Annotated in this window: 89 protein-coding genes, 2 tRNA genes and 1 pseudogene (1 of these 92 running past the window's edge); 57 read left to right on the forward strand and 35 right to left on the reverse strand. The window is 62.4% G+C overall.

Annotated features, from left to right (window positions below; genetic code table 11):
• Positions 1–169 precede the first annotated feature (169 nt).
• Together GNZ12_RS09555 and GNZ12_RS09560 are read right to left on the reverse strand one after the other, a co-directional pair.
• Positions 170–622 carry a MarR family winged helix-turn-helix transcriptional regulator gene (locus tag GNZ12_RS09555; RefSeq protein ID WP_172310116.1) on the reverse strand — a complete coding sequence of 151 codons (453 nt, stop codon included), beginning with the start codon at positions 620–622 and terminating at the stop codon, positions 170–172.
• Positions 623–685: 63 nt separating this feature from the next.
• On the reverse strand, positions 686–1,831 hold the full coding sequence (locus GNZ12_RS09560; RefSeq protein ID WP_172310117.1) for a glycerate kinase: 1,146 nt from the start codon (positions 1,829–1,831) through the stop codon (positions 686–688).
• A 567-nt stretch (positions 1,832–2,398) separates the two neighbouring features.
• On the opposite strand from GNZ12_RS09560, the gene tig reads away from it, so the two are divergent.
• From tig to GNZ12_RS09590, 6 genes are all read left to right on the forward strand, one after another.
• Complete coding sequence (gene tig, locus GNZ12_RS09565) at positions 2,399–3,745, forward strand: trigger factor (RefSeq protein WP_054039527.1); 1,347 nt, start codon at positions 2,399–2,401, stop codon at positions 3,743–3,745.
• Between the two features lie 193 nt (positions 3,746–3,938).
• Positions 3,939–4,592, forward strand: coding sequence for an ATP-dependent Clp endopeptidase proteolytic subunit ClpP (clpP, locus tag GNZ12_RS09570; protein WP_007182010.1), 654 nt, complete (start codon positions 3,939–3,941; stop codon positions 4,590–4,592).
• Positions 4,593–4,775: 183 nt separating this feature from the next.
• Positions 4,776–6,047 carry an ATP-dependent Clp protease ATP-binding subunit ClpX gene (gene clpX, locus GNZ12_RS09575; RefSeq protein ID WP_074284192.1) on the forward strand — a complete coding sequence of 424 codons (1,272 nt, stop codon included), beginning with the start codon at positions 4,776–4,778 and terminating at the stop codon, positions 6,045–6,047.
• Positions 6,048–6,249: 202 nt separating this feature from the next.
• A complete protein-coding gene (lon, locus tag GNZ12_RS09580; RefSeq protein WP_172310118.1) occupies positions 6,250–8,679 on the forward strand; it encodes an endopeptidase La in 2,430 nt (809 codons plus the stop codon).
• Positions 8,680–9,021: 342 nt separating this feature from the next.
• Entirely contained in the window at positions 9,022–9,294 is a 273-nt protein-coding gene (locus tag GNZ12_RS09585) for an HU family DNA-binding protein (protein ID WP_007182007.1), read from the forward strand.
• A gap of 128 nt (positions 9,295–9,422) precedes the next feature.
• Positions 9,423–9,498 (forward strand) — tRNA-Val (locus GNZ12_RS09590).
• Positions 9,499–9,978: 480 nt separating this feature from the next.
• On the opposite strand, the gene GNZ12_RS09595 is transcribed toward GNZ12_RS09590, so the two are convergent.
• The 3 genes from GNZ12_RS09595 to GNZ12_RS09605 all read right to left on the reverse strand — a co-directional run bounded on the left by GNZ12_RS09595 (position 9,979) and on the right by GNZ12_RS09605 (position 13,067).
• Complete coding sequence (locus GNZ12_RS09595) at positions 9,979–10,419, reverse strand: DUF3761 domain-containing protein (RefSeq protein WP_074287710.1); 441 nt, start codon at positions 10,417–10,419, stop codon at positions 9,979–9,981.
• A 156-nt stretch (positions 10,420–10,575) separates the two neighbouring features.
• Complete coding sequence (locus GNZ12_RS09600) at positions 10,576–11,973, reverse strand: MFS transporter (RefSeq protein WP_172310222.1); 1,398 nt, start codon at positions 11,971–11,973, stop codon at positions 10,576–10,578.
• Positions 11,974–12,215: 242 nt separating this feature from the next.
• Positions 12,216–13,067, reverse strand: coding sequence for a LysR substrate-binding domain-containing protein (locus GNZ12_RS09605; RefSeq protein ID WP_172310119.1), 852 nt, complete (start codon positions 13,065–13,067; stop codon positions 12,216–12,218).
• 89 nt (positions 13,068–13,156) lie between these two features.
• Here GNZ12_RS09605 and GNZ12_RS09610 point away from each other — a divergent pair, with 89 nt between their 5' ends.
• From GNZ12_RS09610 to GNZ12_RS09620, 3 genes are all read left to right on the forward strand, one after another.
• On the forward strand, positions 13,157–14,008 hold the full coding sequence (locus tag GNZ12_RS09610; RefSeq protein ID WP_172310120.1) for an alpha/beta fold hydrolase: 852 nt from the start codon (positions 13,157–13,159) through the stop codon (positions 14,006–14,008).
• Between the two features lie 240 nt (positions 14,009–14,248).
• Positions 14,249–14,325 (forward strand) — tRNA-Asp (locus tag GNZ12_RS09615).
• A gap of 87 nt (positions 14,326–14,412) precedes the next feature.
• Entirely contained in the window at positions 14,413–16,350 is a 1,938-nt protein-coding gene (locus GNZ12_RS09620; RefSeq protein ID WP_172310121.1) for a SurA N-terminal domain-containing protein, read from the forward strand.
• A 135-nt stretch (positions 16,351–16,485) separates the two neighbouring features.
• Here GNZ12_RS09620 and GNZ12_RS09625 read toward each other — a convergent pair whose 3' ends face one another.
• Positions 16,486–16,827: a hypothetical protein gene (locus tag GNZ12_RS09625; RefSeq protein ID WP_172310122.1), complete on the reverse strand. Its 342-nt coding sequence runs from the start codon at positions 16,825–16,827 to the stop codon at positions 16,486–16,488.
• A gap of 118 nt (positions 16,828–16,945) precedes the next feature.
• The gene (locus tag GNZ12_RS09630) at positions 16,946–17,650 is read right to left on the reverse strand and encodes an arylesterase (RefSeq protein ID WP_172310123.1); all 705 of its coding nucleotides are present in this window, start codon (positions 17,648–17,650) and stop codon (positions 16,946–16,948) included.
• Here GNZ12_RS09630 and GNZ12_RS09635 point away from each other — a divergent pair.
• Positions 17,649–18,335 (forward strand): ABC transporter ATP-binding protein, encoded by a 687-nt coding sequence (locus tag GNZ12_RS09635; protein ID WP_172310124.1) that lies wholly within the window; start codon positions 17,649–17,651, stop codon positions 18,333–18,335. The two genes, GNZ12_RS09630 and GNZ12_RS09635, sit on opposite strands and share 2 nt — an antisense overlap.
• Before the next feature lie 96 nt (positions 18,336–18,431).
• On the opposite strand, the gene pgi is transcribed toward GNZ12_RS09635, so the two are convergent.
• The 3 genes from pgi to GNZ12_RS09650 all read right to left on the reverse strand — a co-directional run bounded on the left by pgi (position 18,432) and on the right by GNZ12_RS09650 (position 23,338).
• Positions 18,432–20,054, reverse strand: a complete 1,623-nt coding sequence (gene pgi / locus GNZ12_RS09640) for a glucose-6-phosphate isomerase (protein WP_172310125.1) — start codon at positions 20,052–20,054, stop codon at positions 18,432–18,434.
• A 272-nt stretch (positions 20,055–20,326) separates the two neighbouring features.
• Positions 20,327–21,940 carry an NAD(P)H-hydrate dehydratase gene (locus tag GNZ12_RS09645; RefSeq protein WP_172310126.1) on the reverse strand — a complete coding sequence of 538 codons (1,614 nt, stop codon included), beginning with the start codon at positions 21,938–21,940 and terminating at the stop codon, positions 20,327–20,329.
• A gap of 90 nt (positions 21,941–22,030) precedes the next feature.
• A complete protein-coding gene (locus GNZ12_RS09650; protein ID WP_172310127.1) occupies positions 22,031–23,338 on the reverse strand; it encodes an FAD-dependent oxidoreductase in 1,308 nt (435 codons plus the stop codon).
• A gap of 280 nt (positions 23,339–23,618) precedes the next feature.
• Between GNZ12_RS09650 and purL the strand changes: the two genes are divergently transcribed.
• The gene (gene purL / locus GNZ12_RS09655) at positions 23,619–27,704 is read left to right on the forward strand and encodes a phosphoribosylformylglycinamidine synthase (protein ID WP_172310128.1); all 4,086 of its coding nucleotides are present in this window, start codon (positions 23,619–23,621) and stop codon (positions 27,702–27,704) included.
• Positions 27,705–27,767: 63 nt separating this feature from the next.
• Here purL and GNZ12_RS09660 read toward each other — a convergent pair whose 3' ends face one another.
• From GNZ12_RS09660 to GNZ12_RS09680, 5 genes are all read right to left on the reverse strand, one after another.
• Entirely contained in the window at positions 27,768–28,547 is a 780-nt protein-coding gene (locus tag GNZ12_RS09660; RefSeq protein WP_172310129.1) for a peptidylprolyl isomerase, read from the reverse strand.
• 11 nt (positions 28,548–28,558) lie between these two features.
• Positions 28,559–28,873, reverse strand: coding sequence for a BolA family protein (locus tag GNZ12_RS09665; RefSeq protein WP_064270191.1), 315 nt, complete (start codon positions 28,871–28,873; stop codon positions 28,559–28,561).
• Position 28,874: 1 nt separating this feature from the next.
• Entirely contained in the window at positions 28,875–29,405 is a 531-nt protein-coding gene (locus tag GNZ12_RS09670) for a septation protein A (RefSeq protein WP_172310130.1), read from the reverse strand.
• A gap of 267 nt (positions 29,406–29,672) precedes the next feature.
• Positions 29,673–30,095, reverse strand: coding sequence for a peptide-methionine (R)-S-oxide reductase MsrB (msrB, locus tag GNZ12_RS09675; RefSeq protein WP_172310131.1), 423 nt, complete (start codon positions 30,093–30,095; stop codon positions 29,673–29,675).
• Positions 30,096–30,133: 38 nt separating this feature from the next.
• Positions 30,134–31,705 carry a protein adenylyltransferase SelO gene (locus GNZ12_RS09680; protein ID WP_172310132.1) on the reverse strand — a complete coding sequence of 524 codons (1,572 nt, stop codon included), beginning with the start codon at positions 31,703–31,705 and terminating at the stop codon, positions 30,134–30,136.
• 245 nt (positions 31,706–31,950) lie between these two features.
• Between GNZ12_RS09680 and GNZ12_RS09685 the strand changes: the two genes are divergently transcribed.
• The 3 genes from GNZ12_RS09685 (at position 31,951) to GNZ12_RS09695 (ending at position 37,275) form a co-directional block, all read left to right on the forward strand.
• Positions 31,951–33,636 (forward strand): 3-(methylthio)propionyl-CoA ligase, encoded by a 1,686-nt coding sequence (locus GNZ12_RS09685; protein WP_172310133.1) that lies wholly within the window; start codon positions 31,951–31,953, stop codon positions 33,634–33,636.
• 142 nt (positions 33,637–33,778) lie between these two features.
• Entirely contained in the window at positions 33,779–35,863 is a 2,085-nt protein-coding gene (locus GNZ12_RS09690) for a 3-hydroxyacyl-CoA dehydrogenase NAD-binding domain-containing protein (protein ID WP_172310134.1), read from the forward strand.
• A 233-nt stretch (positions 35,864–36,096) separates the two neighbouring features.
• Positions 36,097–37,275, forward strand: a complete 1,179-nt coding sequence (locus tag GNZ12_RS09695) for an acetyl-CoA C-acyltransferase (RefSeq protein WP_172310135.1) — start codon at positions 36,097–36,099, stop codon at positions 37,273–37,275.
• A gap of 180 nt (positions 37,276–37,455) precedes the next feature.
• On the opposite strand, the gene GNZ12_RS09700 is transcribed toward GNZ12_RS09695, so the two are convergent.
• Complete coding sequence (locus tag GNZ12_RS09700) at positions 37,456–37,959, reverse strand: LEA type 2 family protein (RefSeq protein ID WP_172310136.1); 504 nt, start codon at positions 37,957–37,959, stop codon at positions 37,456–37,458.
• Between the two features lie 70 nt (positions 37,960–38,029).
• Positions 38,030–38,407 (reverse strand): hypothetical protein, encoded by a 378-nt coding sequence (locus tag GNZ12_RS09705; protein WP_172310137.1) that lies wholly within the window; start codon positions 38,405–38,407, stop codon positions 38,030–38,032.
• Between the two features lie 178 nt (positions 38,408–38,585).
• Here GNZ12_RS09705 and GNZ12_RS09710 point away from each other — a divergent pair, with 178 nt between their 5' ends.
• From GNZ12_RS09710 to GNZ12_RS09735, 6 genes are all read left to right on the forward strand, one after another.
• A complete protein-coding gene (locus GNZ12_RS09710; RefSeq protein WP_235993667.1) occupies positions 38,586–40,247 on the forward strand; it encodes an aminotransferase-like domain-containing protein in 1,662 nt (553 codons plus the stop codon).
• Between the two features lie 178 nt (positions 40,248–40,425).
• Positions 40,426–40,728, forward strand: a complete 303-nt coding sequence (locus GNZ12_RS09715) for a Dabb family protein (RefSeq protein ID WP_172310138.1) — start codon at positions 40,426–40,428, stop codon at positions 40,726–40,728.
• A gap of 8 nt (positions 40,729–40,736) precedes the next feature.
• Positions 40,737–41,222 carry a PaaI family thioesterase gene (locus GNZ12_RS09720; protein WP_172310139.1) on the forward strand — a complete coding sequence of 162 codons (486 nt, stop codon included), beginning with the start codon at positions 40,737–40,739 and terminating at the stop codon, positions 41,220–41,222.
• A 113-nt stretch (positions 41,223–41,335) separates the two neighbouring features.
• Positions 41,336–42,334: an NADP-dependent oxidoreductase gene (locus tag GNZ12_RS09725; protein ID WP_172310140.1), complete on the forward strand. Its 999-nt coding sequence runs from the start codon at positions 41,336–41,338 to the stop codon at positions 42,332–42,334.
• Positions 42,335–42,456: 122 nt separating this feature from the next.
• Positions 42,457–43,347 carry an SDR family oxidoreductase gene (locus GNZ12_RS09730; protein ID WP_172310141.1) on the forward strand — a complete coding sequence of 297 codons (891 nt, stop codon included), beginning with the start codon at positions 42,457–42,459 and terminating at the stop codon, positions 43,345–43,347.
• Positions 43,348–43,477: 130 nt separating this feature from the next.
• Positions 43,478–44,437, forward strand: coding sequence for an alpha/beta hydrolase (locus GNZ12_RS09735; RefSeq protein WP_172310142.1), 960 nt, complete (start codon positions 43,478–43,480; stop codon positions 44,435–44,437).
• Between the two features lie 145 nt (positions 44,438–44,582).
• On the opposite strand, the gene GNZ12_RS09740 is transcribed toward GNZ12_RS09735, so the two are convergent.
• Positions 44,583–45,416, reverse strand: coding sequence for an NRDE family protein (locus GNZ12_RS09740; protein ID WP_172310143.1), 834 nt, complete (start codon positions 45,414–45,416; stop codon positions 44,583–44,585).
• A gap of 89 nt (positions 45,417–45,505) precedes the next feature.
• Positions 45,506–46,603: a CAF17-like 4Fe-4S cluster assembly/insertion protein YgfZ gene (ygfZ, locus tag GNZ12_RS09745; protein ID WP_172310144.1), complete on the reverse strand. Its 1,098-nt coding sequence runs from the start codon at positions 46,601–46,603 to the stop codon at positions 45,506–45,508.
• Positions 46,604–46,681: 78 nt separating this feature from the next.
• Between ygfZ and mltG the strand changes: the two genes are divergently transcribed.
• From mltG to GNZ12_RS09795, 10 genes and pseudogenes are all read left to right on the forward strand, one after another.
• Positions 46,682–47,692, forward strand: coding sequence for an endolytic transglycosylase MltG (gene mltG / locus GNZ12_RS09750; RefSeq protein WP_172310145.1), 1,011 nt, complete (start codon positions 46,682–46,684; stop codon positions 47,690–47,692).
• Positions 47,692–48,312 (forward strand): dTMP kinase, encoded by a 621-nt coding sequence (tmk, locus tag GNZ12_RS09755; RefSeq protein ID WP_172310146.1) that lies wholly within the window; start codon positions 47,692–47,694, stop codon positions 48,310–48,312. The genes mltG and tmk overlap by 1 nt, the downstream gene beginning before the upstream one ends.
• Positions 48,313–48,406: 94 nt before the next feature.
• Positions 48,407–49,441 (forward strand): DNA polymerase III subunit delta', encoded by a 1,035-nt coding sequence (locus tag GNZ12_RS09760; RefSeq protein WP_172310147.1) that lies wholly within the window; start codon positions 48,407–48,409, stop codon positions 49,439–49,441.
• Positions 49,442–49,547: 106 nt separating this feature from the next.
• Positions 49,548–50,066: a GNAT family N-acetyltransferase gene (locus tag GNZ12_RS09765; RefSeq protein WP_172310148.1), complete on the forward strand. Its 519-nt coding sequence runs from the start codon at positions 49,548–49,550 to the stop codon at positions 50,064–50,066.
• A 46-nt stretch (positions 50,067–50,112) separates the two neighbouring features.
• On the forward strand, positions 50,113–50,904 hold the full coding sequence (locus GNZ12_RS09770; protein WP_172310149.1) for a TatD family hydrolase: 792 nt from the start codon (positions 50,113–50,115) through the stop codon (positions 50,902–50,904).
• Between the two features lie 52 nt (positions 50,905–50,956).
• Positions 50,957–51,697, forward strand: coding sequence for an ankyrin repeat domain-containing protein (locus tag GNZ12_RS09775; protein ID WP_172310150.1), 741 nt, complete (start codon positions 50,957–50,959; stop codon positions 51,695–51,697).
• Positions 51,698–51,913: 216 nt separating this feature from the next.
• Positions 51,914–52,270 carry a Rap1a/Tai family immunity protein gene (locus GNZ12_RS09780; protein ID WP_172310151.1) on the forward strand — a complete coding sequence of 119 codons (357 nt, stop codon included), beginning with the start codon at positions 51,914–51,916 and terminating at the stop codon, positions 52,268–52,270.
• A gap of 353 nt (positions 52,271–52,623) precedes the next feature.
• Positions 52,624–54,036, forward strand: coding sequence for an alpha,alpha-trehalose-phosphate synthase (UDP-forming) (otsA, locus tag GNZ12_RS09785; protein ID WP_172310152.1), 1,413 nt, complete (start codon positions 52,624–52,626; stop codon positions 54,034–54,036).
• Positions 54,037–54,109: 73 nt separating this feature from the next.
• Positions 54,110–55,282 (forward strand): annotated as a pseudogene (locus GNZ12_RS09790) (AAA family ATPase).
• 233 nt (positions 55,283–55,515) lie between these two features.
• Positions 55,516–56,583, forward strand: coding sequence for a glycosyltransferase family 4 protein (locus GNZ12_RS09795; RefSeq protein WP_172310153.1), 1,068 nt, complete (start codon positions 55,516–55,518; stop codon positions 56,581–56,583).
• A 109-nt stretch (positions 56,584–56,692) separates the two neighbouring features.
• Here the strand turns inward: GNZ12_RS09795 and GNZ12_RS09800 are convergent, their stop codons facing one another.
• The 3 genes from GNZ12_RS09800 to GNZ12_RS09810 form a co-directional block, all read right to left on the reverse strand.
• Complete coding sequence (locus GNZ12_RS09800) at positions 56,693–57,280, reverse strand: BPSL1445 family SYLF domain-containing lipoprotein (RefSeq protein WP_172310154.1); 588 nt, start codon at positions 57,278–57,280, stop codon at positions 56,693–56,695.
• 360 nt (positions 57,281–57,640) lie between these two features.
• Positions 57,641–58,087 carry a hypothetical protein gene (locus GNZ12_RS09805; RefSeq protein WP_172310155.1) on the reverse strand — a complete coding sequence of 149 codons (447 nt, stop codon included), beginning with the start codon at positions 58,085–58,087 and terminating at the stop codon, positions 57,641–57,643.
• A gap of 317 nt (positions 58,088–58,404) precedes the next feature.
• Complete coding sequence (locus GNZ12_RS09810) at positions 58,405–58,701, reverse strand: PsiF family protein (RefSeq protein WP_172310156.1); 297 nt, start codon at positions 58,699–58,701, stop codon at positions 58,405–58,407.
• Between the two features lie 448 nt (positions 58,702–59,149).
• On the opposite strand from GNZ12_RS09810, the gene GNZ12_RS09815 reads away from it, so the two are divergent.
• Together GNZ12_RS09815 and GNZ12_RS09820 are read left to right on the forward strand one after the other, a co-directional pair.
• Entirely contained in the window at positions 59,150–59,446 is a 297-nt protein-coding gene (locus GNZ12_RS09815; RefSeq protein ID WP_172310157.1) for a YciI-like protein, read from the forward strand.
• A 585-nt stretch (positions 59,447–60,031) separates the two neighbouring features.
• Positions 60,032–61,201, forward strand: coding sequence for a transposase (locus GNZ12_RS09820; protein ID WP_172310158.1), 1,170 nt, complete (start codon positions 60,032–60,034; stop codon positions 61,199–61,201).
• Between the two features lie 248 nt (positions 61,202–61,449).
• Here the strand turns inward: GNZ12_RS09820 and GNZ12_RS09825 are convergent, their stop codons facing one another.
• Entirely contained in the window at positions 61,450–63,003 is a 1,554-nt protein-coding gene (locus GNZ12_RS09825; RefSeq protein WP_328805976.1) for a mannose-1-phosphate guanylyltransferase/mannose-6-phosphate isomerase, read from the reverse strand.
• A gap of 648 nt (positions 63,004–63,651) precedes the next feature.
• Between GNZ12_RS09825 and GNZ12_RS09830 the strand changes: the two genes are divergently transcribed.
• The 10 genes from GNZ12_RS09830 (at position 63,652) to GNZ12_RS09875 (ending at position 77,038) form a co-directional block, all read left to right on the forward strand.
• Positions 63,652–65,049 carry an undecaprenyl-phosphate glucose phosphotransferase gene (locus GNZ12_RS09830; protein WP_172310159.1) on the forward strand — a complete coding sequence of 466 codons (1,398 nt, stop codon included), beginning with the start codon at positions 63,652–63,654 and terminating at the stop codon, positions 65,047–65,049.
• 199 nt (positions 65,050–65,248) lie between these two features.
• Positions 65,249–66,706 (forward strand): UDP-glucose dehydrogenase family protein, encoded by a 1,458-nt coding sequence (locus GNZ12_RS09835; protein WP_172310160.1) that lies wholly within the window; start codon positions 65,249–65,251, stop codon positions 66,704–66,706.
• Between the two features lie 48 nt (positions 66,707–66,754).
• Positions 66,755–67,210, forward strand: a complete 456-nt coding sequence (locus GNZ12_RS09840; RefSeq protein WP_172310161.1) for an arsenate reductase/protein-tyrosine-phosphatase family protein — start codon at positions 66,755–66,757, stop codon at positions 67,208–67,210.
• Positions 67,204–68,436, forward strand: coding sequence for a polysaccharide biosynthesis/export family protein (locus tag GNZ12_RS09845; RefSeq protein WP_172310162.1), 1,233 nt, complete (start codon positions 67,204–67,206; stop codon positions 68,434–68,436). The genes GNZ12_RS09840 and GNZ12_RS09845 overlap by 7 nt, the downstream gene beginning before the upstream one ends.
• 146 nt (positions 68,437–68,582) lie before the next feature.
• Positions 68,583–70,781 carry a polysaccharide biosynthesis tyrosine autokinase gene (locus GNZ12_RS09850; RefSeq protein WP_172310225.1) on the forward strand — a complete coding sequence of 733 codons (2,199 nt, stop codon included), beginning with the start codon at positions 68,583–68,585 and terminating at the stop codon, positions 70,779–70,781.
• 75 nt (positions 70,782–70,856) lie between these two features.
• Entirely contained in the window at positions 70,857–71,789 is a 933-nt protein-coding gene (locus tag GNZ12_RS09855) for a glycosyltransferase family 2 protein (protein ID WP_172310163.1), read from the forward strand.
• 88 nt (positions 71,790–71,877) lie between these two features.
• A complete protein-coding gene (locus tag GNZ12_RS09860; RefSeq protein ID WP_235993668.1) occupies positions 71,878–73,152 on the forward strand; it encodes a glycosyltransferase family 4 protein in 1,275 nt (424 codons plus the stop codon).
• Positions 73,153–73,155: 3 nt separating this feature from the next.
• Positions 73,156–74,619, forward strand: a complete 1,464-nt coding sequence (locus tag GNZ12_RS09865; protein WP_172310164.1) for a glucose-6-phosphate isomerase — start codon at positions 73,156–73,158, stop codon at positions 74,617–74,619.
• Positions 74,616–75,875 (forward strand): glycosyltransferase family 4 protein, encoded by a 1,260-nt coding sequence (locus tag GNZ12_RS09870; protein WP_172310165.1) that lies wholly within the window; start codon positions 74,616–74,618, stop codon positions 75,873–75,875. Before GNZ12_RS09865 ends, GNZ12_RS09870 begins: the two co-directional genes overlap by 4 nt.
• The gene (locus tag GNZ12_RS09875) at positions 75,872–77,038 is read left to right on the forward strand and encodes a glycosyltransferase family 4 protein (protein WP_172310166.1); all 1,167 of its coding nucleotides are present in this window, start codon (positions 75,872–75,874) and stop codon (positions 77,036–77,038) included. Before GNZ12_RS09870 ends, GNZ12_RS09875 begins: the two co-directional genes overlap by 4 nt.
• 98 nt (positions 77,039–77,136) lie before the next feature.
• Here the strand turns inward: GNZ12_RS09875 and gmd are convergent, their stop codons facing one another.
• The 3 genes from gmd to GNZ12_RS09890 are packed head-to-tail and all read right to left on the reverse strand — an operon-like array spanning position 77,137 to position 80,050.
• Positions 77,137–78,180, reverse strand: a complete 1,044-nt coding sequence (gmd, locus tag GNZ12_RS09880; RefSeq protein ID WP_172310167.1) for a GDP-mannose 4,6-dehydratase — start codon at positions 78,178–78,180, stop codon at positions 77,137–77,139.
• A gap of 53 nt (positions 78,181–78,233) precedes the next feature.
• Positions 78,234–78,965 (reverse strand): SGNH/GDSL hydrolase family protein, encoded by a 732-nt coding sequence (locus GNZ12_RS09885; RefSeq protein ID WP_172310168.1) that lies wholly within the window; start codon positions 78,963–78,965, stop codon positions 78,234–78,236.
• Positions 78,962–80,050, reverse strand: a complete 1,089-nt coding sequence (locus GNZ12_RS09890; protein ID WP_172310169.1) for an acyltransferase family protein — start codon at positions 80,048–80,050, stop codon at positions 78,962–78,964. The genes GNZ12_RS09885 and GNZ12_RS09890 overlap by 4 nt, the downstream gene beginning before the upstream one ends.
• A 676-nt stretch (positions 80,051–80,726) precedes the next feature.
• Here GNZ12_RS09890 and GNZ12_RS09895 point away from each other — a divergent pair.
• The 3 genes from GNZ12_RS09895 to GNZ12_RS09905 all read left to right on the forward strand — a co-directional run bounded on the left by GNZ12_RS09895 (position 80,727) and on the right by GNZ12_RS09905 (position 86,906).
• On the forward strand, positions 80,727–82,928 hold the full coding sequence (locus GNZ12_RS09895; RefSeq protein WP_172310170.1) for an NHL repeat-containing protein: 2,202 nt from the start codon (positions 80,727–80,729) through the stop codon (positions 82,926–82,928).
• Between the two features lie 67 nt (positions 82,929–82,995).
• Entirely contained in the window at positions 82,996–84,462 is a 1,467-nt protein-coding gene (locus GNZ12_RS09900; RefSeq protein WP_172310171.1) for a flippase, read from the forward strand.
• On the forward strand, positions 84,459–86,906 hold the full coding sequence (locus GNZ12_RS09905) for a glycosyltransferase family 4 protein (RefSeq protein WP_172310172.1): 2,448 nt from the start codon (positions 84,459–84,461) through the stop codon (positions 86,904–86,906). Before GNZ12_RS09900 ends, GNZ12_RS09905 begins: the two co-directional genes overlap by 4 nt.
• Before the next feature lie 265 nt (positions 86,907–87,171).
• Here the strand turns inward: GNZ12_RS09905 and GNZ12_RS09910 are convergent, their stop codons facing one another.
• On the reverse strand, positions 87,172–88,374 hold the full coding sequence (locus GNZ12_RS09910; protein WP_172310173.1) for an acyltransferase family protein: 1,203 nt from the start codon (positions 88,372–88,374) through the stop codon (positions 87,172–87,174).
• A 241-nt stretch (positions 88,375–88,615) separates the two neighbouring features.
• Here GNZ12_RS09910 and GNZ12_RS09915 point away from each other — a divergent pair, with 241 nt between their 5' ends.
• Both GNZ12_RS09915 and galU read left to right on the forward strand, forming a co-directional pair.
• Positions 88,616–88,759 carry a hypothetical protein gene (locus GNZ12_RS09915; RefSeq protein WP_171983718.1) on the forward strand — a complete coding sequence of 48 codons (144 nt, stop codon included), beginning with the start codon at positions 88,616–88,618 and terminating at the stop codon, positions 88,757–88,759.
• A gap of 305 nt (positions 88,760–89,064) precedes the next feature.
• Positions 89,065–89,982 (forward strand): UTP--glucose-1-phosphate uridylyltransferase GalU, encoded by a 918-nt coding sequence (gene galU, locus GNZ12_RS09920; protein ID WP_172310174.1) that lies wholly within the window; start codon positions 89,065–89,067, stop codon positions 89,980–89,982.
• Between the two features lie 210 nt (positions 89,983–90,192).
• Here galU and GNZ12_RS09925 read toward each other — a convergent pair whose 3' ends face one another.
• The 5 genes from GNZ12_RS09925 to glcD form a co-directional block, all read right to left on the reverse strand.
• Positions 90,193–92,367 carry a malate synthase G gene (locus GNZ12_RS09925; protein WP_172310175.1) on the reverse strand — a complete coding sequence of 725 codons (2,175 nt, stop codon included), beginning with the start codon at positions 92,365–92,367 and terminating at the stop codon, positions 90,193–90,195.
• 104 nt (positions 92,368–92,471) lie between these two features.
• Positions 92,472–92,876, reverse strand: coding sequence for a heme-binding protein (locus tag GNZ12_RS09930; protein WP_172310176.1), 405 nt, complete (start codon positions 92,874–92,876; stop codon positions 92,472–92,474).
• A gap of 19 nt (positions 92,877–92,895) precedes the next feature.
• Positions 92,896–94,152 carry a glycolate oxidase subunit GlcF gene (gene glcF / locus GNZ12_RS09935; RefSeq protein WP_172310177.1) on the reverse strand — a complete coding sequence of 419 codons (1,257 nt, stop codon included), beginning with the start codon at positions 94,150–94,152 and terminating at the stop codon, positions 92,896–92,898.
• A gap of 105 nt (positions 94,153–94,257) precedes the next feature.
• Positions 94,258–95,325, reverse strand: coding sequence for a glycolate oxidase subunit GlcE (glcE, locus tag GNZ12_RS09940; RefSeq protein WP_172310178.1), 1,068 nt, complete (start codon positions 95,323–95,325; stop codon positions 94,258–94,260).
• Entirely contained in the window at positions 95,325–96,824 is a 1,500-nt protein-coding gene (gene glcD / locus GNZ12_RS09945; protein ID WP_172310179.1) for a glycolate oxidase subunit GlcD, read from the reverse strand. The genes glcE and glcD overlap by 1 nt, the downstream gene beginning before the upstream one ends.
• 250 nt (positions 96,825–97,074) lie before the next feature.
• Between glcD and glcC the strand changes: the two genes are divergently transcribed.
• The 8 genes from glcC to GNZ12_RS09985 all read left to right on the forward strand — a co-directional run bounded on the left by glcC (position 97,075) and on the right by GNZ12_RS09985 (position 109,203).
• Positions 97,075–97,842, forward strand: a complete 768-nt coding sequence (glcC, locus tag GNZ12_RS09950) for a transcriptional regulator GlcC (RefSeq protein ID WP_172310180.1) — start codon at positions 97,075–97,077, stop codon at positions 97,840–97,842.
• A 167-nt stretch (positions 97,843–98,009) separates the two neighbouring features.
• The gene (locus GNZ12_RS09955) at positions 98,010–98,885 is read left to right on the forward strand and encodes an MOSC domain-containing protein (RefSeq protein WP_172310181.1); all 876 of its coding nucleotides are present in this window, start codon (positions 98,010–98,012) and stop codon (positions 98,883–98,885) included.
• 535 nt (positions 98,886–99,420) lie between these two features.
• A complete protein-coding gene (gene nirB / locus GNZ12_RS09960) occupies positions 99,421–101,961 on the forward strand; it encodes a nitrite reductase large subunit NirB (protein ID WP_172310182.1) in 2,541 nt (846 codons plus the stop codon).
• A gap of 33 nt (positions 101,962–101,994) precedes the next feature.
• The gene (gene nirD, locus GNZ12_RS09965) at positions 101,995–102,348 is read left to right on the forward strand and encodes a nitrite reductase small subunit NirD (protein WP_172310183.1); all 354 of its coding nucleotides are present in this window, start codon (positions 101,995–101,997) and stop codon (positions 102,346–102,348) included.
• 42 nt (positions 102,349–102,390) lie between these two features.
• Entirely contained in the window at positions 102,391–106,593 is a 4,203-nt protein-coding gene (locus GNZ12_RS09970) for a bifunctional nitrate reductase/sulfite reductase flavoprotein subunit alpha (protein ID WP_172310184.1), read from the forward strand.
• 204 nt (positions 106,594–106,797) lie between these two features.
• Positions 106,798–108,165, forward strand: a complete 1,368-nt coding sequence (locus GNZ12_RS09975) for an MFS transporter (RefSeq protein WP_172310185.1) — start codon at positions 106,798–106,800, stop codon at positions 108,163–108,165.
• Positions 108,166–108,368: 203 nt separating this feature from the next.
• The gene (locus GNZ12_RS09980) at positions 108,369–108,854 is read left to right on the forward strand and encodes an SRPBCC family protein (RefSeq protein ID WP_172310186.1); all 486 of its coding nucleotides are present in this window, start codon (positions 108,369–108,371) and stop codon (positions 108,852–108,854) included.
• A complete protein-coding gene (locus GNZ12_RS09985; protein ID WP_172310187.1) occupies positions 108,838–109,203 on the forward strand; it encodes an ArsR/SmtB family transcription factor in 366 nt (121 codons plus the stop codon). The genes GNZ12_RS09980 and GNZ12_RS09985 overlap by 17 nt, the downstream gene beginning before the upstream one ends.
• Positions 109,204–109,236: 33 nt before the next feature.
• Here GNZ12_RS09985 and GNZ12_RS09990 read toward each other — a convergent pair whose 3' ends face one another.
• From GNZ12_RS09990 to GNZ12_RS10000, 3 genes are all read right to left on the reverse strand, one after another.
• Positions 109,237–110,145, reverse strand: a complete 909-nt coding sequence (locus tag GNZ12_RS09990; RefSeq protein WP_172310188.1) for a nucleotidyl transferase AbiEii/AbiGii toxin family protein — start codon at positions 110,143–110,145, stop codon at positions 109,237–109,239.
• Positions 110,123–111,172 carry a type IV toxin-antitoxin system AbiEi family antitoxin gene (locus tag GNZ12_RS09995; RefSeq protein WP_172310189.1) on the reverse strand — a complete coding sequence of 350 codons (1,050 nt, stop codon included), beginning with the start codon at positions 111,170–111,172 and terminating at the stop codon, positions 110,123–110,125. The genes GNZ12_RS09990 and GNZ12_RS09995 overlap by 23 nt, the downstream gene beginning before the upstream one ends.
• 190 nt (positions 111,173–111,362) lie before the next feature.
• On the reverse strand, positions 111,363–112,520 hold the full coding sequence (locus tag GNZ12_RS10000; RefSeq protein ID WP_172310190.1) for a porin: 1,158 nt from the start codon (positions 112,518–112,520) through the stop codon (positions 111,363–111,365).
• Positions 112,521–112,804: 284 nt separating this feature from the next.
• Here GNZ12_RS10000 and aldA point away from each other — a divergent pair, with 284 nt between their 5' ends.
• Both aldA and GNZ12_RS10010 read left to right on the forward strand, forming a co-directional pair.
• A complete protein-coding gene (gene aldA / locus GNZ12_RS10005; protein ID WP_172310191.1) occupies positions 112,805–114,229 on the forward strand; it encodes an aldehyde dehydrogenase in 1,425 nt (474 codons plus the stop codon).
• Positions 114,230–114,379: 150 nt separating this feature from the next.
• On the forward strand, positions 114,380–115,343 hold the 5' portion of the coding sequence (locus tag GNZ12_RS10010) for an MFS transporter (RefSeq protein WP_172310192.1). Its footprint extends 359 nt past the window's final position; the window shows 964 of its 1,323 coding nt (coding positions 1–964); its start codon is at positions 114,380–114,382; the stop codon falls past the right edge of the window.

Genomic DNA, 115,343 nt, shown 5'->3' on the forward strand with positions numbered 1-115,343 from the left:
GAAAGATGCAGGTGCGCCGGACGCAGACGGTCAAAGCACCGGAAAGAGCTGACTTCGGCGCGGGCGTATTTCGGCGCGGGGGATTGCACAGAACCGGGCGTTTGGAACGCGCCAGGGGATTGCGCGGCACACGGGCACCCCGCGGCCGCACGCCGTTACTTACCCTTACTTACCCCTCACGCTCCGACATCGTGTTGATGATCTTGTCGAGCGCCTGGCCGAACGCGAGCTTTTCCTGCTCGTCGAGGCAGTCGAACAGATCCCCGTTCCACTTACGCGCGATCGGCATTACCTTGCGATAGAGCGCGCGGCCCTCCGGGGTCAGCGACACCAGCACGACGCGGCCGTCTTCGGCGCTCGGATCTCGCTTCACGAGTCCTTGCTTGATCAACGCCTCGGCCGCACGGCTCGCCTGACTCTTGTCGAGGTTGGCGTGCCGCGCCAGTTCCATGATCGAAAACGGTCCGAACGAGCCCACCGACGCAATCACCCGCGCTTCAGGTAATGTCACGCCCAGTTTGTCCTGATAGCGCTCGCTGATGCCACGCTCGGCGAGTTTGTTCAGCACATGCAGACGATACGTGAGGAACTGTTCGAGTCCGGCTTTGGCGGAGTCCTTCATGGTCTTCCCGTGATAAGTGGAGCGGTCGCGGCGCTGTGATTGTTGCCGCAACCGTCCTGCCGGTCAACGCGCGCCGTATTTCAGGCGCGTCAATTGCTCGGCCTCGTCGGCCAGCAAGCGCGCCGCGTCGCGAATCGCAACCTCGAGGGTGATCGGCCCGGGGGCCGGCGAGAAGCAGCCACTGAAATGTTCGGCGAGACGCGGTAGCGCCGCGGAGTCGACCGCGCCGGAGAGCAGCGTGGCCGGCACGCCCGCTGCCTGCGCATGACGGCAAGCGATGAACGGCGCCTTGCCGTGCAGTGTTTGCACGTCCGAGCGGCCTTCGCCGGTGATCAGCCAGTTCGCACCTTCAAGCGCCGCGTCCAGCCCGATCTGCCGCGCGACGGTTTCCGCGCCCGGCTCGAACTGCGCGCCCAGCATGTGCAGCGCAAAGCCGAGACCGCCGGCCGCACCCGCGCCGGGTTGGTCGCGTGCCGTGCGCCCAAGCGCCGCCTCGAGCAGATCGGCGAAGCGGGCGAGGGCGGCGTCGATCGGGGCAACCTGATCCGGCTTCACGCCCTTTTGCGGTCCGAACACCGCGGTCGCGCCGTGATCGCCGGTCAGTGGGTTGTCCACGTCCGACATGCCGACGAACTGCGTGTCTGCCAGACGGGCGTCCAGCTGCGACACGTCGACGCGCGCCACGCGAGCGAGTTGTTCGGGCGTGGCGTCGAGTTCTTTGTCTTCTCCGTCGAAAAGTTTCAGGCCGAGGCCGGCCAGCAGGCCGGCGCCGCCGTCGTTCGTGCTGCTGCCGCCGAGCGCGACGAAAAAGCGCCGCACGCCCGCGTCGAGCAGGGCGCGAATTGCTTCGCCCATGCCGCGTGTGCTGCGCGCTTCGACCGGCACGCCCATGCCGACCGGATCGGTAATGCCGACGATTTCCGCCGTTTCGATGATCGCGCTGCCATCCGCAAGCAGACCGGTGAGTGCCTCGCGTACCGGACCGGCCGCGCCGCGCACGCTCAGCGTGCGGCGTTCGCCGCCGCTCGTAAGCATGGCGTCGAGCGTGCCTTCGCCGCCGTCGGCCATCGGGCAGATGCGCACGCTGGCGTCAGGCCGGGCGCGCTGGATGCCGGATGCAATCGCCTGCGCGACCTGTTCCGCGCTGAGCGAACCTTTGAAGGAATCGGGAGCAATGACGACGACAGGCGAGGACGGCAAATTCGGCATGGTGTCTCTGAATGGTTAGGATCGTTGCGAGGGCGGACGATATGAAGAATGCAGGCGCAGCCCCGAGCGCGTCCGTTAGCTTATCAGCATGGGCGCGCCGACTGAATATGTCGAACGGCATAGCCGGGATTGTCCGCGGCAGCGCGTGCGGGAATCATGAGTGGGAAGGCGCGCGGCAAGCGCGGCGCCGTCGGCTATGCGGGCCCCTCCGGCGGAAGCGGCGTCGATGAAAGGAATCGTTAGGCTGCAGAAAGCAGTCTGGAAACTGGCTGGTGACTGGGCGCAAAGCCAGCGCTAAACAGCCACGAAGCAAGCCGCAAACAGGTGAAAAACAGCGCGGAAAGCGGTCCGAACACCGATAAAAACGCGCGCAATCATCGAATCCCGGCTAAGCGCGCAAATAGTTTGCTAAAATATTCGGCTCTTTGGACCCAACCGTGCTGCCGGCGGCCTGCAAGCCCGCGGCGCAGGCGCCGAATTGATGTGACGCGCGATGCGAAGCGACATCGAAAAGCGGCACGCAGAAGATAACTGATTCGCTCGAATAATTTTAGGACGATTGAAGCCATGGCTAACGTTGTTGAAAACCTCGGCAAGCTCGAACGCCGCGTCACGATTTCCCTGCCGAAGGATGCCGTGCAGAAGGAAGTGGACTCGCGTATCCGCCAACTCGCGAAGAATGTGCGCATGCCGGGTTTCCGCCCGGGCAAGGTGCCGCTCAAGATGGTCACCCAACAGTATTCGGGCCAGGTGGAAGCCGAAGTGCTGAGCGACAAGGTCGGCAAGGAATTCTTCGACATCAGCCGCGCCGAAAACCTGCGCGTTGCCGGTCAGCCGAGCTTCGCGCCGAAGGCCGACGCTGCTGAAGGCGACTACGCGTTCGACGCGACGTTCGAGGTGTATCCGGAAGTGAAGCTGGGCGACGTCGCCACGGCTGAAATCGAACGCACCACGACCACCATCAGCGAAGCGGAAATCGACCGCACGCTGGACATCCTGCGCAAGCAGCGCGTGCATTTCCACGCTCGCGGCGAAGCTGGCGAGCATGGCGACGGCGGCGCGGACACGGCGGCTAAAGACGGCGACCGCGTGACGGTCGACTTCGTCGGCAAGATCGACGGTGAAGTGTTCCAGGGCGGCAGCGCCGAAGACTTCGCATTTGTGCTGGGCGAAGGCCGCATGCTGCCGGAATTCGAAAAGGCAGCGCTGGGCCTCGCGGTCGGCGCATCGAAGGAATTCGATCTGGCTTTCCCGGCTGACTATCACGGCAAGGATGTCGCTGGTAAGACCGCGCAATTCACGATCACGATGAAGAAGATCGAATGGCCGCACCTGCCGGAAATCGACGCCGAATTCGCGAAGTCGCTCGGTATCGAAGACGGCGATCTGGTCAAGATGCGCGCTGAGATCAAAGACAATCTCGAACGCGAAGCGAAGCGTCGCACGCAAGCTATCGTCAAGAACCAGGTTATGGACGCGCTGCTGAAGATTTCTGAACTCGACGTGCCGAGCGCATTGATCGCACAAGATCAGGAGCGCCTGGTTGGCATGGCCCGTCAGGACCTCGAGCAACGTGGTGTGCCGAACGCCGCTGACGCACCGATCCCGGCTGAAATGTTCAAGGAACAGGCTGAGCGCCGCGTGAAGCTGGGCCTCGTGCTGGCCGAACTGGTCAAGGCTAATGAACTGCAAGCCAAGCCGGAGCAGATTCGTGCCGAAGTCGACGAATTCGCGAAAAGCTACGAAGACCCGAAGGAAGTCGTCCGCTGGTATTATTCCAATCAGCAGCGTCTTGCCGAAATGGAAGCGTACGTCGTTGAAGCCAACGTCGTGGATTTCGTCCTCAGCAAGGCCAAGGTGACGGACAAGGAAGTAAGCTTCGAAGAACTGGCAAGCGCAACGGCGCAAGCGTAAGCGTCGCTGCAACGGCGTGCCGGCTGTCGGAGCGACGGCCCGCACGCCGTTTTTTTTGTGCTGTGAAAGTGCGTTGCGTTTTGCACGGCGTTGCACACCGCGTCCGCACGGATCGCGCACTTGAATACGGGTTTGTCGGCCGCACCTGTCTAGCATCTAATATTTAGAATATTTCCAGACAAGGATCCATTGCATGACCTTTCGCGCCCAAATGCTGGACACGTTGACCTCCCAGTCGTCCCGGGATCTCGAAGCGCAGGCGCTCGGACTGGTGCCGATCGTCGTGGAAACGAGTGGCCGGGGTGAGCGCTCGTATGACATCTATTCACGTCTGCTGAAGGAACGCATCGTGTTCCTGGTTGGCGAAGTGAACGATCAGACGGCCAACCTCGTCGTCGCGCAGATGCTGTTCCTTGAAAGTGAAAACCCGGACAAGGACATCAGTTTCTACATCAACAGCCCGGGCGGTTCGGTTTCGGCCGGGATGGCGATCTACGATACGATGCAGTTCATCAAGCCGGACGTCTCGACGCTGTGCATGGGCCTCGCGGCCAGCATGGGCGCGTTCCTGCTGGCAGCCGGCGCAAAGGGTAAACGCTTTGCGCTGCCGAATTCACGTGTGATGATTCACCAGCCGCTGGGCGGCGCGCGTGGCCAGGCGTCGGACATCGAAATTCAGGCACGTGAAATTCTGTACCTGAAGGAACGGCTGAATCATCTGCTCGCGCACCACACCGGCCAGCCGGTCGAGCGTATCGCGCGCGACACCGACCGGGACAATTTCATGTCCGGCGATGACGCGCAAGCTTACGGTCTGGTCGACCAGGTGGCGCACAAGCGTCCTTGAATCGGTGCGGTCTCGTCACAAAACGGGGCGAGACCGTTAGCGGATCGGTTGTGAAATAATCAAGACTCGTCCGAGCGCCTGCGGCAAACGCCGTTATCCTGGCTCAAGCCCCGCCGCGCCCAAACCGCGAGGCAGGGGCAAACGGCGTATCATGTAATCGAGTGTCCGGAGGCTCACACATCTATGGCGGACAAGAAAGGTTCTAACAGCGAAAAGCTGTTGTATTGCTCGTTCTGCGGCAAGAGCCAGCATGAAGTCAAAAAACTGATTGCCGGCCCGTCGGTGTTCATCTGTGATGAATGTATCGACCTGTGCAACGAAATCATCCGCGATGAGGCTGCAGGGGCGGGCATCGAGGCGGGCTTGTCCAAGTCCGATTTGCCGAGTCCGCAGGAAATCCGTGAAATCCTCGACCAGTATGTGATCGGTCAGGAACGCGCGAAGAAGATTCTCGCGGTCGCGGTGTACAACCACTACAAGCGCCTGAAGCATCTCGACAAGAAGGATGAGATCGAGCTGTCCAAGAGCAACATCCTGCTGATCGGCCCGACCGGTTCCGGCAAGACCTTGCTTGCGCAGACGCTCGCACGCCTTCTGAACGTTCCGTTCGTCATTGCCGATGCAACGACGCTGACGGAAGCCGGCTACGTCGGCGAAGACGTCGAGAACATCATTCAGAAGCTGCTGCAGAACTGCAATTACGAAGTCGACAAGGCCCAGCGCGGCATTGTCTACATCGACGAAATCGACAAGATCAGCCGCAAGTCCGACAACCCGTCGATCACCCGCGATGTCTCGGGCGAAGGCGTGCAGCAGGCCTTGCTGAAGCTGGTTGAGGGCACGATGGCGTCGGTGCCGCCGCAGGGTGGCCGTAAGCATCCGAATCAGGACTTCATCCAGGTCGACACCACCAATATTCTGTTCATTTGCGGTGGAGCATTCGACGGCCTCGAGAAGGTCATCGTCGACCGTACGGAGAAGACCGGTATTGGCTTCGGTGCGAGTGTGAAGAGCAAGCAGGACCGCGACGCCGGCGAAGTGCTGCGCGAAGTGGAGCCGGAAGATCTGATCAAGTTCGGTCTGATTCCTGAGCTGATCGGCCGTCTGCCGGTGGTGGCTACGCTCGGCAAGCTCGACGAACCGGCGTTGATGAAGATCCTCGTCGAACCGAAGAATGCCTTGGTGAAGCAGTACCACAAGCTGTTCAATATGGAACGCGTCGAGCTCGAGATTCGCCCGGCCGCGTTGCAGGCTGTTGCACGTAAAGCGATCCGTCGCAAGACGGGCGCTCGCGGTCTGCGCTCCATCCTGGAACAGGCGTTGCTTGATGTCATGTACGATTTGCCGCAGATGAAAGGCGTTAGCAAGGTCATCATCGACGACAACGTGATTGACGGCGACGGCAAGCCGCTGCTGATCTACGAAGACGCGCCCAAAGTGGCGGGTTCGAACTGATCGGCTTTCGGGTTCTGCAAAAAAAGCCGTTCATGGCGACGTGAACGGCTTTTTTCGTTTATCGTGTGGTCAGGATGGTTGTTTTCACTATGGAGTCACTGAACCTTCGGAGTCACTGAACTTTTCCCACACGCGGAGGCTTGCAATCTTTTCTGCTGGCCTCACCTATCGAACGAACTGATTCCACTCATGGGGAAATGAAATGTCAGGAACCCAACTCCTCCCGCCGGAACGCATTACGCTCCCGCTGCTCCCGCTGCGTGACGTAGTCGTCTTCCCGCACATGGTGATTCCGCTCTTCGTAGGCCGCCCGAAGTCGATCAAGGCTCTCGAAGCAGCGATGGAAGGCGGCAAGCACATCATGCTCGTCGCCCAGAAAACGGCTGCGAAAGATGAGCCGACCGAAAAGGACATGTACGAAGTAGGGTGTGTTGCCAACATCCTGCAAATGCTGAAGCTGCCCGATGGCACCGTTAAGGTGCTCGTCGAAGGCTTGCAGCGCGCGAAAACGCTTTCCATCGAAGAACAGGAAACGCAGTTTTCGTGCGAAGTCATGCCGCTCGAACCCGACCACGCCGACAGCGCTGAAACTGAAGCGCTGCGCCGCGCGATCGTGTCGCAGTTCGACCAGTATGTGAAGCTGAACAAGAAGATCCCGCCGGAGATCCTGACGTCGCTGTCGGGCATCGACGAGGCTGGCCGTCTGGCCGATACGATCGCGGCGCATCTGCCGCTCAAGCTCGACCAGAAGCAGCACATCCTCGAAATGTTCCCGGTCATCGAGCGCCTCGAGCATCTGCTCGCGCAACTCGAAGCTGAGATCGACATCCTGCAGGTTGAAAAGCGCATCCGCGGGCGTGTGAAGCGCCAGATGGAGAAGAGTCAGCGCGAGTACTACCTGAACGAACAGGTCAAGGCGATCCAGAAGGAACTGGGCGAAGGCGAAGAAGGTGCGGATCTCGAGGAGCTCGAGAAGCGCATCACGGCTGCCCGCATGCCGAAGGAAGCCAAGAAGAAGGCCGACTCCGAGCTGAAGAAGCTCAAGCTGATGTCGCCGATGTCGGCTGAAGCGACGGTCGTGCGTAACTACATCGATACGCTGATCGGCTTGCCGTGGCGCAAGAAGAGCAAGGTCAACAACGACCTCTCGAATGCGGAACGCGTGCTCGACGAAGACCACTTCGGTCTCGAGAAAGTGAAGGAACGTATTCTCGAGTATCTCGCGGTCCAGCAACGTGTCGATAAGGTGAAAGCGCCGATTCTGTGCCTCGTTGGGCCTCCGGGTGTCGGTAAGACGTCGCTGGGTCAGTCGATCGCTCGCGCTACGAACCGCAAGTTCGTGCGTATGGCGCTCGGCGGCGTGCGCGACGAAGCCGAGATTCGCGGTCACCGTCGTACGTACATCGGTTCGATGCCCGGCAAGATCCTGCAAAGCCTGACCAAGGTCGGCGTGCGTAATCCGCTCTTCCTGCTCGACGAAGTCGACAAGATGGGCCAGGATTTCCGCGGCGATCCGTCGTCGGCTCTGCTGGAAGTGCTCGATCCGGAACAGAACCATACGTTCGCCGACCACTACGTCGAAGTCGACTTCGATCTGTCGGACGTGATGTTCGTGGCGACCTCGAACTCGCTGAACATCCCGCCGCCGTTGCTCGACCGGATGGAAGTGATCCGTCTGTCGGGTTACACGGAAGACGAGAAGGTCAGCATCGCGCAGCGTTATCTTTTGCCCAAGCAAAAGAAGAACAACGGCCTCAAGGAAGGCGAGGTCGATGTGACGGAATCCGCGATTCGCGACATCATTCGTTACTACTCGCGCGAATCGGGCGTGCGTTCGCTTGAGCGTGAGATTTCGAAGATCTGCCGTAAGGTCGTGAAGATGCTTCTGCTGAAGAAGGCGGAAGGTGCGGTGAAGGTCGACGCGAGCAATATCGACACGTTCCTCGGCGTGCGCAAGTACGACTTCGGTCTGGCTGCGAAGGAAAATCAGGTTGGCCAGGTCACGGGTCTCGCGTGGACGGAAGTGGGCGGCGATCTGCTGACCATCGAAGCCGCGGTGATGCCGGGTAAGGGCAATGTGATCCGCACGGGTTCGCTCGGCGACGTGATGAAGGAATCCGTCGAAGCTGCGCGCTCAGTGGTCCGCTCGCGTTCGCGCCGTCTGGGTATCAAGGACGAAGCGTTCGAGAAGCAGGACATTCACATCCACGTGCCGGAAGGCGCGACGCCGAAGGACGGTCCTTCGGCCGGTATCGCCATGACAACCGCGCTAGTGTCGGTGCTGACCGGCATTCCGGTCCGTGCCAATGTCGCGATGACGGGCGAAATCACTTTGCGTGGCGAAGTCCTGCCGATCGGTGGCCTGAAGGAAAAACTGCTGGCAGCGCATCGCGGCGGTATCAAGCTGGTGCTGATTCCGGAAGAAAACGTCAAGGACTTGACGGAAATTCCGGACAACGTGAAGAACGCGATCGAAATCGTGCCGGTCCGGTGGATCGACAAGGTGCTCGAGTTGGCGCTCGAACGTGTGCCTCAGGCATTGCCGGACGAGGAGCCGAAGCCGGCGGCTGCGCCTGTCGCAGCGGCTGAACCCGGCAAAGACGCCAGTGCGACGGAAGTTGTGAAGCACTAAGGCAGTCAGCGGCGAAAGCCGTTTGCTGTAAAAAAACCCGCGGCCCCGGTCGCGGGTTTTTTATTGGCGGCGAGATGCCGGCAGGCGCGTCTGGAATGCGCGAAATCCCACCTTTTGAGCAAAGGGCGTGCTCAGTCGCCGACTGGTTGTGCGCGCATCGATTTGCGGCAAGGTTTGATTATAGGAAGCACCCTCCAGAACCGCCGAAATCAGGCTCAACCCCGCTTGACACAAGGGTTTCGGCCAATTCTAATGAGTCGGCTCGGCGTTGGCCGCCAGCCGCGTGATGTCAGGTGCTACAGAGCGCCGTCACGAGTGCCATAAACATTCTCGGGGGTTGGAATGAATAAAACGGAATTGATCGATCACATTGCGCAGCAAGCCGATATTTCGAAGGCTGCGGCAGGCCGCGCACTCGATGCGGTGATCGGTGGGGTCAAAGGTACGTTGAAGCAAGGCGGGTCGGTGACGCTGGTGGGTTTCGGTACGTTTGCCGTGGGCAAGCGAACCGCGCGCACGGGCCGCAACCCGCGCACTGGCGCCGCTATCAAGATCAAGGCAGCGAAGGTCCCTAAATTTAGGCCTGGCAAAGCTCTGAAGGATGCGCTAAACTAATGGGCTTGAGGAATTGTGGATTCGTTAGAAAGAAGTGCGGCGAATCCTGCGTGACTTGGCGTCGCATCAATTGCGGTACAAGTTGATCGATCAGACAGTAAAAGCAGAAGCACGTTGAATCGCGAAACGGGTGCTTAGCTCAGTTGGTAGAGCGGCGCCCTTACAAGGCGTAGGTCGGGAGTTCGAGCCTCTCAGCACCCACCATTTCCGTTTCGTAATTAGCATCCGAGCAGGTCCGAAGAGATCTGCTGCAGTACGCTGAAACCCGCGTGGCTATTGGCTCCGCGGGTTTTTTATTGGCGCTGAATTGATCCAGAAAGTCCGTTGAATGCCGGCCGAATCCGGACTTTTATCGTTGTATCGTTCGTTTGACGAAACTAAAGACGTTGTCGGTAAAGTCAGAGACGGCCGGCGATCAACTACTCGCCACAGCCAGTGGGATGCAATGATGCTGTATTGCGACGACCTTCAAGGCGGGGGAACGCGTGACGTGCGCCCCGATTTTAGAAAGCCTTGTCTATTAAGTTAGCTATCCTCACGTATTGCGTGTTCGGCCTCACGTCGGCCAACAAGTTGACAGTACCGCGGTGAGAGGGACGGTCGTGGACGGCAGGAATGGGGGCGCTTGTATAAGTGCGCGCGTCCGGGTGTAAGACCCTGACGTGCGCCGTTGCCTTGCGATATTTACTGGCAGGCTTTCCCGTGATCGGCGTGGAAACCCTTTGCTTTTGCATCCGCCTCAGTCATGTATGCGCCATTCTTCGTCTTGCCGTAGTACTTGTCTGTCGGGCAATGGTAGACCTTGGTGCTCGTGTTGACCCAGACCTGGCCGGGGCCGCCACCGGCTGCCGCTGGTTTTGCACTGCTCGCAGCGGCCGGAGCGACAGCAGGGGCCGCACCTGCGGGAGCGCTAGCAGCGCCTGCTGCGGCACCCGATGCGCCGTACCAGGTCTTGATGCCCTTATGACCAGCGCAGGCGCCCTTTTTCGAGGCGCCCGAATAGGACGTGCCGTCCTTGCAGAGGGCTGTTGATCCGGCCGGCGCGCTGGCCGGGACCTGCGCATAGCCAGCAGTCGCAACGAGTAATCCGGTCGCCACTGCCATGGAAAGAAACGGTATTTTCATCGCTGATCCTGTAGGTGTGAGACGAGGTAGGTTCGATCAGTGTCGCGCGCCCGCACGACACTGATTGATATAACGCGACGTCGGCGGGTTCCGCTGACATGTTCAGGTGCGCGATATCGTCAAACTTTGCAAGATCAATGAACGAGGTACGCAAAATCAATGGTTGATCGTCTCGAGCGCCAGACCTTTCGTAGAAGGACCAAGCAGAATCATGCAGATCGCAACCAGCATCGACATGCCGATGAAGACCGCGACGCCCGGCACACCGTAGCCGTGCAGCAGGATGCCAATCGCAAGCCCAGCGAAGGCAGCCGAGATGCGGCTCCATGAATAGACGAAACCGATCGCGCGGGCACGTACGCGGGTCGGGTAAAGCTCCGCCTGGTAACCATGATATGCATAGGACATGATGTTTGCGGCGAGTGTGAACATCACGCCGAGCGCGATCAGCAACGACGGACTGGAGGCTTGTGAAAAGATCGCGATGACCACACCCATGGTGAAAAGACCGGCGCAAATCTGGGTCTTGCGTTCAATTCTGTCCGCGAATAAGGTGCCCAGCAAGGGACCGAAGGGATTGGCGATCGCGATGACAAAGGCGTAGCCGAGGCTCGCGGTGACGTGAATGCCCCGATGAATCAGCAGCGTGGGCACCCAGGCAGCGAAGCCATAGAAGCCGATGACCTGGGCCATATTGAAGATCGACAGGATGATCGTCCGCCGCCGATAATCCCGGGAAAAAATCTCCTTTAGCGTGCCACGCCCCTCCTTTTCCGGCGCACTCGGCGTTGGTGGCGCTAGCACGATACTTTTTTCAGCAGTCACGCGACGCTCGATGTCAGCAACGATCCGCTCGGCCTCGTCCACGCGGCCGTGGCGAGCCAGCCATCTCGGACTTTCCGGAATCTTTCGGCGCAGAAACCAGACGGCCACAGCGCCGACCGAACCGATCAGGATGACAACGCGCCAATAGTCAAGGCCAAGGGGCCGTGTTCCGTTCAGCGCATAGGCGAGAAACGCGACCAGCGGCACAACCGCGAAAGTGATGAACTGGTTCACGGCGTAAGCACGGCCGCGCTCCTGGCTTGGGATCAGCTCGGAGATGTAAGTGTCGATTGTCACCAGTTCGACACCGATACCGATGCCGGCGACGAATCGCCAGATATCAAGCGCGAATCCTGAAGTCTGGAAAGCCATGATGACGGTGCAGATCATGTACCAGATCAGCGACCACGTGAAAATGAAGCGTCGGCCAAACCGGTCGGCGACAAAGCCGAGCACCAGTGTGCCTACCCACAGTCCCGCGAACGTAGCGAACACGAACGTACCAAAACCGGCGACGGCGAGTGGCTGGAGGGCTGCGAAGAAGCCGAGGGACTCCGGTTTGAACAAGCCGGACTGAACCATGCCGGGAGCCACATAGCCGGTGAAAAAGAGATCGTAGAATTCGAATACGCCGCCAAGCGATATCAGGATCACCATAGACCAGATGGTGCGGGACGGCGGTAGCCTGTCGAGACGCGCCGCAATCTCTGCTGCCTTTTGGGTGGACATGTGCGCCTCTCGTTCCCGTCGAAAAACGTTGATGCTAAAGGCAGATTGCCGTCCGGCTAATTTTGATGAACAGCAGCTTGCGGCTTGGTCTTGATAATTCTGAGCTATCCGGGCGGGCCCAACGCGTCCGGAAGCGTCGGTGTCAAATACAACCCATCCGGGATCTTCCATCCCCACACGACGTTCAGCAATGCGGGCGAATACCGATGTATCGGCGGCAACCTAACGCCGCCAAGGTGTGATTAACGCCGCAGTTCCGACATGATTTTTTCGGCGAGAAAGTCACATGGCGGCCGCTTCGATTTAGCACTCCGAGCCAATATTAACTCCAGCGCGGCGATCTCGGGCAAGCCCTGTGCATGGCCGAGCAAGGTCAGATGAGCGGGAACCGCACAGCGCGCGAGCGGCGCCACCGCGAGTCCCGCTTCCACCATGCTGAGAAGGCCTAACAGGCTCGGGCTCTCGTAAGAGGTCCGATAGGTGATCTTCGCCTGTTCAAGACTGCGGATCGCGTTTTCCCGGGCGACGCTGCCCGGCATGAACACGGCAATGGGCAGCGGCCGCTCGCGCCAGATGTCATGCGCGCTGGGCGCTGCGGCCCAGATCATCGGTTCGAACCGGATGAACTCGCCCGAGAGGCCCTTGACGCGCGTCCCGCAGACCAGGTCGACTGATCCGTCCTTGACCATGGGCGCAAGCGCCACGCTTGGCAGTCCGACGACCTGAATCTCGACCTTCGGGTAGGTCGCGGAAAATTTCTTGAGGATCGACGGTAGCAGTGACGACGCGTAGTCATCAGGCACACCGATAACGACTCGACCGGTTACGTCGGGCCGGACCACTGCCGCCCACGCTTCATCGCGCAGAGCGAGCATGCGCCGCGCGAACGTCAGCAGGACCTCGCCGTCTTGTGTCGGGATCACGCTTCTGGGTTTGCGCACGAAAAGCGGCTTGCCGAGTGCAGTTTCGAGCGTCTTGATCTGCATGCTCACCGCCGATTGCGAGCGATGGACGATTTCCGCCGCGCGACTAATGTTCCCCGTGTCGGCCACGGCCACCATCATTGTCAGAACGTCCAGATCCAGTGCTTTCATTGGTATCAGAAAAGTTGATGGATACCATCAATATTACGCGATTTTCTTAGATTACTGCGTCGTGCATAGTACTGGAAAGGAACCCATCCATGAACGCGCGAACCGACCCTTCAATACTTGCCGTCCCGGAGTTGTACTTTGCCACCGTCCCCTCCGGCATCAGTGTGCCCTATGTGATCAGCGGTTCGGGAGAGCCGTTGGTTTTCGTGCACGGATCGCTTTGCGATTACCGCTATTGGGGCAGTCAAACCGGGTTTCTGTCGAAGCATTTCCTCTGCGTTTCGGTCAGCCTCAGCCACTACTGGCCGGCTGACGATGCCTGCATTCAAGGAGAATTTGGCTGGAAAACACATGTCGCGGAACTCGCCGAGTTCATCGCAGCAATGAACCTCGGGCCGGTTCATCTGGTGGGGCACTCGCGGGGAGGGTGCGTTGCATTCCACTTGGCGCGCGAGTATCCGCGCCTGGTGAAATCGCTGACGCTCGCTGATCCGGGCGGCCCGTTGCAGATCGATGGGATGCCCGAAGCCTCGTTGCCACCTGCGACCAATGTCCTTCGCGCGAAAGTCGCTGATCTAATAGAAAGCGGTGCGATTGACGCCGGACTGGAACTCTTCGTCGACTCGGTGAGCATGCCTGGCTTCTGGCGCAAGAGTCCCGCCAGTTTCCGCACCATGGCGTTCGACAACGCCGCCACGCTGCCGAAGCAGTTTCGCGATCCGTTGCCAGCGTACTCACGTGAAGCCGCGCGTGACGTACAGTGCAGGACCTTGCTGATCGAGGGCGAAAAGAGCCCTCGCATGTTTCGCAACAACGTTGACAAGCTGACGGATTGGATCGATTACGCGGACAAACAAACCATTGAAGGCGCATCGCATGGGATGAACGTCGCGAAGCCGGGGGTATTCAACCGGCTTGTCCACGCTTTCGTCAGTGCCTGATCGGAGGGGGCGCACAACGCGAGCGCCAAGTCGCACGTCGACGTTGCTTTTTGGTCATGGCTTCGGCTAGAATTGCGGATTGTTGGATTTTCCGCTGTATCTGCTTAACTGAATTGAGCGAATTGGATGGGAGCCTTGCCTCATAAGGCTTGACGGGCCGATTTCGAACCCCTCGGCACCCACCAGTTTCAGATTCGGCTTAGTGGTTCTGTTTAGCACCAGTAGTGAAGCGCAGTATAAGGAGTGGTAGTTCAGTCGGTTAGAATACCGGCCTGTCACGCCGGGGGTCGCGGGTTCGAGTCCCGTCCACTCCGCCAGTATCCTCGAAAGGCGAACTCCGGTTCGCCTTTTTTATTGCCCGCTGTTGTAAGATCGGGCGTTCTGTTTTTGGCACTCGTTCACGCATGCTCGATTTTTTCCGCAATCACAAACGCCTGATGATGTTCATGCTCATCCTCGTCATTGTGCCGGGGTTGGGTTTTGTGGGTATTCAAGGTTTCCGCGGCTTCTTTGACGAAAGTGCAAACGTCGCCAGCGTCAACGGCCACAAGATCACGCGCGCAGCGTACGACGACGCGATGCGTCAGCAGCTCGACCGCGCCCGTCAAATGCTCGGCGCGCAGTTCGACATGAAGTCGTTCGACACGCCGGCGCGCCGTCGCGAAATGCTCGACGGTTTGATCGAACAGCGTGTGCTGGCCGACGAAACACAGCGCCTGCATCTGACCGCATCTGACGACGCGGTACGCCGCGTACTCCTGAACGATCCGGTGATCTCATCGCTGAAGAATCCTGATGGTTCGATCGACGTCGACCGTTACAAGCAGTTGCTCGCGATGCAGGGCATGACGCCCGATCAATACGACGAACGTGTGCGTTACAGCCTCGCCACGCAGCAGTTGCCTGCCAGCATTCAAGGCAGTGCCTTCACGTCGAAGACCCTCGCACAGCATCTGACCGAGCTCGCCGAACAGCAGCGCGAAGTGCAGGGCATCGCATTCCATCCGCGTGACTACGCAGCGAAGGTGCAACCTACGGATGCGCAACTGCAAGCGTATTACGATGCGCATCGCAACGACTTTGCCACGCCGGCCACGGCAACGATCCAGTACCTTGTGCTGTCGCCGGCAACGTTGTCTGCTGCTGTTCAGCCGAGCGACGCCGACCTGAAAAAATACTACGACGACAACATCGCGCATTACCGCACGGACGGTCAGGTGCGGGCGAGCCACATTCTGATCTCCGCACCGAAAGATGCCAGCGCGCCAGACAAGGCCAAGGCGAAGCAGAAGGCCGAAGAGGTGCTCGCACAGGTCAAGGCGCATCCGGACCAGTTCGCGCAGATCGCGCAGCAGGATTCGCAGGATCCGGGTTCGGCGTCGAAGGGCGGCGACCTGGGTTACTTCGGGCGCGGCATGATCGCCGGCGGCCAGGCATTCGACGACGCCGTGTTCGGTCTCAAGAAAGACGAAATCAGCGGTATCGTGCAGACCGACTTCGGCTATCACATTGTCAAGGTGACGGACGTGAAGCCGGCAGTCACCAAGCCGTTCGACGAAGTGAAAGATCAGATCTCGAAAGACCTGAAGACGCAGCTGGCGAGCAAGGCATTCAGCGACGATTCGGAAGGCTTCACGTCGATCGTCTACGAGAAGGCGAAGAGCCTGCAACCTGCCGCCGACAAGTACAAGCTGCAACTGCAAACGGCCACGGTGACGCCGCAGCCGGATCCCAAGCTGCCGCCTGACAGCCCGCTGAGCAATGCGAAGTTCCTGGCTGCCGTGTTCGCAAACGATGCAGTCACCGCGCGCAACAACACGCAAGCGATCGACGTCGGCAGCAACACGCTGATCGCGGCGCGCGTGACCGATTACAAGGCTGCAGCCGTGCCGGCGCTCGACGCCATCAAGGACGCAGTGCGTCAGAAGGTGATCGCGGTTCAGTCGGACGAGGCCGCTCACAAGGACGGCATCGCGAAGCTGGCGGAGTTCGACAAGTCGAAGGCCACGACCGGCTTCTCGTCGCCGCTGAAGGTTTCGCGCAATGACGCGCAAGGCATTCCGCCGGCAGCATTGAGTGCAATCTACAAAGCGGACGCGCAAAAATTACCTGCCTACGTCGGTGTGGATCTCGGCGACGACGGCTATGCGATCTATCGCGTGAACGCGGTCGTTGCGGGTGCCCCGATCGATCCGCAGCGTTTGGCTGCTGCGCAGCAGCAGATTGCGCAAGTCGATGCGCAATCCGAGGCGGAGGCTTACGTCGAAGCACTGCGTGCCCGTTCGAAGGTGAAGTTCTACGGTTCGCTCGACAGCAGCAATGCGCAGGCGAACGGCGACTAAACGTCGGCGCGAGCGCGCAAGCAGGTAAAGCGCGCAGCACAAAAAAGCCCCGCAATTTTGCGGGGCTTTTTCATTTGACGAATGCAAGCACGTCAAACGGTTGGCTTAAGGGTGGCGTCTCATGCCGTCAGCCGCCTAGAGGCAAGCGCTGATCGAACTCGTGGCATCGCTGCCGGCAGCGCCCTTGGCGCGGAAGCCGACCCACGAGCCCGGGCCCGTGTAGGACGGCCTTATGACGGCGGCTGCGCCATCAGGCGGCTGCTGACCCGGCACATAGACATCCATTGCCTGATCGTTAGCCAGGATGTCTTGCGACACAACTTGCTGTTGCGAGCCATCGGCCCACTTTTGCGCGATGCACGTCGCGACAGCCTTCGGCGGTTGCTGGCTTTGACCCACGGATTGGACGCCAGCAGGCGGTTGAGCGGCGCTTGCAGAAATTGCCACGGTCAAAGCGATTAACGGTAAATATTTCACGTTATCTCCTCAAAAGTCGCTCAGAATCGAGCCGGGTGGCGCGGGATTACGAAAGTGTCAGAGCGACCTCATCGATCCGCGCTCCCCAATTACCGGACACAAGGTGTTCGCGAGTTTTTCAGTGCGGCGAACTTGTGCGAAGGAGTGGCTTGACAGCCGGCCACACGTTGTTGAGTAGCACTGGCTGTGCCTGCTGTGTGGGATGGATCTGGTCCGCCTGAAACATTTCCGGTTTGTCGGCAATGCCGGCCAGCAGGAAGGGCACCAACGGCACGCGCAATTGCTTCGAGAGTTCGCCGTACAGGCCGTGGAACTTTTGCGTGTACTCGGGGCCGTAATTGGGTGGCACATACATGCCAACCAGCACGACCTTCGCGTGGCCTTGTTGAGCCTGCTCGATGATCGTACGCAGATTGTCTTCGGTGGTGGAAAGCGGCACGCCGCGCAACGCATCGTTGGCGCCGAGTTCGACGATCACGATACTCGGCTTGAGGCGCTGCAGGAGCGCCGGCAAGCGGGCCCGGCCGCCGCTTGTGGTGTCGCCGCTGATGCTCGCGTTGGCGACGCTATAATCGATTTGCTCATCGGTCAGGCGCTGGCGCAGCAAGGCAACCCAGCCGGTGTCACGGGGCAAGCCGTACTCGGCCGAGATGCTGTCGCCGAGCACGACGATGACCGGCCTGGCCTGTTCGGGCGCGTTGGCCGCATGGGCTGGGAAGGGCAGCGAAAACAGGGTTGCGGCCAGCACGGCCGAGCCGAATGCAGTAGTCAGCGCCGCCGCGCGAGGCGCCACGGCGCGCACTTTCAACCTACGCTTCACCATGCTAAACAAAACTGATCCAGTCATTGAAGTGCGGGGTTTGTGCAAGAAGGTTAAGGATGCAACCGGTGAGCTGACGATTCTCGAGGACATCGATCTTGCTATCGATGCCGGCAGCAGTGTGGCGATCGTCGGCGCATCCGGGTCCGGCAAGTCTACGCTGCTCGGCTTGCTCGCAGGATTGGACAGCGCGAGCTCGGGCTCGGTTCGGCTGCTCGGCCGCGAACTCACCGAACTGAGCGAAGACGAACGCGCCGCGCTGCGCTGCGGCTCGGTCGGTTTCGTGTTCCAGTCGTTTCAACTGATGCCACATTTAACGGCGCTCGAAAACGTCACCTTGCCGCTCGAACTGCAAGGCGGCATCGGTACGCGCGAAGCTGCGGCGCGCGCGCGCGGATTGCTGGAGCAGGTGGGACTCGATAAGCGCACTGGGCACTATCCGAAGCTGCTGTCGGGCGGCGAGCAGCAGCGGGTTGCGCTTGCCCGCGCGTTTGTTACGCATCCGGCGATCCTGTTCGCCGACGAGCCGACTGGCAGCCTCGATGCAGCGACCGGTCACGCGGTGATCGATTTGATGTTCGAGATGAATCGCGCGAACGGCGCCACGTTGATCCTCGTCACGCACGACATCGAGCTGGCGCGCCGCTGTGATACGACGGTGACGATCGAAGCGGGGCGTCTGGCCTGAAAACGCGCTGCGCGCCGTTTAAACCGTCTACCGTCATCGAGCCAAAAAAAAGCGGACCGCAAAGGTCCGCTTTTTCATTTCAGCTTCTTTAACGCTTTACCGCTTCAAGGCAGCACGCGCCCGTGCGATCAACGCCGACGTCGACGAGTCATGCTTCTTCTCATCGACGCTTGCCGCCGTCAGATCCGCCTCGACGACCTTGCCGAGAATCTTGCCCAGTTCGACGCCCCACTGATCGAACGGATTGATGTCCCACACCGACGCCTGCACCAGCACCTTGTGCTCATACAACGCGATCAATGCGCCGAGCGAACGCGCGGTGAGTGCATCGACCAGCAGTGTGCTCGTCGGACGGTTGCCCGGAAACACCAGGTGCGGCGCCAGTTCCGGCTTGTCCGCACCGGCGACCTTCTTCGCTTCGTCCAGCGTGCGGCCCAGCATCAGCGCTTCGCTTTGCGCGAAGCAGTTCGCCAGCAGCTTCGGATGATGGCTGACAAGCGGATGCTCCGGCGTCAGCACGGCGATGAAGTCGATCGGCACGATGGTCGGACCCTGGTGCAGCATCTGGAAGAACGCATGCTGCCCGTTCGTGCCCGGTTCACCCCACGTCACGGCGGCGGTCGGATAGTCGACCATCACGCCATCCAGGCGCGCCGACTTGCCGTTGCTTTCCATTTCGAGCTGTTGCAGATACGACGGCAGGAAATGCAGCGCTTCCGAATACGGCGCGACCAGATAGCTTTGCGAGCCGAAAAAGTTGCGATACCAGATGCCGATCATGCCGAGCAGCACCGGCAGATTCTTCTCAAGCGGTGCGTCGCGGAAATGCTGGTCCATCTCGTTGGCGCCGGCCAGCAGTTCGCCGAACTGTTGCGGGCCGATCGCGATCATGATCGACAGACCCACTGCCGACCACAACGAGTAACGCCCGCCGACCCAGTCCCACATCTCGAACACGTTCTCTTTCGCGATGCCGAACTTGACCACCTCAGCCGGGTTCGCCGACACGCCGACGAAGTGCTTCGCCAGCGCGCTTTCCGGGCAACCTTTCGCGACGAACCAGTCGCGCAACGAGCGCGCATTGGTCATCGTTTCGAGCGTCGTGAAAGTCTTGGAGACGATGATCGCGAGCGTCTCTTCGGGATCGATCATTTGCATCACGTTATACAGATCCGCGCCGTCCACGTTCGACACGAAGTGCGTGGTGATCTCCGGCGTGGCCAGATGATGCAGTGCGTGCACGACCATCTTCGGCCCGAGGTCCGAGCCGCCGATGCCGATGTTCACGACGTAGCGAATCCGCTTGCCGGTGTAGCCGGTCCACTCGCCGCTGCGCACCTTGTCGGCGAACGCGGCCATCTTGGCGCGTTCGGCCAGGATCTGCGCATGGAACGGTGCTTTGGGATCGGTGGCGCGCAGCGCGGTGTGCAATGCGGCGCGGCCTTCGGTCGGGTTGACGACTTCGCCCGCGAACATCGCGTCGCGGCGTTTCTCGACGCCGGCTTCGTGCGCGAGTTGCACCAGCAGTTTCAGCGTTTCGTCGGTGATGCGGTTCTTCGAAAAATCGGCCGCGAGACCGCCGCCCGCGAACGCAAAGCGCTCAGCACGGGTAGGGGCGGGATCGTTCTCGGGGGCGAACCAGTCGCGCATGTGCGCATCGCGAATCTTCTCGTAATGCGTTTGCAGCGAGGACCAGGAGGGGAGCGAGTTCTGCGTCATAGCGTCCGTCTAACGAAGGGGCACGAAGAATGGCACGCGCGTGAAGCGCTGCCGAGGATGAAGCAACGATGCTGTTAGAGCGATGCCGCGCGGCCGGGTTCGGGGCGGTTGCGGGGAAACGCCGCGAGCCAGTTTGGAGGTCGAACCGGCTCTCTGAAGTTTCGCTGCAACCCGCGATGAATCTGACGCACGGCGCAGTCGATCAGTATAACGGCGTTGTGTGACGGGCGGCAGCGGTTTGAGCGTCCCAGTCACACTGTGGGATGGGTGCGCTATTCAGCTGCTGGCGGATAGAACAGTCGGTTAAGCAAAGTCCGCACCATCGGCGCGAGTTCGCCCGCAGTCAAGCCGGCTGGGCCGTGGCCTTGCGCGCTCAGCGTATCGGCAGCGAGGCCGTGCAGGTAGACACCGGCCAGCGCGGCTTCGTAACGCGGCAGGTGTTGGGCGAGCAGTGCGCCGATGATACCGCCGAGCACGTCGCCCGTACCACCTGTCGCGAGCGCGGCATTGCCGGTCGGATTGATCGCGACGCGGCCGTCCGGCGCGGCGATGATCGTGCCCGTGCCTTTCAGCACGACCACGCCGGCAAAGCGCGCGGCCAGTGCCCGCGCTGCGGCGAGACGGTCGCGTTGCACGCTTGCCGCATCGGTGCCGAGCAGGCGCGCGGCCTCCAACGGATGCGGCGTGAGCACGCACGGATCGCCTTGTACGCCGCGCGCGGTGACTTCGGCCGCGAGCGACGGGTCAGTCGAAATCAGATTGAGGGCGTCGGCATCGAACAGTTTGGGCACGTCAAGCGGCAGCACGTCGTGCATGACACGCGTGGCGCGGTCGCGCAGACCCATGCCGCAGCCAACGGCGAGCGCGTCCATCTTGTCGAGCGGTAAATCGTCGATCGCATGCAGCATCAGTTCGGGATGCGGCGGATCGTAGGGCGGGGCGCCGTCACCGAGCAGGGCGACATGCACTTTACCCGCGCCGGTGTAGAGCGCTGCGCGCGAGGCGAGGATCGGCGCGCCGCACATGCCGGTGTCGCCGCCGACCACGGCGAGGCTGCCGAAAGTCCCCTTGTTGGTGGCGAAGTCGCGCGGTGGCAGGAAGGCGGCGAACAGCTCGGGCGCGTTGAGTTGCACGGCCGTGCGGCGGGTGCTGTCAACGCCGATCGGCGCTACCGTTACCGTGCCGGCGAGATCGCGGCCCTGTGCTGTGAAGAGGCCGGGTTTCGCGCCGATGAAGGTGATCGTGTGGGTAGCGTGGACCGCGGCACCATCGCTTCGGTCCCCGCCTTGCTCACGTCCGTCGCCGACTACCGTGCCGGTGTCGCTGTCGAGGCCGCTAGGCGTGTCGAGCGCCAGAACGCCGCCTCTTCTGGACTTTGCTTTCGTGCGTTGCGAGAGTTGGCGGGCGATGGTGGCAAAGATGCCTTCCAGGGGGCGGGTGAGGCCGATGCCGAACATGCCGTCCACCAGCCATGTGTAGCTTTCCAGCGAAGCCGGCGGTGTCGACGTAATGGCTACGCCTGCCGCGCGGGCGGTGTCGAGCGCCCAGCGGGCGTCGTCCGGCTTGACTTCAAGTGGCATGCACAGGTCTACGGCAATGCCGGCCTGGTGCAGCTCCGCGGCCATGATCAATGCGTCGCCGCCGTTGTTGCCCGGGCCTGCTACGACCCAGACCTTGTGCTTCGATTTTTCGGTCGACGTATCGCGGGTGATCCGTTCTTGCAGGTAGCTCGCGGCGGCTTTGCCGGCGCGGGACATCAGGGTGTGCGCAGGCACTGCCGCCGCGGCCTGGGTTTCAAGGATCCGCAGGTCGGTGAGCGTGAGCAGCGGCAACGCCCGGTTGCGCGGGCTGATTAAGGTCGGGAGCGTGGATTCGGGCACTGTCATGGCGAGGCTTGGCGTTCACCTTGGGCAAGGTGAAAAAGCTTAGGGAGCCACTATGGTAGTGCCGATAAGTGCCGGGCGGGCGCCCGCCATTTACTGGAATCGGTCCGCGCGCAGCGCAGCCAGGGTGTGCGCAGGGACGTCGGGGGTCTTGCCCGAGATCAGGTCGGCGACCAGTTTGCCCGCTCCGCATGCCAGGCCCCAGCCGGCAGGCCCGTGGCCGGCGTTCACGAACAGACGCGGATGAAGCGCGTTGCCGATCACCGGCAAACCGTCCGGCGACAGCAGTTTTACGCCTTCCCACGGCAGGGCGGCAGAGATCCGGGCCGCACCCGGGATCCAGTCGTGAGTCGCCTGGCCCAGTAGCGCCAGTGCTTCTTTCGTCAATGCCTCGCCCAGCGGTTTGTCGATCTGGCCCGCGCTTTGCAAAACTGCACCGCCCGCAATCCGCAGGCGATGATTCATGCGGCTGATCGTAATCCGTTTGATCGCGTCCACGATCGCGACGTGCGGTGCGCATTCCTCATGCGCAATCGGCGCCACCAGGTTATGCAGACGCAACGGATGCAGCGGCAGCCGCAGCCCCAGGCGTTCGAGCAGCGGCAGGCTGCCTTGCCCGGCGGCGACGACGATGGCGTCAGCGTTGATCACGTCGACTTCGCGTGAACGCGCTGCGGTAGAGTTGGCGCCCGGTCGTGGCGTCAGCTCCACCGAGGCGCGCTGACCCTCGAGGCGGATCGCCGAGACTTCGCAGCCCAGCATGAATTGCACACCGCCTTCTGTATCGAGGGTCTGCTTGATCAGTTTCGCGAAAAGCGGGCAGTTGGCCGTGCGCTCGTGGTCGAACAGCACGCCGCCGGTGAATTCAGGCTCGGTCCGCACGGAGTGCTCGTACGCGGCGCATTCGGCCGGTGTCAGCACGTGGTGCGGGACTTCGTATTCGCGCAGCAGATCGAGCGCAGTCTGTGTCTGTTGCCATTCCTGCTCGGAACGCACCAGGTAGAGCAGGCCGCTCGCCTGTTCGAACTCCAGTCCGAAGCGCGCTTCGATATCGGCCATCGCCTCACGCGACGCTTCAATCAGCGGACGCAGCCGTGCGTACTGCCGGCTGAACGCCTCAGGTTCCTGCAAAGCGGCTAGCTGCTTGACGAACTGGCGCGCCGGCCCGTTAAAGCCGGTCTTGCTGATCACGCCGTTTTTGGCGCCCTGGCGGCTCGCCATGAAGGTCGGGCCGAACCAGACGTCGAGCGGGGTCGGCAGCACGGTGCCGCCGTGCCCATAGGTCGCGCCTTGCGCGACCGTTGCGTGGCGCTCGACGACGCATACCCGGTGGCCGGCCGCGCGCAGTTGATAAGCGGTGGCGACGCCCACAATCCCGCCGCCAATGACGATGACATCCATGATCTGATTCGATTTGCCGGCGGGACGCCGAAATGCCGCGTTCCCGTTAAGCGTGGCATGCGGCGCGCTGCCCGGCATTGCTCAGGCCGCTCGCGCCGATCTGGTGAAAGGGCGAATGATAGCAGCCAAAACGATAGACCGGCCACGCAAACCCCGCCAAAACCCTGGTGCGACGCCCGTTGGAAGGCCGTTCCCGGGGTATAATCCCGGACTTCCTTTCCGCCTCACGTCGCCTTCACGCGCGACTCATCGGCATCATTAGCGACGCAACGTCAAGTCCATGGCCCACTTCTCGTGTTTCCCCGGCGCTTCGGCCCTTTCCGATTTCCGTCAAACCCGCCTGCTCGACACGCTTACGCGCATCGACGCCAACATCACCGGTGTGCGCGGGCAATATCTGCACTTCGTCAACGCGCAAACCCCTCTGTCCGCGGAAGACAACGCGAAGATCGAAGCGCTGATGCATTACGGCGATCCGCTCGAAGAAACCAAAGAGCGTGGCACGGTCGAAACGTTCCTCGTGGTGCCGCGCTTCGGCACGGTGTCGCCGTGGGCCAGCAAGGCAACCGATATTGCGCACCTCTGCGGTCTCACGCAGGTGCGCCGCATCGAGCGCGGCGTTGAATACACGGTGACGCTGAAAAGCGGTCTGCTGGGTGGCAAGAAGGCGCTCTCCGACGAAGCCCGCGCGGCCGTTGCCGCAGCGCTGCACGACCGCATGACCGAAAGCGTGTCGCCTTCGCGCGATCACGCGATGCATCTGTTCGACGAACTGCCGGCCAAGCCGCTGCAAACCGTCGACGTGTTGAGCAACGGTCGTGGCGCACTGGAAGCGGCGAACACGGAACTGGGCCTCGCGCTCGCCGACGACGAAATCGACTACCTTGTCGACGCCTTCACGAAACTCGGCCGCAACCCGACCGACGTCGAGCTGATGATGTTCGCGCAGGCCAACAGCGAACACTGCCGTCACAAGATCTTCAACGCGGATTGGACGATCGACGGCGAGAAGCAGGACATCTCGTTGTTCAACATGATTCGCAACACCGAGAAGCTGAACCCGCAGGGCACGATCGTCGCGTATTCGGACAACTCGGCGATCATGGCAGGCGGCGTGGCTGAGCGCTGGTTCCCGCGCACGCCGGTTGAGGCTGGCGAGAACGCGTTGCCCGAGCACTACCGTCGCCATGTTGAACTGACGCACACCTTGATGAAGGTGGAGACGCACAACCACCCAACCGCGATCTCGCCGTTCCCGGGTGCCTCGACCGGCTCAGGCGGCGAAATCCGCGACGAAGGCGCAACGGGCCGCGGTGCGCGTCCGAAGGCGGGTCTGGCGGGCTTCACGGTGTCGAATCTGGAATTGCCGGACGGCGTCGAAGCATGGGAAAACGCCCGTGATGCCGCGCAGCCGCTGGCACACCGGAATCCGGACGACAAGCACGAAGCGTATGGCCGTCCTGACCGCATCGCGTCACCGCTGCAAATCATGATCGACGGCCCGCTTGGCGGCGCCGCGTTCAACAACGAATTCGGCCGGCCGAATCTGGGTGGCTATTTCCGCGCGTATGAGCAGAACGTCGCGGGTCTGGTGCGCGGTTATCACAAGCCGATCATGATCGCCGGCGGCATCGGCAATATTTCCGATCAGCACACGCACAAGCACGATCTGCCGGAAGGCTCGCTGCTGATCCAGATCGGCGGCCCGGGTATGCGCATCGGCATGGGCGGCGGCGCCGCCAGTTCGATGGCGACCGGCACGAACACGGCCGAACTCGACTTCGACTCGGTCCAGCGTGGCAATCCGGAAATCGAGCGTCGTGCGCAGGAAGTGATCAATGCGTGCTGGCAACTCGGCGAGAAGAACCCGATTCTGAGCATCCATGACGTCGGCGCGGGCGGTCTGTCGAACGCGTTCCCGGAAGTGGTGGATGGCGCCAGCAAGGGCGCGATCTTCGATCTGCGCAAGATCCAGCTGGAAGAAAGCGGTTTGTCGCCGCGCGAAATCTGGTCGAACGAAGCGCAGGAGCGCTACGTGCTGGCCATCGCTCCGGCCGATCTGCCGGCCTTCGAAGCGATGTGCAAGCGCGAGCGCTGCCCGTTCGCGGTGGTCGGCACGGCCACGGCCGCGCGTCAGCTGAAGGTGATCGACTCCCAAGCGAATGACGACGCCGCGCACGAGCCGGTCGACATGCCGATGGAAGTGCTGCTCGGCAAGGCGCCGCGCATGCATCGCGACGTCAAACGCGTCGAGGCCAAACTTGAGCCGGTCGATGTCACCGGCATCGCGTTGTCGGAAGTCGCGGTCAGCGTGCTGCGTCACCCGACGGTTGCCAGCAAGTCGTTCCTGATCACGATCGGCGACCGCTCGGTGGGCGGCACGACCGCGCGCGACCAGATGGTCGGCCCGTGGCAAGTGCCGGTGGCCGACGTCGCCATCACGACGATGGACTACGCGGGCTTCCGCGGCGAAGCGATGACCATGGCCGAGCGCACGCCGCTCGCCGTGATCAACGCGCCGGCGTCGGGCCGCATGGCGGTCGGCGAGGCGGTCACCAACATCGCGGCGGCGCCGATCGCATCGCTCGAAAAGCTCAAGCTGTCGGCAAACTGGATGGCCGCATGCGGTGCAGCAGGCGAAGACGCCGCGCTGTACGACACGGTCAAGGCCATCGGCATGGAGCTGTGCCCGGCGCTGGGCATCAGCATTCCGGTCGGCAAGGATTCGCTGTCCATGCGCACCAAGTGGGAAGACCGTGGCGTTGCGAAGGAAGTGGTTGCGCCGGTCTCGCTGATCATCTCGGCATTCGCGCCGGTCGAAGACGTGCGTAAGCACCTCACGCCGCAACTGCGCCGCGCGAGCGAGGTGGGCGATTCCGTGCTGATCGCGATCGACCTCGGCCGCGCCAAGCATCGTCTGGGCGGCAGTATTCTCGCGCAAGTCATGCAGCAGGTTGGCGATACGGTGCCGGACGTCGACGATCCGGAAGATCTGAAGCGCTTCTTCACCGCGATCCAGTCGCTCAATAGCGACGGCAAGCTGCTCGCGTACCACGACCGTTCGGATGGCGGTCTGTGGGCGACGGTTTGCGAAATGGCGTTTGCGGGTCACGTCGGCGTGTCGCTGAACGTCGACATGCTCGTGCTCGATCCGAATCACGAATCCGATTACGGCGACGCGAAAGACTGGGCGAAGCAAACCAGCGGCCGCCGTGAAGACCGCACGATCCGCGCGCTCTTCACCGAGGAACTCGGCGCTGTGATTCAGGTGCGCGCAGCAGACCGCGACGCGGTGCTGGGCGCGTTGCGCGAACACGGTCTGTCGGCATGCTCGCACGTGATCGGCAAGACCAACGAGCGCGACACGATCGAAATCTATCGCGACGCGAAGAAGATTTACGACGCACCGCGTACCGAATTGCATCGCGCGTGGAGCGAAGTGAGCTGGCGTATTTCGCGTCTGCGCGACAACCCGGCTTGTGCCGATGCCGAATACGACGCGCTCTCCGACGCCGCCGATCCGGGCATCTCGCCGATCCTCACGTTCGATCCTTCTGAAGACGTCGCCGCACCATTTATTGGTAAAGGCGCACGCCCGCGTGTCGCGATCCTGCGTGAGCAGGGTGTGAACTCGCACCTCGAAACCGCCTATGCCTTCGATCGCGCCGGCTTCGACGCGCACGACGTCCACATGAGCGATCTGCTGGCCGGCCGTGCCAACCTGGCGGATTTCGCCGGAGCAGTGGCGTGCGGCGGCTTCTCGTACGGCGACACGCTGGGTGCCGGTGAAGGCTGGGCGAAGGCGATTCGCTTCAACTCGCAACTGGCCGATATGTTCGCCGCGTTCTTCGGCCGCGAAGACACGTTTGCACTCGGCATCTGCAACGGCTGCCAGATGATGAGCAGCCTCGCGTCGATGATTCCGGGCGCCGAAGCATGGCCGAAGTTCACGCGCAACAAGTCGGAGAAATTCGAAGCGCGCTTCTCGCTGGTCGAGGTGGAGGCTTCGCCGTCGATCTTCTTCGCCGGCATGGAAGGCTCACGCATTCCGGTGGCGATTGCGCATGGCGAAGGTTACGCGGACTTCTCGCAGCAAGGCGATGCGTCGAAGGTGGCCGTGGCGATGCGTTTCGTCGATCACCGTGGCGAGGCAACGGAGCAGTATCCGTTCAACCCGAACGGTTCGCCGGACGGCATCACGTCGGTCACCACGCCTGATGGCCGCTTCACGGTGCTGATGCCGCACACTGAGCGAGTGCATCGCGCGGTGCAGATGAGCTGGCATCCGGAAGGATGGGGCGAGGGCAGCACGGATGCAAGCCCGTGGCTGCGCGTGTTCCAGAACGCACGCCGCTGGTTGGGATGATAGTGGAAAACAAAAAACCGCCCGAGGGCGGTTTTTTATTCTGAAGCAGCAGGCAAAAACCGCTTACTGAATCTTCGCGTTCTTACGCAGACCTTCTTCGAACGCCTGCAGCTTTTCCTGCTGGATCTGCTGCACGATCTGCGGACGCACTTGTTCGAGCGGCGGCGGCGTGATGTCACGCACGTCGTCGACACGGATGATGTGCCAGCCGAATTGCGTATGCACCGGCGTGTCGGTCATCTGGCCTTTTTGCAGATGCGTCGCCGCGTCCGCGAATTCAGGCACGTAGGCCTTCGGGTCCGACCAGTCCAGGTCGCCGCCATTCTTGCCCGATCCCGGGTCCTTCGAGTATTGCTTGGCGAGGTCTTCGAAGCTTGCGCCGGCCTTGATCTTGGCGATCAGATCCTTCGCTTGCTGTTCGTTGTCCACCAGAATGTGGTGCAGGTGATATTCCTTGCCGCCCGCGTCCTTGATCAGCGCGTTGTAACGCGCGGTGACTTCGGCATCGGTCGGCGTGTTGTTTTTCACGAAGTCTTCGATCAGCGCGCGCAGCACGACGGTTTGCTGTGCAACGGCGATTTGTGCCTTGATGTCCGGGCGATTCGGCAGGCCGCGGCGCAGCGCTTCCTGCATCAGGATTTCGCGGTTCACCAGCTCTTCGCGCACGGCCATTTGCAGTTGCGGCGTGTCTTGCTGGCCTTGATGAACCAGTTGATCGATCAGTGCGTCGGCGCGTGCTTTCGGAATCGGCGTGCCGTTCACGACAGCGATGTTCTGCGCGAATGCAGGTGCGGCAGCGAATGCAGCCAGCAATACCCAAATGTGGGTTTTCTTCAAGGTCATCGAAAGGTTTCCTAGCGGGGCAACAAAGCAAATTCTTCGGGCGTATACGCCGTGATTGCAAGGGCGTGAATGCCGCGCTGCATGGCATCGGCCAGCGCATCATACACCATGCGATGCCGCGCCACGCGGGCTTTCCCGGCGAATGCGGCTGCTACGATCGTGACACTGAAATGACCGCCGGCGGAGGCGCCGGCGTGGCCTGCGTGCTGCGCGCTGTCATCCGTGATCTGGATCGAGGCGACCGGCGCGAGCGCGGCGGTGAGGCGCGCCTCGATCAGCGCGGCGCGCTCGGCCGTGGTGGCGTGCATGAAAGCATCGCTGGTCATGTCATTCTTCCTTCATATACTTCGATAGCCACAAACTCTGTCCGACGATGAATACCACGAGGCACCCGGTCGCGCCGAACAGCTTGAAATTGACCCACTGGTCGGTCGTGTAGTGATACGCGACGAACAGGTTAGCCAGTCCGAGCAGCACGAAGAAAATCGCCCAGACAATGTTCAGCTTGCCCCAGATCGTGTGCGGCAGCGTGATCTGCTTGCCCATCATCGCCTCGATCAGGTTCTTGTTGAAGGCCAGTTGCGAGACGACCAGCGCGACCGAAAACGCCCAGTACAACACGGTCGGCTTCCACTTGATAAAGGTATCGTTGTGCAGCACCAGCGTCGCGCCGCCGAAAACGGTGACGACGCCGAGGCTCACCCACAGCATCGGATCGACCTTGCGGTGGCGGAAGGCCACCCACGCGATTTGCACCAGCGTGGCAACGATCGCCACTGCCGTCGCCGTGAAAATGCCCCATATCTTGAAGGTGACGAAGAACAGGATGATCGGGAACAGATCGAACAGGAATTTCATTATCTGGTCGGGAATTCGGAGAGTGGGTCGGAGAAAGAGGGACGCGGCGCGAGGCGCCCGTGGTGGTTGGCTGCATGAACCCGCCGCCGCGGCTGATGAGCGGTGCTGGCCAGTGCTAGCTCCGCTCGTTGCCTGACTGCCGACGGTGGGTTGTCCGGTTCGCAAGCCGGATGAAGGGTGTCGCGGCCGGCGGGCGGGGGATGCTGCAAGCGTGCATGGATGCACGGATAGCCCGCCGGCCGGCAACGCGCCGAACTCCGCGCTGCGTTACTTGGGCTCGAATTGTAACGCAGCCGAATTGATGCAGTAACGCAGACCGGTCGGCGCCGGTCCGTCTTCGAACACGTGGCCCAGATGCGCGCCGCAGTTCTTGCACTGCACCTCGATGCGCAGCATGCCGTGCGTGCGGTCGGTTTTTTCCGCGATCACTTCGCCGTTGATCGGCTTGAAGTAGCTCGGCCAGCCGCAACCGGCGTCGAACTTGGTGTCCGATTCGAACAGTGGCGTGCCGCAGCAGACGCAGTCATAGATGCCGCGGTCCCAGTGGTCGTGGTAGCGGCCGGTGAAGGGGCGCTCGGTGGCTGCGTGGCGTGTCACCTGGTATTCGATGTTGGAGAGCTGTTTGCGCCATTCAGCGTCGTCTTTCTGCACGGCGGGGGCGTCAGTGTTGAGGTCGTCGGGCTTGTTCATGGTCGGGGTTCCTGTCTCGAGATTGTTTTGGGGGCTCGTCACGAAGAGCAACTCACTTCCAGCGAGCTGGCCCAATCCGGCGGCAGCCCCGCATACGCTTCGTTTTCCGGTTGCTCGTCGAACGGGCGGCGTAGCACCGCGGCCAAACGTTCCACTTCGGAGAAGTCCTTCTCTTTCGCTCGCCGGATTGCCGTTTCCGCCAGATGATTACGAAGTACGAATTTGGGGTTCACACGGTTCATTGCAATGGCGCGCGCGGCGTCGTCGCGTGTTTCTTCGGACAGGCGCGCGCGGTAGTCGTTCACCCACGCATCGAATGCGGCGCGGTCGAGGAACAGGTCGCGCACCGGTGCGTCGCCGCTCGCATCGTGTTTGGAAATGCGCGCCAGATTGCGGAAGGTCAGCGTGAAATCCGCACGGTTGGCGTGCATCACTTCGAACAGACGGTTGACCAGCGAAGCGTCGCCCGACGTATCGTCGCCGTCGCGCTCGGTTTCGAGGCCGAGCTTGGCGCGCATGCGTTTCTCCAGCGCCGGCGCGAAACGGTCCTTGAAGCCGCCGAGCACACGTTGCGCGTCTTCGATCGCCTTGTCGCCGCGCACGCTTTCCTCATGGTGTTCACCCAACAGCGGCAGCAGCCCTTGCGCGAGGCAAAAGAGGTTCCAGTACGCGATCTGCGGCTGCATCTTGTACGCGTAGCGGCCTTGCGAATCGGAGTGATTGCAGATGTAGCCGGCGTCGAAGCCGTCCATGAAACCGAACGGGCCGTAGTCGATCGTGAGACCGAGGATCGACATGTTGTCGGTATTCATCACGCCATGGCAGAAACCGACGGCTTGCCATTCGACCATGAGATCGGCCGTCGACATCACCGCCTCATTCAGCAGCGCGAGATACGGATCGTCGGCTTCGCGGCAATGCGGATAGAAGCGCTCGATCACGTGATCGGCGAGCGCACGCAGTGCATCGACGCGATCGTTCGAATAGAAATGCTCGAAGTGCCCGAAGCGCACGAAACTCGGCGCCACGCGTGTGACGACCGCTGCGGTTTCGACTTCCTCGCGGCGCACCGGCTGATCGGAGCCGATCACGCACAGCGCGCGGGTGGTCGGAATGCCGAGGTGATGCATCGCTTCCGAGCACAGATATTCGCGGATCGACGAACGCAGCACGGCGCGGCCATCGCCCATGCGCGAATAGGGCGTGCGGCCCGCGCCTTTGAGTTGCAGCTCGAAGCGTTGACCGTCGTGTTCGACTTCGCCGAGACCGAGCGCGCGACCGTCGCCGAGCTGGCCGGCCCACACGCCGAACTGATGCCCCGAATACACCGACGCATACGGCAGCGCTTCGGAAGGCCATTCACGCGTGGCGTTGCCGGAGAACAGTTCGGCGAAGCCCGGATCATTCTGGAGCCCGGGCTCTAAACCGAGCAGCGCAGCGGTTTCTTCGGAAAACCCGACCACGTACGGCGCACTAAGCGGCGCCGCCGGCAGGCGCGTCAGAAACGCGCTGCCGAGCTGTGCAAATGCGCTTTCGGGCGAGGTGATAAGTGCGTCGGAAAGAGCCGATAAAGGCCCGGATAACCCTACAATGCTTGGGGAAAACGACATATTGAGCGCCTCTGGATTAACCGATATTGTAAGTCCGCGCCCGCGGAGCTGCTGGCCGGCCCGTAGCCCGAGGTTTAGCCAGACACGCGCCTGCGTGCCGGGTGTCTCCTGCCGGAGCGCTCCTGCGCCGTTTCAGAGCGCGCCACGTGACCTACCGGAGCGTCGCTTGCGACTCACCGGAGCGCGCCGCGCGGCCCCCGAGCTGCAACCCCAATGACACACACAAGGCGAGGAGACCTCTCTTTATGACGACGCCGCTGCTTGGCCAGATGATGGACGTGCCGCTCACCGTGTCCTCGTTGCTCGCGCATGCCGCGCGGCATTTCGGCGATACGGAGATCGTGTCGCGGCGCATCGAAGGCGACGTGCATCGCTACACCTACCGCGACTGTGAAAAGCGCGCGAAGCAGCTGGCGCAGGCGCTGATCGCGCTCGGCGTCGAACCCGGCGAGCGGGTGGCCACGCTGGCCTGGAACGGCTACCGGCATCTGGAAGCGTATTACGGCACGACGGGCTTCGGCGCCGTGTGCCACACGATCAATCCGCGCCTCTTTCCTGATCAGATCGCCTACATCATCAACCACGCCGACGACGCTTACGTGCTGTTCGACACCACGTTCGCGCCGCTCGTCGATGCGCTCGCGCCGCAGTGCCCCAAGGTGCGCGGCTGGATCGCATTGGCCGACGAAGCGCATCTGCCGGCGATGCAAACGCCGGTACTGAGCTATGAAACGTTGCTAGACGCGCAGGACGGCAACTATGAGTGGCCGCCACTCGACGAACGTCAGGCGTCCTACCTCTGTTATACGTCGGGCACTACCGGCAACCCGAAAGGCGCGCTGTATTCGCATCGCTCGACGGTGCTGCATGCGCTCGGCGCGTCGTTGCCCGACGCGATGAGCCTGTCCGCGCGCGATTCCGTGCTGCCGGTCGTGCCGATGTTCCATGTGAACGCGTGGGGCATTCCGCACGCCGCGCCGCTGACCGGGGCGAAGCTGGTCTTTCCCGGCAAGGATCTCGACGGCAAATCGCTCTATGAGTTGATGGAAAGCGAACGTGTCACCTATTCGGCCGGCGTGCCGACCGTGTGGCTCGGCTTGCTTAACTACCTGCGTGAGGCGAAGGTGCGTTTCTCTTCGCTCAATCGCACGGTGATCGGCGGTTCAGCGTGTCCGCCGGCGATGCTGCGAGCCTTCGAGGACGAGTACGGCGTGCAGGTGATTCACGCATGGGGCATGACAGAAATGTCGCCGCTCGGCACCTTGTCGAAGCTGACGTGGGAACAGAGCCAGCGCTCGCTGCCGGAGCAGCGCAAATTGCTCGAGAAGCAGGGCCATGCGATCTACGGCGTCGATATGAAGATCGTCGGCGAAGACGGGCGCGATCTGCCGTGGGACGGTGTGGCGTTCGGAGATCTGCACGTGCGCGGACCCTGGGTGATCGACCGGTATTTCCGCAAGGACGATTCGCCGCTGGTGGACGGCTGGTTCCCCACCGGCGACGTCGCCACCATCGACCGGGACAGCTTCCTGCATATCACGGATCGCTCGAAAGACGTCATCAAATCCGGCGGCGAGTGGATCAGTTCGATCGACATCGAGAACGTCGCGATCGCGCATCCGGCGGTGGCCGAAGCCGCGTGCATCGCCTGCGCGCATCCAAAATGGACCGAGCGGCCGCTGCTGGTGATCGTCAAGCGGGCGGGTTTCGACGTGACGCGCGAGGAACTACTCGAGTTCTACGACGGCAAGGTCGCCAAATGGTGGATTCCCGACGACGTCGCCTTCGTCGACGAACTCCCGCACACGGCCACTGGCAAGCTGCAGAAACTCAAGCTGAGGGACATTTTCCGCGACCACATCCTGCCGTCCGCGCTCGAAGACGAAAGGGATTGCCCCCTTACTCCGCTCACCAGGGGAAACCCCGCCTAACGATAAATTGAACGAGCGTGCTTTTTTGTGTATTCTGCCTGCTGACCCCGGAAAAATCGGAAATAAAGTCGGACAATGAGTCGACTCGATGAACCGGACGGGCGGCGCGTGATGCGCCGCCTCATCGCATGGAGGCTGGCAGATGGCAGTGGACTACACAACTCATGACGGCGTGGCCGTCATCACGCTGAACAATCCCCCCGTAAACGGTCTCGGCCTCTCGACGCGAGCCGGTATCGTCGAAGGGATCGAGCGCGCGCAGAACGATCCGGCCATCAAGGCGATCGTGCTGACGGGCGCCGGCAAAGCCTTCTCGGGCGGCGCCGATATCACCGAATTCAACACGCCGAAGGCGACCCAGGAGCCGACGCTCGCCACGGTCATCAAGACCGTCGAAGGCAGCGCCAAGCCGGTTATCGCCGCGATTCACAGCGTCGCCATGGGCGGCGGCCTCGAACTGGCGCTCGGCGCGCATTACCGTATCGCCGCACCCGGCGCGCAGATCGCGCTGCCGGAAGTGAAGCTCGGCATCCTGCCGGGCGCGGGCGGCACGCAGCGTCTGCCGCGTGCAATCGGCCTTGAAGCCTCGCTCAACATGATCGTCTCCGGTGCGCCGGTGATGTCGGAGAAGCTGGCCGATTCGGGCCTGTTCGACGAAGTCGTGGAAGGCGATCTGGCTGAAGCGGCGCTCGCGTTTGCCCGCAAGGTCGGTGCGAAAGCGGGTCCGCATCCGAAGGTGCGCGACCGCAAGATCGAGCATCCGAATGCCGCGGGTTTCATCCAGTTCGCGCGCAATACGGTCGCGACGATGGCGAAGAATTTCCCGGCACCGCTGAAGTGCATCGACGCCGTGGAAGCGGGCGTGCAGAACGGTTTCGACAAGGGCCTCGCGTTCGAACGCGAATGCTTCATGGCACTTGTGCAGACACCAGAAAGCCACGCGCTGCGTCATGCGTTCTTCGGCGAACGTGCGGCAAGCAAGATTCCCGATGTGGCTTCCGATACGCCCGTTCGTGACATCAAGCAGGTGGCCGTGATCGGCGCAGGCACGATGGGCGGCGGCATCGCAATGAACTTCATCAACGCGGGCATTCCGGTCACGCTGCTGGAAACGAAGCAGGAAGCGCTTGACCGCGGCATCGCGACGATCCGCAAGAACTACGAAGCCACCGTCAAGAAAGGCAAGCTCAAGCCCGAAGCGCTGGAACAGCGCATGGCTTTGATCACGCCGACGCTCTCCTACGACGACCTGAAAAACGCCGACATGATCGTCGAAGCGGTGTTCGAGGAACTCGGCGTCAAGGAGCAGGTGTTCAAGCGTCTGGACGAAGTGGCGAAGCCCGGCGCGATCCTCGCGTCGAACACGTCGACTCTGGACGTCGACAAGATCGCCGCTTTCACGAAGCGTCCGCAGGACGTGGTCGGCATGCACTTCTTCAGCCCGGCCAACGTGATGAAGCTGCTCGAAGTCGTGCGCGGCAAGGAGACGGCGAAAGACGTGCTCGCCACCGTCATGAAGCTCGCGAAGAAGATCAAAAAGACCGCAGTGGTCTCGGGCGTCTGCGACGGCTTCATTGGCAACCGGATGATCGAGCAGTACATCCGGCAAGCGCTCTTCATGCTCGAAGAAGGTGCATTACCCGCTCAAGTGGACAAAGCCATCGAGAAGTTCGGCTTCGCGATGGGCCCGTTCCGTATGAGCGACCTGGCGGGTAACGACATCGGCTGGGCGATCCGCAAGCGCCGCTATCAGGAACATCCTGATATGCACTACTCGAAGATCGCCGACCGTCTGTGCGAGACGGGGCGCTTCGGCCAGAAGACCGGTGGCGGCTGGTACGACTACAAGGCGGGCGACCGCGCCGCGTATCCGTCGAAAGTGGTCGACGAGATGATTACGTCGTTCTCGAAAGAAGCCAACGCCGAGCGCCGCAAGATCAGCGACGAGGAAATCGTCGAGCGCCTCGTGTTCGCGCTCGTCAACGAAGGCGCGAAGATTCTCGAGGAAGGCATTGCGTCGAAGGCGTCCGACATCGATATGGTCTATCTGACCGGTTACGGCTTCCCGCTCTATCGCGGCGGCCCGATGCTGTACGCGGATACGGTTGGTCTGTACAACGTCGAGCGCGCGATTCGCCGCTATGCGTCGCGCCCGAATGGCGACGCCTGGCAATTGGCGCCGAGCATCGCGGAGCTCGCGGCGAAGGGCCGTGGGTTCAACGGTTGAAGGCTTGCCCGATCACCGTGTGAATGAAATGAGCGGCGTGGTGAAGACTGGAATGCGGGGCGTGTAAGCGCTGACGCTTCGACTCCATCACGCCGATGGGCCTTGCGAATGCAGCAGCGTGCAGCGGAGTGCGGCACGACGCGCCGCCGGCGCCGCACCGAAGTGCGGGGCGCCGCGGTGCACGAAGCGATCCGCAAGCGTCCACCATCAACATCTGGAAGCAGGAGACATGCATGACTGACGCCGTAATTGTATCGACCGCCCGTACGGGCCTCGCCAAATCGTGGCGCGGCGGTTTCAACATGACGCACGGTGCAACGCTCGGTGGCCATGCAACGCAGGCCGCTGTCGAGCGCGCGAAGGTGGATCCGGCGCGCATTGAAGACGTGATCATGGGCTGCGCGAATCCGGAAGGCGCGACGGGCGCCAACATCGCGCGGCAAATCGCACTGCGCGCCGGTTTGCCGGTCAGCGTGCCGGGCATGACGGTGAACCGTTTCTGCTCGTCGGGTTTGCAAACGATCGCACTGGCTGCACAACGCGTGATCGCCGGTGAGGGCGACGTGTTCGTCGCGGGTGGCGTGGAATCGATCTCGTGTGTGCAGAACGAGATGAACCGCCACATGGTGGCCGAAGGCTGGCTCAGCAAGAACAAGCCGGAAATCTACTGGTCGATGTTGCAGACCGCCGAGAACGTCGCGAAGCGCTATTCGATCTCGAAGGAACGTCAGGACGAATACGGCGTACGCTCGCAACAGCGTGCTGCAGCCGCACTCGAAGCCGGCAAGTTCAAGGACGAGATCGTGCCGTTGACGGTGCTTGCAGGTGTCGTCGATAAAGCGACCGGCCGTCTCTACACGAAAGAAGTGACCGTCAGCGCCGACGAAGGCATTCGTGCCGACACGACGCTCGAAGGCGTGTCGAAGATCCGTACCGCGATGCCGGGCGGCGTGATCACCGCAGGCAACGCGAGCCAGTTCTCGGACGGCGCGTCGGCTTGTGTCGTGATGAACGCGAAAGTCGCGGAGCGCGAAGGTCTGCAACCGCTGGGCATTTTCCGCGGCTTTGCGGTGGCCGGTTGTGAGCCGGACGAGATGGGCATCGGCCCGGTGTTCGCTGTGCCGAAGCTGCTCAAGCAGGCCGGCCTGAAGGTCGAGGACATCGACCTGTGGGAGCTCAACGAAGCGTTCGCTGTGCAGGTGCTGTATTGCGCCGACAAGCTGGGCATTCCGCATGATCGCCTGAACGTGAACGGTGGCGCGATTGCGGTGGGTCATCCGTATGGCGTGTCCGGCGCGCGTTTGACCGGTCATGCGCTGATCGAAGGCAAGCGGCGCGGTGCGAAGCTGGTCGTCGTGACGATGTGTATCGGCGGCGGCCAGGGTGCGGCGGGCTTGTTCGAAGTGGTTTGATCCGGCGCGAGAGCGGGCTTGATTAAAAGCGGGTGTCGTGTGGTTCGGTGCAAGGTGGCGTGCAGGCATTGAATCCGCGGCACCCGTTTTTTATTTGCGTGAGTCTGGCTCGCTTGAGTAGCGGGCATGAATCATCGGCATGAATCACCGGCATCGACGGGCAGCACAGACCGGGCCGCATCAGGGCAAAGCCATGCCGAGCGCCGGCAGGCTTAACGTACCTTGATCGACGAAACGTGTCGTGCTTGTGAGGCCGCCGGCGAGCTTGCCGCGCAGGATGTACGGAATCTGTCCCGATTGCGTGGCGCTCGCAAAGGCGAAAGCTTGGCGAACCGCGGCGAAGGCGGGCACCGTCAGCGGCACATTGACGACTGTTTCGCCGAATCGCGGCACGGTGCCGCCCTGATCGCTGACACCGCTGGCGAACGGCTTGCCGTTCAGTTCGAGAGAAAGCGACACGCCGTCGAAGTTGACCGCGGATTCATTGGGATTCTGGACGCGCAGTTTGACATTGAAGCGCATCTCAAGTCCCTGACCGTCGACCGGTTCGATGCCGGCGACGTTCACGCGCAAAGGGTCGCCGCCGAATAGGCCGGCGCAGCCGTTGAGCGTCAGCGTGACGACGGCGAGGATCGTGGCCAGACGGGCGTGACGGCGGGACAGCAGTACGCGAAAGAAGGACATGACCGGCACCTCGAAGGAAGCGGGTTGGGTCATGCATTGTAGCGGGCCGTTTTGCGCCAGTAGCGACGTTTCAGGTGGCGCGCTGCAGCCGCGTTTTGATGAGGCTCGTCAGATTGCGCACGGCTTGACTGATGAAACCGTGCCGCTCGTTTTTGGGCCGGCAGGGCTGGACGACGAACACGGCGGATTCCGCACGCGCCGCGCTGATCGACACGACGCCGCGCTGTGGCGCGACATAGCGTTCGCCTTCATGCAGCGTGACCGACGTGACCGGGACGGCGTCTCCCAGCCACGCCAGAGAATGATCGCGGAAGTTGACTTGCCGATCACCTTCGACGGCTACGATCGAGGTTAGGGCGCGCAGATCGTGCACGGCCACCTGACCGGCCGCAACGCGTGAGGTGGCGGCATTGTGGGACAAACCGGCGCGAGGTTGAGTGGTGGGCATGAGCGATTCCTTTAAACCGTTTTCATGCCACACAGCTTATTGAGTCCGTCCACCTGAAAACAGGCGCAACAATGGACAATGTGAACCGGTACAACGTGGGGTTTCGGCGTGCTGTATCGGTTGGAATCAGGCGGATGTGTATGTGTTGCCGCGCGCGAACTGTCCGCACCATCGGATCATGAACTCTTCTACCTTCACACCAGACACACAAGCGGTGTCGTGCACGGAAGCACCGCCGGTGGACCGTTTTTTGAACAACCGACCGGTGGACTTATCGCCCGTGGACGAGCCTTCGGCTAGTCTGTCGTCAAACGCAGCGCCGGTGGACCGGTCCGCGACCCATTTGGCGCCGGAAGCGCCGGCTGTGGATCTGTGCTCGGGCGGCCAACCCGCGGATAGCCGGCCCCTCTACCGCCAACTGGCCGACCAATACCGCCGTGCAATCGATAACGGCGTGCTGCGTCCCGGCGACCGCATGCCGTCGATGCGCGCATTCATGCAGCGGCATGGTGTCAGCCTCGCTACGGCGACCGAGAGCTATCGCACCCTGGAGCGCGCCGCGCTAATCGACGCCCGGCCACGCGCCGGCTATTTCGTGCGTGCCCGTCAAACCGCGGCGCTACCCGCGGCTACCGAGCCCGATCTCGCGGCCGCCCCCGGCGCCGCGCAGTTCGTCGCCATCCATTCGGCGATTTCGGCGATCGTGTCGAAATTCCAGCGCTATCCCGACGCGCTGAATCTCGGTGGTGCGACCGCATCGCCCGATCTTTATCCCACCGACGCCTTGCAGAAGGCCGCACTGCGCGCATTGCGCCGACGGCCGACCTTGCTGACCGCGGCCGGACCCGATCAGGGCGATCCCGAGCTGCGCGCCATCATTGCGCGCCGTGCGCTCGACGTCGGCATCCAGATCGGCGCGGATGACGTGATCATGACCCACGGCGGCATCGAGGCCGTGAACCTGGCCCTGCGCGCGGTCACGAAGCCAGGCGACACGGTCGCGGTGGAATCGCCGTGTTTCTTCGGCTTGTTGCAGGCGCTCGAAAGCCTCGGCCTGCGCGCGCTTGAAATTCCGGCCAGTCCCACCACCGGTCTCGCCATCGAAGCGCTGGCGTTCGCGCTGCAAACGCACCCCGACATCAAGGCGGTGGTGGTCGTGCCGAATCTGCAGAACCCGCTTGGCAGCGTGATGCCCGACGCGAACAAGGCGCGGCTCGTCGAACTGTGCGCGCGAGCCGGCATTCCGCTGATCGAAGACGATCCCTACCGCGAACTTGCCGACACCGCGCAGCCGCCTAAATCGTTGAAGGCCTGGGACATCGATGGCACGGTGATCCATTGCACGTCGTTCAACAAGACGCTCGCGCCCGGCATGCGGATCGGCTGGATCAACGGTGGGCGCTGGCACCCGCGCATCGGCATGCTGAAGTTCGCGCAGTCGCGGCATAACGAGCAGTTGTCACAAGTCGTGCTCGCCGAATTTCTGGAAACGAATGCGTATGAGCGGCATCTACGCCGTCTGCGCGACCGCTTGCGGATTCAACGCGAACGAATGGCCGCAGCGATCGCCGCATCGTTTCCCGACGGGACGCGCTTTACGCCGCCGGGCGGCGGCATGTTTTTCTGGATCGAGTTGCCGCGCGACGTAACGTCGTCTGCATTTTTCGACGCGGCTTTGGATGAAGGTATCCGCGTGATGCCGGGCACGGTGTTTTCGAACGCTGGCCGCTTCGATCATTTCATTCGCCTGAGTTGTCCGAGTACGGATCTCGATCAGGCCGATGATGCCGTGCGCAGGTTGGGGCGTCTGGCGGCACGGATGACGGCACATGCGGCGTGATCTGACTACCCGGACAGCGTGGCGCTTTTACGCATTCGGCCTTATCCGTTCGGCCGGCGCGCGTAGCCTCCGCGCATGCGCGAACGTCGCAGCGGTTATCATTTCCTACTGCGCGCGTGCGCCGTTTCAGTGGACGCAAAGTCCCGGCCTAACGAATTGAATCGAACAAGGTGATCCCGTGATTCGTCATATTGTGATGTGGAAGCTCAAAGAAACCGCGGAGGGCGCCTCGCGTGCCGAGAACGTCCTGAAGCTGAAGGAAAAGCTCGAAGGCTGCCGCGACATCGTCCCTGGCATGCTGACGCTCGAAGTCGGCATCGCGGCACCGGGTCTCGAATCAACCTACGACATCGTGCTCGTGTCGGACTTCACTGACAAAGCCGCGCTCGACGCCTACCAGGTCCATCCGACGCACCTGGCGCTGAAGGGCTTTGTCGGTGCGGTGCGCGAATCGCGTGAATGCGTCGACTACCAAATCTGAAATCAGCAATGACCGATTCATCCTCATCTAAAACGGGCAGCGCTTCGTTGCCCGAAAGCCCGTTCGTCGACCGGCTCGGCGCGCAACTCGTATCGGTTGCCGACGGTGTCAGCGAAGTCGTGCTGCCGCTGCAGCCCGATCACATGAACACGTGGGATGTCGCGCATGGCGGTGTGACGATGACGCTCGCCGACGTCGCGCTCGCGATGGCCGCGCGCAGTCTGGCTGGCGACGGCGTCGGCGTGGTCACCATCGAGATGAAAGTCAACTTCATGCAGCCAGGCCGCGGCGAATTGCGCGCCACCGGCCGCGTGCTGCACCGCTCGACCACCATGGCCTATTGCGAAGGCGAGATCCGCGACAGCGAAGGCCACTTCGTCGCCAAAGCACTCGGCACTTTCAAATACATGCGGCGTCTCGCCGTGGGCCGCGACGTGACGCAACAGCGTCTGCGCAGCGACCCATCGGCGAAGCCCGGTCCAAGCGACGGCTAATCAGCGGATGGACGCGCGCGTGTCGAGAGCCATGCGCGCGAGTTCCTCTTTTGCCGACGCCGTTCGTTCGAATTATTCGCCGATCACATCGGTAACCCATGGAGACGATCGTCATGCCCCAGATCAACCGTCAATTCGTGCTGGCTTCGCGTCCGCAAGGCGCGGTTACGCCCGATAACTTCAAGCTCGTCGAAACTCCGCTCGCGCCGCTCGCCGATGGCGAAATCCGCGTGCGCAATCACTTCCTGTCGCTCGACCCGTACATGCGCGGGCGGATGAACGACAGCAAGTCGTATGCAGCGCCGCAGCCGCTGAACGAAGTGATGATCGGTGGCACGGTGGGCGAAGTGGTGGAGTCGAAGAATCCGAAATTCGCAGTCGGCGATAAGGTCGTCGCGATGTTTGGCTGGCAGGAGTACGGCACCTCGAACGGTGCGGGCGTGCAAAAAGTCGACGATACGCACGTGCCGCTGTCGGCCTATCTCGGCCCGGTCGGGATGCCCGGCGTGACGGCCTGGTATGGTCTGAACAGGATCATCGGGCCGAAGGCGGGCGATACCGTGGTGGTCAGCGCGGCGAGCGGCGCAGTGGGCAGCGTGGTCGGGCAGCTGGCGAAGCTGGCCGGTGCGCGCGCGGTCGGCATCGCGGGCGGCGCGGACAAGTGCCGCTATGTGGTCGAGACGCTCGGCTTCGATGCCTGCGTCGACTACAAGGCCGGCAATCTGTATAAGGACCTCAAAGCCGTGACGCCGGACGGCGTCGATGGCTACTTCGAGAACGTCGGCGGCGAAGTGCTCGACGTGACGCTGGCGCGTATGAACGCGTTCGGCCGCATCGCGTTGTGCGGATTCATCGCAGGCTACGACGGCCAGCCGCTGCCGCTCAAGCATCCGTCGCTGATGCTCACGCAGCGGCTGCTGGTGCAGGGTTTCATCGTCAGCGAGCATATGGACGTGTGGCCCGAAGCACTCAAGCAACTCGGCACGCTGGTCGCGCAGAAGAAGCTGCAATATCGCGAGACCATTGCGCAAGGGCTCGATACAGCGCCCGAGGCGTTCATCGGTCTTCTGAAGGGCAAGAACTTCGGCAAGCAACTCGTCAAGCTGATCTGAGCGCGGCGGCTGTCGAGCCGCGCATGTGCATACGCTAGATGTCGAGGCGGTCCAGCCGATAAACTTATCGGCTGGCGGTTCCCGGCGGACAACGCCGAGCCGCTAAACCCAGGAGAGAAAAGATGTTCGAATTCGCAGGGAAGGTGGCGGTGATCACCGGTGCGGCCAGCGGTTTCGGCCGGGCGTTCGCGGAGAAGGGCGCGTCGCTCGGCATGAAGCTCGTGCTCGCCGACGTGAATCCCGAAGCGCTTCTCCAGACCGTCGACGCATTACGCGTCGGCGGCGCCGAGGCAATCGGCGTGCCGACGGATGTGTCCGACGCCGCCCAGGTCGAAGCGCTCGCGCAAGCGGCGCTCGACGCCTTCGGCAAGGTGCATCTTCTGTTCAATAACGCGGGTGTGGGCTCGGGTGGCTTCCTCTGGGAGAGCTCGGCGAACGACTGGGCGTGGGTGTTCAACGTCAACGTGATGGGCGTCGCGCACGGTGTACGCGCCTTCACGCCGATCATGCTGCGGCAGAACGAACCCGCGCATATCGTCAACACGGCGTCGGTGGCGGGCTTGCTCTCGCCGCCCGCGATGGGCATCTACAACGCCTCGAAGCACGCCGTCGTGTCGTTGACGGAGACGCTCTATCACGATCTGCAACTCGCGCAAGCGGCAAAGCCGGCGGATGGCGGCGAGGTGGGCTGTTCGCTGTTGTGCCCGGCCTTCGTGCCGACCGGCATCGCCGATGCCGAACGCGCGCGGCCCGCGGAACTGCGCAACGATAGCGGGCCGACCCGCTCGCAGATCGCCGCCGGCAAGCAACTGCACCGCGCGGTGCAATCGGGCAAGCTGAGCGCGTCCGACGTCGCCGACATCACGTTCGAAGCGATCGCGGCGCGGCGTTTCTATATCGTTACGCATCCGGGCATCATGGCGACGGTGAAGCTGCGCCACGAGGATATCGAGCAGTTGCGAAATCCGACTGATCCGATGTCGCTGAAACCTGAAGTGAAGAACGCGAGCTAGGGGCGCTCGGCATCATACGGAGCGCTTGCCACCGGTTTGCTTTGCTGTTTGTCCCGATGTTTCTTCCCGCTTTTTTGACCCGCTTTTTTAACCCATTAACGCCCGGCGCCCACGCGCCACCCGACGCTCAATGCCGCTGAATCCGAAGATCGAGCAGGTACTCGACATGATTGCGCGCGCGAAGCGCCCGCAACTTCACGAGTTGACCCCGCAACAGGCGCGCGCGTCCTACGAAAAAAGCGCGCCGATTCTGGAGATCGCGAGCGCATCGATGTTCTCGGTCGAAGACCTGGAAGTGCCGACGCGCGACGGCGCGACGATTCGCGCGCGTCTTTATCAACCTGTCGAGCCGAGTTGGGCCGAGCCTGCGCCGGCGCTGGTGTATTTTCACGGCGGCGGCTTCACGGTCGGCAGTGTCGATACGCACGATGCGGTGTGCCGGATGTTCGCGCGCGATGGTCAGTGCACGGTGCTGTCGGTCGATTACCGGCTCGCGCCCGAGTATAAATTTCCCACCGCCGTTGACGACGCCTTCGATGCGTTGACCTGGCTGCATGCGCATGCCGCGGAATATGGCGTCGATGCAGCGCGGCTGGCCGTGGGCGGCGATAGCGCGGGCGGCACGCTGGCAACGGTGTGCGCGGTGCTGGCACGCGACGCTGGCATCAAGCTCGCGCTGCAATTGTTGATCTATCCGGGCACCACCGGCCATCAGCAAACCGATTCGCACTCGCGCCTCGCCGATGGTTTCCTGCTGTCGGGCGACACGATTCAATGGTTCTTCGAGCAATACGTGCGCGATAAGCGCGACCGCGACGACTGGCGCTTCGCGCCGCTGGACGGCGAGCGCGGCGCACCCGCTTTCAGCAGCCTCGCACCGGCATGGATCGCGACCGCCGAATACGATCCCTTAAGCGACGAAGGCGATGCGTATGCGGAAAAACTCCGCACAGCGGGCAATCAGGTCACGCTGAAACGCTACCCGGGGATGATCCACGAGTTCTTCAAGATGGGCGGCTTCGTGCCCGACGTCGCGCAGGCACATCAGGATGCCGCCGCTGCATTGCGGGCGGCGTTCGGCGCCGAATAATCGCCGCTCCATGTAAAAAGCGCGGATGATCGTGAAGTGATGCCCGGCTGTAAAACGGTGAGGTGGCTGTCAAGCGAATCAGATCGCAAACGGTGAGGCGATCAGCAGGTGATCGTCCGGCGATAAGCGGGCAGTCAGCAGCGTCTCAGGCAATCTCGCGTTCAACGTTGAACGCAAAGCTGCGTTCGAAGTCGCCGGGCCGCACGATCCGGTGCGAGCCATTGTCGTCGCTGCGTTCAGCGGCCGCTACGCTGATCACCTCGCCATGCGCGACCACGCGCACCGCGGTCGTGCCGCGCGTGCCGTATTCCGGCGTTTCGATAAACGCCGCCGACAACGCCCGCTCCCGTTCGAGCGGAATGCCCGTGGACGGCAATTCGTCATCGCGCGCGAGGCGCGGATCGCGCATCAGATCGATCAGGCGTTCGAGCGGCGGCATCGCTTCACGCGTGAGCATGGCGCCCAGTTCCGCGCGCTTTTTGACCAGCTTCGGCCATGCGGTATCGAGCACCGCGTTCGAGATGCCGTGCGTGCCGGGCGCGAGCAGCGAGGGCGCAATGTTCGACCGGTTGCAGTACCAGCCGAGTTCGCGGCGCGTCCAGTCGCCGACGAGCAGATTGAAGCCGTTGTAGATGTCACCGGTTCGTGCGACGTGTTGCAGATAGTCAATCGGTGTTTCGTGCTGGCCGTTGCCCGAGCTACTGAGCCAGTCGCTGACCAGCGTACCTCGCGTCGGCGCATCAGCGCGCATTTCATGCGGCGCGCGGTAATTGGTCAGCGCGGCGAAGCGGCCATCGCGTGACATGCCGAGCCACGTGCCGCCACCCAACAGATCGCGGCCGGCCAGCACGGTCGGCGCGTCATGCCACCAACTGATCGGCTCGGCGGTGCGTCGGAAAAATTCGTCGCGATTCGCGGCGAGTGTGAAGAGCGGTCCGTCGACCGCATCGGGTCGCCAATCGAAGACGATCAGGCACATCGGGGGCGTCTCCCGGTGGGGGCGGTGGAGTTGAAGTAACAAATGCCAGGAAAAAGCGGCGCTTGATTGCGCCGCTCGGGTTCGAAAGCTTAAACCTCAGTCGGCAGCCCATACGGCAACTGCAGGAACGTCAGCGCCGGACCATCCGCCGCGCCCAGATGCACCGATCCGCCTTCCAGTGCCGCTAGCTTGATCTCCACCAGCAGATCGACGCCGCCTTCCGGCGCGGACGCCGCATTCACCACCATCCCGCACGGCTGGCCCGGATCGTCCGAGTGGAACAGTTCCGCACCGGCCTTGACCGTCGCCAGTTCGCCCGCCACGTTCGCGAGCGAGGTGCGCCGCTTGATCGTGCCGCGATACTGGCTGCGCGCCACCACTTCCTGACCCGGATAGCAGCCTTTGCGGAAATTGACCGCGCCGAGCACGTCGAAATTGACCATTTGCGGCACGAACTGCTCGACCACCGGCTGCGTGATGCGCGGTTCGCCCGCACGAATGTCGAGCCAGTCCCATACCGCCGGCGACACGCGCTTGAGCTTTTCATCGAGCAAGGGCAACTGCGGCTCGATCGCGGCCTTTGGGCCGACCCACAGATAGCGCAGCCGGTCGAGCGCGTCCGGAACACGAATCAGCGAACCCGCCGTGCCATCCACCTGGACATGCACACCGTCGGGCAGCGCATCGAACACGCCGGAAAGTGCTTTGCGCACGTCGCCCGCGAGGCCGACTACCGCCAGTTCGCCGCTCGCATCCACGAGCTTGGCCTTGGCGCGCAGAACGAACATGGACAGCCGCTTCTGCACGGCGGCCTGCACGTCTTTCGACACCAGCAGGCGGATCCTGTCGCCCGTGCGCCACGTCAGGAACGACGCCAGCAGGCGGCCCTTGGCCGAGCAGTAGCCCGCGAGGCGCGCATTGGCGGCGTCGAGATGCTGGGTGTCGTTGGTCAACTGGCCGTGCAGGAAGCTCGCCGCATCGTCGCCGGTGACGTCGATCACGCCGAACTGGGTCAGCGGCATGTACGCGCCGTGTTGAATGACGGCGTCGAATTCATCAGCGGCGGGGCGCGGCAAAACCGGAAGTCCGACGGGAGCGGAAGCCTGTGCTGCGGCAGCCGTGCCCGTGTGAGCAACTGCGGGCGCAACTGAAGGAGTGCCTGAAGCGGTAGCGAGCGGTGTGTTCATGGATTCCGAGAACAGTCAATTCTGACTTTAGCTAAGGCAAACAAGTATTATATGAGGTCCAACCCAGCCACGTTTCGCATGTCCCTTCTGAAGAAATGTTTCGTCGCCGGCTCAATCGTCGTTGTGCTGGCCGCAGCCGCAATCGCAGGCGGATATCACTGGGCTACCAGCCCACTCGATTTGACCCCCGCGCAACTCGATGTCACCGTCAAACCGCACAGCAGCTTGCGCAGCGTCACGCTGCAGCTCAACCGTGGCGGCGTGCCGGTCCAGCCTGAACTGTTCGTCATCATGACGCGCTTGCTCGGGCTGCAAGGCAATCTCAAATCCGGCAACTACGAGTTCAAGACAGGCATCACGCCGTACGAAGTGCTGCAAAAAATCGCGCTCGGCGACGTCAATGAATACGTGGCGACCATCATCGAAGGGTGGACTTTCAAGCACATGCGCGCCGAGCTGGACGCCAATCCGGCGCTCAAGCACGACTCGATCGGCATGAGCGACGCTGATCTGATGAACGCGATCGGCGCACCGGAAGCGTCGATCGGCAATGGCGAGGGGCTGTTTTTCCCGGACACCTATCTGTTCGACAAGAACACTAGCGATCTGGATGTCTACCGCCGGGCGTACCGGCTGATGCGCGTGCGTCTCGATGAGGCGTGGACCGCCCGCGCGCCGAACCTGCCGTACAAGACCCCGTACGACGCATTGACGATGGCGTCGATCATCGAAAAGGAAACCGGCAAGCCATCGGACCGGCCGATGGTGGCGGCCGTGTTCGCGAACCGTCTGCGGGTGGGCATGCCGCTGCAAACCGACCCGACCGTGATTTACGGCATGGGCGACAGTTACACCGGCCGCATCAGGAAAAAAGACCTGCAGACCGACACTCCCTACAATACCTACACCCGGATGGGGCTTCCGCCAACACCCATCTCGCTGCCCGGTGTCGCATCGCTGCAGGCCGCGATGAACCCGGCGCAATCCACCGCGCTGTACTTCGTATCGCGCGGCGACGGCAGCAGTATCTTTTCTGACACCCTCGGCGATCACAACAAGGCCGTGGACAAATACATTCGAGGGCAATGATGGCGCGGGGCAAATTCATAACGTTTGAGGGCATCGACGGTGCCGGCAAAACCACCCACCTGGGCTGGTTTCGCGAACGCCTCGAAGAGAAAGTCGCGAGCACCGGCCGCTCGGTCGTGATGACGCGCGAGCCGGGCGGCACGCCGCTCGGCGAACAGATCCGCGAGATCGTGCTGCATCAGAAAATGGACCTCGAAACCGAGGCGCTGCTGATGTTCGCGCTGCGCCGCCAGCATCTGGCCGAAGTGATCGAGCCGGCGCTTGCGCGCGGCGACTGGGTGTTGTCCGACCGTTTCAGCGACGCGACCTTTGCCTACCAGGGTGGCGGCCGCGGTCTGCCGCGCGACAAGCTCGAAACGCTGGAGCGCTGGGTGCAGGGCGGCTTTCAGCCGGAACTGACGGTGCTGTTCGACCTGGCGCCGGAAATCGCCAACGAACGGCGCAGCGCCGCGCGCGATCCGGATCGGTTCGAAAGCGAGTCGGAGGCATTTTTCAACCGCACCCGTGCCGAATATCTGCGCCGCGCGGAAGAAGCACCGTACCGGTTCGCTATCATTGACTCTTCGCAGAGTATTGCGCGCATTCAGAAGCAACTTGAAGAGTTGATCGCAGTGCTTTGATTTTAAAAGAATATAATCCAGAATTATAACAACGGGCGAAGTTCGCTTGAACGCTCATCAAGCGTCGTCAACCGATTGATTTAAAAGAGAAACGATGATTTATCCGTGGCAAGCCGATGACTGGAACCGCCTTCAGCAGTTGCGTGGGCACTGGCCGCACGCCTTGCTGCTTCATGGCCAGGCGGGGATCGGCAAGCTGCGCTTCGCGCAGCACCTGGCGCAAGGGCTTCTGTGCGAGGCCCAGCAGGCCAACGGCGAGCCCTGCGGCGCGTGCGTGGCGTGCAACTGGTTCACGCAGGGCAATCATCCGGACTATCGGATCATCGTGCCTGAAGCGCTGGCCGCCGAAGCCGGTCTCGGTAACGCCGCAGAGGAAAAAGCCGAGAAGGCCGACGGCGACGAAGGCAAGAAGACACGCGCGCCCAGCAAGGAGATCAAGATCGAGCAGATTCGTGGCTTGCTCGATTTCGTCGGCGTCGGCTCGCATCGTGGCGGCGCACGCGTGGTTGTGCTGTATCCCGCCGAGGGGCTGAACATCGCCGCGGCCAACGCGCTCCTGAAAACGCTCGAAGAACCGCCGGCGGGCGTGGTGTTTTTGATGGTGTCGGCGCGCGTCGACCGCCTGCTGCCCACCATCATCAGCCGTTGCCGCCAATGGCCGATGACGATGCCCGCGCCAGAGGTGGCCACGAAGTGGCTCGCCGCGCAAGGCGTCGCCGAAGCGCCCGCGCTGCTCGCCGAAGCCGGCGGCGCGCCGCTCACGGCCCTCGCTCTCGCGAGCGACGAGAACCGCGCGCTGCGTGACTGGACCCTCAAGCAACTGGCCGCCGGTGCCGACTGCGACGCCTTTGCCTGTGGCGAGGCGCTGCAGAAGCTGCCGGTGCCGCTCGTGCTCGGCTGGCTGCAGCGCTGGATGTACGATTTGCTGGCGCAGCGCACGGCCGGCGTGCCGCGCTATTTTCCGCAGGCGTCGACGGCGTTGACGCGCTGTGCATCGCAAGCCGACGCCAGCGCGTTCGCCCGCTTCATGCGGACCGTGACGCGCCAGCGCGCCGTCGAGAACCATCCGCTGAACGCACGGCTGGTGTTCGAAGAACTGTTTATCGGCTATCGCGAGCTGTTCGCGTAAGTCTGTTGATGGCGGACGGTCCGGCCGGGGTAAGCCCGCCTGACTGCGCCGCGCCCACCCCTGCGAGCGTCCGCTGAATCGTCTTCCACCTCACGTCCAAAGCACCATGAGCCTTTCCTACCGCGATGCCACGCTCGACGATCTGCCCGCGATCGTCGCCATCTACAACTCGACCGTGCCGTCGCGGCAAGTCACGGCCGATCTGGAGCCGGTGAGCGTCGAAAGCCGTCTGGCGTGGTTTCACGCACATGGCCCGCAAAAACGCCCCCTGTGGGTGGTCGAAGATCCGCAGCAGGCGGGCCGCGTAATCGCATGGCTGAGCTTCTCCGACTTCTACGGCCGCCCGGCCTATCTGCGGACCGCCGAAGTCAGCATCTATCTGGACGAAAGCGCACGCGGCAAGGGGCTCGGCAAGCAACTGCTGGCGGCATCGCTCGCGGTGGCGCCGGCGCTCGGCATCGACACGGTGCTGGGCTTTATCTTCGGCCACAATGACGCGAGCCTGCGCCTGTTCCGCGGCTTCGGTTTCGACACGTGGGGGTCGCTCCCGCGCGTTGCGGTGCTGGACGGCGTGGAGCGCGATCTGGTGATTCTCGGCAAGCGGCTCGACGCGGCCGCCGCCTGATTTGCAGCCAGATTCACATCAAGCTATTTACCCGCAGGACATCATCATGTTTGTCGATTCGCACTGCCACATCAACTTCGAAGGACTCGCCGACCGCCTGCCGCAGGTGCTCGAGAACATGCGCAGCCATTCGGTGACGCATGCGCTGTGCGTCTCGGTCGACCTGGAGACGCTGCCGTCTGTCCTCGCGATCGCCAGCCAGTACGAGAACGTGTATGCGTCGGTCGGGGTGCATCCGGATCATGAGGATATGCGCGAGCCGAGTCTCGCCGAACTCATTGAGCTGGCTGAGCATCCGAAGGTGGTCGCGATCGGCGAGACCGGCCTCGACTACTACCGCCTGGAAGGCCGCACGATCGCGGATATGGAATGGCAGCGCGAGCGCTTTCGCACTCACATCCGCGCGGCGCACGCCACCAGGAAGCCGCTGATCATCCACACGCGTTCGTCGGCGGAAGACACGCTGCGTATCATGGCCGAGGAGCGCGCGAGCGAGCCGGGCGGCGTGATGCATTGCTTCACCGAGCCGTGGGCGGTGGCCGAGCAGGCGCTGGCGCAGAATTTTTACATTTCGCTGTCGGGCATCGTCACGTTCAAGAGCGCGACCGACGTGCAGGACGTCGCGCGCCGCGTGCCGCTTGAGCGTTTGCTGATCGAAACCGACTCGCCGTACCTCGCGCCGGTGCCGTACCGCGGCAAGCCTAATGAACCTGCGTACGTAAGTTATGTCGGACGCTTCATCGCGCAACAACGCGAGATGCCGGATACGGCGCTGGCCGCCGCGACGACACAAAACTTCTTCCGGCTCTTCAAGATTCCCGCGCCCGTTGGTGTGTGATCGGTAAAGTTAATAAATATCAAATGGATAGGAAAGTTTCCTAAAGTAAAACATGACAAATTATTCGACTTCGACCGCAGCGTTTCAAGAGACTTCAGCGGTGCAAACCGCGCTCGGTTCGGCACGCCGCAGCGCATCGCGCCTTGCGCTGGCCGCCACGCTCGCCTGCGCCGCGCTGACTTCGCTGGTCGCTTCGCCGGTTCAGGCAGCACCGATCGACTCGCTCATCAAGTCGGTCAAATTCGACGACGTCGACGGCGTCAACAAGCTGCTCGCCAAGGGCATGGATCCGAACAGCGTCGACAATCAGGGCTTCCCGCTGCTGGTGATCGCCGCGCGCGAGAAGTCGGACAAGGTGGGTGCCGCGCTGCTCGCCAATCCGAAGACCAACATCGAGATCCAGGACAAGGCCGGCGAGAACGCGATGATGATGGCCGCGCTGAACGGCGATCTTGACTTCGTCAACCTGCTGATCGCGAAAGACGCCGAAGTCAACAAGAAGGGCTGGGCGCCACTGCACTACGCGGCCGCGAACGGCCACGACGATATCGTCAAGGTGCTGCTCGACCATTCGGCCTATGTCGACACCGGCTCGCCGAACGGCACCACGCCGCTGATGATGGCCGCACGTGGCGGTCATGTGTCGACGGTGAAGCTTCTGCTCGACAACGGCGCGGACCTCACGGTGAAGAACCAGATCGGCCTGACCGCGCTCGATTTCGCGAAGACCTACAAGGAGCCGGACGTGGTCGAAGGACTCACTGCGCGCCTGCAGCAGATGCAACAGAAGTGATCTGTGTGAAAAACCGGTGCGCCGGCCGCCGGAGCGCCGGCCGCCGGGATGCCAGCCGCCGGAGCACCGGGCCGCACAAATTTGCCTGAAGATAGCGGCTGCTGGCATGCCTGCCGCTTCGCAAAACAGTGCAGAATGGCGACTTGGCGTGCTACGAGGCGCGCCGGTTCGATGCGGCGCAAGACCGCCTGATAAACGACCCTGGAAAGGAACACCATGCTGCGGGCTTTGATTTTCGCCAGCGCGCTTGCCGTACCGCTAACGGCAGCCGCGTTTACGGGAGGCGACCTCAACAAGCTGTGCACGAAAACCGATGTGGCATCGCGTAGCGCGTGTGCCGCCTATATCGAAGGCGCCGCGGACGGCATCTTCAACACGATTGACGCGATCGGCGGCACCACCGGGCCGCGCGTCGGCCAGTACTACTGCCTGCCACCTGACGCGCGTTCGGCGCAACTCACCGACGCGGTACGCAAGTACATCGCTGAAAATCCGATCGTCGCGGGCTATAACGCCAGTACGGCGATCTCGCTGGGGCTCGGCAAGGCATTTCCTTGCAAGAGCGGCAACTGATCGCGTAGTTGGTTTGAAATTTGACATGATTCGCGGCTGAAGTCTGTGCCGCGTGCCTGCTTTCATGCCGGCTCAAAGCCGGCCGCCCACGCCTGGAAGCCGCCAACCCTCGACGATCTCCGTCGTATCGCCGAAGCCTCACTCCATTTCAGATGGCAGTGATGCGCCAGTCAGGGGCAACTGACCGGGCACTACAGCAGTCGAACCGTCCATCTACGCCACGAACCCGACGCGGTTTCGTCTGCCCGGCCGGCCTCACCGGCTAGCTTTCGCTTTAGCGTTGTCGTGCGGAAGCCGGCGAAGTGTTCTACGGCACATCGTCCGCGTCGCGCGAATCAAGGAGGACTACCAACATGGGTCGACTGATCGTCGTGTCGAATCGCGTCGCAACGCCGACGGAAACCAAGGGGTCGGCGGGTGGCCTCGCGGTCGGCGTATTCGGCGCGCTGAAGGATGCGGGAGGCGTGTGGTTCGGCTGGAGCGGCGACGTGGTGAGCGAGACCGTCGCCAACGCCGGTCCGACGCTGGAGCAGGACGGCGCGGTGACCTTCGCGACCGTCGGCCTCACGCGCAAGGATTATGACCAGTACTACCGCGGCTTTTCAAACGCGACGCTATGGCCGGTATTCCACTACCGCAACGACCTCGCGCGCTACGAGCGCGACGAGTATGCGGGCTACCGGCGTGTCAACGCATGGCTCGCGCACAAGCTGATCAAGCTGCTCGAACCCGACGACGTGATCTGGATTCACGACTACCATCTGATCCCGTTCGCCGAAGCGCTGCGCTCCGAAGGCATCACGAACCGCATCGGTTTCTTCCTGCACATTCCGTTTCCCGCGCCGCAGATTCTGCTCAACATTCCGCCGCACGAAGAGTTAGTGAAATCGCTGTCGTGCTATGACCTGCTGGGCTTCCAGACCGCGACCGATGAACTCGCGTTCCACGACTACGTGACGCGCCACGCGCGCGGCACCGTGAGCGAGGGCAATCACGTCGAAGCCTTCGGCCGCAAGCTGCGCACGGGCGTCTATCGGATCGGCGTGTTCCCCGATGAAATCGCCGAACAGGCCAAGCGCTACGAAAGCCGCCAGCACGTGCTCGACCTGAAGCAGAGTCTGGAGGGCCGCAAGCTGATCATGAGCGTCGACCGGCTCGATTATTCGAAGGGGCTCGTTGAACGTTTTCGCGCCTTCGAGCAGTTGCTGGAACGCTCGCCCGAATGGCGCGGCAACGTCACGCTGGTGCAGATCGCGCCGCCGACCCGTTCGGACGTCGCCACCTATCAGAAGATCCGTCAGGATCTCGAATACGAAGCGGGGCGCATCAACGGCCGTTATTCGGGCCTCGACTACACGCCGATCCGCTATCTGAATCAGCAGTACGACCGCTGGAAGCTGATGTCGCTGTTTCGCGAGTCGCAGATCGGCTTTGTCACGCCGTTGCATGACGGTATGAACCTGGTCGCGAAGGAGTATGTCGCGGCGCAAAATCCCGACGATCCGGGCGTGCTAGTGTTGTCGATTTTCGCGGGCGCCGCCGCGGAGTTGACCGGCGCGCTGCTGGTCAATCCACACGATGCGATTGGCATGTGCGAAGCCTTGCAGCGCGCGTTGCAAATGCCGCTCGATGCGCGCCAGCGACGTCACGAGATCAACATGGCGGCGCTGCGCAAGAACGATCTCGGTGTGTGGCGCGATACCTTCCTGAACGATTTGCGCAGCGTCCCCATGCAGAAGCCGGGCAAAGGCGGCGGGCATAACTAATGATAATGATGCGTTTGAACGAAGTTGTTTTACTGAGGGTTCGACAGCGCGCGCCGGTTCGAAAGGTGGCCGCGTGCTGAGGACGCTGGCCATCGCGGGGTATCGGTCGCTGCGCGAGTTGATCGTGCCGCTCGGGCAATTGAATGTCATCACGGGTGCGAATGGCAGCGGGAAATCGAGCGTCTATCGCTCGCTGCGTTTGCTGGCTGAGACCGCGCGCGGCGGCGTGATTACGTCGCTCGCGCGTGCAGGCGGATTGCAATCCACGTTGTGGGCCGGGCCTGAACGGTTCTCGCGCGCGGTGCTGGCCGGCGAATTGCCAGTCGAGGGCACGCGCCGCAAAGAGCCGGTGAGTTTGCGGCTGGGGTTTTCCGGCGATCAGTTCGGTTATGCGATCGATCTCGGGTAGCCACAATCTGAAAAGCCGCCGAGCAAGTTCCAACTGGATCCGATGATCAAACGCGAGTGCATCTGGAGCGGACCTGTATTGCGGCCCGCCGCGTTGCTGGTCGACCGTCGCGGCCCGGCGATCTACACGCGCGATGACGACGGTCGTGACTGGCAAGCCATCCCCCAGCCCGTCGCCAGCTTCGACAGCATGATGACGGAGTTCTCCGACCCACGGACCGCCCCTGAGATGATCACGGTGCGCGAGCAGATTCGCTCGTGGCGCTTCTACGACCACTTCCGCACCGATGCCGAAGCGGCCGCGCGTCTGTCACAAATCGGTACGCACACACCAGTGCTTTCGAACGACGGCGCGGACCTCGCCGCGGCCATGCAAACCATTCGCGAGATCGGCGACCCGGTTGCGCTCGATGTCGCCATCGACGACGCCTTCCCGGGTTCGCGCCTCGACATCGCAACTCAGGACGGCCGCTTCGAGGTGTCGATGCAGCAACACGGCCTGCTGCGGCCGCTGAAGGGCGCGGAACTGTCGGACGGCACCTTGCGTTACCTGTTGCTGGTAGCCGCGCTGTTGACGCCGCGTCCGCCCGCGCTGCTGGTGCTGAACGAACCGGAGACGAGCTTGCATCCGGATCTGCTGCCGGCGCTGGCGCGCCTGATCGCACGGGCCTCCGCGCATTCCCAGGTGCTGGTGGTGTCGCACGCAGCGCGTCTGATCGCGGCGCTCGAACGGGAGGACGGCAGCCAGTCGATCGTGCTCGAAAAGCACTTCGGCGCTACGCGCATCGCCGATGCGGACGATCGCGACCTGCCGGCCTGGAAATGGCCGGCGCGATAGTGGCGGACGGGCGAATAATGAGCGCCAGCGGATGTAATCTGAATGTAACATTGCACTGGAATTGCAAAGCCAAGGGCTTTTTGTTGCGCCCTGATGAATAATGCTTTGATGCGGATGGTGCAAGCGGACGCCCGGCGTTCACTGCATTGATGGAGAAGGCCAGGTGCTGCCCTACACAGCGCCGCTGACGTGCACCGCCATCGGCGCTAGCCGTCAGTTCACGGAGACAAAATATGAAAATTGCGCAGATCGCCCCCTTGACCGAATCGGTGCCGCCGAAGCTATACGGCGGCACGGAGCGCGTCGTGTCTTATATCACCGAGGCGCTGGTTGAACTCGGCCATGACGTGACGCTGTTCGCGAGCGGCGACTCCGTCACCAGTGCAAAGCTCGAACCCGTCTGGCCGCGCGCGCTGCGTCTGGACCCGGGTATCCGCGACCGCATCGCGCCCCATATGCTGCTGATGGAACTGGTGCGCCGCCAGGCCGAGAACTTCGACGTGCTGCATTTTCACCTCGACTATTACTCGTTTTCGGTCTTTAAGCGCCAGGAGACCCCCTTCGTCACTACGATGCATGGCCGCCTCGATCTGCCCGAGCAACAGCCGGTGTTCGACACCTTCAATACCGCGCCGGTGATTTCGATCTCGAATTCACAGCGTCATCCGTTGCCGCAGGCCAAGTGGCTCACCACCGTCTATCACGGTCTGCCGGAGCAGCTCTACACGCCGCAGCCGGTCGAGCAGAAGTACCTCGCGTTTCTCGGCCGTATCTCGCCGGAAAAACGGGTCGATACCGCGATCCGGATTGCCGGGCGCTGCGGGATGCCGATTCGCATCGCCGCGAAAGTGGATGCCGCCGACCGCGAATACTTTGAGCGCGAGATCCGGCCGTTGCTGGACCTGCCGCATGTCGAGTTCATCGGCGAGATCACGGATAACCAGAAGGCCGAGTTTCTATCGGGCGCGCATGCACTGCTTTTCCCGATCGACTGGCCGGAGCCGTTCGGCCTGGTGATGATCGAAGCGATGGCGTGCGGCACGCCGGTGATCGCGTTTAACCGCGGCTCGGTGCCGGAAGTGCTGGACGACGGTGTGACAGGCTTTATCGTCGAAGACGAGATCGGCGCGGTGGCGGCGGTCAACCGCCTGCACAAGGTGCCGCGGGCGGGTGTGCGGCAACGCTTCGAGGAGCGGTTCACGTCGCACCGGATGGCGCAGCAGTATGTGGATGCGTATCAGTCGGTGATTCGCGCGCAGAAGCGTTCGCGCTTCAAGGTGATCGATACGTCGGGAGGCTGAGGGCAGTAGCGCGGGCTCACACGGCAGCTTGAAAAAGAACGGCGATGGGCCATACGCATCGCCGTTTTTTATTGCCGCTGCCTTCAGGGCCCACGCACGAATAGTGCGCTTAGATCTTCAGGCGCGAGACCTTGGTGCCCTGCAGCGAGATATCGGCCATCAGACCGGTATTGGTCAGCACGAATACTTCGACCGGGGCCGTCGCCGTGGTGGTGTCGATCGCACCGTTGGCGCCCATCTTCACCAGCGCGACGGAGGCGTCACCGCCCGCCGACCAACCGTCGGCATTGCGGAATGTGTCGAGCGAGTCCTGTGTCATGAACAGGAAGATAATGGCCTTCGACTGCGCGCCTGCTGTCAGGCCGAGCGAACCGGAAATCGTGCTGTAGTAACCCACCGAGCTGCCGCCTACGCGCAGCGCACCTTCGCCATACTGGCCGCCGACGATGAAGCCCGCTTGCAGTACCGACGGGAACACCAGTACGCCGCGTGCCTTGGATACGAGTTCGCGCGAACCCTTCACGGTCGTGAACAGGCGCGACATGGTGCCGTCGACACTGGCGTCGATCGACTGACGTTTGGATGCATCAGTGGAGGGCGTGCTCGGGGTGTTGCCGTTGGTCGTACAACCAGCGAGTGCAAGGCCTCCGAAAGCGAGCGCAGCGGTAGTCTTCAGCATGAAGTTTCGTCTTTGCATCGTTTCTCTCCATCATGGTTCCTGGGCACAACCTCATAGGGTGTTGCCGGGTTGCCTTTCAGTTATATCACACGCAAGCGTAAAGGGCGCACTTCGCCGTTCGGCGAAAAGCCTTGTGTGGCGGGGGTTTGCGACTCATCGTAAGGCGCGGCGATGTAATTTTGACCGACCGCAGGAGAGCGTTGAAAGACGCTGGAACCGTACGCTCGAATGGGCTCTTGATGAACCGTGCCGGGCAGGGACCGGCTAGTCGGCGGCTGAGCTGAAATCGTATCGGGTGCCCGTTTTTACCGATTTTTCGCGTTCACGATTCTTGTCGAAGTCGAACCGGAAGTGTTGCGTGGGCGCTGTACCGCATCCTCACCCATGGTTCGCCGGACTTTTGACCGGCGGGCGCCGCAGCGCACGGCGAATCATGCCGATCAACACGCCAATCAGGAACAGCGTGACGGCCGGCACGATCCAGTAGCCGACGAACGCGTGCCAGAGGTAGGCCATGAGCGTAGAGCGCCGCACGCTGTATTCATTGCGGGCGTCCTGCTGGCGCGGCGCATTGGCGGCAAGTACATCGGCCGGGCAGCCGGCGGCTTGCGCCTCGTCGGGCTTGCCATGGCAATGCGCGGGCGCACCGGCGGCACGTTGTGCGTCGGTGAAATTCCAGGTGGTCAGCTCGCGGTCGAGGTCGACGGCGTTATACGCCATTTCCTCCCGGATCTCGCTGACTGCAACGATTGCCACGGGCACGGCCCAGAATATGATGACGACCAGCCACCGCCTTAACCAGCGGTTTTTATGTTTCGTTACCATCCTTGCCTCCAATCGATGCTCTGCAGCACCAACGACAAGATGGCGGCCCGTCTAATGTTGTGTATGAGGGTGGGCCGTCTCCGCAGCCATCATAGAAGAAAAACGACGCGTTCGCGCGGATGGACTGCGAAGGGATGTGTCGCGCGAGGGCGGTTGCCGGGGAAATGAGCTGCCGGGGAGAGCGGGAATAAGCGCGGTAGTAAGCGCAGGCGTGGGGACAGGAGAAAGGTAGCAGCCGCGCCGGAAAATGGCGCGGCCCTGTTCGAACAAAACGCGGCTCAACGCGCGGCGTGTGGGCCGCGCCGATTGCCTCGCGTTTAGTTAGCCGGTGCGGACGACAGGCAGGTCTTCATGAAGGCCTTTCGGTCGTCGCCTTTCTTGCCGGTGGCTTGCGTGTTGCACGCTTTCATCTTGTCCTGCTGGCTCATCGGTGCGGCGGCGGCCGGCGTGGCCGACAGACAGGTCTTCATGAAGGCCTTGCGGTCGTCGCCTTTCTTGTCGCCGGCCTGCTTGTTACAGTCGGCCATTTTCGTTTGCTGGCTGTTCTGTGCGAATACCGGCGAAACGAGGACCGCGCCCAGCACCAGCGTAGCGATAGCGGATTGGATTTTCATGTGACACTCCATCGGTGGTGAAAACGTTTTTAGTCGTTCATGCGTGCGGGCGTCAACGGCGTCCAGGACCCCTCGGCATGTCCATTATGGCAAATGCTGTCTGCCAGAACGGACAAATGAGCATTGTGGTTGACAGGCGCTCACGCTGGTTTTCCCCTACGGGGCGGGGGAGAGCGGCGCTCCGATGAATAAAACGGCTGAATCGCAGCAGCACAAAAATTCGTTATGCAATCCAGATCAATTGGTGAGGCGCATGCAATTGAATTAGCTTGCCGTTATTTCATATGGACGATCAAATTCTAACTATTCGATCTGCATTGCTGCAGGTGCAAATGAATGGAAAATTGACGGAAAATCCCGTTGACGATCATATGGGAAATATTGACCTGAATTCTTGCGCCGGTGCGCCGCCCGCCGTCTCTGTCACGCAAGCCGAAGGAGGCTCGCCATGCACTACCTGTTGATGTATGACCTCGTGCCGGATTACCTCGAACGGCGCGGCGCGTATCGCGACGCGCATCTGAAACTCGCCTGGGCGGCAGCGGAGCGCGGGGAATTGCAACTGGCTGGGGCGTTGACCGAGCCCGTGGACACTGCCGTGCTGCTCTTCGAAGGCGACTCTCCCGCAGCCGCCGAAGCCTTTGCCAAGGCCGATCCGTACGTCCTTGCCGGGCTCGTGGCGCGCTGGCGCGTACGCCAATGGATGACCGTGGTGGGTGAGAGCGCGGCAAAACCCGTGCGTTAGAAGCGAGCCCATCCGCCACGCTTCTCCGGCGTCGAGAGGAATGCGAACCGCATACGCAAGCGCTGCGTTCGCTCGCGCGACAATTGTGCCGCGATGTCGGTCAGGTGCTGTCCACTCACCGTGTCCACGCACTTCGCTGACAGGCAAAAATTACGTTCAAAACGCATCGAAATGCATTGTGGATCGAGCGCTGGCTTCGTAAATTCTATTCGCCGGCCTTACCGAGCCATTGTGCTGTGCAATAGCGTCTTTCGCCGCCGAAACCGACAGCAGTTCTGTTACGGCAATGAGTGAAACGACGCAGCACAAAGGACAAGATTGTTTCCATCCGTAACACTTGTCTCAGCCATATTCACGCAAACCCTGGTGATGGTATGCTTCGTGCACTAATTCTCCCATGCACGAGTGAGACCACGTTTTGTGCTTCGCAATAGGGACAAACCGCACTGAGCCAGTGCGACATTGGCCCAGCAAACAGAACGTACAAAACATATTTGTGCAACCGCGGGCTGCACACGGATCGTGAAAGTTGAATCCGTGGCCGTCCAACGCCGCGGCCCGGCCAGGCCGCGTGGAGAAAACCCAATGTTTTTCGATGAGCTAAGCAATGACGAATGGGCGCTGCTAGCAGCGCTTGTTTCTGATGAGCCGGCCGTCCGTCTGAACCGACGCGGCCGGCCCCGCGCCGAACCGCGCATCGTGGCGAATGCCGTCCTGTGGATTCTGACAACGGGCGAGCCGTGGTCGAAGCTGCCGGGCCGCTATCCGTCGGGTCCGACCTGCCGGCGCCGTTTTGAAGAATGGCAGTTGAACGGCACCCTCCTCGAGATGGTTCGGCTGTTGTCGCACGCCACCGGGCGTACCTTCGCGTACATCCCGCAACCGGCGCCGCCCGTCGCGGTCAAACCGGCGGCACCGGTAGCCGAAAGCCCCAACGTGCGCGACGAAAGTCTGCGTGGCGTGTCGTGGAAGAGCCCCGAGTCGTGGCAGGCGCCCGGCGTGTCGAGCCGCCTGAGCAACTGGCGTTCGGCCGATCCGATGGCCGATATCACGCGCCAGTTGTCCGGGCTGACGAATGTGCCGCCGGTGTCGCGCGCACCCTCGGCACCTTCTGCATCCACGTCACTTGCAGCACGGCCCGCCATGCGCGCTGATTTGCACTGCATGGACGAGGCAGGGGCGGTGGGTGCGGCCATGCACGATCTGGATTCGGCTATCGCATCGGCGCGCCGCACGCACGAGCTTGACGATCAGCGCAACTCGCTGTCGATGAGCCTCGCGCCACGCGGCACGCAGGTCGCCGACCGACGCGGGTATGTGATCTATGTGGCGGCGGAGCAGGTGCCCAACGCCATGTATCGCGCGTGGGCGGAAATTATGAAGGACGGCAAACGCGTCGAGCGTTCCGGCCTCGTCGGCCCGCGCTTTGTCGAGGCTGACGCGGCGGAGCAGTACGCGCTCGAATGGGCGCGGCAGTGGATCGACCGTGAATGCCGCACGCAGGCTGCAGCCAACGCCGCACCGGCCGTCAACGCGGCCGCGGCGGTGGCGCGTCCGTTACCGGCGGTTCGTCATGTGCCGGAGCCCGTCACGGTGAATCATGGGGGGCCTCACGGGGGGGCTTTGCACGGTCCGCTCAATGCGTTCCGTGGACCGCTGCGCCGTTACCCCAGCGAACCGGCCGCACCCGCGAGCGAAAGCAGTGCATCAGATCGTTTCCCATCATACCCAGAACTCATCTCCCATGCGGGATGAGCGCGGCGGCTAGCAAGGCTGTAAGTGCGGCCGCTAGCACGGCAGTAAGCACGGCAGCTAGCACAGCAACACCCCGCGGCCGGCAGGAGCACCCGCCGCAGGTTCCCGCTTCATCCGTTGTGAATCATAGGTGTTACCTGATTGACGCTAATTGATGTTGCCTGGGCGCTGATTGAATGTTGCCCGCCGGCGTCCTTCACCGGCGTTCCTCATTGGCATGATTCAGTGGCGTGGGTCCGTGACGTGCTTCATTGGCGTCCATACGTGTCGTCGAAGCGCACGATATCGTCTTCGCCGAGATACGAACCCGACTGCACCTCGATCATTTCGAGCGGCATCTTGCCCGGGTTCTCGAGACGGTGGGTGACGCCCAGCGGAATATAAGCCGATTCGTTTTCGGAGACGATGAAGCGCTCTTCACCCCGCGTGACGAGCGCGGTGCCGCGCACGACGATCCAGTGTTCCGCGCGGTGATGATGCATTTGCAGCGAAAGCCGCGCACCGGGTTTCACGACGATGCGTTTGACCTGGAAGCGCTCACCCGTATCGACGGAATCGTAGTTGCCCCACGGGCGATGCACCTTGCGATGGTTGGCTGCCTCGAGCCCGCCATCGCTTCGAATCCGTCCGACGATCTTCTTGACGTCCTGCACACGCGATTTGTCCGCGACGAGAATCGCATCGGCCGTTTCGACGATCACGAGATTCTGCGTGCCGACGCAGGCAATCAGGCGTCCTTCCGAATGGGCGAAGGTCGAGTCGGCTCCTTCGAACATGACGCGGCCGCGGCCCACGTTCTGATCTGCGTCTTTGTCCGAAATATCCCAGATCGCGTCCCACGAACCCACGTCCGACCAGCCCGCTTGCAGCGGCACCACCACGCCGGACGCGGCGGTCTGATCGTTGCCCAGTTGCTCCATCACCGCGTAGTCGATCGAATCCGACGGCGAGGCGCTGAAGGCGTCGCGTTGCAGACGGAAGAAATCGCCGTCCGCTTTGCCGCCTACGAACGCCGCTGCGCAGGCTTCGTAAATCGCCGGCTGGAAGTGACGGATCGCCTTCAGCCAGGTCGATGCGCGCATGATGAAAATGCCGCTGTTCCACCAGTATTCCTGCGATTCGATATAACGCTGCGCCAACTCCAGATGCGGCTTTTCGACGAAGCGATCGAGCTGATGCGCGCCGATCTTGCCGGCTGCATCGGCGTCCGTTGCGCGAGCGTCATCAGGCATGCCAAGCGCTGCGCCGATGCGGATATAGCCATAGCCCGTTTCCGCACGCGTCGGCACGATGCCCATCGTCACAATATGGCCGCTGGCTGCATGCTGCACGCCGGCGGCCACCGCTGCATGAAAACCGTCGATGTCGGTCACCGCGTGATCGGCGGGCATCACGACCATGATGCCGTCCTCATCCTGCGCGGCGATCGAAAGGGCGGCCACCGTCAGCGCCGGCGCCGTATCGCGCCCAACGGGCTCGAGAATCAGGCGAGTCGGTTTGCCGCTCGAGCGCAATTGCTCGGCGGTCGTGAAGCGCTGTTCTTCGTTGGCTACGACGACGAGTTGCTCGGCGAGCAGATGGCCGGCTTCGAGCCCGTCGAGCCGGCGGGTGGTCGATTGCAGCAGCGAGTCGTCGCCGAGCAGGCCGATCAGTTGTTTCGGGCGCTGCTCGCGCGACATCGGCCACAGCCGTGTGCCGGAGCCGCCCGCCAGAATCACGGGATGAACCTTGAGCTTGACGTTAAGGGGCATAGCTTGTGTGGACCGGGTGTCGGCGGGCGTGGCCGTAACCGAAGCTGTCATGATGGACTCCTCGAGGCTGGGTGAATGCGTCGAGTTTTATCACGAAGTAAGGAATCAATAAAAGCGCGTTAAATAGAAACTATATAAAACGTCTAATAAAATTAGCTTCTTCGTGAAGGAAAAATGTCTGGATATTTTTTAAAAAAGAAAAAATTAAGGGAAAAAATATCAGGCAAATTTTTTTGCCCGACGGAATGGCGAAAAATGGCGGCGAAAGGCGAGCTGTAAGTTTCGTAGGAAAACAGACGGATTGACTGGATAGCACTACCATAAAGGCCAAAAAAGGCCTTTTCAAACGAAAATACGGTAACAATTGCCGTGCAAAATTCAGAAAAAATGCTGAAATTTTGACCGATACATTTTGAGATATTTTGCAGTCTTGCAGTCCGAATTTTAATATCGCTTTATCTATACCTGTACACGGGTTTTCACTCATTCAGACACCTGCTTTCCGAATCGTCCGTTCAGGAATTTTTTAGTCCGGAAGGCAGCGGGGCAATTAGCACGGGTTCAATCGGTTTCGCGTCGCGCTTTTATCTGGCAGGCGCGGATACCGGCGTTGTGCGCGAGGCGTGCGGACTGAATGAGTGTGACGGGAATTCAACCAACCAATGGATGGCACTTGACTGACGAACTGAGGGGCAGCACATGCTGAGCGTTCTATCGAGAATCATCGACATTGCCATGGTCGCGCTCGGCGCCGCCATCGCGACGGCCGTGCACAGCGGGAAATTGGTGTGGCTGGACGACGTCCAAAGCGTGTCGCTGGCGTTCGACTGCCTGCTGGTGGTGGTGGTCTTTCCCGCGCTGGGCATCTATCAGTCGTGGCGCGGCAAGCCGCTCTACGACCTGCTGTGCCGCGTCGCGGGCGGTTGGGTGATGGTGGAAGTCACGGGCGTATTGATCAGCTTCAGTCTGCACCGCTCGGACAGTCTGTCGCGGCTGTGGCTCGTCTATTGGGCGGTCGCCACGATCGTGCTGCTGATCGTCACCAAGGTGATCGTCTATTCGATCCTGCGCGGACTGCGCCGCGAAGGCTTCAATCAGCGCGCGGTGGCGATCGTCGGCGGCGCGCGGTATGGGCGCTTCCTGATCGAACAGATGCGCAGCCGTCCGGAAGCGGGCTTCAGCCCCGTCGTGGTGTTCGATGAGGACGGCACGATCAACCCTTACGAAGACCCCGATGCGAGCGACTCGATCGAAGGCGTGCCGGTCGAGCGCGATTACGCGCAGATGCTTCAACTGGTGCGCCAACGCGCGATTCGCGAACTGTGGCTCGCGCTGCCGATCTCGAAGGAAAAGGCGATCCACCGCTTCGTGATGGACCTGAAGAACGACTTCGTGAACATCCGCTTCATTCCTGACGTGCGCAGCCTGACGCTCTTCAATCAGCCGATGGTCGATCTGCTCGGCGTGCCGGCGATCAACCTGGCCGCCTCGCCGATCACCGATCTGCGCGTGCTGCCCAAGCGCGTCTTCGACCGTCTGTTCGCGCTGGCGGCATTGACCGCGCTGGCGCCGGTGATGCTGGTGATCGCGGTGATGGTGAAAGTGAGCTCGCCAGGCCCGGTGTTCTTCCGCCAGAAGCGCAAGGGCATCGACGGCAATCAGTTCGAGATCTACAAGTTTCGCTCGATGAAGATGCACAAGGAAGAGGCCGGCAAGATCACCCAGGCCACACGGCGCGATCCGCGCATCACCGCGGTCGGCGCGTTCCTGCGGCGCACCAGCCTCGACGAACTGCCGCAATTCATCAACGTGTTGCGCGGCGAGATGTCCGTGGTCGGCCCGCGCCCTCACGCGCTCGAACACGACGACATTTACAAGGATCTGGTGAAGGGCTACATGCACCGTTACCGGATCAAACCGGGTATCACCGGATTGGCACAGATCAACGGCTATCGCGGCGAAACCGATCGCATCGAAAAGATGATGGGCCGCGTCAAGCTCGATCTGTACTACATGCAGCACTGGACCTTCTGGCTCGACATCAAGATTGTCGTGCTGACGCTCTGGAAGGGCTTTGTGGGCAGCAACGCCTACTGAGGGCCCCCACCTGTCGCTTCGCGCCAGCCCCCCGAGGGGGGCAAGCCCCCAACCCCCGAAGGGGACTTCCTTCGGGGCGGGGGACTTCCTGTGGTGCGAAAAACCTGAGGCGGCCCGGCGTTTTCTTGCGAGCGCCGGCCACGCAGCGCAACGCGTGACCTCATTTAGTGAATCAACTCCATTTTCCGAGGTGTAACACATGAACCTGACGATCATCGGTAGTGGCTACGTAGGCCTCGTGACGGGCGCTTGTCTGGCTGACATCGGCCACGACGTGTTCTGTCTCGACGTCGATCAGCGCAAGATCGACGTGCTCAACAACGGCGGCGTGCCGATCCATGAACCGGGTCTGCAGGAGATCATTGCGCGCAATCGCCGCGCGGGCCGCCTGAAATTCTCGACCGACATCGAAGCCGCTGTTGCACACGGTGACATCCAGTTCATCGCGGTGGGCACGCCGTCGGACGAAGATGGTTCCGCCGACCTGCAATACGTGCTCGCCGCCGCGCGCAACATCGGCCGCCATATGACGGGCTTCAAGGTGATCGTCGACAAATCGACGGTGCCGGTCGGCACGGCTTCACGCGTGCGCGACGTGATCGCCGAGGAACTGGCCGCGCGCAATGCCAGCCCCATGTTCTCCGTGGTATCGAATCCGGAGTTCCTGAAAGAAGGCGCGGCCGTGGAAGACTTCACGCGCCCCGACCGCATCGTGCTCGGCTGCGACGAAGACGTGCCGGGCGAAAAAGCGCGCGATCTGATGAAGCGCCTCTACGCGCCGTTCAACCGCAATCGCGAACGCACGCTGTACATGGACGTACGGTCGGCCGAGTTCACCAAGTACGCGGCCAACGCGATGCTCGCCACGCGCATCTCGTACATGAATGAACTCGCGAATCTGGCTGACCGCGTCGGCGCGGATATCGAAGCGGTGCGCCGCGGCATCGGTTCCGATCCGCGGATCGGCTACGACTTTCTGTATGCCGGTTGCGGCTACGGCGGTTCGTGCTTCCCGAAAGACGTGCAGGCGCTGATTCGCACGGCCGCCGACCACAAGGCCAACCTGCGCATTCTCGAGGCGGTGGAAGCCGTCAACGACACGCAGAAAAAGATCCTCGCGCACAAGATCGTCGATCGTCTGGGCGAAGACCTGTCGGATCGCACCTTCGGCGTGTGGGGTCTCGCTTTCAAGCCGAACACGGACGACATGCGCGAAGCGCCGAGCCGTCCGCTGATCGCCGAACTGCTGCGCCGTGGCGCGCGCGTCAAGGCCTACGACCCGGTCGCGATCGACGAATCGAAGCGCGTTTTCGCGCTCGACCTGAAGGACGTGCCGCAACAGCACGCGCGCCTGTCGTTCGTGAACGAGGAGATGGACGCGGCCGAGGGCGCGGATGCACTGGTGATCCTCACCGAATGGAAGGTCTTCAAGAGTCCGGATTTCGGATCGCTCAAGGAGAGCCTCACTACGCCGCTGATTTTCGACGGCCGCAATCTGTACGAGCCGGACGCGCTGCTCGAACTCGGTATCGAGTATCACGCGATCGGCCGTCAGCACGCGCTGCGTAATGCGCCGGCGAAGGTCGGCGCAAACGGTCTGCCGAAAAAAGCCAATGTGGCCGACCCGGTCGAGGCCGGCCAGGAAGTTGGCCAATAAGTTGGTCAATAAGCCGCCGCGTCGCCACGCCACGTCAAGGAGTCCGCTATGTTCGCCAACGTTCTGATCGTCTGCCACGCCAACGTGTGCCGTTCGCCTGCTGCCGAGATGCTGTTCAAGTCCCGGCAGCGCGCGGCGTCGCGGTCGTCCTCAGCGCCGATCGCGTTTCATTCGGCGGGCCTGCGTGCCGTGAACGGCCACGCCATGGATCCGGTGATGCGGCGCCTCCTCGCCGAGCAGGGCGTCGCCTCCGGCATCCACTATTCGCGGCGCCTCGACCGCCGGCTCGTGCGTTCCGCGGATCTCGTGCTCGTCACCGAGCGCGCGCAAGTGAGCGCGGTCGAAGCGCTCGATCCGGCCTCGCGCGGCAAGGTCTATCCACTCGGCAAATGGGAAGACGACTCCGACGTCGCCGATCCGCACGGCCACGTGGAAGCCGACTATAGGGAGAGTCTCGTGCTCATCGAACATCTGGTCATGGGATGGCTGAAAAAAATATGCTGATGAAAAAACTCACTGCACACACATTCGCGAACCTCAACTCGACGGGCTTTAAATCGAGGTTCGCCGCCACGCTTTTGCTGACGTCCTTTCTGTCGGCCTGCGCTACCGCACCTGGCAATTACCTCGACACGTCCAGTCTGAAAGACGACGGACAGCATCAGAATCAACCCGCCGAGACCTATCCGGTCCACCTGATCGACGGCCCGCTGGTCGCGGCACAAGCGCAGGCGCAAGCCGCCGCCGCGCAGCAGGCGCTGCCGACCTCGCGTTACAGCGACCCGTCGCAGTATGTGTACCGGCTCTCGCCGCAGGACATTCTCGGCATCACGGTTTGGGATCACCCCGAATTGACCACGCCGCAGGGCAGCACGCTGTCCGCGGGCGGTAACACCACGCAGTCGGTCGGCGGCGCCTTGCAGCAGCCGTATACCGCCGCACTGCCGGGCCAGGCCGATCCATACGGCCAGACCGTTGCCGCCGACGGCACGATCTTTTTCCCGTTTGTCGGCCGCATCATGGCCGCGGGTAAGACGGTGGGCGAGTTGCGCGATCAGTTGAGCGCCGGTCTCGTGCGCTATATCCGCAATCCGCAGGTCGACGTGCGCGTGCTGTCGTACCGCGGCCAGAAAGTGCAGGTCACCGGTGACGTGAAGACGCCGGGCCCGCTCGCCATCAGCGACGTGCCGCTCACGCTGGTCGACGCGATCACGCGTTCGGGCGGCACGAACAGCGACGCTGACATCCAGCGTGTGCGCCTCACGCGCAACAACAAGCTGTATGTGCTCGACGCGAACCGCATGCTCGACCAGGGCGATACGACGCAGAACGTCATGCTGCAAAACGGCGACGTGATCAACGTGCCGGACCACAGCGACAGCCGCATCTTCGTGATGGGCGAGGTGAAGACGCCGATCCAGCTGCCGATGATCAGGGGCCGCCTGACGATCGCCGACGCGCTCACCCAGGCGGGCGGCATTCTCGATACGGACGCCAATCCGCGCCAGATCTTCGTGATGCGCGGCATGCGCGAGCATCCGACCACGCCGGACGTGTACCGCCTCGACATGACGCAGCCCGACGCGATCATGCTGTCGTCCCAGTTCCAGTTGCAGCCGATGGATGTCGTGTATGTGGGCACCGCCGCTTCGACCACGTTCAACCGTGTGTTGCAGCAAGTCCTGCCGACCATACAGACGCTGTTCTACCTGAAGCAGTTGACGAAATAACCGTCTGAGCTGTCGACAGGCCCGCGCCGCTTTCCCAGGGCGCGGGACCGAAGCAAACGCCAAGGCACACGCCAAAGCACACGCTGAAGCCCACGCCGAAGCAACCGATACGGGATCGAATTGTGAGCAATCAAATCTCTCCACACATGGCCGGTCCGATCAAGACCGAAGAAGAGGACGTCGTCCTCGGGCAACTGGTGCAGGTGATCCTCGACGACATCTGGTGGCTGATCGCGATCGCCGCGGTGATCGTCGCCCTGGCCGCCGCGTACTGTTTCCTCGCCAAGCCGATCTATTCGGCCGATGCCCACGTGCGCGTCGAGCAGTCCGACAACACGTCGCAGGCCCTGACGCAGACGCAAACAGGCGCGGCGATCACCACCGGCTCGACTTCGTTGCCGACCGACGCCGAAATCGAAATCATCAAGAGCCGCGGCGTGGTCGGCCCGGTGGTCCAGCAACTGAAGCTGAACTTCAGCGTCGCGCCGAAGACGATTCCGCTGCTCGGCAGCATCGCCGCGCGCCTGGCAACGCCGGGCCAGCCGGCGCGGTCCTGGCTGGGTCTGTCTTCCTACGCCTGGGGCGGTGAAGACGCCGAGGTCGATTCGCTCGAGGTGGCGCCCGCGCTGGAAGGCGAGAAGCTGACGATGAAGGTGCAGGACGACCAGCACTACGAACTTTATGCGGAGAACGGCTCACTGCTGCTGCGTGGTCAGGTCGGCCAGCAGGAACAGGGCGGCGGCGTGACGATCCTCGTCAGCAAGCTGGTGGCCCGTCCGGGTGAAGCGTTCACCGTGACGCGTTTTAACGACCTTGACGCGATCACGGCGTTCCAGTCGGCCATCACCGTGCAGGAGCAGGGCAAGCAAACGGGCGTGATTCAGATCTCGCTGGAAGACAAGAGCCCTGAGCACGCCGCTATCGTCGCCAATGCGCTTGCGCAATCGTATGTGCGTCAGCATGTCTCGAACAAGCAGGTTGACGCGAGCAAGATGCTCGACTTCCTGAAGAGCGAAGAGCCGCGCCTGAAGGCCGATCTCGAACGCGCCGAAGCCGCGTTGACCGCGTACCAGCGCCAGTCCGGCTCGATCAATGCGAGCGATGAAGCCAAGGTCTACCTCGAAGGCAGCGTGCAGTACGAGCAGCAGATCGCCGGTTTGCGTCTGCAGATGGCGCAGTTGAGCCAGCGCTATGGCGACGACCATCCGATGCTCGTGGCCGCGCGCCAGCAGATGGCCGAACTGGAGGCGCAGCGCGCCAAATACGCTGACCGCTTCCGCGATCTGCCGGCCACCGAAGTGAAGGCCGTGCAGCTGCAACGCGACGCGAAGGTGGCGGAAGACATCTACGTGCTGCTGCTCAACCGCGTGCAGGAGTTGTCGGTGCAGAAGGCCGGCACCGGCGGCAACGTGCATATCGTCGACTACGCGATGCGCCCGGGTGCACCGGTCAAGCCGAAGAAGGTGCTGATTCTCTCAGCCGCGGTGATTCTGGGGTTGATCTGTGGCACGGGTTTCGTGTTCCTGCGCCGCAATATGTTCAAGGGGATCGACGACCCTGACCATATCGAGCGCGCGTTCCATCTGCCGGTGTACGGTCTCGTGCCCTTGAGCGCCGAACAGGCTGTGCTCGAAAGCAGCTTCCAGCGCGGTGGCGAACGTCTGCGCGCGGTGCTGGCGAATGCGCGGCCGAAAGACGTCACGATCGAAAGCCTGCGCAGCCTGCGCACGTCCATGCAATTCACGATGATGGATGCGAAGAACCGCATCGTCATGCTGACCGGCCCCCTGTCCGGCGTCGGCAAGAGCTTCCTGACGGTCAATCTGGCGGTGCTGCTTGCGAACTCAGGCAAACGCGTGCTGATGATCGACGGCGATATGCGTCGCGGCGTGCTCGAACGTTATGTGGGCGGGGTGCAGGACAACGGTCTGTCGGAGTTGCTGAGCGGGCAGATCTCGCTCGAAGAAGCGATCCGCAGCTCGAACATTGAAGGCTTGAGCTTCATCTCGTGCGGCCGTCGTCCGCCGAATCCGTCGGAACTGCTGATGTCGCCGCGTCTTCCGCAATACCTGGACGGCCTCGCCAAGCGCTACGACGTGATCCTGATCGACACGCCGCCGGTGCTGGCCGTGACCGATGCATCGATCATCGGCGCGTATGCCGGTTCGACCTTCTTCGTGGTTCGCTCGGGCGTGCACAACGAAGGCGAGATCTCGGAGGCACTGAAGCGTCTGCGCGCAGCCGGCGTGCACGTGCAGGGCGGCATCTTCAACGGGATGCCGGCGCGCGCGCGCGGCGGCTACGACCGCGGCTATGCATCGGTCCAGGAGTATTTGAGTACCTGAGTCTGAGCACCTGAGCCGCCAGACTGAGCCCATGGTTCTGATCCCAGCGCAAACACGATAAAGAAGGACATCACGATGAAAGTGACGGTACTGGTTCCGACTTACCGCCGCCCGGCCGACCTGGCGCGCTGCCTCGCGGCGCTGCAACGGCAGTCGCGCGCGCCGGACGAAGTAGTGGTGGTCGCGCGCGCCGACGACGAAGCGACCCACACCTGCCTGCGGGACCCCGCCGTGCCCGGCACGCTGCCGTTGTCCGTCGCGCGGGTGGACGTGCCCGGCCAGGTCGCGGCCCTCAATCGCGGACTGGATGCGGCCAACGGCGACGTGATCGCGATTACCGACGACGACGCCGCGCCGCACGTCGACTGGGTCGAACGGATTGCTGCCGCGTTCGGCAGCGATGCGCGCCTGGGCGCGCTGGGCGGACGCGACTGGGTGCATGAAAAAGGCCGCGTGCTGGACGGTGAGCGGCCGCTGGTCGGCAAGGTCACGGTGCACGGCAAGATCATCGGCAATCACCACCTTGGGGTCGGCGGCGCACGCGAAGTCGACATCCTGAAGGGCGCCAACATGAGCTACCGGCGCGAGGCAGTCCGCACGATCCGTTTCGATCAGCGCCTGCGCGGCGCGGGCGCCCAGGTCCACAACGACATGGCCTTCAGCCTTGCCGTGAAAAATGCCGGCTGGAAGCTGATGTACGACCCGCGCGTCGCCGTCGACCATTTCCCGGCCGAACGTTTCGACGATGACCGGCGCGACGCGCAAACCATGGCGGCGTTGCGCAATGCCGCCTTCAACTTCCATCTGATCCTGCGCGACCAGCTGCCGCCGCTGCGCCGCGAAACCGCCTGGTGGTGGTGGACGCTGGTCGGCACGCGCGTCTATCCGGGCCTCACGCACGCCGCGCTCGCGCTGGTATCGAAACAGGCGAGCCTGAGGCTATCGCGCTGGCGCGCGGTGCGCACCGGCGCGCATGAGGCGCGCCGTGCGCTATCCCGAACCGCGTGACCCAAGCGTCCTGCACGTTCGTGCATCGGCACAGGCGCCTTTTCGCGCAGACCGATGCTCCTTTCCACCGGCAGAGCGGAGTGTCTGTATGAGTACGAAAGTTCACGTTCATCTGTTTTACGGAGCCGACCCGCGCTTTTACCGGCCGGGCGACGACATCGGCTGTCTCTACGGCTATCACCACGCGCAATCCGACGCGTTCGCGCTGACCTATTCGCAGGACGCGCGCGAGAGCAAGCCGGTGCGTTTGCTGCGCCGCGGGTTGAAAGCGGCGCTCGGCTTCGATTTCATTCATACGTGGCGCAACCGCGCCGAGATGCTGCGCTCGGACGTGATCTGGACGCATACCGAGCAGGAATGGCTGTCCGCCGCGCTGATGCTGCTGCTGAGCGGCCGCAAGGCCGGGGCGGATTCAGGCCCCTTACTGCTCGCGCAAAGCGTGTGGCTGCTCGATAAATGGCCTTCCTATGGGATTGTGCGCAGCTGGCTGTATCGCAAGCTGATGACACGCGCTGACCAGCTGACCACGCTCGCCAGCGAAAACGCCGAGTTGTGCCAGCGCTACTTCGAGCGCGACGCCAAGCCTCTGTTCTACGGCCTGAACACGCAGGACTTTCCCGTGCAGCGGCCGACTGAGTGGACGCCTCACACGCCGATCCGAATCGCCGCCATCGGCAACGATCGCGACCGCGACTGGGAGACGCTCATCAAGGCGTTTGGCAACGATGCGCGCTATACGGTCAAGCTCGCGACACGCCGCCGGATTCCCGCCTCGTTGCGCGCGCCGAACGTCGAGATCGCGTTGTTCTCAGGCATCAGGAAACAGCACGAACTCTACGACTGGGCCGACGTGATCGTCGTGCCGCTGCGGCCGAATTCGCACGCTTCGGGCATTACGGTGATGCTGGAAGCGGCGGCGGTTGGCAAGCCGATGGTGGTCACCAACGTCGGCGCGTTGCAGGACTATTTTCCGGCGGGCGAAGCGGCCTATATCCCGCCGTTCAACCCGCAGGCGTTGCGCGAAGCGGTGGACCAGCTCGCCGCTTCTCCCGTGGACGCGTTGCGCCAGGCACAGGCGGCGGCTGCCGGTTTGCTGGCGCGCGATCTGACCACGCAAAACTATGCGATGCAGCATGTGCGCATCACGCAGGAGATGCTGCGAGTGCGCGCCGCGTCGCGCGCACGGCCCGCGCCTGCCAGGGCCGATACGGACGTGACGGCGCCGCGCGCTGCGGCCGGCGCGGCTGCAGGTCAGGCCGCTCAGGCCCCGCGGCACGCCCATACGTCGCCGCCGGCACGCAGCCAGGCGGCCGGCGCGCAAGGCCAGCATCCCAGCACGCGCGAATCACGCGGAGGCCTCTAAACGATGTCGACAATCACGCGAGCCGGTGGCGATAACGCAGGGCGGAGTCTGTCCGGCGGTAGCAAGGAGTGGCTGCCGGAGGTCTTACTGTGGCTGATCACGGCGATGCTGATCATCGCGCATCAGGGCACGGTGCTCACGCTCGGATTTCCGGTGCTCGCGATCCTGACGGGCCTGTGGCTCTACTTCAAGAGCCCGGCGCGCTACATCGGCTTCATGTGGTGGCTGTGGTTCCTGAGCCCGGAAGTCCGGCGTCTCGCCGACTGGTCCAAAGGTTCGTTCACGCCGACCAGCCTGATCCAGGTCGCGCCGCTCGCGGTGACGATGATCAGTGCGTTTTCCTTGCTCCGGTACTACACGCTGCTCTCGCAGCGGCGCGGCCTGCCGGTGCTGCTGATTCTGATGGGGCTTGCCTACGCGTTCATGATCGGCGTGATGTCGAGCGGGCCGCTCGCCGCGACCTATGACCTCGCGAACTGGCTCTATCCGATCCTGATCGGCTTTCACATCATGGCGCACACGCGTCAGTACCCGAAGTATCGCGACACCATCGTCAGTACCTTCATCTGGGGCATGCTGGTGATGGGTGGCTATGGCCTGATCCAGTTCTTCATCATGCCGCCGTGGGACGCGCTGTGGATGCTCGGCTCGCAGATGAATTCACAAGGCGACCCTGTGCCGATGGGCGTGCGCGTATTCAGCACGATGAACTCGTCGGGACCGTTCGCGTTCGCGATGATGGGGGCGATGGTCTACGTGATGGCGGCCACGCACCGCGTGCGCTGGGTCGCGGCGGCGCTGGGCTTCTTTGCGTTCGCGCTGAGCCTCGTGCGTTCGACGTGGGGCGGCTGGGTGATCGCGCTCCTGATCCAGCTGGTCAAGTCGAACAACAAGGTGCGCGTGCGGATCGTTGCGAGTGCGGTGCTGCTTGCCGGACTTTGTGTGCCGCTGCTCACGGTCGGCCCGGTCGCCGAGCGGATGCAGGCGCGCCTGAACACGCTCGTCAACCTGAGCGACGACCAGAGCTACGCCGCGCGTAACGAGTTCTACGCGACCTTCGCGAAGACGGCATTTACCGACGTCTCCGGTGAAGGCATGGGCGCGACCGGCACCTCGACCAAGCTCTCGAACGACGGCGGTCAGCTCGGTCAGTACGGCAACTTCGACAGCGGCGTGATGAATATTCCGTTCGTGCTCGGCTGGCCCGGCACCTTGCTCTACATGTCCGGCATCGTGTGGCTGGTGGTGCGCGCGGCGCTCGCGTCGTTCAAGCTGCGCAACGACAAATTCGTTTCCGCCTGCCTGAGCCTTAGCCTCGCGACCTTCGCGATGCTGGTGTTCACCAATTCGCTGGTGGGCACCGGCGGGTTGCTGCTTTTCATGAGTGTTTTTTCGATCCTTTCCGCGGTGCACTACGAAAAGATGAACCGCAGACGCACGCTAATTCTCCACGGAGGCACTGATTGAGAGTCGCCATTGTCACGCACGTCGTGCGCCATAACGACGGCCAGGGGCGCGTCAACCACGAGATTGCGCGCGCCGCCCTCGATGAGAACATCGGTGTGACGCTGATCGCGTCACATGTCGCCCCTGATCTTCTTGCCCATCCGGACGTCCGCTGGGTGCCGATAAAAATCGGCCGCTGGTGGCCCACCAATCTGCTGCGCCAGCAGGTGTTCGCGTTCAGAAGCGCGATGTGGCTGCGCGCGCATCGCCGCGAATTCGACCTGTTGCACGTGAATGGCTTCATCACATGGGCGTCCGCCGACGTCAACACCTCGCACTTCGTGCATAGCGGCTGGTTCGGCAGCAAGTACTACCCGTTCGGGCTCACGAAAGGCGTGTGGTCCGCATATCAGTCCGTTTACACGCGCTGCAACGCATTGCTCGAACGCTGGGCTTACCGGCGCTCGAAGGTCATCACGGCGGTGTCGCAAAAGGTCGCCGATGAAATCCGCGCAATCGGCTTGACGCCGCATAACCGGGTCGATGTCATTTACAACGGCGTCGATACGCAAGGCTTCGCGGCCGCAACGGGCGACCGCGCGAAGTTCGGTTTGCCTGCGGACGCCTTCCTGCTGCTGTTCGTCGGCGATTTGCGCACACCGCGTAAAAACCTCGGCACGGTGCTGGCCGCGCTCAAGCATCTGCCCGAACACGTGCAGATCGCGGTGGCCGGGTTCCTGCCGGGCAGTCCGTATCCGGACGAAGCGAAGGCGCTGGGCATTGCGCATCGCGTGCATTTTCTCGGCCTGGTCAAGGACATGCCGGTGCTGATGCATTCGGTCGACGCGTTCGTGTTTCCGTCGCGCTATGAGGCGATGAGCCTGTCGCTGCTCGAAGCGATGGCCGCCGGGCTGCCGGTGGTCACGGCACGCACGGCGGGCGGCGCGGAAATCATCACGCCGGAATGCGGCATCGTGCTCGACGATCCGGACGATCCCAAAGCATTGGCCGGGGCCGTCGCGCATCTTGCGGACAACACCGACGCGCGCCGCGCGATGGGTGTCGCCGCCAATGAACTGGCAACCGGCTTCGGCTGGGCGCGGATGGCCGCGCAATACATCGCGCTGTACCGGCAATTGGCGGGGCAGCAACAGGACCGCCGGCGCAGTGAAACGGAAGCCGCGGTGGCCGCCACGACCGACGCGTTGACGCTCAATACGCCGGCCGGCCAGACCATCCACCACAACGCTAAAAACGCACAGGGGCAACAATCATGACAACGCGCTCAATCAAATCGCTGCAGATCGGGATGCACTGGTTTCCCGAGCGCGCGGGCGGCCTCGACCGCATGTACTACTCGCTGGTCGGCGCCTTGCCGGGCGCGGGCGTCGCGGTGCGCGGCGTGGTGGCAGGCTCGCCTAAAGTCGCCGCGGACACCGGTGGCGCGATCAACGGTTTCGGTTCCGCCGCGCAATCGCTGCCGTTGCGCCTGATGGCGGCACGCCGCGCGCTGCGCCAGGAGATCAGCACCTCGCGTCCCGACGTGATTTCGTCGCACTTCGCGCTGTACACGTTTCCGGGTCTCGATGTGACACGCGGCATTCCGCAGGTCTCGCATTTTCAGGGACCGTGGGCCGACGAGAGTCACGTGGAAGGCGCCGATTCGCTCGGCCAGCGTGCCAAGCGCTATCTGGAGCAATCGGTGTATGCGCGCTCGTCGCGGCTGATCGTTTTGTCGGAGGCCTTCGGCAAGATTTTGACGTCGCGTTATCGGATCGCGCCGGACCGTGTCCGTGTCGTGCCGGGGTGTGTGGATGTCGAGCAGTTCAATCTGCCGATTACGCCGGCTGAGGCGCGCCTGAAACTGCAATTGCCGCAGGACCGGCCGATCGTGCTGGCCGTGCGGCGACTGGTGCGCCGCATGGGCCTCGAAGATCTGATCGATGCGGTGAAGCTGCTCAAGCGCACTGAGCCCGACGTGCTGCTGCTGATCGCGGGCAAGGGACGGCTCGAAGGCGAGTTACAGGCGCGCATCACCGAAGCGGGCCTCGAGGACAACGTGAAGCTGCTGGGCTTCGTGCCGGATCAGCATCTGGCGGCGTTGTACCGTGCGGCGAATATCAGCGTGGTGCCGACGGTGGCGCTCGAAGGTTTCGGGCTGATTACCGTCGAATCGCTGGCTTCGGGCACGCCCGTGCTGGTGACGCCGGTGGGCGGTTTGCCGGAAGCGGTGGCGGGCTTGTCGCCGAATCTGGTGTTACCGGAGACCGGCGCGAAGGCGATCGCTGAAGGTCTGGCCGGTGCGTTGAACGGTTCACTGAAGTTGCCGGATGCCGAGGCTTGCCGCCGCTATGCACGCGAGAACTTCGATAACGCGGTGATCGCGAAGCGGGTGGCCTCGGTGTATAGCGAGGCGATCGCGGCGGGTGGGGTGCACTAAAGGCTTGATGACGTAGTAGAAAAAAGGCCTGAATCATGACGATCAGGCCTTTTTTTATGGGGTGATGTGACGGCTGCGCGAGCAGCCGCCACTCAGAATCAAAATGTCTCGTGATGCTCATTGCGGCCAAGATCCGCATGAACCATCATGTGGCACAGCTGTTCGAGCGTGGTTTCCGGCTTCCAGCCGAGCTTCTCGCGCGCCTTGTCCGCGCAGCCGATCAGCAGGTCCACTTCCGCCGGGCGGTAGAACTTCGGGTTCACGCGCACCAGTGTCTTGCCGGTGGCGATGTCGATGCCGGTCTCACGCTCTTCCTTGCCCGACCATTCGAGCTGATAACCCGCCGCGGCGAACGCCATGCGTACGAAGTCGCGTACCGTCTCGGTGCGGCCGGTGGCGAGTACGAAGGTGTCGGGTTCATCGGCTTGCAGCATGCGCCACATGCCTTCCACGTATTCCAGCGCGAAGCCCCAGTCGCGCTTGGCGCTCAGGTTGCCGAGTTCCAGCGCGTCCTGTTTGCCGAGCTTGATCTTGGCGACCGTGTCCGTGATCTTGCGGGTGACGAATTCGCGGCCACGCAGCGGCGATTCGTGATTGAACAGAATGCCGCTGCTGGCGAACAGGTTGTACGACTCGCGATAGTTGATGGTCGACCAGTGCGCGAACAGCTTGGCGACGCCATACGGGCTGCGCGGGTAGAAGGGCGTGTCCTCGCGTTGCGGCACCGCCTGCACGAGACCGAACATTTCCGAGGTCGACGCCTGGTAGAAGCGGGTCTTCGGATTCAGAATGCGGATGCCTTCGAGCAGATTCAACGCGCCGATGCCGGTGACTTCGGCGGTCGTCACGGGCTGGTCGAACGAGACCCCCACGAAGCTCTGCGCGGCAAGGTTGTACAGCTCGTCGGCCTGTGCGCCTTCGAGCAGGCGCAGCGTCGAGCCCAGATCGGTCAGATCGTGTTCGACCAGACGCAGATTCGGATGATCGAGCACGCCGAGCTCACGAATGCGCCAGAAATTGACCGAACTCGTGCGCCGGTAGGTGCCGGTCACGTGGTAGCCCTTGTCGAGCAGCAGTTTGGTCAGATAGGCGCCGTCCTGTCCGGATATGCCGGTGATGATCGCTTTGCGTGGTTGGCTCATAGCTTGCCTTCGTTATGGGTAAAAGAGAAAAGAAGCGCACTTGAAAAAGAGCTTCAGAGCGTGCCGTCCAGCAGTCGCCGCACCAGCGGATCGACGACCTGAAAATCCTGTTCAGCCTTGAGCCGGTACAAGCCCGGCTTCGGATGCGCGCCGTCGGACATCAGCGTCTTCCAGTCCGGCAGATTGCTGACGTACGCGAACTGATCGACGAGTGGCACCTGCTGTTCGGCGGCCACGCGGCGCGTCATCGCGACCATCGCGGTGAGCCGCGCGTTGAGGTGGTTGTCGGGCATCGGGTTCGAGGTCTGCAGAACCGGTTCTTTGCCGAGCGCGCGGGCGGTTTTCACGAGCGTCGTCTCGGTCGCGTAAAACTGCTCGGGCGTCTGGTTCTGCATCACTTCGTTGATGCCGTAGTTGATCAACACGATCTGCGCGGATGAAGCGGCGAGCCGTTCCCGCCATGGCAGGCCGGCGGTCGGGCCGGCGCGGCGGTTGCCGGTGCCGTCGCGCAACTGGGTGGCCGTCGTGCCGCCAACGCCGTAGTTCGTGACACGTACCCGGTCGCCGTGTTTGGCCTGCAACGCCTCCTGCAGATACGACACGGCGTTTTGCGACTGGGGTCCGCAGTGGCCGTTGCTGCAGGTAATACCCAGCGTGGTCGAATCACCGTAGGCTTCCACCAGCACCTGCGTTGCCGGACTTCCGGCATGGGCGTCCAGTGCCAGCAAAACCAGCACCGACGCAGTGGCCGACACGCTCGCGGCGAGCCACGCGCGGCGCCTCATGCGCGGCTTTGCGGCGCTTGCGGCGCGCCTCCAGAAACGCTGCCGGCGGGCGTATGGGCCTTGCCTGCGGTGCCGAAGATCAAACGCTTTTCGAACGCGAACCACGTGATGCTGGCGTAGGCGAGGGTGATCGCGAGCGCGAGCGCAGCGGTCAGATAGCGGTTCAGATGCAGCGGCCACAGCGTGTACAGCACGCTCAGGTGGATCAGATAAATCGTGTAGCTGATGGTGCCGATATAGACCAGCACAGGGTTGCACAGCAGCCGCTTGACGATGCCTTTGCTTTGCAGGGCGATGACCACGACGGAAGTACAAAGCACCAACGAAACGCTATAGAGCGCGGCGTTCGACAGCGGCGTATTCGCCGCCCGAAACCGCGGGTAGTGCAGATGCAGCCACGCAAGCACGGCCAGCGCGGCAAAAAAGCCGAGTACGGCGAGGCCCTTGAACGGCTCGAGTGCGTGGCGGTCGCGCCGTACGGCGACCGCGAGCAGTGCGCCGGCGGCCAGCAAGTCCATGCGGAACGGCGTCAGGTAATAAATCGGCCAGAACGAATCGAACCACGGCGTGGCGATCGCGCGCAGCACCGGCACCAGCACGATCAGCGCGGCGGCCACGTAGCCGAGCACACGCTCGGGCAGCAGCAGAATCACGAACGGCCAGAAAATATAGAACTGCTCTTCGACCGCCAGTGACCACAGCACATTCAGGCTGTCGTGCCCGCTTTGGTTGAGCGCGTCGCCGATATTGGTCGCGAAGAACGCGTACCACTGCCAGTGCTGCGCCCAACCAAAGCCGAACAGAATCGACGACACCACCATCAGCAGCAGATAAGGCGGCAGGATGCGCCGCGCCCGGCGCGCATAGAAGTAGCCGAAATAAGACTGCTGACGCGCCTTGCGTTCGAGCAGGATGCCGGTAATCAGAAAGCCGCTCAAAACAAAAAACAGATCGACGCCCATCCACAGCGGCGCTTTCAAGGCGTGCTGGGCGAATACGGCGAGCACGGCGATGGCGCGCAAGCCGTCGAGCTGCACGATGCGGCGGGAGTGAGAAGGCGCTAAAGGCAGTGCGCTAGCAGTCATGAACCGTCCATGGTGTGAAGCGGATGAGCCGGGCGAAGGATCGCGCGTGACTTCTCAAGTCAAGCACAGGGCTGAAGAGGAAGCCTGTGGCGCGCTCGCTTCGCGTCGCAACGGAAGTGCAATCGATTCTAAGGAAAATAAATTGATGAAAAAACGGGAATGAAATGGATAAATGATTCAGATTGCAACAGGTTGTTTCGTTACCCATTCGAAATAGATTTTTATGCTTGTGTCTTGAAGATGTCGTAATGCGTAAGAAGTGCAGGAAGCATCAGGTTGCATCGGTAAAGATGGGCGTCGCCACGCTGCCGGACGCAGGCATTCACGTCCATTTTCATTTAATCTATTTTTAAATCAATTTCTTTCGCCACGCTTAAAGCGTCGAATATTTTTGAATTATTTTTGATTTTCGTCGCGGCGTTTTTTCCGCGTAATGTGAGCCGTGCGGATTGGGCGGTCAAGGAGGGCGCGTGCGTCACGTGCTCAGTGCTCGCGTTTGGGTGACGGCTCTGCGGTGAGCCTGGTCCCAAAACCTCGTCTTATACGTCGGGTCTTGCGTCAGTCAGTCTCACGTCCTTACGTCGCTTCTAGCGGTCTCTGCCGTCACTTCATTGGATTTTGCACCCGCGCGGGCTATTTGCCCGATCGCGGCACGGCCCTGATTGGAGGAATTACTTTGGTCCGTTTCACGTTCAAAACCTGGATTGCTGTACTTGCTTGTGCTGCCGGTATGACGGTGGCATCGGTCGGCGTCACGGCATCCGCGGAAACCGTGTTGAACGCGAAAAATTCCTGGATTGGCAACACGTTCGGTTTCGGCGACGGCACGTGGGCGCAGATCAACATCACCGCGATTGCGGTCGCATCCGACGGCAAGGTCTACACGAACGCGCCGTGGGACGAAAGCGGCGCTGAAGCGAGCGTCTACCAGAACGGCAAGATGCTGGGCTTCGCGGGCGGCACGCATGGCTGGGGCAACAGTGGCGGCGGCGCGGTCGCGGTGAATCGCAAGTACGCCTTCCTCGCGATCGCGGTCGGCAACGAGAAGGGGCATCTGGTCGAGCAGGGCGTGTGGCCGGAAAAGGGCAAGCAATGGTTCGGTATTTCGCGCCGGCAAATCGCTGATACGAAGCGCGCCGCGCCGTTCCAGCCGGCCGCAAAAAACGCGGACCCGCATGCGCAACTGGCAGCCGGCTTTCTGATGATGAACGAAGTGCCGACCGGCACGAGTGCCGAAATCGGCGGTTTGGCGGCGAACGACACCACGCTCTACGCGGCGAACACGGCGCGCGATCGCATCGAGGTCTATGACGCGGAATCGATGCAGCAGAAAACCACGTGGACGGTGCACGAACCGGGCCGCGTGGCGCTTGCCCCCGACGGCACGCTCTGGGTGTTGAGCGGCACGCGCAACGACAAGGCGCCGCATGTGGAGCATTACACCGCGGCGGGCAAACGCATCGACGAAACGTTCACGCTGCCCGCCGATACGGTCGCGGTCGATATCGCCATCGATGCGCAAGGCCGCGTTCTGATCGCCGACAACGGCCCACGTCAGCAGGTGTTGTTCTTCAGCAAGAGCAACGGCCGTTACACGGAGTCAGGCTCACTCGGCGAACGCGGCGGCATTTTCAGCGGCACGCCCGGCAAACCAGGACCGCAGCGCTTCAACGGGTTGACCGGTGTGGGCGTGGACGCGCGCGGCAATGTCTATGTGTCGACCAACGGCATCGGACCGCGTTACGACCCGATCGGCGCGGGCCTCGGCGCTACGCTCGAAAGCTATGCGCCGGACGGCAAACAGAACTGGCAGGTGCAAGGCTTGTTGTTCGTCGACGGCGCGTGGATCGATCCGTCACGTCCGGACAGCGTCTACACCGGCAACAAACGCTTCGAACTCGATCTCTCGAAGCCTGCAGGTCAGGACTGGAAATACGCGGGCTTTCTGTCGAACCGCTTCAAGTATCCCGACGACCCTGTCTTTCACACCGACCAATATCCCGGCTTGCCGATCGCCCGCAAGCTCAAGGGCCACACGTTCCTGTACCTGACCGACATGTACGCGGACCACCTGAAGATCTATCGCTTCGACCCGCAGCACGACGGTGAAGTGGCGATTCCTTCGGGCTTCATCGCCGGGCGTGAGCGCGCCGTCGCCAAGGTGCCGAATGCGCCGCCAGGCGGCGACTGGATCTGGCGCGATGTGAACGGCGACGGCAAGTTCAACACGGACGAATTCACGCTGAACACGAGCGGCACGAAGCTCGCGGGCGGTTGGGGCTGGTGGGTCGATACCGCCGGCGACATCTGGCGCACCCGCGACTCGAAGGGCATCTACCGCTTCCGTTTCGGCGGACTCGATGCGAAGGGCAATCCGATCTACTCGTATTCGAATCTCACGCAGTACCCGGTGCCGCAACCGTTCACCGAACTGCATCGTGCGATCTACGACCCCGACACCGACACGATGTATGTAACCGGCTATACGCCTGATACGCCGGTGGACCGGGGCTTCTGGAAGGAAGTGGGCCGCGTGCTGGTGCGCTACGACAAATGGTCGAGCGGCAGTCCGGTGCAGCGCTATTCGATCACGCTGCCGTGGACCACGCAGACCAAGCCCATCGCCACGATCATCGGCCTCACGGTCGAAGGGCAATACATCTTCGGCGTTGAGCCGGTTGGCGCGGTGCACGTGTGGGACAAGGACAACGGCCGCGAAGTCGGCGTGATCCGTCCGGGCCCGGAAGTGGGCCGCGCGTCGGGCTGGGTCGATGTGCCCAATGGCATCAGCGCCGCGAAGCGCAGCAATGGCGAGTACCTCGTGTTCGTCGAAGAAGACGCGCGCGGGAAAGTGATGATGTATCGCTGGAAACCGTGACGTGACGCTCGCGGCACGACGGCTTCCGAATGAATCATCAGGCAACTGAGTTAACCCAAGGCATCCGATGGACAAAGGCATTCTCAAGAACGTAGCGATCAACTTTTTCGGGCTGGTGCTGCCGACTTTCGTCTCGCTCGTGACCGTGCCGTCGTATATCAAGCTGCTCGGCGTCGAGCGCTACGGCGTGATCAGTCTCGTGTGGACCTTGATCGGCTACTTCGGGATTCTCGATCTCGGCATGAGCATGGCCGCGCAGAACCACATCTCGAAGGCACGCGCCTCGGGCGATAAGGGCGAAAGCGCTCGCGTGTTCTGGAGCGCGACGTGGCTCAATCTCGCGACCGGCATCGTCGGCGGTCTGATCATCTATTTCGGTGCGTTTCTGTACACCGCGTATTTCACCAAGGTATCGCCCGAGTTGCAGCATGAGGTCTATATGGCGCTGCCGTGGCTCGCGGTGGCGATTCCGATTGCCAACGTGTCGTGGGTGTTCGCCGGGGCAATCAACGGCGCGGAGCGCTTCGGCGTCTACAACACCAATCAGACCATCGGCACCTTCCTGTTTCAGTTGCTGCCGCTCGGCGCTGCGCTGTGGCTGGGGGCGACCTTGCAGAACGTGCTCGCCGCCGCGGTGTTCGCGCGGATTCTGGCCGCGATTCTGCTGGGCCGTTCCGCGCTGAAGGTGCTGGACATTCGCAGCATTCTGCCGCCGCAACTCGGCGTGGCGAAAGGACTCTTCAACTTCGGCGGCTGGATGCTGATTGCGAGCGTGACCAACATGATCGCCGAATCGCTCGACCGCGTGATGCTCGGCACCAGTCTCGGCGCGCGTTTCGTCACGTACTACACGGTGCCGCAGAATCTCGTGACCCGTTTGAACATTGTGCCGACCGCGCTGGTGCGCACGCTGTTTCCGCGCCTGTCTGCCGTGGGTCGCGCGGATGCGGACACCATCACGCAGCAGTCGCTCGAATTCCTTAACGGTGTGTTCACCCCGGTCGCGCTGGTCGCGATGCTGGTGCTCGAGCCGTTCCTGCATCTGTGGGTCGGCAATGAGATCGCCACCGTGGCGGCGCCAGTGGGCCGGATCATGATCGTCGCCGTGTGGCTCGTCGGCCAGGCGAACGTCACGCGAATTCTGATCCAGTCACAGGTCAACCCGGCCACCGCCGCGCGGGTCGGTTTGTTCGAATTGCCCTTGTTTGCAGGGGCATTGTGGTTCGGCATTACGCATTTCGGTTTGACCGGCGCGGCGATGGCCGTTGCCGGCAGGGCACTGTTCGATTACGCCGTGCTGCTGCGCCTGTCGGCGATTCGCGCACGCCAGATCGCGCTCGACATGCTCGCCCACCTCGCTTTTCTGCTGGCCAGCCTGTGGCTTGCCAGCTTCCTGCCGAGTCTCGCTTTGGCGATCGTCGCCGGCCTGTTGATGGTAGGCGCGAACGTCGCCTGGTCGATCACGATGACACCCGCTTTGCGCGATCTTGCGCGTTCACTGCTGTTGCGACTGAATCCGAGGAAAAGCGCATGAACCACGAAGTCCTTGAAGAAGCCGTGCTGCAACCCGCGACGCGCAGCGCGCTGGCTGAACTCACTACCGTTCCCGGCGTTCAGGCACCGTCGCGCCGCACGGCGTTGCGCAACGATAAAACGGTGCGTGTCGCGATCGTGCACGACTGGCTTGTCACCTATGCGGGTGCGGAGAAGGTGCTCGAACAGATCGTCGCGTGCTTTCCGGACGCGGACCTGTTCAGCCTCGTCGATTTTCTCGACGACCGCAGCTTTCTGCGTGGCAAGCCCGTCACAACCTCGTTCATCCAGAAACTGCCGCTTGCACGGACCAAATACCGTACGTATCTGCCGTTGATGCCGCTCGCGATCGAGCAGCTCGACGTGTCGGCCTACGACGTGGTGATTTCCAGCAGTCACGCGGTGGCGAAAGGCATTCTGACCGGCCCCGACCAGGTGCATATCAGCTACGTGCATTCGCCGATCCGCTATGCGTGGGATCTGCAGCACCAGTATCTGCAGCAGTCGAAGCTGACCGCCGGGCCGAAGTCGGCGATGGCCCGCCTGATTCTTCACTACATCCGCAACTGGGATATTCGTACATCGAATTCGGTGGATGGCTTTGTCGCAAACTCCGACTTCATCGCGCGGCGGATCAAGAAGGTGTATCAGCGCGAGGCCCGGGTGATCTTTCCGCCCGTGGATGTCGAAGCGTTTTCGCTGTGCACCGACAAGGAGGATTTCTATCTGACCGCCTCGCGGATGGTGCCGTACAAAAAGATCGACCTGATCGTCGAAGCGTTCGCGCGCATGCCGGAGCGCAAGCTGGTAGTGATCGGGGACGGCCCCGACATGCAGAAGATCCGCGCGAAGGCGGGGCCCAATGTCGAGATCATGGGCTACCAGCCGTTCAAGGTGCTCAAGGAAAAGATGAGCCGCGCGAAAGCGTTCGTGTTCGCCGCGGAAGAAGACTTCGGCATTTCAGTGGTCGAAGCGCAAGCGTGCGGCACGCCGGTGATCGCCTACGGCAAGGGCGGAGCGCTCGAAACCGTGCGCGATCTGTCGGAGACGCGGCCCACGGGCATGTTCTTCGATGAGCAGAACGCCGAGTCGATCATTGCAGCGGTCAATCGTTTCGACGACCACATGAAGCGCTTTTCGCCGATGGATTGCCGCGCGAACGCTGAGCAGTTCTCCGCCGCCCATTTCCGCGAACGTTTCTTCGCTCATGTGCGGGATTCAGTGCCGGCATTGCGCTCGGCGACGCTGCCGCCGTATGTCCCCTTTAAAGCAGCCGCGGCTGCCAGCACTCCTCGTATTCTCGCGGTTGACCAGAGCGGCGTGCTCGGCGGCGCTGAACTATCGCTGCTGGAAATCGTTAAAGCTTTGCGCACGCGCATCGAAGTCGTGCTGTTCGACGACGGGCCGTTCCGTACCGCCTTGGCCAAGGCCGGTGTGACCGTCAACGTGCTGGACGCCGGCGCATTGCGCCATGTCCGCAAGCAGGGCGGCTCGTTGCCCAAGGGCCAGGCGCTCAAGGGCTTGATGTCGCTCGTGCGCGCCACCGCGAAACACGCGCGCAACGCCGAGGTGATCTACGCGAACACACAGCGCGCGATGGTGATCGGCGCGATTGCCGGCAAGCTCGCGAGGCGCCCGGTGGTCTGGCATCTGCGCGACATCGTGAGCCCGGAGCATTTCGGCGGCAAGCAACTGGCGATCATCAAGTGGTGCGCGCGCCTCGGTCTCACGCACGTGATTGCCAATTCGGCGGCTTCCGCGCGTGCCTTCGCGGAACTTACGCACTTCGACGAAAAGCGTATCGACGTGGTGTTCAACGGCATCTCCGCGGCACCGTTCGACGCGTTGCGCACGGTCCCGCAAGCGACGCTGCGCCGGCGCCTGAACCTGCCGCAGGACGCGTTTCTGGTCGGCTCGTTCAGCCGCCTCGCACGCTGGAAGGGGCAGCACGTGCTGCTCGAAGCGATGGTTCTCAATCCGCACATGCATGCTGTGCTGGTGGGTGCGCCGCTGTTCGGCGAGGACGCGTACGAGATCGAGTTGCATGCCTTCGTCGCCGCGCACAACCTAGGCGGACGGGTGCATTTCCTCGGCTTCCAGCACGACATTCCTGCCTGCATGTGCGCGGTCGATGCGGTCGTCCATACGTCGATCACGCCGGAGCCGTTCGGTCGCGTGATCGTCGAGGGAATGCTGGCGCAGCGGCCAGTGGTGGCCGCGCGCGCGGGCGGCGTGCTGGAGATTATCGACGACTACGAGAACGGCGTGCTGTGCACGCCCGGTGACGCTCATGGTCTCGCCGACACGCTCGCAGAGTTGCGTTCGAACGACGACCTGCGCAACAAGCTGGTCAGGAACGGGTATCAGACGGCGTTGAGACGGTTCGGGACCGCAACGTATGTGGAAGATGTTGAGCGGATTCTGAAGCGCGTGGCGGGGCGTTAAGTGGCTGCGCGGGCTGTCAGGCGTAGGGTTGGGCGAGGTGATTTAACGCGGGGGTAGGCAGGGACTCGGCCGGTCCCTGTCGTTAGCGCAGCGGAGCGAAAGTCCCAAGGACCTTCGCTCCGTTTTTTTGCGCCATTCGCCGTCTATGCAACCGGGTTGTCCAACGTGGTCCCAGCGGCGCGGCACGGCTTGCTCACATTGTCGAAGGAGAAACCTGTTTCTGCACTGAACATTGTGTTTCTCCGACCTTTCTACTGCATCGCTCTCAGGCTGGCTTCACTACATTCTTCGGCTTGAAACTCGCGGACCACTGCATCGCCGGCAGTTCGACCAGCCGGTAGAACACATACGCCACCGGCACGGCCACCAGCATGTAGCCGAACGACGGCCAGATCGACATTTGCAGCGACGAGCGGAACAGGATCGACGACAGCAGCACGAAGATCGGCAGATGGATCAGATACAGCGAGAAGCTGAAGTCGCCGAAGCGCGACAAAAGTCGCACGCCAGGGGTATCCGCATTGCGGCGCTCCAGCGCCTTATACAGGTAGAACGCGAAACCAACCGCCCAGAACTGGAATGCACCGTACTGCCCGAAATGGAACGCCGCGCAGCCGAGCGCGATGAACGCCACGGCGAGCACGTAGAGCCAGACCGACGAGCGAGCATCCCGAGCAGCATGGGCCTTAGCGTCAGCGATCCACGCGCCTAGCATCCACGAGAACCAGTAGGACGTGAAGAACTGGATATCGTGGCGCTCGAGCACATAGGCGGACACCACATTGACCACGGCGACGATCGCCAGCACGGACGTCATGCCCAGACGCCGGCGCAGCGCGAATAGCAGCGGGTAGATCGCGTAGAACTGCACTTCGAGCGATAGCGTCCAGAGCGCGCCGTTCGAGCCAAAGGTCTTGCCGGCCACGCCTTGCAGCGAAAACAGGTTGACGAGGAACGCCTGCAGGCCGATCTCGCGGATCTTGTGATTGACCGGCGGCAACTGCAAGCTGACCCAGTCGAGTGCAAAAGTCAGGACGAGCGCCGCCAGCAATACCGGATAAATGCGCGCGAAACGGCGCACCCAGAAATTGCCGGTGTCGAGCCGGTAGTCGGGATCTTTTGCGAGGCGCAGCGCGCCACCGCGATGAATGCAATAGCCGCTGATCACGAAGAAAATCGGCACACCAGCCGAACCCCACGCAATCGGGAACGTCAGATAGGCGGCAAGCGTACTCAGACTGAATGAATGGCCGACGCTTTGGTGAAAGGCCTGCATGCCGACCCATTCGACCTGGCGGCAATGAAAATACGCGACCAGAAGCGCGGCGAAGCCCCGCATGGCGTCGATCACATGTTCCTTGCCGGCGCTGTCGGCGCGCACGTCGTTCTGCGGGCGCAGCGCGGCGGCCGGTCGTGACGGGGAGAGGGGCAGGGATGAGCCGGCGGCATCCAGTGCTGAGTCGCTCATGCGGGGTCCTTATTCTGAAGGAGGAAAAAGCTTATTCCCGGGCACGCTGTGCGCGCCCGCGATGCATCACATGCTAGTGCACCGCGCGGCAAAAAATCGATAAAAAATTGCGTGGCAAATCGAATTAAATGGCGGTTTTGTGACGAATTGTAATTGCGTATAAGCATTTGCTACATCGAATTATTTGCCGGTTTTTTTGTGCTAATTTAAGGCACGGATTCTCTTGACCCGAGGTGAAGTCATGAACCTGCATCTACTCGCCGGCGTTGCCGTGCTGCTGATCCTTGTCGCTGCGTCCGCCTATCGGGAGGCGCTGCGCAACGAGCCGATCCGCCGTTTTCGCATCAGCCCGGGCAAACTGCCCCAGCTTGAGGAGAACGAATGAGCGGTACCGTCGTGCACCTCAGCGCATCCGCGATTCACGCGCGGACCTGCTCAGGCGCTGCCCGCCATCCACGCCGGCGGATACGTAAAATTTTCGGAATTTCCGAAAATAATTCGATTTGAATACGTAATTGTTTCCTGGTGCAGGCCGCGATCAGGAATATCGATAACGAATCGCTTTATTTATTTTAATCGAGAAAATTAACGCGTGAAATGGATTAACTTTTTGTTAGTCTTTTCGGCGACATCGAGTGGCCGCCAGGCCCGCGAACACACCAATCTCTAACCGATGTGGGAATGCCTACCATGCTGAAAGTCACCAAAGCCGTGTTTCCCGTAGCGGGCCTCGGGACACGATTCCTGCCGGCTACCAAAGCAAGCCCCAAGGAAATGCTGCCGGTCGTCGACAAGCCTTTGATCCAATACGCGGTTGAAGAAGCCATTGCCGCCGGCATCACCGAGATGATCTTCGTGACGGGCCGCAGCAAGCGCGCTATCGAAGATCATTTCGACAAATCCTATGAGATCGAAGCGGAACTCGAAGCGCGCAACAAGCAGAAGCTGCTTGACCTCGTGCGCAGCATCAAGCCGGCGAACGTCGACTGCTTCTATGTGCGGCAGGCCGAAGCGCTCGGTCTGGGCCACGCGGTGCTGTGCGCCGAGAAACTGGTGGGCGACAGCCCGTTCGCCGTGATTCTGGCTGACGACTTGTTGCACAGCGCGAAGCCGGTGATGAGCCAGCTCGTCGATACCTTCAATCACTATCACAGCTCGGTGATCGGCGTCGAAACCATCGCGCGCGAAGACAGCCGTTCGTACGGCGTCGTGGACGGCCGCGAGTGGGAAGACAATGTGATCAAGCTGTCGGGCATCGTCGAAAAGCCGGCACCGGACAATGCGCCGTCGAACCTCGGCGTGGTGGGCCGCTACGTGCTGATGCCGACCATCTTCAAGCATATCCGCGCGCTCAAGCCGGGCGCTGGCGGTGAGCTGCAACTGACCGACGCGGTGCAGTCGCTACTGACCGAAGAGCAGGTGCTCGCGTATCGCTACTTCGGCACGCGCTTCGATTGCGGGAGCAAGCTGGGCTATCTGAAGGCGACGGTGGAATTCGCGCTGCGTCATCCGGAAGTGAAGGCGGAGTTCGAAGCGTATCTGCAAACGTATATGCAGGCCAACATGCAAGTGAGCGTGCCGGCACAGTACACGGCTGAAGCGGCGTAAGGGTAAGAAGCAAAGGGTAAGCGGCCGTCGCAAACGCTTCATGCAGCGGCTCGATGCATCAGATTCACGCAACAGTACCGCGCAGCACGACCGCGCGAATTAAAACGGGCGCCGCATCACGCGGCGCCCGTCTTTCTTTCCGGCCTGGCTCGTGGCTGAAACCCGGGTCCAAAAAATCAAGCCTTGACCCCGGGCTACAATCAAAAACCTTTACTGCCCCTTCTTCACTTCCAGCCGGAACTTATGCAGCAACGGTTCCGTATAGCCGCTCGGCTGCTGGCGTCCTTCGAACACCAGCGCCTGCGCGGCCTTGAACGCGAGCGTGTCGAAGCCCGGTGCCATCGGCGTGTAGTGCGGATCGCCCGCATTCTGCTCGTCGACCACCTTCGCCATGCGCTTGAAGGTCTCTTCGACCAGCTCACGTGTCACCACGCCGTGATGCAGCCAGTTCGCAATGTGCTGGCTGGAAATGCGCAGTGTTGCACGGTCTTCCATCAGGCCGACGTTGTGAATGTCCGGCACCTTCGAGCAGCCCACGCCCTGATCGATCCAGCGCACCACGTAGCCGAGGATGCCTTGCGCGTTGTTCTCGACTTCGCTACGGATTTCGTCCGCGGTCCACTTCGCCGATTCGACGACCGGAATCGTCAGCAGGCTGTCGAGCAGTTCGTCGCGCACCTTCGCGTAGTCGGTGCGTTCGAGTTCCTGCTGAACCGCCTGCACGTCGACCTGGTGATAGTGCAGCGCGTGCAGCGTCGCGGCGGTCGGCGAGGGCACCCATGCGGTGTTCGCGCCGGCCTTCGGATGCACGATCTTCTGTTCGAGCATCGCGTGCATCAGGTCGGGCATTGCCCACATGCCCTTGCCGATCTGCGAGCGGCCGCGCAGGCCCGCGCTCAGACCGACCAGCACATTGCTGCGCTCGTAGGCGGTGATCCACGCGCTCGACTTCATGTCGCCCTTGCGCATCATCGGGCCGGCTTCCATCGCCGTATGCATTTCGTCGCCGGTGCGGTCGAGGAAACCCGTGTTGATGAACGCGACACGCTCGGACGCTTCGTCGATACAGGCGAGCAGGTTGACGCTGGTGCGGCGCTCCTCGTCCATGATGCCCATCTTGATCGTGTTGCGCGGCAGCTTCAGCAGGTCTTCGACGCGTGCGAACAGCTCGCTCGCGAATGCGACTTCGGCCGGGCCGTGCATTTTCGGCTTCACGATATAGATCGAGCCGGTGCGCGAATTCAGCTTGTGCTTGCGGTCGTGCAGCGCGCACAGCGTGGTGATGACGCCATCGAGAATGCCTTCCGGAATCTCAAGGCCGTCGTTCGTCAGCACGGCCGGATTCGTCATCAGGTGGCCGACGTTACGGATGAACAGCAACGAGCGGCCATGCAACACGACCGGCGCTGTGCCGTTTGCGGAGGTGTACACGCGATCGGCATTCAGACGGCGCGTGAAGGTCTTGCCGCCCTTCGTGACTTCTTCCGCCAGATCGCCGTTCATCAGACCGAGCCAGTTGCGATAGAGTTGGACCTTGTCGTCCGCGTCGACCGCGGCAACAGAGTCTTCGCAATCGATGATCGTGCTCACCGCTGCTTCGACCAGCACATCTTTCACGTGCGCCGAATCGGTCTTGCCGATCGAATCGTTCGCGTCGATCTGGATTTCGAAGTGCAGGCCGTTGTGCTTCAACAGCACGGCGGACGGTGCGCTCGCGTCGCCCTGATAGCCAATGAACTGCGCCGGCGTCTTCAGTTCGGTCTTGCCGCTCTTCAGCGTGACGACGAGCTTGCCGCCTTCGACGCTATACAGCGTGGCATCGACGTGCGAGCCGGTCGCGAGCGGGGCGGCCTGATCGAGAAACTTGCGGGCATAAGCGATCACCGCGGCGCCGCGCACCGGGTTGAAGGCCTTCTGCTTTTCAGCGCCGTTGGTCTCGGGGATCGCATCAGTACCGTACAGCGCGTCGTACAGGCTGCCCCAGCGTGCGTTGGCAGCGTTCAACGCATAGCGCTGATTCGACAGCGGCACCACGAGTTGCGGGCCGGCCTGTTCGGCGATTTCGGTGTCCACGTTGGCGGTCGTGGCTTTGACGCTCGCCGGCGACGGCACGATGTAGCCGATGCCTTCGAGGAAGGCGCGGTACGCGCGCAAATCGCGCACCGGACCCGGATTGGCGCGATGCCAGGTGTCGAGTTCGGTTTGCAGGCGGTCACGCTCGGCCAGCAGCGCACGGTTTTTTGGCGCCAGCTCGTGCACGAGGGCGTCGAAACCTGACCAGAATGCGGCGCTGTCGATACCGGTGCCGGGCAGGGCTTCAGTTTCGACGAACTGGTCGAGGTTGGCGGCGACTTGCAGTCCACCGCGCTGGTTCATCTGAGTCATCGACTGCTCCATCCTTGAATGGGACCGATGTGGGGGCACCGGTCCGTGTTGTGCTTCTTTCTTTTATTGATGCCGCTTTGAACGAATCCGAACGGATGTCGAACTTAAGCGGCGATCGCTTGAATACCCGCGCGGGCGATCTGTGCGTCCTGATCCGACTTGACGCCCGACACGCCGACCGCGCCGACCACCTGGCCGTCGACGATCACCGGCACGCCGCCTTCCAGCGTGCCTTGCAACGGCGCGCTCAGGAATGCGGTGCGGCCATTGTTGATCATGTCTTCATATACCTTGGTTTCGCGGCGGCCGATCGCCGAAGTGCGGGCTTTTTCCGTCGCGATGTACGCGCTGGCCGGCGCGCTGCCGTCCAGACGCAGCATGCCGAGTGGGTGGCCGCCGTCGTCGACCACCACGATAGCGACAGCCCACTGGTTCTTCTCAGCTTCCGCGCGGGCGGCTTCGAGGATTCGGGTCGTTTCGGCAACAGTCAACACGGGTTTGCTCAGCATAATGAATTTCCTGTTTCGGTTATGGTAGGGATGCTTCTACAAGTTCTATCCAGTGGCGCACCGGAGTGCGCCCGGCGCCGTCCAGATGTGTCTGGCAACCAATGTTGGCCGTGACGACCATCTCCGGCTTGCCGCTTTCCAGTGCATCGAGCTTGTTGCTCCGTAATCTTTCCGCAAGCTCGGGCTGGGTGATCGAATACGTCCCCGCCGATCCGCAGCACAGATGAGCGTCGGGCACGGCAGTGAGATCGAAGCCGAGCCTTCGCAGGATCGATTCGACCGCACCGCCCAGCTTCTGCGCATGCTGCAGCGTGCAGGGGCAGTGAAACGCGATTTTCTGCCGCGCCTGATTGGGCAACTTCGCCGGCAAGGGATCCGCCTGCAACTGATCGAGCGGCTCGTTAGCCAATACCTCCACGAGGTCTCGCGCCAGCTCGCTGACCCGCTGCGCTTTTGACGCATAGCGAGGGTCGTGGCGCAGCAGATGCCCATACTCCTTGACGAACGCGCCGCAGCCGCTCGCGGTTTGCACGATGGCTTCGGCGCCGGCCTCGATGGCGGGCCACCACGCGTCGATATTGCGCCGTGCCCGCGCGAGGCCTGCCTCTTGCGCATTCAGATGATAATCGGTCGCCCCGCAGCAGCCGGCCTGGCGGGCATTCACGATGCTGATGCCCAGCCGGTCCAGCACGCGCGCGGCGGCCGCGTTGGTGTTTGGTGACAGCGCGGGTTGCACGCAGCCTTCCAGCATCAGCATTTTGCGCGGATGCCGCGGCGCCGGCCTGGGTGTTATCCCAGCATTTGACCGAGCGCTTCGCTTGGGGATTTTACGTCCAAGCGCGGCCGGAAGAAACGGTCGCATGGCCTGGCCGGTTTTGAGCAGCGCGCCGAACATCGCCGGATTCGTGATCACCCGGCGCAAACCCTCGCGCAGCAGGCGTTCCGAGGCAGGGCGCTCAATCCGTCGCGCCAGTTCGGCGCGGCCGATATCCAGCAGCGCATGGTAGCTGACACCCGACGGGCAGGTCGTTTCACAGTTGCGGCAGGTCAGGCAGCGGTCGAGGTGCAACTGGGTTTTCTGCGTGACCGGCTCGCCTTCGAGCATCTGTTTGATCAGATAGATACGGCCGCGCGGGCCGTCGAGTTCGTTGCCGAGCAGCTGATAGGTCGGGCAGGTCGCGTTGCAGAAGCCGCAGTGCACGCACGAGCGCAGGATCTGTTCGGCTTCGTCGGCGCGCGACAGGGTTTTGGCGGCGTCGCTGAGATTAGTTTGCATGGTGTCGTTCGCCTTCAGTGCTTCACAGGCCAGTGTTCACCGGACCCGTGTTCACAGGCCGCGTTCAGCGGACCGGGTTCATGGGCATGGATTCACAGGCCGAATTCAAAGGCCGGCATAAAGGCGGCCGGGGTTGAAGAGGCTGCGCGGGTCGAGTTGCTGCTTCAACTGCTGGTGAAAGCGCAGCAGCGCTTCCGGCATCGGTGTGAACGGCTCGGCGTCCACGCGTGGCGTGAAGCAGGTCGCATGGCCGCCGGCGGCATGAGCGATCTGGCGGATCGTCGCGGCCGGGGCATCGCTTTTGAGCCAGCGTTGCGCGCCCGCCCAGTCGAGCAGCGTGTCGCCGGGCAAGCGGGGCAGCGGCGAAGCGTTCGGCAGTGAGAGGCGCCACAACGGGCGCGAGTCGTCGAAAAACGCCAGACGGTGCTCACGCAAGGCGTCCCAGAACTGGAGATCGAGTTCGATGCCGCCGATGCGATCCACGGCCGAGGCCACGGATCCCATGCCGCCTTCGAGCCGAACATGCAGGCGTCCGTCGACGTGAGCCGCGCCGCTGACCGGCAGCGCGGCACGGCGCCACGCGGACAGTTCACGCAACGCTTCGGCCGCATCGAGTTCGAGCATGAGGCTGCCGACCGCGCGCGGCTTCGGCAATACCTTGAGCGACACTTCGGTGATCAGGCCGAGGCAGCCGAAACTGCCGGCCAGCAGGCGCGAGACGTCGTAGCCCGCGACGTTCTTCATCACTTCGCCGCCGAAACGCAGATGCTTCGCCTGACCGGTGATCACACGGCAGCCGAGCACGAAATCGCGCACCGAACCGCACCACGGCCGGCGCGGACCGGCGAGGCCGGCAGCGACCATCCCGCCGACGGTGGCGGTGCCGTCGAAGGTCGGCGGCTCACAGGGCAGCATCTGACCGGCCGCGTCGAGCGTGGCGTTCAGTTCGGCGACCGGCGTGCCCGCGCGCGCGGTGATCACGAGTTCAGTCGGGTCATAGCTGACCACGCCGCGATGCGAGCGCGTGTCGATCGGTGTGCCTTGCACCGGACGGCCAAGAAAAGCCTTGCTGTTGCCGCCGCGAATCCTCAGCGGCGCACCGCTTACCCAGGCTTGCGAGACTTCGGCGACGAGCCGTTCGCTATCGTCCATCGATACCGCTTCGATCAACATCAGAAACGCTCCAGTTCGGGAAAGGGCAGTGCGCCGCGGTGGACATGCATCGAGCCGAATTCGGCGCAGCGGTGCAGGGTCGGCACGTTCTTGCCGGGGTTCAGGAGGCCGCCCGGATCGAAAGCGGCCTTCAGCGCGTGGAAGAAGCTCAGTTCGTCGCTATTGAACTGCGCGCACATCTGGTTGATCTTTTCGCGGCCCACGCCGTGTTCGCCCGTGATGCTGCCGCCCACCGCCACGCACAGTTCGAGGACTTTCGCGCCGAGGGCTTCGGCGCGTTCGGTTTCGCCGGGCGCGTTCGCATCGAACAGGATCAGCGGATGCATGTTGCCGTCGCCGGCATGGAAGACGTTGGCCACGCGCAGGCCATATTCGTTCGAGAGATCCTCGATGCTTTTGAGCACACGCGGTAATTCGCGGCGCGGGATGGTGCCGTCCATGCAGTAGTAATCCGGCGAGATGCGGCCCACTGCCGGGAACGCGTTCTTGCGGCCGGCCCAGAAGCGCTGGCGCTCGGCTTCGTCTTTCGCGACACGGATATCGGTGGCGCCCGCTGCGCGCAGCAGCGCTTCGACCCGCTCCACGTCTTCCTGCACATCGCTTTCCACGCCGTCGACTTCGCACAGCAGGATCGCCTCGGCATCGACCGGGTAGCCTGCGTGGATGAAGTCTTCCGCGGCGCGGATCGCGAGGTTGTCCATCATTTCGAGGCCGCCGGGGATCACGCCTGCGCCGATGATCTGTGCGACCGCCGCGCCCGCTTTCTCGACATTGTCGAAACTGGCGAGCAGCACCTTCGCGCTTTGCGGCTTGGTGAGCAGCTTCACGGTGACTTCGGTGACGATGCCGAGCATGCCTTCCGAGCCTGTGAAGAGCGCCAGAAAATCGAAACCGGGTGCGTCCAAAGCGTCCGAGCCGAGCGTGATGCGCTCGCCGTCGATGGTGAGAATCTCGAGCTTCAGGATGTTGTTGACGGTCAGCCCGTACTTCAAACAATGCACACCGCCGGCGTTTTCCGCGACGTTGCCGCCGATCGAGCAGGCAATCTGCGACGAGGGGTCCGGCGCGTAGTACATGCCATGGGGCGCCGCGGCCTGCGAGATCGCGAGGTTGCGCACGCCGGGTTGCACGCGGGCAATGCCGGCTTCCGGATCGACATCGAGAATCCGGTTAAAACGCGCCATCACCAGCAGAATGCCTTTGTCCAACGGCAATGCACCGCCCGACAAACCGGTGCCGGCGCCGCGCGCGACCACGGGAATCTTCTGAGTGTTGGCGAATTTCAGCAGCGCCTCGACCTGTTCGACCTTGTCGGGCAGCGCGACCAGCATCGGCGTCGCGCGATAGGCGGCGAGGCCGTCGCATTCGAATGGCCGCAAATCTTCCTGTTCGTAGAGGAGTTGCAGGTCGGGGATCAGCGCTTGCAACTGCGCGACGACTACGGATTTGTCGTGCGCCGCGAGCGCGCCGTCGACGCGCTCGTCGTAGAGATAGCTCATGTGGGGGGCTCCTGGTGTCGCGCTAACCTGGCGGTCAGACCCGTGGGCACGGGCGCGCGAGCGTGTCTCAGATGGGATTGTTACGGCTGTGAGAATCGCTGTCGACGGCTGAGATAAGTGGTCGTACCAGTTTTTGATTTGATGTTTTCAGAGTCGATGTGGCGTGTACACTGGCCTATATGGGCTGCAGCGGACAAGCCGGGCTCCTGCGTGTTAGCATTCCAAGGTGGTCATACCAGTTGGAATTGCAATGCAGACAGCGAATCAGGAAAGCTCTCGGCAAGTGGCGGACGTCGTCGCCGAGCGTATCGAGCGATTGATCGTCGACGGTGTGCTGAAAACGGGGCAGGCGCTGCCGTCCGAGCGGCGCCTCACCGACAAGCTCGGTGTATCGCGCACGGCGCTGCGCGAAGGGCTCAAGCTCTTGCGGGCGCGCGGCATCATCGAAACTGCGCACGGCAAAGGCTCGTTCGTCGCCAGCCTCACCGCGCAACCCATGCTCACGCCGATGATGCATCTGCTCGGCTCGCAGCCGCGCACGCTCTACGATCTGTTCGAAGTGCGTGCCTTGCTCGAAGCGGAGTCCGCGCGGCTTGCGGCGCTGCGCGGCACGCCCGCCGACTTCGTGCTGATCACGCGCCGCTACGAGGAAATGCTCGCGGCGCACGGTAAGGAGACGAGTGCGTCCACCCACGCGCGCCTCGATCATGCGTTTCACCTCGCGATCTGCGAAGCCTCGCATAACCCCGTGCTGGTGCATACCTTGAGCACGCTCACCGATCTGCTGCTGAGTTCGGTGTTCGCGTCGGTGAACAATCTCTATCACCGCGAGCCGCAAAAACGGGTGATCGATCGTCAGCATGCCAGGCTCTATAACGCCGTCACCGGCAAGCTGCCCGAACAGGCGAAGAAGGCCGCGGCCGACCATATCGGGAGCGTATGCGCGAACCTACGGGAAATCGAACAGGAAGAGCAGCGGCTCGTGCGCGCAACGCTGCGGCTGGAAGGCTGGGAATAGTGGCGCAGGTGGCGCAGCCGTTTCAGCTCGAAGGTTCGACGTAGCCGGCACAGCGTTTTCAACCGGCGATGGGGGCCGGCACCGTGGCGCTGCCGATACGGCGTGTCGCAGGCGCTTTACAATCGAGCGTCAACACAAAAAATCGCGTGTTCCCCACGCCCCCTACCATGCCCATCATCAGCGAGCTTTTCGTCTATCCGATCAAATCCTGCGCCGGCATTGCGCTCAATGAAGCGCGCCTGCTCGCCACCGGCCTCGAATACGATCGATGCTGGATGGTCACCGACCCGAGCGGCGCGATGCTCACACAGCGTGCGTATCCACGCATGGCGTTGATCAAGGTCGAGCTCGGCGAACATGAACTCGCGATCCGCGCGCCGGGCATGAGCGCGTTGCGCACGCCGCTCGACGCCGCTGCACTCAGCGCACCGCAAAAGGTGCAAACCGAAGTCTGGGGCGACGCGGCCTACGGGCTCGACACCGGGGAGGAGAGCGCCGCATGGTTTTCAGCGTTTCTCGGCGTGCCGTCGCGGCTGCTGCGCTTTAATCCGGAGCACGAGCGGATTGTCGATCCGGACTACACCGGTAGCGTCGGTGGGGCCACCACGCATTTCGCCGATGGTTTTCCGCTGCTGGTGATCGGCCAGGCCTCGCTCGACGATCTGAATGGACGTCTGAACAGCAAGGGCGCACCGTCGATTCCGATCGACCGGTTCCGCCCCAACGTCGTGCTGACGGGGCTCGATGCGTACGAAGAAGATTATGTCGAGAGTCTGAGTGTCGACGGGGTCGAGGATCGGGCCGTGCAGTTGCAGCTGGTCAAGCTGTGCTCGCGCTGTCCGATGCCGACCATCGATCAGGCGAAGGGCGCGCCCGATCCCGATTGGCCGAACGAACCCACCGACACCATGAGCGTCTACCGGGCGAATCCACAGCGAAATGGTGCGCTGACGTTCGGCAACAATGCGATCGTTGCGCGTGGCGCCGGGGCGTGGTTGCGCGTCGGGCAGGAAGTCGAAGCTGAATTGGGTTTTGGCGATTAGGCTGGGAATCAGGCCGGCACTGAGCTGAACGCCTGGATTGGCGCGCACGGCGGCACGCTGAAAGTCAGATCGTCCATCGAGGATGGCACGATGTTCGTCGCGAGATTGCCGATCGTGGTTTGAGGGTGCGCTGCCGTTCGGGCCGGCGCCCATGCGGTATGCACCGAGGGCTCACCGCCCGCACGCGCACAGTGCTGCGTCGCACCATCCCTGTGCCTCGCTGCATCAAAACATCTCGCGCATCGCGCTGACAGCACACGCGTGCTATTTGCCGCCGGGCCTTGCGCCACGGCGCTCCAGCAGGCTTTTCTCACAACTGGCACAGCCTTTGCGTTAAGCCTTGCCATCGGATCAACGTGGATCCGTTGCGAGTGCAACAACACAGGACTCGCTGCAGCATAGGTCAGGACAACGGCGTCCCCCGAATTCAGTCATCGACTGGGTTCGCGGGACGCCGTTTTTATTTCCGGAATCGCTTTCGCGCAGCAGCCAACTGGCAGCGATTCGAGCCCAGCACAGTGAGGAAGCCGCGGTCATGAAAATCATCGTTATCGGTCACGGGATGGTCGGCCACAAACTGGTCGAATGCCTGGCACAAGACGCGGCGCATGGCCTCGATATCACCGTGCTGTGCGAAGAGTCCCGGCCGGCATACGACCGTGTGCACCTGTCCGAATTCTTCGCGGGCAAAACGGCGGACGATCTGTCGCTCGTCGAGCCGGGTTTCTTCGAACGCCAGAACGTCTTGCTGAAGCTGAATGCCAAAGCCGTGGCGATCGATCGCGACGCGCGCACGGTGACGGTATCGACCGGCGAGACGTTGCCGTACGACAAGCTGGTGTTCGCTACCGGCTCCTATCCGTTCGTGCCGCCTGTGCAAGGCCGCGAGCGGGCCGACTGCTTCGTCTACCGCACCATCGACGACCTCGAAGCCATGCAGGAATGCGGCGCCCGCTCGAAGACTGGCACGGTGATCGGCGGCGGCCTGCTCGGTCTCGAATGCGCCAAGGCATTGCGCGACATGGGCCTGCAAACGCACGTGGTCGAATTTGCGCCGCGTCTGATGGCGGTGCAGGTGGACGAGGGCGGCGGCCGTGTGTTGCGCACCAAGATCGAAGCACTCGGCGTGACGGTGCACACGCAGAAGAACACGTCGGCGATTGTCGACGGCGAGAACGGCACGCACCGCATGCAATTCGCCGACGGCAGTTTCCTCGACACCGACATGATCGTGTTCTCCGCGGGCATTCGTCCGCGTGACGATCTCGCACGCGAAAGCGGTCTAACGCTCGGCCAACGCGGCGGCATCGTGATCGACAACGCGTGCCGCACCAGCGACCCGCACATCTATGCGATCGGCGAATGCGCGCTGTGGAACGGTCAATTGTTCGGCCTCGTCGCGCCCGGCTACGAGATGGCGCGCGCGGTGGCGAAGCAACTGCTCGGCGACTCGGCGGAATTCGCCGGTGCCGACATGAGCACCAAACTGAAGCTGATGGGCGTGGACGTTGCCAGCATCGGCGACGCGCATGGCAACACGCCGGGCAGCCGCGCCTACCAGTTCAGTGACGAACGCAAGCAGGTCTACAAGAAGCTGGTCGTGTCCGAGTGCGGCAAATATCTGCTCGGCGGCGTGATGGTGGGCGACGCGAGCGAATACGGCACGCTGCTGCAGATGATGCTGAACCGGATCGAATTGCCGGCGTCACCTGAATTCCTGATCCTGCCGTCGTCCGACGGTCAGGCGAAACCGGCGCTCGGCGTCGAGGCATTGCCCGCCGCCGCGCAGATCTGCTCGTGCAACAACGTCTCGAAGGCCGACCTGTGTGCCGCCGTGTGCGCGGGCGCGACCGACATCGGCGCGTTGAAGTGCGCGACCCAGGCCGGCACCTCGTGCGGCGGCTGCGTGCCGCTCGTCACGCAGGTGATGAAGGCCGAGATGAAGAAGCAGGGCCTCGCGGTCAACAACCACCTATGCGAGCACTTCCCGTATTCGCGCCAGGAGTTGTATCACCTCGTGCGCGTGGAAGGTGTGCGCAGCTTCGGCGAATTGCTGGCGAAGCACGGACACGGCCTCGGCTGCGATATCTGCAAGCCGGCCGTGGCGAGCATCCTCGCGTCGTGCTGGAACGAATTCGTGCTGAAGAAGGAGCACGCCTCGCTGCAGGACACCAACGATTACTACCTCGCCAATATCCAACGCGACGGCACCTATTCGGTCGTGCCACGCATGGCGGGTGGCGAAGTGACGCCTGACGGTTTGATCGCCGTCGGCCAGGTGGCGAAGAAATACGGCCTCTACACCAAGATCACCGGCGGCCAGCGGGTCGATCTGTTCGGCGCGCGGGTCGAGCAACTGCCGTTCATCTGGGAAGAACTGATCGCGGCCGGTTTCGAATCGGGCCATGCGTACGGCAAATCGCTGCGCACGGTGAAGTCGTGCGTCGGTTCGACCTGGTGCCGCTACGGCGTGGGCGATTCGGTGAGTCTCGCGGTCGAACTCGAGAACCGCTACAAGGGCCTGCGCACGCCCCACAAGATCAAGTTCGGCGTCTCCGGCTGCACGCGCGAATGCGCGGAAGCACAAGGCAAGGACGTCGGCATCATCGCGACAGAGAAGGGCTGGAATCTCTACGTCTGCGGCAACGGCGGCATGAAACCGCGCCATGCCGAACTGCTCGCCTCGGACCTCGATCAGGAAACGCTGGTGCGCTACATCGACCGCTTCCTGATGTTCTACGTGCGCACGGCAGACCGCCTGCAACGCACCAGCGTGTGGCGCGACAACCTCGAAGGCGGGCTCGACTATCTGATCGACGTGGTCGTCAACGATCGTCTGGGCGTGGCCGCGGAACTCGAAGTGGAGATGCAGCACGTGGTCGACACCTACGAGTGCGAATGGAAGAAGGCCGTCACCGATCCTGAGACGCGCAAACGCTTCCGTCACTTCGTCAACAGCGGCGAGTCGGACAGCAATGTCGCCTTCGTCGAGGAACGCGGCCAGATCCGGCCCGCGACCATCGACGAGCGGCGCTCGAAGCTCGCTTCGATTCCTGTGGCTGTCGAAACCGTTTGATACTTTTTGCGCCATTCACTGAGGACTTCTGTCATGAACCTTGACCGCCTTCCGCTTGCCTGGACGCCGATTTGCCCGCTCGACGACATCGTCCCCAACACGGGGGTTTGTGCGCTGGTCAACGGCGAACAGGTCGCGGTATTTCACGTGAACAACGGCGACGCGGACACCGCCGTGTATGCGATCGAAAACTACGATCCGGGCTCGCAAGCCGCTGTGCTCTCGCGCGGGCTGATCGGCAGTCTCGGCGAGCGCCTTGTCGTCGCTTCCCCGATCTACAAGCATCACTTCGATTTGCGCACCGGCGAGTGTCTCGAAACACCGGCGTATTCCGTCAACGCGTTCACCGCGCGGGTGGAAAACGGGCAGGTGTGGGTCGCGATGTGAGCCACCGATTTTTTGTCATCCTCTTCGACGACGTTATCCGCCATGTCTTCCACTAGCGTAAAAACCGTGTGCCCTTACTGCGGCGTTGGCTGCGGAATGGTGCTGCACGTCGAGGACGGCCAGGTCGTGAAGATCTCGGGCGACAAGGAGCACCCGGCGAACTTCGGACGGCTGTGCACGAAGGGCCAATCGGCGCACGTCGCGTTGCGCAAATCGGGCCGTCTGGAAGGCGCGTTCGTGCGTCATGCACGCGACCAGGATCCGGCGCCGCTGCCGATGGCGCAGGCGATCAGCGACACGGCGGCGCGTTTGCGCGGCCTGCTCGACGCACATGGACCGGACGCGCTTTCGTTTTATGTGTCCGGGCAGATGTCGATCGAGGCGCAGTACCTCGTCAACAAGCTCGCGAAGGGGTTTGTCGGCACCAACAACATCGAATCGAATTCGCGTCTTTGCATGGCAAGCGCGGGCAGCGGCTACAAGCTCTCGCTCGGCGCGGACGGGCCGCCGGGGTCGTACGAAGACATCGATCATGCCGACCTGTTCTTCGTGATCGGCGCGAATATGGCCGACTGTCACCCGATTCTGTTCCTGCGGATGATGGATCGCGTGAAGGCGGGCGCGAAACTGATCGTGGTCGATCCGCGCCGCAATACCACCGCTGACAAGGCCGATCTTTTTCTGCAGATCAAGCCGGGCACCGATCTGGCGTTTCTCAATGGTCTGCTGCATCTTCTGCACGAAAACGGCCAAACGGATGCGTCTTTCATCGCCGGTTTCACGGAAGGTTGGGACGGCATGCCCGCTTTCCTTGCGGACTACACGCCGGAGAAAGTGTCGGCGATTACGGGGCTGGCTATAGAAGATATCCGCCGCGCCGCGCACATGATTGGCGCCGCGCCGGAGTGGATGAGTTGCTGGACCATGGGCCTGAATCAGAGCACGCATGGCACGTGGCATACGAACGCGATCTGCAATCTGCATCTGGCAACGGGCAAGATCTGCCGCCGTGGCAGCGGACCGTTCTCGCTGACCGGCCAGCCCAATGCGATGGGCGGCCGCGAAATGGGCTACATGGGACCCGGTTTGCCGGGGCAGCGTTCGGTGCTGGTCGAAGAAGACCGCGTGTTTATCGAAGACCTGTGGGGCATTCCGAAGGGCACGCTGAAGACCGCAGTCGGCAATGGCACCATCGATATGTTCAGCCGCATGGCTGCGGGCGAGATCAAGGCGTGCTGGATCATCTGCACGAATCCGGCGGCGAGCGTCGCAAACCGTCAGAACGCGATCGCTGGATTGCGCGCGGCCGAGCTCGTGATTTCACAGGATGCCTTCCTCGACACCGAGACCAACCGTTACGCCGATGTGCTGTTGCCCGGCGCGCTGTGGGCCGAGGCCGAAGGCGTGATGATCAACTCCGAGCGCAATCTGACGCTGATGCAAAAGGGCATCGAGCCGCCGGGCGCGGCACTGCCGGACTGGCAGATCATCGCGCGCGTTGCCTGCGAAATGGGTTTCGCCGATGGGTTTACCTACGCAAGCGCCGATGAAGTTTTCGCGGAAATCGCCCGCGCGTCGAATCCGAAGACCGGCTACGACTTGCGCGGCGCGAGCCATCGCCGTCTGAAGGACACGCCGCTGCAATGGCCACTTGCTGCCGACAACGCTGCCGAGCGCAATCCCATTCGCTACATCAACGACGGCGTCAGCCAGACGGTGAAAGAACTGCCCGACGGCAGCCGTCCGCGGTTCGTGTTTCCGACCGCAAGCGGCAAAGCCGTGTTCTTCGCCCGCGCCTTTGCAGCCCCGGCCGAATTGCCCGATCGGGAATTTCCGATCGTATTGAATACGGGCCGCTTGCAGCATCAATGGCACACCATGACCAAGACGGGCAAGGTCGCGATGCTCAACAAGCTGAACCCGGGCCCGTTCGTCGAGATTCATCCCGAAGACGCCGCCACGCTCGGCATCAAGGCCAAGGATCCGGTCGAGATCCGTTCGCGGCGCGGGCGTGCCGTGTTGCCGGCAGTCGTCACGGAGCGTGTGCAAGCAGGGAGTTGCTTTGCGCCGATGCACTGGAACGACGTCTTCGGTGACGATCTGTGCATCAACGCGGTAACGAGCGATGCCATCGATCCGGTCTCCCAGCAACCCGAATTCAAGTTCTGCGCGGTCGCGCTAAGCCCGGTTGCGGTCGAATCCATCGAGCCGGTTTCGAATGCGGGCGACGAGACGCTCATCGATGCACCCGCCGTTGGCGTCGACGCGGCGCCGGCAAGCGCTATATCGGCGAACACCAAGGAACCGGACATGCCCCGCATCAATGCACTGACGAGCCTGCTGCAACTTCCACAGACACCCGTGCCGTCGTTCACGGAAACCGAGCGGACCTATCTGGGCGGTTTCGTCAGTGGGCTGCGTTCGGCTGAAGGACAGGGCATTGACAGCGTGCCGGTCCTGCCGGCCGGCGCACCGTTTGAGCCGGCGAACCGCTTGTATGTGGACGGTTTGCTGGCCGGACTTTATAGCCGCAGTGGCACACCTGCGGTCATGTCGGCAGGTGCGCTTGCCGCGCCGCAGTCCGACGCGCCGCAAGCATCCGGTGTGCGCATCTTACGAGTGCGCCCCAAAGTGACCCTGCTGTGGGCCTCGCAAACCGGCAACACCGAATCGCTGACCGAACGCTATGCCACGCGTCTGATGGAGTCGGGCTTCGAAATCCGCGCGTCATGCATGGCGGACTATCAGGTTTCGGCGCTCGCGAAAGCGCAATACGTGCTGCTGATGTCGAGCACCTTTGGCGATGGCGATCCGCCCGATAACGCGCAAAGTTTCTGGTCCCAACTGGCCAGCGACGCGGCGTCTCGTCTCGACGGCGTGCGCTACGCGGTGCTCGCACTGGGCGACCGCAACTACGATGAGTTCTGCGGTCACGGCCGCCGGCTCGATGAGCGTCTCGCAGCGCTTGGCGCGCTGCATTTGATGGCTCGCGTCGACTGTGACAGCGAGTATCAGGAGGATGCGGACGCGTGGCTCGACAGCATTATCGTGCGCATCAAGGAAGAAGATGCGGCGCTGCATGCGGTGCCCCCGGGCGGCATGATCAACGCGGTGGTGCCTGGCGCCATGCCGACCAAAACGCGTCCGGCCGCCTCGCGGCTCGTCAGGAACCTGCAACTGAACAAACAGGGCGCCGCGAAGGATACGCGCTACTTCTCCTTGAGCACGGGCGACTCGGGCCTCGAATACGAAGCCGGCGATGCGCTGGGCGTATGGCCAAGCAATTGCCCCGAACTGGTCGGCGAGCTGATCAGCCTGAGCGGCTTGAGCGCTGATGCTGCGGTCAACGTGTCCGGCCAGGGTGACATGCCCCTCGCCGACGCGCTCGCCAGGCACTACGAGATCGCGCGTCCCAGCCCTGATGCGCTCGCGTTCATTGCCGCGCGCAGCCGCAACGGCGCACTGCGCGATCTGCTCTCTACAGAGCGCAAAGCCGACCTCAAACAATGGTTGTGGGGCCAACAACTCGCCGACGTACTCCACGAATTTCCCGTCAACCTGACGGCCACCGAATTGACCGGCATGCTCAAGCGCCTGCAACCGCGTTTGTATTCGATTGCATCGAGCCCGAAGGCACATCCGGGCGAAGTTCATCTGACGGTCTCAGCGGTTCGCTACAGCAATGGCCGCCGCCATCGCAAGGGCGTGTCGTCGACCTTTCTCGCCGACCGTGCCGGCGACGTGAATGTGCCGGTATTCGTGCAGCAATCCGCACACTTTCGGCTTCCTCATGTTTCGGACACGCCGATCATCATGGTCGGTCCGGGCACTGGCGTTGCACCTTTCCGCAGCTTTCTGCACGAGCGGCGTGCACGCGGCGATAAGGGTCGCAATTGGTTGTTCTTTGGCGAGCAACATGCGGCCACTGATTTCTACTATCGCGACGAACTGGAAGCCATGCGCGACAGCGGTGTACTGACCCGGCTCGACGTCGCGTTCTCGCGCGATCAAACAGAAAAGATCTACGTGCAGGACCGCATGCGCGAACAGGGTGCGCAACTATGGGCGTGGCTTGAAGAAGGTGCGCATTTCTACGTCTGCGGCGATGCAGGCCGGATGGCGAGAGACGTCGACGCGACGCTCAAGCATGTGGTCGCCCAACACGGTGGAATGAGCGAAGAAAAAGCCGCCGGGTATGTGAGCCGTTTAGCGCAGGAAAAGCGCTACGTACGCGACGTTTATTGAATTTTTAGCGTCCGGCACAGGCGCGGGATCACGGTTTCAAAGAGTACGCAGTCAAGCTTCAGAAAAAGAGCCCGGATGGCATGAAGGTTGCATGTTCAGACCGGTATTCAACCTCGTGACCATTCCGGTGCGCCGCGTCTCAGCGCAATGTGACAGCACCGAGCACCAAGGTTAGCAAAAAATCGTTATATTTAAGGATGCCTAATGAAAAACGTGATGAACTCGCTTAAAAGTGGAGACTGGCGCGCGCTGGTGGCGTGTTTCCTCTATTTCGACACCGGCTTCACCGTCTGGGTCCTTTATGGCCCGCTCGCGCCGTTCATCAGCAAGAGCATTGCGATGACGCCCGCGCAGCAAGGTTTGCTGGTCGCCGTGCCGGTGCTGTCGGCGGCGATCCTGCGGGTCACGCTCGGCAACCTCTATCAATCGGCGCATGGCAAACGCATCGCGTTGATGGGCGTATTGCTGGCGGCGGTGCCGACGATCGTGCTGCCGCTATTGCCGTTCGTGCCGTCGTACACCTTGCTGCTGGTGCTCGGCGTGTTCCTCGGTGTGGGTGGGGCGAGCTTTGCGGTGGCGCTGCCGATGGCCGGCAGCAACTATCCGCCGAAAGTGCAGGGCCTGGTGCTGGGTCTTGCCGCTGCCGGCAACATCGGCGCGGTGCTCGACGGCTTCCTGTTCCCGCAACTCGCGACGCGCTACGGCTGGCAAATGGCGACCGCCGGCGCACTGCCGCTGCTCGCTATCGCCGCGATCACACTGTACTTCTGGGCCAACGATTCGGGCATTAAATCGGGCAGCGTGCTGCGGGCGTTCGGCAGCTTTGCGGTGACGCTCGTGGGTTTGATCGTGCTCGTGCTGCTGGTCGAAGCGGGCCTGTTCGGTTCGGGCAAGACCGGTGTGCTGCTGTTGCCGGTGATCGGTGCGCTGCTGGCGATTGCGGTGCTGCCCAAGCGCTATCGCGCGGTGCTGGCCGAACGCGACACGTGGGTGATCATGCTGGTGTACAGCATCACGTTCGGGGGTTTTGTCGGTATGTCGTCGTATGTTTCGCTGTTGCTGACCAACCTCTATCAGTTGTCGAAGATCGAAGCGGGTCTGTTCATGGCGCTGCTTGCCGCAACCGGCGCGATGGTGCGGCCGCTCGGCGGGTTGGTTGCTGACAAGGTGTCCGGTGTGCGCGCGCTGACCTTCCTGCTCGCGATCATTTCTCTGTGTGACTTGGTCTTTGCTGCCGCGATGCCGTCGATTGTCGGTGGGATTGCGTTGTTGCTGTGCCTGTACGTGGCCTTCGGTCTCGGCAATGGCGCGACCTTCCAGTTGGTGCCGCATCGCTGGGCCGGGCGCACCGGTTTGATGTCGGGTATCGTCGGTGCCGCGGGCGGCATCGGCGGGTTCTATCTTCCGGTCGTGATGGGCATCGCGAAGGAAAGCACGGGCAGCTATCAGATGGGCTTTGCGACCTTCGGCGCGCTGGCGGCTTGCGCGTTCGTCGCGATTGTCGCACTGCGCCGTCCGTGGATGGCGTGGTCGATGCACACCGGCGTGATTCATGTGCACGCAACGGAGTGAAGCAAGGGGACATCCGCGGTCCGGGTAGCTCGGGCAGTACCTTGACGCCGCCCGAACAGCACCGGCACGCTTGCATGCAAACACCCCTGAGGCAAGGTGGTGGTCAAGGTTGGCAGTCGAGACGAGTGCGAAGCCGGAAAATACGCAGGCAAATACTTGCATGTCGTGAATGGCGAGCCTAATATGCAGTCAGGGGGCTGCATATGGATAACTCATCAGACGTATCGAAAAACGCATCGACCGATCGCATCGAAAAACAGATTCTGCTGAAGGCGCCACGTTCGCGAGTATGGCGAGCGGTGTCCAACGCCGAAGAATTCGGCAATTGGTTTTGCGTGGATTTCAGTGGCAAACAGTTTGTCGCCGGTCAATCCATCCAAGGCAACATCACCTATCCGGGTTATGAGCATCTCGTGATGGACTTGCTGGTCGAGCGGGTCGAACCGGAACATCATTTGTCGTTTCGCTGGCATCCGGCCGCAGTGGACGTGTCGGTCGACTACTCGCCGGAGCCCACCACGCTAGTCGTATTCGAGCTGAGCGAGGTCGATTCGGGCACGTTGTTGCACGTGACCGAATCGGGTTTTGATCGGATCCCCGCCGCGCGCCGCGCGGAAGCATTCCGCATGAATAGCGGCGGCTGGGAAGAGCAGATGGTCAACATCGAAAAGTATGTCGCAAAGGGATAAACCGGTCGCCGGTCATGCGCGTGCAAAGGCCGCCATGCTGCGAAGCTCCGCGCAGATTTTTGCGGCGCTCGGCGACGAAACGCGCCTGCGTCTGATCGCTGTGTTGTGCGCGGGCAGTGCGATGTCGATCGCTCAGTTGACCGCTGGAACGGAAATCACGCGGCAGTCGGTCACGCAGCATTTGCAGGTGCTCGCCAATGCGGGCCTGGTGCGCGACGTCAAGGTGGGCCGTGAACGCTTATGGGCGTTCGAACCGGCGCACCTCGACGAAGCGCGGCGCGCGCTCGAAGCGATCTCGCAGCAGTGGGATCAGGCGTTGCTGAGGTTGAAGGCGGCGGTAGAGGGCTAAGAGGCGATCTTGACCCCATGCGTTTTTTGCGGGTCAGCCGGGGTTGCCGAAACCCTCGCGAAATGCATTGAATGTGGACTCGATGAAGGCAGGCGTTGGCCCGAACAACCTGGCACGGTGTCCCATCATGTGTTCGAGAATGCGCGGATAATCCTCGCCGAACGCCAACACCTGCGCGATCAGTTTGCCGGTTTGCGGCGAGGCGATCGCCGCGGTGTCGCGACCCAGCAGCGCGGCGCCCGCGAGCTCCAACTGATGGTCATAGTGTTCGACGAGCTCGTAATTTTCGTCGTAAAGACGTGCCTGGTTGCCAGCCGCGGCATAGTGCGCAAGTAGAAACAGCAAATCCGTTGCGTCCTTTCTATCGGATGCGTGACGGTCATGCCATGCGACGATTTTCAGCATCGCCAGGCCCGGCAGCGACCCGACGGGGACAGCCAGGTCCGTTGCTATCCGCACCGTGATGGCTCCGTTCAGCGCTTCGGCGAAACCCGCCACGTTCATTCTGATCGCGTGATCCGGCGGCCAGGCGATTTCTTTCGCTGCCGGCTTACCTGAATGATCATCCTTGGCCGCATCGTTCTCCACACCGCCGAAGGGAACAATGTCGAGCCACATCAACTCGTCGCTGCCGGGGTCGCGATAGTACAGCCGGTGCGCCTCACTACGTTGCTCGAAAGCACCACCGGCGATCAGCGCCGCCTTGAGCGCGGCATGGCCCGTCCAGCTTTCTACGCTGACGCCGATATCGACGTCGGCGGTTGCACGCGTGGCCTCGATGCCGTGTACGTGCGTCAGCATGATGTCGCGCGCGGTTGCGCCTCCAACGAACCACTCGACGTTCGAGGCGTCTGCCGTTTCAGCGACATGCCGTAACAGTTCGACGACTAGTGCGGGCAGTGGCCGGCTGACGGGAAGATCAAGTGGAGAGGTATTGCTCACGTAGCATCCGGGCTGTTTCGATGTTGCGAGAGTCGCCTGTTGCGATCAGGTCGGCATAGATGAGTACGGGGTGCACGACCGATGACGGCAGGTCCGGCGCCCCGGCGGGCGGCAGTGGCGTAACAGCTGGAATCGGCATAGTCAGCACCTCCACCTCGCCGTCCGGATCGAGCCGCAGGCGAGCGTCGATCAGCCATTTACGCGGTATTGCCTGTTCACAATAAAGCGTCACGGTTGCCGGCTTGAGATAGCCGGTGAGGAGCGCTGCGGCTACTTCACCGCCGAACTGGCATTGCTCGCTGTTCGGATCGATGTTGCGCCACCATGCCGGATCTTCGGCCCGGTAGCGATTGACCAGCAACTGGTTGCGAAGGCGGGAAGGGTACAGTGCGGCCCATTCGTCGAGCAGTCGAGCCGTGTCGTCCAGGACGTAACCCTCTTTACGCTGAACGATATCGCCGCGCTCAAGGAGGTCGCGAAACGTTGACTGTGCGGTGCCGAGACTGACCCCCGCCCGTTGTGCGATGGCGCGTTGGCCCGCATTGATGAGCACCCGGTCGCAAAGCAGGGCCAGTACCACCTTCATACCCCGGGTGGTCCAGGCGCGGTCTTTAATACGGCTCGCCATGCCAGTACGCTTCCCACCGGAGATCATGATCAGGTTGCCGTCGTTTTGCATGACGGCGTTACCGGACATATCCAGCGCATCAAGGCCTAGTTCCCGGCAATGTCGAAGCAGATTAGGCGACAGATAGGGCGTGACGACCACGAACGGATCGTCGGCGCGGATGTGAGCCGTGGATTTGATCGCGGCCAGCGTGGCGAAACGGTCGACGTTGTCCACCAGCAGTACGGGTCGCGACCAGCTCCTATCCGGCGACGCCTGGAACTGTATTTTCGCTGCATAGTGGGCGCGATGCGGCGGCCGAAGGATTCTGGTGGCCACGCCTGTTGCAGCGGAAAAGGCGGCGGCGGCGGCCTGAACCGTCGGGTCGGGCACGAACGGCGGCGGGGATTTGCGTGGCATGGTCCACCCTTGTTCAATTTTTATGAGTGTATACGTAACGTGAACAGCCTGCAAAATTGAACGCCGACGTGGCGGTTCAGAATCGTTCAGAAAATCAGAGTGTATACGGAACGTGAACATCAAAAAAAATTGAACACTCGGGGGTTGGAGCCGTTGACGACGCGACTCCGGCCCTTCAACCCGCGAATCCTCAGAACTTGTGCCGCAGCGCAACCCGCGCGACGACCTGATTTCCCGTTGACGACGGCGCCTGCACGCCCGGAATGAACGCGTTGTCGAGAATCGAATGGGTCGAATCGCCCGCGACCTTCTGGTATTCGCCCTGCACGTAAACGTCCGTGCGCTTCGTCAGGTTGTAATCCGCCATCAAACCGACCGAGTGAATCTTCGGCTTCACGCTACCGGTCGACGCATCGTAGTTCTCCATCGTGTACACATACTGCGCGCCGATAAAGAAGGCCGGCGTGAACTGGTACTTGCCGTTCACTTCGAAGTTCTGGTACTTGAGCGTATTCAACCTGACGCCGGATGCCGCCAGCGGGATGCCGATATAGCCGTTGCCAGTCGGATCCTTATAGTTGGAGTTGGTGTAAGCAAAACCGGCGGTCGCCGCACCGAACGTGTAGTTGATGCCGCCGCCGAACACCCGCATGCGCCCGGCGATGAAGCTCGCGTCGTTCGCGGTGATCGCGCCGGTGGAACCCGCGCCCGGATTGTTCGCCTGCAGGTACGCGGCGGCAATCAGCAGCCCGCCGTTCGCATATTGGCCGCCGAAGCTATAGGCGCGGTTGTTCGCGAAGTTCGTGTCGTTGCTGAAGCTGTATACGCCACCGAACTTGAAGCCGGCGATCTCCGGGCTCGCGTACTTCACGCTGTTGCCAAGCCGGAACGAGTTGTCCGTGTTGTCGTTGTCGTACGGATGCGCGAACAGGTAGCCGGCCCAGTTGCCGTTGGCGGTGGTCTGCGCGAGGTAGTCGACTACCGAGTCGTACTGGCGCCCGAGCGTGACCGTGCCGAACCGGCCGTCGCTCAAGCCCACGTAAGCCTGGCGGCCGAACATGCGGCCGCCCTGGCCGAGCCGTCCCGAGCTCACGTCGAAGCCGTTTTCCAGCTGGAACACCGCCTTCATGCCGCCGCCCAAATCCTCCGAACCCTTCATGCCCCAGCGGCTGCCTTGCGCATAGCCGCTCGCCATTTCCCAGACCGCGCCGCGCCCGGCGTTGTTGGTGTAGTCGATGCCCTCATCGAGCACGCCGTACAGGGTCACGCTGCTTTGTGCGAAGCCCGATGGGGCTGCCAGCGAGGTGAGTGCGCTGAGTGCTGCGGTGGCGATGACATTCTTTTTCATTGTGAACTCCAAACGTTGGTCATGAACGGCCCAGGTGGTTCGAAACGGGGTTCGAACGTCTCAAAGGCCGCTGCTATTTGGCAAAGCCCGGATTCTGCTATTCGAGATGGGAATCGCGTATGAGGCACATCCCTGGATAAACGTGATTTTTTCGAATGTTTGTCCCGCGAATTATTCGCTTGTGGTGCGCCGTGCCGGAGAGAAAAATTCCGCTCATGCACCTTTGGCATGAAAGCGATAGCCGAAGGTAATGCGCCACTGCACCAGGTTTTTCAGGAGACGAGATGCGACTCGATCGGAATTTTGCTAACGGCTGCTTTATCGACGCGGCAAGCGACGAGCTCATCGCCGTCACCAACCCGGCCACCGAAGCTGTGATTGCCCACGTCACGGGCGCCACCCCGGCTGAGGCCATCGCCGCGGTCGACGCCGCCGCAGCCGCCCAGAAGGGCTGGCGCAAGCTGCCCTCGGCCGAGCGCGCGGTCTATCTGCACAAGCTTGCCGACGCGCTCACCGAATGCGCGCCCGCCATCGGCGCGGCGCTTGCGCTGGAGTCGGGTAAGAGCGTTGCCGACGCCACCAACGAAGCGATCTACGCCGGCCAGATCACCCGTTACCACGCCGAATGGGCACGCCGCATCGAAGGCGAGGTGATCCCGAGCGACACACCCGACGAAAACCTCGTCCTGCATCGTGAGCCGATCGGCGTGGTCGCATGCCTGATCCCGTTCAATTACCCGGTCTATACGTTCATGCGCAAGGTCGCGCCGGCTCTGATCGCCGGCAACACCGTGGTGGTGCGCCCGAGCAACAACACGCCGACCTCCGCGTTCGAGATCGCGAGAGCGGTTGAGAAGGCAGGGCTGCCGGCCGGTGTCGTGAACATTCTCGCGATGAATCATGCAACCGCCGAGGCGCTTTGCACGCACCCCAAGGTGGGCATGATCACCCTGACCGGCAGTGTCGGCGCGGGCCGCAAGGTGCTCGAATACTGCAAGGCGAACATCGCCAAGCCGTCGCTCGAGCTAGGCGGCAAGACGCCCGCGATCATCGAGGCGGATGCCGATCTGGAGAAAGCCGCGCGCGACCTGGTCGCGTCGAAGACCACGCACTGCGGCCAGTTGTGCACGGCGATCGAACGCGTCTATGTGCAGGAAAGCGTGCATGACCGTTTCGTCGCGCTGCTGAAGAAGCACATGAGCGCGGTGGAAAGCGGCGATCGCAGCGAACAGCCGGCGCTGATGGGCCCGCTCGTCAACGACGCGTCGCGCCAGTCGATTCACGGCATGGTCGAGCGCGCGATTGCGGCAGGCGCTACGCTGGAAACCGGCGGCAGGCTGCCGCAAGGCAAGGGCTTCTTCTATCCGGCCACGTTGCTGTCGAACTGCCGTCAGGACATGGAAATCATCCAGGAAGAAACCTTCGGTCCGATCATGCCGGTCGTCAAGTACCGCACGCTCGACGAAGCACTAGAGATGGCCAATGACCATCAGTTTGGTTTGTCGTCGGTGCTCTATACCGAGAACTACCGCAGCGCGATGAAGATCGCCAACGGCATCGAGGCAGGCGAGTTGTATGTGAACCGCACACCGGCCGATCCGTATCAAGGTTTCCACGCAGGCTGGAAGCGTTCCGGTCTCGGCGGCGACGACGGCAAGCACGGCATGCTCGAATTCACGCAGACCCGTCTCGTGGTCATGAAGTACTGAAGCTGAAAACGGCGCGTGCCGCGCGATTCGGAGTAGACGGCACGCGTCGCCTTAAAACCCGCAGAAACGCAGCAAACCGCTGCACTTATAAAAAAATTTGGAGATCCGACAGACCGGTCGACCGGCGCTGTATCTCTCAGGAGCGTTCCCGTGTCATCTCAATCCGTTCAAACCACCGCTTCGCACGCCGCGAGCGAAGCAGAAGCCGCGCTGCAAAACAGCAAAGCTCAACGCTACGTCCAGCTCATGTTACTGGTGCTGGCGGCCGGCGCGATTTACCCGATTCTGTATCTGCGGCAGGTTTATCAGCCGACGATGCTCGAAGTGTTCCACATTACCGATAGTCAACTCGGCTATCTGTATTCGTCGCTCGGCACGATCTTTCTGCTGAGTTACTTGCCGAGCGGCTGGCTCGCCGACCGGATCGCACCGCGCCTGTTGATCTGCTTTTCCCTGATCGCAACCGGCGTGCTCGGTCTGTGGTATTCGACTGCGCCGTCTTTTCAGATGTTGATGCTGATCTTCGGCGGCTGGGGGCTGTCGACCGGTTTGACGTTCTGGGCCGCGGTGATCAAGCGCGTGACGATGATCGCCGGCACGCACGAGCAGGGCCGCTTCTTCGGTTTGCTGGACGGCGGACGCGGCTTGATCGAAGCCATGCTCGCGACCATCGCGATCTCGCTGTTCGCGTGGTTCACGCAGACCAAAGGCGAGCCGGTTGCGGCCGGTTTCAGGCTGGTCGTCTACATGTACGCGTTCATTTGTATTGCACTTGGCGTGGTGCTCGCGCTCGTCAAAGACCCGCAAGGCGCTAAAGATGCCGCCGCCAATCGTGCCGCGAAGAAACGCAGCAACGCGCTGGTCGATCTGAAAACGCTCGCGTCGATTCCCGAGTTGTGGCTGGTTGCGGCGATTGTGTTCTGCGGCTACCAGGTGTTCTGGGCGACGTACAGCTTCTCAGCGTATCTGCATGAAGGTGAGATCGGTTTGACCGTGGTGATGGCCGGCACGATTACCACGCTCAAGCTGTGGATGCGGCCGATCGGCGGCATTGGCGGCGGTTTTCTCGGCGACCGTTATTCCAAGGTCTCCGTTCTGGTGATCGCGCTCTTTC

Origin of the sequence: Paraburkholderia solitsugae (assembly GCF_013177695.1) — a bacterium.
GTDB lineage: Bacteria > Pseudomonadota > Gammaproteobacteria > Burkholderiales > Burkholderiaceae > Paraburkholderia > Paraburkholderia solitsugae.

What these genes read in the sequence shown, in the direction of transcription:
- tmk (WP_172310146.1), top strand. Translation starts at nt 47,692, where the DNA reads ATGGCGCGGGGCAAATTCATAACGTTTGAGGGCATCGACGGTGCCGGC.
- msrB (WP_172310131.1), bottom strand. Translation starts at nt 30,095, where the DNA reads ATGAACAAGCCCGACGACCTCAACACTGACGCCCCCGCCGTGCAGAAA.
- mltG (WP_172310145.1), top strand. Translation starts at nt 46,682, where the DNA reads ATGTCCCTTCTGAAGAAATGTTTCGTCGCCGGCTCAATCGTCGTTGTG.
- GNZ12_RS09760 (WP_172310147.1), top strand. Translation starts at nt 48,407, where the DNA reads ATGATTTATCCGTGGCAAGCCGATGACTGGAACCGCCTTCAGCAGTTG.
- glcE (WP_172310178.1), bottom strand. Translation starts at nt 95,325, where the DNA reads ATGTTGATCGAAGCGGTATCGATGGACGATAGCGAACGGCTCGTCGCC.
- GNZ12_RS10000 (WP_172310190.1), bottom strand. Translation starts at nt 112,520, where the DNA reads ATGAAAAAGAATGTCATCGCCACCGCAGCACTCAGCGCACTCACCTCG.
- GNZ12_RS09810 (WP_172310156.1), bottom strand. Translation starts at nt 58,701, where the DNA reads ATGAAAATCCAATCCGCTATCGCTACGCTGGTGCTGGGCGCGGTCCTC.
- GNZ12_RS09555 (WP_172310116.1), bottom strand. Translation starts at nt 622, where the DNA reads ATGAAGGACTCCGCCAAAGCCGGACTCGAACAGTTCCTCACGTATCGT.
- glcD (WP_172310179.1), bottom strand. Translation starts at nt 96,824, where the DNA reads ATGAGCTATCTCTACGACGAGCGCGTCGACGGCGCGCTCGCGGCGCAC.
- GNZ12_RS09690 (WP_172310134.1), top strand. Translation starts at nt 33,779, where the DNA reads ATGGCAGTGGACTACACAACTCATGACGGCGTGGCCGTCATCACGCTG.
- GNZ12_RS09660 (WP_172310129.1), bottom strand. Translation starts at nt 28,547, where the DNA reads ATGACCTTGAAGAAAACCCACATTTGGGTATTGCTGGCTGCATTCGCT.
- GNZ12_RS09865 (WP_172310164.1), top strand. Translation starts at nt 73,156, where the DNA reads ATGTCGACAATCACGCGAGCCGGTGGCGATAACGCAGGGCGGAGTCTG.
- GNZ12_RS09815 (WP_172310157.1), top strand. Translation starts at nt 59,150, where the DNA reads ATGCACTACCTGTTGATGTATGACCTCGTGCCGGATTACCTCGAACGG.
- GNZ12_RS09910 (WP_172310173.1), bottom strand. Translation starts at nt 88,374, where the DNA reads ATGAGCGACTCAGCACTGGATGCCGCCGGCTCATCCCTGCCCCTCTCC.
- GNZ12_RS09845 (WP_172310162.1), top strand. Translation starts at nt 67,204, where the DNA reads ATGCTGATGAAAAAACTCACTGCACACACATTCGCGAACCTCAACTCG.
- glcC (WP_172310180.1), top strand. Translation starts at nt 97,075, where the DNA reads ATGCAGACAGCGAATCAGGAAAGCTCTCGGCAAGTGGCGGACGTCGTC.
- GNZ12_RS09955 (WP_172310181.1), top strand. Translation starts at nt 98,010, where the DNA reads ATGCCCATCATCAGCGAGCTTTTCGTCTATCCGATCAAATCCTGCGCC.
- GNZ12_RS09805 (WP_172310155.1), bottom strand. Translation starts at nt 58,087, where the DNA reads ATGGTAACGAAACATAAAAACCGCTGGTTAAGGCGGTGGCTGGTCGTC.
- GNZ12_RS09830 (WP_172310159.1), top strand. Translation starts at nt 63,652, where the DNA reads ATGCTGAGCGTTCTATCGAGAATCATCGACATTGCCATGGTCGCGCTC.
- GNZ12_RS09670 (WP_172310130.1), bottom strand. Translation starts at nt 29,405, where the DNA reads ATGAAATTCCTGTTCGATCTGTTCCCGATCATCCTGTTCTTCGTCACC.
- GNZ12_RS09650 (WP_172310127.1), bottom strand. Translation starts at nt 23,338, where the DNA reads ATGGATGTCATCGTCATTGGCGGCGGGATTGTGGGCGTCGCCACCGCT.
- GNZ12_RS09695 (WP_172310135.1), top strand. Translation starts at nt 36,097, where the DNA reads ATGACTGACGCCGTAATTGTATCGACCGCCCGTACGGGCCTCGCCAAA.
- aldA (WP_172310191.1), top strand. Translation starts at nt 112,805, where the DNA reads ATGCGACTCGATCGGAATTTTGCTAACGGCTGCTTTATCGACGCGGCA.
- GNZ12_RS09800 (WP_172310154.1), bottom strand. Translation starts at nt 57,280, where the DNA reads ATGCAAAGACGAAACTTCATGCTGAAGACTACCGCTGCGCTCGCTTTC.
- GNZ12_RS09645 (WP_172310126.1), bottom strand. Translation starts at nt 21,940, where the DNA reads ATGACAGTGCCCGAATCCACGCTCCCGACCTTAATCAGCCCGCGCAAC.
- lon (WP_172310118.1), top strand. Translation starts at nt 6,250, where the DNA reads ATGTCAGGAACCCAACTCCTCCCGCCGGAACGCATTACGCTCCCGCTG.
- GNZ12_RS09725 (WP_172310140.1), top strand. Translation starts at nt 41,336, where the DNA reads ATGCCCCAGATCAACCGTCAATTCGTGCTGGCTTCGCGTCCGCAAGGC.
- galU (WP_172310174.1), top strand. Translation starts at nt 89,065, where the DNA reads ATGCTGAAAGTCACCAAAGCCGTGTTTCCCGTAGCGGGCCTCGGGACA.
- GNZ12_RS09985 (WP_172310187.1), top strand. Translation starts at nt 108,838, where the DNA reads ATGTCGCAAAGGGATAAACCGGTCGCCGGTCATGCGCGTGCAAAGGCC.
- GNZ12_RS09970 (WP_172310184.1), top strand. Translation starts at nt 102,391, where the DNA reads ATGTCTTCCACTAGCGTAAAAACCGTGTGCCCTTACTGCGGCGTTGGC.
- GNZ12_RS09710 (WP_235993667.1), top strand. Translation starts at nt 38,586, where the DNA reads ATGAACTCTTCTACCTTCACACCAGACACACAAGCGGTGTCGTGCACG.
- GNZ12_RS09840 (WP_172310161.1), top strand. Translation starts at nt 66,755, where the DNA reads ATGTTCGCCAACGTTCTGATCGTCTGCCACGCCAACGTGTGCCGTTCG.
- purL (WP_172310128.1), top strand. Translation starts at nt 23,619, where the DNA reads ATGGCCCACTTCTCGTGTTTCCCCGGCGCTTCGGCCCTTTCCGATTTC.
- GNZ12_RS09925 (WP_172310175.1), bottom strand. Translation starts at nt 92,367, where the DNA reads ATGACTCAGATGAACCAGCGCGGTGGACTGCAAGTCGCCGCCAACCTC.
- otsA (WP_172310152.1), top strand. Translation starts at nt 52,624, where the DNA reads ATGGGTCGACTGATCGTCGTGTCGAATCGCGTCGCAACGCCGACGGAA.
- GNZ12_RS09905 (WP_172310172.1), top strand. Translation starts at nt 84,459, where the DNA reads ATGAACCACGAAGTCCTTGAAGAAGCCGTGCTGCAACCCGCGACGCGC.
- GNZ12_RS09610 (WP_172310120.1), top strand. Translation starts at nt 13,157, where the DNA reads ATGAACGCGCGAACCGACCCTTCAATACTTGCCGTCCCGGAGTTGTAC.
- GNZ12_RS09595 (WP_074287710.1), bottom strand. Translation starts at nt 10,419, where the DNA reads ATGAAAATACCGTTTCTTTCCATGGCAGTGGCGACCGGATTACTCGTT.
- GNZ12_RS09825 (WP_328805976.1), bottom strand. Translation starts at nt 63,003, where the DNA reads ATGACAGCTTCGGTTACGGCCACGCCCGCCGACACCCGGTCCACACAA.
- GNZ12_RS09875 (WP_172310166.1), top strand. Translation starts at nt 75,872, where the DNA reads ATGACAACGCGCTCAATCAAATCGCTGCAGATCGGGATGCACTGGTTT.
- GNZ12_RS09605 (WP_172310119.1), bottom strand. Translation starts at nt 13,067, where the DNA reads ATGAAAGCACTGGATCTGGACGTTCTGACAATGATGGTGGCCGTGGCC.
- GNZ12_RS09700 (WP_172310136.1), bottom strand. Translation starts at nt 37,959, where the DNA reads ATGTCCTTCTTTCGCGTACTGCTGTCCCGCCGTCACGCCCGTCTGGCC.
- GNZ12_RS09680 (WP_172310132.1), bottom strand. Translation starts at nt 31,705, where the DNA reads ATGTCGTTTTCCCCAAGCATTGTAGGGTTATCCGGGCCTTTATCGGCT.
- glcF (WP_172310177.1), bottom strand. Translation starts at nt 94,152, where the DNA reads ATGCAAACTAATCTCAGCGACGCCGCCAAAACCCTGTCGCGCGCCGAC.
- GNZ12_RS09705 (WP_172310137.1), bottom strand. Translation starts at nt 38,407, where the DNA reads ATGCCCACCACTCAACCTCGCGCCGGTTTGTCCCACAATGCCGCCACC.
- GNZ12_RS09765 (WP_172310148.1), top strand. Translation starts at nt 49,548, where the DNA reads ATGAGCCTTTCCTACCGCGATGCCACGCTCGACGATCTGCCCGCGATC.
- GNZ12_RS09560 (WP_172310117.1), bottom strand. Translation starts at nt 1,831, where the DNA reads ATGCCGAATTTGCCGTCCTCGCCTGTCGTCGTCATTGCTCCCGATTCC.
- GNZ12_RS09730 (WP_172310141.1), top strand. Translation starts at nt 42,457, where the DNA reads ATGTTCGAATTCGCAGGGAAGGTGGCGGTGATCACCGGTGCGGCCAGC.
- GNZ12_RS09780 (WP_172310151.1), top strand. Translation starts at nt 51,914, where the DNA reads ATGCTGCGGGCTTTGATTTTCGCCAGCGCGCTTGCCGTACCGCTAACG.
- GNZ12_RS09890 (WP_172310169.1), bottom strand. Translation starts at nt 80,050, where the DNA reads ATGACTGCTAGCGCACTGCCTTTAGCGCCTTCTCACTCCCGCCGCATC.
- GNZ12_RS09980 (WP_172310186.1), top strand. Translation starts at nt 108,369, where the DNA reads ATGGATAACTCATCAGACGTATCGAAAAACGCATCGACCGATCGCATC.
- GNZ12_RS09685 (WP_172310133.1), top strand. Translation starts at nt 31,951, where the DNA reads ATGACGACGCCGCTGCTTGGCCAGATGATGGACGTGCCGCTCACCGTG.
- clpX (WP_074284192.1), top strand. Translation starts at nt 4,776, where the DNA reads ATGGCGGACAAGAAAGGTTCTAACAGCGAAAAGCTGTTGTATTGCTCG.
- tig (WP_054039527.1), top strand. Translation starts at nt 2,399, where the DNA reads ATGGCTAACGTTGTTGAAAACCTCGGCAAGCTCGAACGCCGCGTCACG.
- GNZ12_RS09995 (WP_172310189.1), bottom strand. Translation starts at nt 111,172, where the DNA reads ATGCCACGCAAATCCCCGCCGCCGTTCGTGCCCGACCCGACGGTTCAG.
- GNZ12_RS09885 (WP_172310168.1), bottom strand. Translation starts at nt 78,965, where the DNA reads ATGAGGCGCCGCGCGTGGCTCGCCGCGAGCGTGTCGGCCACTGCGTCG.
- GNZ12_RS09795 (WP_172310153.1), top strand. Translation starts at nt 55,516, where the DNA reads ATGAAAATTGCGCAGATCGCCCCCTTGACCGAATCGGTGCCGCCGAAG.
- GNZ12_RS09740 (WP_172310143.1), bottom strand. Translation starts at nt 45,416, where the DNA reads ATGTGCCTGATCGTCTTCGATTGGCGACCCGATGCGGTCGACGGACCG.
- GNZ12_RS09900 (WP_172310171.1), top strand. Translation starts at nt 82,996, where the DNA reads ATGGACAAAGGCATTCTCAAGAACGTAGCGATCAACTTTTTCGGGCTG.
- GNZ12_RS09775 (WP_172310150.1), top strand. Translation starts at nt 50,957, where the DNA reads ATGACAAATTATTCGACTTCGACCGCAGCGTTTCAAGAGACTTCAGCG.
- GNZ12_RS09600 (WP_172310222.1), bottom strand. Translation starts at nt 11,973, where the DNA reads ATGTCCACCCAAAAGGCAGCAGAGATTGCGGCGCGTCTCGACAGGCTA.
- GNZ12_RS09720 (WP_172310139.1), top strand. Translation starts at nt 40,737, where the DNA reads ATGACCGATTCATCCTCATCTAAAACGGGCAGCGCTTCGTTGCCCGAA.
- GNZ12_RS09855 (WP_172310163.1), top strand. Translation starts at nt 70,857, where the DNA reads ATGAAAGTGACGGTACTGGTTCCGACTTACCGCCGCCCGGCCGACCTG.
- GNZ12_RS09835 (WP_172310160.1), top strand. Translation starts at nt 65,249, where the DNA reads ATGAACCTGACGATCATCGGTAGTGGCTACGTAGGCCTCGTGACGGGC.
- GNZ12_RS09820 (WP_172310158.1), top strand. Translation starts at nt 60,032, where the DNA reads ATGTTTTTCGATGAGCTAAGCAATGACGAATGGGCGCTGCTAGCAGCG.
- ygfZ (WP_172310144.1), bottom strand. Translation starts at nt 46,603, where the DNA reads ATGAACACACCGCTCGCTACCGCTTCAGGCACTCCTTCAGTTGCGCCC.
- GNZ12_RS09585 (WP_007182007.1), top strand. Translation starts at nt 9,022, where the DNA reads ATGAATAAAACGGAATTGATCGATCACATTGCGCAGCAAGCCGATATT.
- GNZ12_RS09630 (WP_172310123.1), bottom strand. Translation starts at nt 17,650, where the DNA reads ATGGTGAAGCGTAGGTTGAAAGTGCGCGCCGTGGCGCCTCGCGCGGCG.
- gmd (WP_172310167.1), bottom strand. Translation starts at nt 78,180, where the DNA reads ATGAGCCAACCACGCAAAGCGATCATCACCGGCATATCCGGACAGGAC.
- GNZ12_RS09665 (WP_064270191.1), bottom strand. Translation starts at nt 28,873, where the DNA reads ATGACCAGCGATGCTTTCATGCACGCCACCACGGCCGAGCGCGCCGCG.
- GNZ12_RS09620 (WP_172310121.1), top strand. Translation starts at nt 14,413, where the DNA reads ATGCTCGATTTTTTCCGCAATCACAAACGCCTGATGATGTTCATGCTC.
- clpP (WP_007182010.1), top strand. Translation starts at nt 3,939, where the DNA reads ATGACCTTTCGCGCCCAAATGCTGGACACGTTGACCTCCCAGTCGTCC.
- pgi (WP_172310125.1), bottom strand. Translation starts at nt 20,054, where the DNA reads ATGACGCAGAACTCGCTCCCCTCCTGGTCCTCGCTGCAAACGCATTAC.
- nirB (WP_172310182.1), top strand. Translation starts at nt 99,421, where the DNA reads ATGAAAATCATCGTTATCGGTCACGGGATGGTCGGCCACAAACTGGTC.
- nirD (WP_172310183.1), top strand. Translation starts at nt 101,995, where the DNA reads ATGAACCTTGACCGCCTTCCGCTTGCCTGGACGCCGATTTGCCCGCTC.
- GNZ12_RS09850 (WP_172310225.1), top strand. Translation starts at nt 68,583, where the DNA reads ATGGCCGGTCCGATCAAGACCGAAGAAGAGGACGTCGTCCTCGGGCAA.
- GNZ12_RS09635 (WP_172310124.1), top strand. Translation starts at nt 17,649, where the DNA reads ATGCTAAACAAAACTGATCCAGTCATTGAAGTGCGGGGTTTGTGCAAG.
- GNZ12_RS09860 (WP_235993668.1), top strand. Translation starts at nt 71,878, where the DNA reads ATGAGTACGAAAGTTCACGTTCATCTGTTTTACGGAGCCGACCCGCGC.
- GNZ12_RS09975 (WP_172310185.1), top strand. Translation starts at nt 106,798, where the DNA reads ATGAAAAACGTGATGAACTCGCTTAAAAGTGGAGACTGGCGCGCGCTG.
- GNZ12_RS09770 (WP_172310149.1), top strand. Translation starts at nt 50,113, where the DNA reads ATGTTTGTCGATTCGCACTGCCACATCAACTTCGAAGGACTCGCCGAC.
- GNZ12_RS09915 (WP_171983718.1), top strand. Translation starts at nt 88,616, where the DNA reads ATGAACCTGCATCTACTCGCCGGCGTTGCCGTGCTGCTGATCCTTGTC.
- GNZ12_RS09930 (WP_172310176.1), bottom strand. Translation starts at nt 92,876, where the DNA reads ATGCTGAGCAAACCCGTGTTGACTGTTGCCGAAACGACCCGAATCCTC.
- GNZ12_RS09735 (WP_172310142.1), top strand. Translation starts at nt 43,478, where the DNA reads ATGCCGCTGAATCCGAAGATCGAGCAGGTACTCGACATGATTGCGCGC.